Source organism: Paraburkholderia caledonica, assembly GCF_000383275.1.
Lineage (GTDB): Bacteria > Pseudomonadota > Gammaproteobacteria > Burkholderiales > Burkholderiaceae > Paraburkholderia > Paraburkholderia caledonica.
The window spans coordinates 115,343-228,820 of record NZ_KB911043.1; the positions used below are offsets into that span (position 1 = coordinate 115,343).

General features: G+C 62.6%; 107 protein-coding genes and 1 tRNA gene (2 of these 108 only partly in view). 53 read left to right on the forward strand and 55 right to left on the reverse strand.

Annotated elements, in window-relative coordinates:
- Both H281_RS0125375 and H281_RS0125380 read left to right on the forward strand, forming a co-directional pair.
- A protein-coding gene (locus H281_RS0125375) for a nitroreductase family protein (protein ID WP_020069945.1) crosses the window boundary here: on the forward strand, window positions 1–571 show its 3' portion. The gene continues 53 nt to the left of window position 1, outside the view; only the last 571 of its 624 coding nucleotides appear in the window; its start codon lies beyond the left edge, outside the window; it ends in the stop codon at window positions 569–571.
- A gap of 256 nt (window positions 572–827) precedes the next feature.
- On the forward strand, window positions 828–1,343 hold the full coding sequence (locus tag H281_RS0125380; RefSeq protein ID WP_020069946.1) for a BLUF domain-containing protein: 516 nt from the start codon (window positions 828–830) through the stop codon (window positions 1,341–1,343).
- Window positions 1,344–1,504: 161 nt separating this feature from the next.
- On the opposite strand, the gene H281_RS0125385 is transcribed toward H281_RS0125380, so the two are convergent.
- The 4 genes from H281_RS0125385 to H281_RS0125405 all read right to left on the reverse strand — a co-directional run bounded on the left by H281_RS0125385 (window position 1,505) and on the right by H281_RS0125405 (window position 7,696).
- A complete protein-coding gene (locus H281_RS0125385; RefSeq protein ID WP_020069947.1) occupies window positions 1,505–3,157 on the reverse strand; it encodes a D-alanyl-D-alanine carboxypeptidase/D-alanyl-D-alanine-endopeptidase in 1,653 nt (550 codons plus the stop codon).
- Between the two features lie 310 nt (window positions 3,158–3,467).
- Window positions 3,468–4,943, reverse strand: a complete 1,476-nt coding sequence (locus H281_RS0125395; protein WP_020069949.1) for an efflux transporter outer membrane subunit — start codon at window positions 4,941–4,943, stop codon at window positions 3,468–3,470.
- Window positions 4,944–4,959: 16 nt separating this feature from the next.
- Window positions 4,960–6,576 carry an MDR family MFS transporter gene (locus H281_RS0125400; protein WP_051121046.1) on the reverse strand — a complete coding sequence of 539 codons (1,617 nt, stop codon included), beginning with the start codon at window positions 6,574–6,576 and terminating at the stop codon, window positions 4,960–4,962.
- Window positions 6,554–7,696, reverse strand: coding sequence for an HlyD family secretion protein (locus H281_RS0125405; protein WP_027804941.1), 1,143 nt, complete (start codon window positions 7,694–7,696; stop codon window positions 6,554–6,556). Before H281_RS0125405 ends, H281_RS0125400 begins: the two co-directional genes overlap by 23 nt.
- Before the next feature lie 95 nt (window positions 7,697–7,791).
- On the opposite strand from H281_RS0125405, the gene H281_RS0125410 reads away from it, so the two are divergent.
- On the forward strand, window positions 7,792–8,586 hold the full coding sequence (locus tag H281_RS0125410; RefSeq protein WP_020069952.1) for a CerR family C-terminal domain-containing protein: 795 nt from the start codon (window positions 7,792–7,794) through the stop codon (window positions 8,584–8,586).
- A 160-nt stretch (window positions 8,587–8,746) separates the two neighbouring features.
- Here the strand turns inward: H281_RS0125410 and argE are convergent, their stop codons facing one another.
- The 4 genes from argE to H281_RS0125430 are packed head-to-tail and all read right to left on the reverse strand — an operon-like array spanning window position 8,747 to window position 12,437.
- Window positions 8,747–9,910, reverse strand: a complete 1,164-nt coding sequence (gene argE, locus H281_RS0125415) for an acetylornithine deacetylase (protein ID WP_020069953.1) — start codon at window positions 9,908–9,910, stop codon at window positions 8,747–8,749.
- Window positions 9,903–10,580: a DUF1028 domain-containing protein gene (locus H281_RS0125420; protein WP_020069954.1), complete on the reverse strand. Its 678-nt coding sequence runs from the start codon at window positions 10,578–10,580 to the stop codon at window positions 9,903–9,905. The genes argE and H281_RS0125420 overlap by 8 nt, the downstream gene beginning before the upstream one ends.
- Window positions 10,581–10,590: 10 nt before the next feature.
- Window positions 10,591–11,028, reverse strand: coding sequence for a RidA family protein (locus tag H281_RS0125425; protein WP_006048278.1), 438 nt, complete (start codon window positions 11,026–11,028; stop codon window positions 10,591–10,593).
- 44 nt (window positions 11,029–11,072) lie between these two features.
- A complete protein-coding gene (locus H281_RS0125430; RefSeq protein ID WP_020069956.1) occupies window positions 11,073–12,437 on the reverse strand; it encodes a flavin-containing monooxygenase in 1,365 nt (454 codons plus the stop codon).
- A 209-nt stretch (window positions 12,438–12,646) separates the two neighbouring features.
- Between H281_RS0125430 and H281_RS0125435 the strand changes: the two genes are divergently transcribed.
- The 6 genes from H281_RS0125435 (at window position 12,647) to H281_RS0125460 (ending at window position 19,357) form a co-directional block, all read left to right on the forward strand.
- Entirely contained in the window at window positions 12,647–13,573 is a 927-nt protein-coding gene (locus tag H281_RS0125435; RefSeq protein ID WP_027804942.1) for a LysR family transcriptional regulator, read from the forward strand.
- Window positions 13,574–13,754: 181 nt separating this feature from the next.
- Window positions 13,755–14,918 carry an SRPBCC family protein gene (locus tag H281_RS0125440; protein ID WP_020069958.1) on the forward strand — a complete coding sequence of 388 codons (1,164 nt, stop codon included), beginning with the start codon at window positions 13,755–13,757 and terminating at the stop codon, window positions 14,916–14,918.
- 32 nt (window positions 14,919–14,950) lie between these two features.
- Window positions 14,951–16,132 (forward strand): ABC transporter ATP-binding protein, encoded by a 1,182-nt coding sequence (locus H281_RS0125445; protein WP_020069959.1) that lies wholly within the window; start codon window positions 14,951–14,953, stop codon window positions 16,130–16,132.
- Between the two features lies 1 nt (window position 16,133).
- Complete coding sequence (locus H281_RS0125450; RefSeq protein WP_020069960.1) at window positions 16,134–17,180, forward strand: ABC transporter substrate-binding protein; 1,047 nt, start codon at window positions 16,134–16,136, stop codon at window positions 17,178–17,180.
- A 37-nt stretch (window positions 17,181–17,217) separates the two neighbouring features.
- Complete coding sequence (locus H281_RS0125455; protein WP_020069961.1) at window positions 17,218–18,471, forward strand: ABC transporter permease; 1,254 nt, start codon at window positions 17,218–17,220, stop codon at window positions 18,469–18,471.
- 58 nt (window positions 18,472–18,529) lie between these two features.
- On the forward strand, window positions 18,530–19,357 hold the full coding sequence (locus H281_RS0125460) for an ABC transporter permease (protein ID WP_020069962.1): 828 nt from the start codon (window positions 18,530–18,532) through the stop codon (window positions 19,355–19,357).
- A 285-nt stretch (window positions 19,358–19,642) separates the two neighbouring features.
- Here the strand turns inward: H281_RS0125460 and H281_RS0125465 are convergent.
- The 4 genes from H281_RS0125465 to acs form a co-directional block, all read right to left on the reverse strand.
- Window positions 19,643–19,733: transfer RNA gene (locus H281_RS0125465), tRNA-Ser, on the reverse strand.
- A gap of 60 nt (window positions 19,734–19,793) precedes the next feature.
- On the reverse strand, window positions 19,794–21,812 hold the full coding sequence (locus tag H281_RS0125470) for a sodium:solute symporter family protein (RefSeq protein WP_020069963.1): 2,019 nt from the start codon (window positions 21,810–21,812) through the stop codon (window positions 19,794–19,796).
- Window positions 21,809–22,243 (reverse strand): DUF4212 domain-containing protein, encoded by a 435-nt coding sequence (locus H281_RS0125475; protein WP_051121043.1) that lies wholly within the window; start codon window positions 22,241–22,243, stop codon window positions 21,809–21,811. Before H281_RS0125475 ends, H281_RS0125470 begins: the two co-directional genes overlap by 4 nt.
- 137 nt (window positions 22,244–22,380) lie before the next feature.
- Window positions 22,381–24,363 carry an acetate--CoA ligase gene (acs, locus tag H281_RS0125480; protein WP_027804943.1) on the reverse strand — a complete coding sequence of 661 codons (1,983 nt, stop codon included), beginning with the start codon at window positions 24,361–24,363 and terminating at the stop codon, window positions 22,381–22,383.
- A gap of 358 nt (window positions 24,364–24,721) precedes the next feature.
- Here acs and H281_RS0125485 point away from each other — a divergent pair, with 358 nt between their 5' ends.
- The 9 genes from H281_RS0125485 (at window position 24,722) to H281_RS0125525 (ending at window position 32,416) form a co-directional block, all read left to right on the forward strand.
- The gene (locus tag H281_RS0125485; protein ID WP_020069966.1) at window positions 24,722–25,615 is read left to right on the forward strand and encodes a DMT family transporter; all 894 of its coding nucleotides are present in this window, start codon (window positions 24,722–24,724) and stop codon (window positions 25,613–25,615) included.
- A 275-nt stretch (window positions 25,616–25,890) separates the two neighbouring features.
- The gene (locus tag H281_RS0125490; RefSeq protein WP_020069967.1) at window positions 25,891–26,457 is read left to right on the forward strand and encodes a TIGR00645 family protein; all 567 of its coding nucleotides are present in this window, start codon (window positions 25,891–25,893) and stop codon (window positions 26,455–26,457) included.
- Between the two features lie 52 nt (window positions 26,458–26,509).
- Entirely contained in the window at window positions 26,510–28,033 is a 1,524-nt protein-coding gene (locus tag H281_RS0125495) for a fumarate hydratase (protein ID WP_020069968.1), read from the forward strand.
- A 183-nt stretch (window positions 28,034–28,216) separates the two neighbouring features.
- Window positions 28,217–28,696, forward strand: a complete 480-nt coding sequence (gene bfr / locus H281_RS0125500) for a bacterioferritin (RefSeq protein WP_020069969.1) — start codon at window positions 28,217–28,219, stop codon at window positions 28,694–28,696.
- A gap of 148 nt (window positions 28,697–28,844) precedes the next feature.
- Window positions 28,845–29,729, forward strand: coding sequence for a glutamate racemase (gene murI / locus H281_RS0125505; protein WP_020069970.1), 885 nt, complete (start codon window positions 28,845–28,847; stop codon window positions 29,727–29,729).
- Between the two features lie 219 nt (window positions 29,730–29,948).
- Window positions 29,949–30,185, forward strand: coding sequence for a (2Fe-2S)-binding protein (locus H281_RS0125510; RefSeq protein WP_020069971.1), 237 nt, complete (start codon window positions 29,949–29,951; stop codon window positions 30,183–30,185).
- A 290-nt stretch (window positions 30,186–30,475) separates the two neighbouring features.
- Window positions 30,476–31,210 carry an energy transducer TonB gene (locus H281_RS0125515; protein ID WP_027804944.1) on the forward strand — a complete coding sequence of 245 codons (735 nt, stop codon included), beginning with the start codon at window positions 30,476–30,478 and terminating at the stop codon, window positions 31,208–31,210.
- 26 nt (window positions 31,211–31,236) lie between these two features.
- On the forward strand, window positions 31,237–31,968 hold the full coding sequence (locus tag H281_RS0125520; protein ID WP_020069973.1) for a MotA/TolQ/ExbB proton channel family protein: 732 nt from the start codon (window positions 31,237–31,239) through the stop codon (window positions 31,966–31,968).
- A gap of 28 nt (window positions 31,969–31,996) precedes the next feature.
- Window positions 31,997–32,416, forward strand: a complete 420-nt coding sequence (locus tag H281_RS0125525; RefSeq protein WP_020069974.1) for an ExbD/TolR family protein — start codon at window positions 31,997–31,999, stop codon at window positions 32,414–32,416.
- Between the two features lie 384 nt (window positions 32,417–32,800).
- On the opposite strand, the gene H281_RS0125530 is transcribed toward H281_RS0125525, so the two are convergent.
- Window positions 32,801–33,796, reverse strand: coding sequence for a LysR family transcriptional regulator (locus H281_RS0125530; protein WP_020069975.1), 996 nt, complete (start codon window positions 33,794–33,796; stop codon window positions 32,801–32,803).
- A 122-nt stretch (window positions 33,797–33,918) separates the two neighbouring features.
- Here H281_RS0125530 and H281_RS0125535 point away from each other — a divergent pair, with 122 nt between their 5' ends.
- The 4 genes from H281_RS0125535 (at window position 33,919) to hemP (ending at window position 36,457) form a co-directional block, all read left to right on the forward strand.
- Window positions 33,919–34,797 carry a pirin family protein gene (locus H281_RS0125535; protein ID WP_020069976.1) on the forward strand — a complete coding sequence of 293 codons (879 nt, stop codon included), beginning with the start codon at window positions 33,919–33,921 and terminating at the stop codon, window positions 34,795–34,797.
- A gap of 202 nt (window positions 34,798–34,999) precedes the next feature.
- Complete coding sequence (locus H281_RS0125545; RefSeq protein ID WP_020069978.1) at window positions 35,000–35,398, forward strand: OsmC family protein; 399 nt, start codon at window positions 35,000–35,002, stop codon at window positions 35,396–35,398.
- Window positions 35,399–35,483: 85 nt separating this feature from the next.
- Window positions 35,484–35,966, forward strand: coding sequence for an SRPBCC family protein (locus H281_RS0125550; protein ID WP_020069979.1), 483 nt, complete (start codon window positions 35,484–35,486; stop codon window positions 35,964–35,966).
- Between the two features lie 227 nt (window positions 35,967–36,193).
- On the forward strand, window positions 36,194–36,457 hold the full coding sequence (gene hemP / locus H281_RS0125555) for a hemin uptake protein HemP (RefSeq protein ID WP_020069980.1): 264 nt from the start codon (window positions 36,194–36,196) through the stop codon (window positions 36,455–36,457).
- 312 nt (window positions 36,458–36,769) lie between these two features.
- Here hemP and H281_RS0125560 read toward each other — a convergent pair whose 3' ends face one another.
- The 5 genes from H281_RS0125560 to uvrB form a co-directional block, all read right to left on the reverse strand.
- Window positions 36,770–38,176 carry a 4Fe-4S binding protein gene (locus tag H281_RS0125560; protein ID WP_027804945.1) on the reverse strand — a complete coding sequence of 469 codons (1,407 nt, stop codon included), beginning with the start codon at window positions 38,174–38,176 and terminating at the stop codon, window positions 36,770–36,772.
- Entirely contained in the window at window positions 38,173–39,018 is an 846-nt protein-coding gene (locus H281_RS0125565; RefSeq protein WP_020069982.1) for an FTR1 family iron permease, read from the reverse strand. The genes H281_RS0125560 and H281_RS0125565 overlap by 4 nt, the downstream gene beginning before the upstream one ends.
- A gap of 79 nt (window positions 39,019–39,097) precedes the next feature.
- Window positions 39,098–39,430 carry a cupredoxin domain-containing protein gene (locus H281_RS0125570; RefSeq protein WP_020069983.1) on the reverse strand — a complete coding sequence of 111 codons (333 nt, stop codon included), beginning with the start codon at window positions 39,428–39,430 and terminating at the stop codon, window positions 39,098–39,100.
- 118 nt (window positions 39,431–39,548) lie between these two features.
- Complete coding sequence (locus tag H281_RS0125575; protein WP_020069984.1) at window positions 39,549–40,097, reverse strand: iron transporter; 549 nt, start codon at window positions 40,095–40,097, stop codon at window positions 39,549–39,551.
- A 348-nt stretch (window positions 40,098–40,445) separates the two neighbouring features.
- Window positions 40,446–42,539 (reverse strand): excinuclease ABC subunit UvrB, encoded by a 2,094-nt coding sequence (gene uvrB, locus H281_RS0125580; protein WP_020069985.1) that lies wholly within the window; start codon window positions 42,537–42,539, stop codon window positions 40,446–40,448.
- A gap of 336 nt (window positions 42,540–42,875) precedes the next feature.
- Here uvrB and H281_RS0125585 point away from each other — a divergent pair, with 336 nt between their 5' ends.
- Entirely contained in the window at window positions 42,876–44,075 is a 1,200-nt protein-coding gene (locus H281_RS0125585) for an amino acid aminotransferase (protein ID WP_020069986.1), read from the forward strand.
- 119 nt (window positions 44,076–44,194) lie between these two features.
- On the opposite strand, the gene H281_RS0125590 is transcribed toward H281_RS0125585, so the two are convergent.
- Window positions 44,195–45,433, reverse strand: a complete 1,239-nt coding sequence (locus tag H281_RS0125590; RefSeq protein WP_020069987.1) for a DUF3734 domain-containing protein — start codon at window positions 45,431–45,433, stop codon at window positions 44,195–44,197.
- 10 nt (window positions 45,434–45,443) lie between these two features.
- Window positions 45,444–46,241, reverse strand: coding sequence for a 3-hydroxybutyrate dehydrogenase (locus H281_RS0125595; RefSeq protein ID WP_013587820.1), 798 nt, complete (start codon window positions 46,239–46,241; stop codon window positions 45,444–45,446).
- 243 nt (window positions 46,242–46,484) lie between these two features.
- Here H281_RS0125595 and H281_RS0125600 point away from each other — a divergent pair, with 243 nt between their 5' ends.
- Window positions 46,485–47,456: a potassium channel beta subunit family protein gene (locus tag H281_RS0125600; protein WP_020069988.1), complete on the forward strand. Its 972-nt coding sequence runs from the start codon at window positions 46,485–46,487 to the stop codon at window positions 47,454–47,456.
- Between the two features lie 260 nt (window positions 47,457–47,716).
- The gene (locus H281_RS0125605; protein ID WP_027804946.1) at window positions 47,717–48,562 is read left to right on the forward strand and encodes a 23S rRNA (adenine(2030)-N(6))-methyltransferase RlmJ; all 846 of its coding nucleotides are present in this window, start codon (window positions 47,717–47,719) and stop codon (window positions 48,560–48,562) included.
- Window positions 48,563–48,610: 48 nt separating this feature from the next.
- Here H281_RS0125605 and H281_RS0125610 read toward each other — a convergent pair whose 3' ends face one another.
- The 4 genes from H281_RS0125610 to cueR all read right to left on the reverse strand — a co-directional run bounded on the left by H281_RS0125610 (window position 48,611) and on the right by cueR (window position 51,348).
- Window positions 48,611–49,648: an ABC transporter substrate-binding protein gene (locus tag H281_RS0125610; RefSeq protein WP_020069990.1), complete on the reverse strand. Its 1,038-nt coding sequence runs from the start codon at window positions 49,646–49,648 to the stop codon at window positions 48,611–48,613.
- A 228-nt stretch (window positions 49,649–49,876) separates the two neighbouring features.
- Window positions 49,877–50,254 (reverse strand): hypothetical protein, encoded by a 378-nt coding sequence (locus H281_RS0125615; protein WP_020069991.1) that lies wholly within the window; start codon window positions 50,252–50,254, stop codon window positions 49,877–49,879.
- Window positions 50,255–50,475: 221 nt separating this feature from the next.
- A complete protein-coding gene (locus H281_RS36125) occupies window positions 50,476–50,622 on the reverse strand; it encodes a DUF3563 family protein (RefSeq protein ID WP_020069992.1) in 147 nt (48 codons plus the stop codon).
- A 273-nt stretch (window positions 50,623–50,895) separates the two neighbouring features.
- Window positions 50,896–51,348 carry a Cu(I)-responsive transcriptional regulator gene (gene cueR, locus H281_RS0125625; protein ID WP_020069993.1) on the reverse strand — a complete coding sequence of 151 codons (453 nt, stop codon included), beginning with the start codon at window positions 51,346–51,348 and terminating at the stop codon, window positions 50,896–50,898.
- Window positions 51,349–51,471: 123 nt separating this feature from the next.
- On the opposite strand from cueR, the gene H281_RS0125630 reads away from it, so the two are divergent.
- Both H281_RS0125630 and H281_RS0125635 read left to right on the forward strand, forming a co-directional pair.
- Window positions 51,472–51,690, forward strand: a complete 219-nt coding sequence (locus H281_RS0125630) for a heavy-metal-associated domain-containing protein (protein WP_020069994.1) — start codon at window positions 51,472–51,474, stop codon at window positions 51,688–51,690.
- Window positions 51,691–51,704: 14 nt separating this feature from the next.
- Window positions 51,705–52,625, forward strand: coding sequence for a dTDP-4-dehydrorhamnose reductase family protein (locus H281_RS0125635; RefSeq protein ID WP_020069995.1), 921 nt, complete (start codon window positions 51,705–51,707; stop codon window positions 52,623–52,625).
- Window positions 52,626–52,671: 46 nt separating this feature from the next.
- Here the strand turns inward: H281_RS0125635 and H281_RS0125640 are convergent, their stop codons facing one another.
- From H281_RS0125640 to H281_RS37000, 8 genes are all read right to left on the reverse strand, one after another.
- Entirely contained in the window at window positions 52,672–55,821 is a 3,150-nt protein-coding gene (locus tag H281_RS0125640) for an error-prone DNA polymerase (RefSeq protein ID WP_020069996.1), read from the reverse strand.
- A 6-nt stretch (window positions 55,822–55,827) separates the two neighbouring features.
- A complete protein-coding gene (locus H281_RS0125645) occupies window positions 55,828–57,309 on the reverse strand; it encodes a Y-family DNA polymerase (RefSeq protein WP_206362272.1) in 1,482 nt (493 codons plus the stop codon).
- Window positions 57,239–57,946: a translesion DNA synthesis-associated protein ImuA gene (imuA, locus tag H281_RS0125650; RefSeq protein WP_027779232.1), complete on the reverse strand. Its 708-nt coding sequence runs from the start codon at window positions 57,944–57,946 to the stop codon at window positions 57,239–57,241. Before imuA ends, H281_RS0125645 begins: the two co-directional genes overlap by 71 nt.
- 217 nt (window positions 57,947–58,163) lie before the next feature.
- Window positions 58,164–58,781 (reverse strand): superoxide dismutase, encoded by a 618-nt coding sequence (locus tag H281_RS0125655; protein WP_208459217.1) that lies wholly within the window; start codon window positions 58,779–58,781, stop codon window positions 58,164–58,166.
- A 241-nt stretch (window positions 58,782–59,022) separates the two neighbouring features.
- Window positions 59,023–60,366 (reverse strand): hypothetical protein, encoded by a 1,344-nt coding sequence (locus H281_RS0125660; protein WP_020070000.1) that lies wholly within the window; start codon window positions 60,364–60,366, stop codon window positions 59,023–59,025.
- A 43-nt stretch (window positions 60,367–60,409) separates the two neighbouring features.
- Window positions 60,410–62,560 (reverse strand): HrpF/NolX family T3SS translocon protein, encoded by a 2,151-nt coding sequence (locus tag H281_RS34850; protein ID WP_020070001.1) that lies wholly within the window; start codon window positions 62,558–62,560, stop codon window positions 60,410–60,412.
- Between the two features lie 26 nt (window positions 62,561–62,586).
- On the reverse strand, window positions 62,587–62,829 hold the full coding sequence (locus H281_RS0125670; RefSeq protein ID WP_020070002.1) for an anti-sigma factor family protein: 243 nt from the start codon (window positions 62,827–62,829) through the stop codon (window positions 62,587–62,589).
- 96 nt (window positions 62,830–62,925) lie between these two features.
- Window positions 62,926–63,888, reverse strand: coding sequence for a phage tail tip lysozyme (locus tag H281_RS37000; RefSeq protein WP_164701946.1), 963 nt, complete (start codon window positions 63,886–63,888; stop codon window positions 62,926–62,928).
- Between the two features lie 391 nt (window positions 63,889–64,279).
- On the opposite strand from H281_RS37000, the gene H281_RS0125685 reads away from it, so the two are divergent.
- From H281_RS0125685 to H281_RS0125695, 3 genes are all read left to right on the forward strand, one after another.
- Window positions 64,280–64,507, forward strand: coding sequence for a hypothetical protein (locus H281_RS0125685; protein WP_020070005.1), 228 nt, complete (start codon window positions 64,280–64,282; stop codon window positions 64,505–64,507).
- 8 nt (window positions 64,508–64,515) lie between these two features.
- Window positions 64,516–64,998, forward strand: coding sequence for a lytic transglycosylase domain-containing protein (locus H281_RS0125690; RefSeq protein WP_020070006.1), 483 nt, complete (start codon window positions 64,516–64,518; stop codon window positions 64,996–64,998).
- Window positions 64,999–65,164: 166 nt separating this feature from the next.
- The gene (locus tag H281_RS0125695) at window positions 65,165–65,596 is read left to right on the forward strand and encodes an HrpB1 family type III secretion system apparatus protein (protein WP_033379681.1); all 432 of its coding nucleotides are present in this window, start codon (window positions 65,165–65,167) and stop codon (window positions 65,594–65,596) included.
- A gap of 107 nt (window positions 65,597–65,703) precedes the next feature.
- Here H281_RS0125695 and sctC read toward each other — a convergent pair whose 3' ends face one another.
- The 10 genes from sctC to H281_RS34860 form a co-directional block, all read right to left on the reverse strand.
- Window positions 65,704–67,488 (reverse strand): type III secretion system outer membrane ring subunit SctC, encoded by a 1,785-nt coding sequence (gene sctC / locus H281_RS0125700; protein WP_027804950.1) that lies wholly within the window; start codon window positions 67,486–67,488, stop codon window positions 65,704–65,706.
- A 52-nt stretch (window positions 67,489–67,540) separates the two neighbouring features.
- The gene (locus H281_RS0125705) at window positions 67,541–68,986 is read right to left on the reverse strand and encodes a helix-turn-helix transcriptional regulator (protein ID WP_020070009.1); all 1,446 of its coding nucleotides are present in this window, start codon (window positions 68,984–68,986) and stop codon (window positions 67,541–67,543) included.
- A 214-nt stretch (window positions 68,987–69,200) separates the two neighbouring features.
- Window positions 69,201–70,052, reverse strand: coding sequence for a type III secretion system export apparatus subunit SctT (sctT, locus tag H281_RS0125710; protein WP_020070010.1), 852 nt, complete (start codon window positions 70,050–70,052; stop codon window positions 69,201–69,203).
- Window positions 70,049–70,543, reverse strand: a complete 495-nt coding sequence (locus H281_RS0125715; RefSeq protein ID WP_020070011.1) for a hypothetical protein — start codon at window positions 70,541–70,543, stop codon at window positions 70,049–70,051. Before H281_RS0125715 ends, sctT begins: the two co-directional genes overlap by 4 nt.
- Window positions 70,540–71,934 carry a type III secretion system ATPase SctN gene (gene sctN, locus H281_RS0125720; protein WP_020070012.1) on the reverse strand — a complete coding sequence of 465 codons (1,395 nt, stop codon included), beginning with the start codon at window positions 71,932–71,934 and terminating at the stop codon, window positions 70,540–70,542. The genes H281_RS0125715 and sctN overlap by 4 nt, the downstream gene beginning before the upstream one ends.
- A complete protein-coding gene (gene sctL / locus H281_RS0125725; protein WP_020070013.1) occupies window positions 71,931–72,710 on the reverse strand; it encodes a type III secretion system stator protein SctL in 780 nt (259 codons plus the stop codon). Before sctL ends, sctN begins: the two co-directional genes overlap by 4 nt.
- A complete protein-coding gene (locus H281_RS34855; protein WP_020070014.1) occupies window positions 72,695–73,510 on the reverse strand; it encodes a type III secretion protein HrpB4 in 816 nt (271 codons plus the stop codon). The genes sctL and H281_RS34855 overlap by 16 nt, the downstream gene beginning before the upstream one ends.
- Complete coding sequence (gene sctJ, locus H281_RS0125735; protein ID WP_123282708.1) at window positions 73,507–74,265, reverse strand: type III secretion system inner membrane ring lipoprotein SctJ; 759 nt, start codon at window positions 74,263–74,265, stop codon at window positions 73,507–73,509. Before sctJ ends, H281_RS34855 begins: the two co-directional genes overlap by 4 nt.
- 59 nt (window positions 74,266–74,324) lie before the next feature.
- Window positions 74,325–74,717: a hypothetical protein gene (locus H281_RS0125740; protein ID WP_020070016.1), complete on the reverse strand. Its 393-nt coding sequence runs from the start codon at window positions 74,715–74,717 to the stop codon at window positions 74,325–74,327.
- 54 nt (window positions 74,718–74,771) lie between these two features.
- Window positions 74,772–75,389, reverse strand: a complete 618-nt coding sequence (locus H281_RS34860) for an HrpB1 family type III secretion system apparatus protein (RefSeq protein WP_020070017.1) — start codon at window positions 75,387–75,389, stop codon at window positions 74,772–74,774.
- A 311-nt stretch (window positions 75,390–75,700) separates the two neighbouring features.
- Between H281_RS34860 and sctU the strand changes: the two genes are divergently transcribed.
- From sctU to H281_RS34875, 12 genes are all read left to right on the forward strand, one after another.
- Window positions 75,701–76,777, forward strand: coding sequence for a type III secretion system export apparatus subunit SctU (gene sctU / locus H281_RS0125750; protein ID WP_020070018.1), 1,077 nt, complete (start codon window positions 75,701–75,703; stop codon window positions 76,775–76,777).
- Between the two features lie 39 nt (window positions 76,778–76,816).
- Entirely contained in the window at window positions 76,817–78,925 is a 2,109-nt protein-coding gene (sctV, locus tag H281_RS0125755) for a type III secretion system export apparatus subunit SctV (RefSeq protein WP_027804952.1), read from the forward strand.
- A gap of 27 nt (window positions 78,926–78,952) precedes the next feature.
- Window positions 78,953–79,582 carry a type III secretion system protein SctP gene (gene sctP / locus H281_RS35645; protein ID WP_084690179.1) on the forward strand — a complete coding sequence of 210 codons (630 nt, stop codon included), beginning with the start codon at window positions 78,953–78,955 and terminating at the stop codon, window positions 79,580–79,582.
- A 41-nt stretch (window positions 79,583–79,623) separates the two neighbouring features.
- On the forward strand, window positions 79,624–80,889 hold the full coding sequence (sctQ, locus tag H281_RS0125765) for a type III secretion system cytoplasmic ring protein SctQ (protein WP_020070021.1): 1,266 nt from the start codon (window positions 79,624–79,626) through the stop codon (window positions 80,887–80,889).
- Window positions 80,867–81,535 carry a type III secretion system export apparatus subunit SctR gene (gene sctR / locus H281_RS0125770; protein ID WP_020070022.1) on the forward strand — a complete coding sequence of 223 codons (669 nt, stop codon included), beginning with the start codon at window positions 80,867–80,869 and terminating at the stop codon, window positions 81,533–81,535. Before sctQ ends, sctR begins: the two co-directional genes overlap by 23 nt.
- Window positions 81,536–81,543: 8 nt before the next feature.
- Window positions 81,544–81,807 (forward strand): type III secretion system export apparatus subunit SctS, encoded by a 264-nt coding sequence (sctS, locus tag H281_RS0125775; RefSeq protein ID WP_020070023.1) that lies wholly within the window; start codon window positions 81,544–81,546, stop codon window positions 81,805–81,807.
- Window positions 81,804–82,796 (forward strand): hypothetical protein, encoded by a 993-nt coding sequence (locus H281_RS0125780; protein WP_020070024.1) that lies wholly within the window; start codon window positions 81,804–81,806, stop codon window positions 82,794–82,796. The genes sctS and H281_RS0125780 overlap by 4 nt, the downstream gene beginning before the upstream one ends.
- A gap of 125 nt (window positions 82,797–82,921) precedes the next feature.
- Window positions 82,922–84,214, forward strand: a complete 1,293-nt coding sequence (locus H281_RS34870) for a hypothetical protein (protein ID WP_020070026.1) — start codon at window positions 82,922–82,924, stop codon at window positions 84,212–84,214.
- Window positions 84,198–84,440, forward strand: coding sequence for a hypothetical protein (locus H281_RS0125795; RefSeq protein ID WP_020070027.1), 243 nt, complete (start codon window positions 84,198–84,200; stop codon window positions 84,438–84,440). The genes H281_RS34870 and H281_RS0125795 overlap by 17 nt, the downstream gene beginning before the upstream one ends.
- Window positions 84,441–84,540: 100 nt before the next feature.
- Complete coding sequence (locus H281_RS0125800) at window positions 84,541–84,795, forward strand: hypothetical protein (protein ID WP_020070028.1); 255 nt, start codon at window positions 84,541–84,543, stop codon at window positions 84,793–84,795.
- A 132-nt stretch (window positions 84,796–84,927) separates the two neighbouring features.
- Window positions 84,928–85,377: a CesT family type III secretion system chaperone gene (locus H281_RS0125805; RefSeq protein ID WP_020070029.1), complete on the forward strand. Its 450-nt coding sequence runs from the start codon at window positions 84,928–84,930 to the stop codon at window positions 85,375–85,377.
- 187 nt (window positions 85,378–85,564) lie between these two features.
- Window positions 85,565–86,320: a response regulator transcription factor gene (locus H281_RS34875; protein WP_020070030.1), complete on the forward strand. Its 756-nt coding sequence runs from the start codon at window positions 85,565–85,567 to the stop codon at window positions 86,318–86,320.
- An 85-nt stretch (window positions 86,321–86,405) separates the two neighbouring features.
- Here H281_RS34875 and H281_RS0125815 read toward each other — a convergent pair whose 3' ends face one another.
- Window positions 86,406–87,515, reverse strand: coding sequence for a TIGR03118 family protein (locus H281_RS0125815; protein ID WP_027804954.1), 1,110 nt, complete (start codon window positions 87,513–87,515; stop codon window positions 86,406–86,408).
- Between the two features lie 264 nt (window positions 87,516–87,779).
- Here H281_RS0125815 and H281_RS35650 point away from each other — a divergent pair, with 264 nt between their 5' ends.
- Window positions 87,780–89,507, forward strand: a complete 1,728-nt coding sequence (locus tag H281_RS35650) for a hypothetical protein (RefSeq protein WP_020070032.1) — start codon at window positions 87,780–87,782, stop codon at window positions 89,505–89,507.
- Between the two features lie 168 nt (window positions 89,508–89,675).
- Here the strand turns inward: H281_RS35650 and H281_RS0125825 are convergent, their stop codons facing one another.
- From H281_RS0125825 to H281_RS0125840, 4 genes are all read right to left on the reverse strand, one after another.
- Entirely contained in the window at window positions 89,676–90,761 is a 1,086-nt protein-coding gene (locus tag H281_RS0125825) for a sensor histidine kinase (protein WP_020070033.1), read from the reverse strand.
- Between the two features lie 163 nt (window positions 90,762–90,924).
- A complete protein-coding gene (locus H281_RS0125830) occupies window positions 90,925–91,302 on the reverse strand; it encodes a response regulator (RefSeq protein WP_020070034.1) in 378 nt (125 codons plus the stop codon).
- Between the two features lie 180 nt (window positions 91,303–91,482).
- A complete protein-coding gene (locus tag H281_RS0125835) occupies window positions 91,483–92,169 on the reverse strand; it encodes a response regulator transcription factor (protein WP_020070035.1) in 687 nt (228 codons plus the stop codon).
- A gap of 116 nt (window positions 92,170–92,285) precedes the next feature.
- On the reverse strand, window positions 92,286–97,364 hold the full coding sequence (locus H281_RS0125840) for a trifunctional serine/threonine-protein kinase/ATP-binding protein/sensor histidine kinase (RefSeq protein WP_020070036.1): 5,079 nt from the start codon (window positions 97,362–97,364) through the stop codon (window positions 92,286–92,288).
- 413 nt (window positions 97,365–97,777) lie between these two features.
- On the opposite strand from H281_RS0125840, the gene H281_RS0125845 reads away from it, so the two are divergent.
- Window positions 97,778–98,110 carry a hypothetical protein gene (locus H281_RS0125845; RefSeq protein WP_020070037.1) on the forward strand — a complete coding sequence of 111 codons (333 nt, stop codon included), beginning with the start codon at window positions 97,778–97,780 and terminating at the stop codon, window positions 98,108–98,110.
- Between the two features lie 103 nt (window positions 98,111–98,213).
- Here H281_RS0125845 and H281_RS0125850 read toward each other — a convergent pair whose 3' ends face one another.
- From H281_RS0125850 to H281_RS0125865, 4 genes are all read right to left on the reverse strand, one after another.
- Entirely contained in the window at window positions 98,214–98,993 is a 780-nt protein-coding gene (locus H281_RS0125850; RefSeq protein ID WP_020070038.1) for an alpha/beta fold hydrolase, read from the reverse strand.
- Between the two features lie 83 nt (window positions 98,994–99,076).
- The gene (locus tag H281_RS0125855; RefSeq protein WP_020070039.1) at window positions 99,077–99,412 is read right to left on the reverse strand and encodes a DUF4148 domain-containing protein; all 336 of its coding nucleotides are present in this window, start codon (window positions 99,410–99,412) and stop codon (window positions 99,077–99,079) included.
- Between the two features lie 239 nt (window positions 99,413–99,651).
- A complete protein-coding gene (locus tag H281_RS0125860; RefSeq protein WP_027804955.1) occupies window positions 99,652–101,160 on the reverse strand; it encodes a M81 family metallopeptidase in 1,509 nt (502 codons plus the stop codon).
- Between the two features lie 117 nt (window positions 101,161–101,277).
- On the reverse strand, window positions 101,278–102,567 hold the full coding sequence (locus H281_RS0125865) for an MFS transporter (protein WP_020070041.1): 1,290 nt from the start codon (window positions 102,565–102,567) through the stop codon (window positions 101,278–101,280).
- Window positions 102,568–102,727: 160 nt separating this feature from the next.
- Between H281_RS0125865 and H281_RS0125870 the strand changes: the two genes are divergently transcribed.
- Together H281_RS0125870 and H281_RS0125875 are read left to right on the forward strand one after the other, a co-directional pair.
- Window positions 102,728–103,696 (forward strand): LysR family transcriptional regulator, encoded by a 969-nt coding sequence (locus tag H281_RS0125870; protein WP_020070042.1) that lies wholly within the window; start codon window positions 102,728–102,730, stop codon window positions 103,694–103,696.
- A gap of 63 nt (window positions 103,697–103,759) precedes the next feature.
- Complete coding sequence (locus H281_RS0125875) at window positions 103,760–104,347, forward strand: TetR/AcrR family transcriptional regulator (RefSeq protein ID WP_020070043.1); 588 nt, start codon at window positions 103,760–103,762, stop codon at window positions 104,345–104,347.
- Window positions 104,348–104,454: 107 nt separating this feature from the next.
- Here the strand turns inward: H281_RS0125875 and H281_RS0125880 are convergent, their stop codons facing one another.
- From H281_RS0125880 to H281_RS0125890, 3 genes are all read right to left on the reverse strand, one after another.
- Window positions 104,455–104,964: a cytochrome P460 family protein gene (locus H281_RS0125880; RefSeq protein WP_020070044.1), complete on the reverse strand. Its 510-nt coding sequence runs from the start codon at window positions 104,962–104,964 to the stop codon at window positions 104,455–104,457.
- Between the two features lie 22 nt (window positions 104,965–104,986).
- On the reverse strand, window positions 104,987–106,018 hold the full coding sequence (locus tag H281_RS0125885) for an alpha/beta fold hydrolase (protein WP_020070045.1): 1,032 nt from the start codon (window positions 106,016–106,018) through the stop codon (window positions 104,987–104,989).
- A 149-nt stretch (window positions 106,019–106,167) separates the two neighbouring features.
- Complete coding sequence (locus tag H281_RS0125890) at window positions 106,168–106,497, reverse strand: DUF4148 domain-containing protein (RefSeq protein WP_027804956.1); 330 nt, start codon at window positions 106,495–106,497, stop codon at window positions 106,168–106,170.
- 320 nt (window positions 106,498–106,817) lie between these two features.
- Here H281_RS0125890 and H281_RS0125895 point away from each other — a divergent pair, with 320 nt between their 5' ends.
- The 5 genes from H281_RS0125895 (at window position 106,818) to H281_RS0125915 (ending at window position 111,849) form a co-directional block, all read left to right on the forward strand.
- Window positions 106,818–108,017, forward strand: a complete 1,200-nt coding sequence (locus H281_RS0125895; protein ID WP_020070047.1) for a cytochrome P450 — start codon at window positions 106,818–106,820, stop codon at window positions 108,015–108,017.
- 408 nt (window positions 108,018–108,425) lie between these two features.
- Window positions 108,426–108,677 (forward strand): DUF4148 domain-containing protein, encoded by a 252-nt coding sequence (locus H281_RS0125900; protein WP_020070048.1) that lies wholly within the window; start codon window positions 108,426–108,428, stop codon window positions 108,675–108,677.
- A 64-nt stretch (window positions 108,678–108,741) separates the two neighbouring features.
- Window positions 108,742–109,029: a hypothetical protein gene (locus H281_RS0125905; RefSeq protein WP_020070049.1), complete on the forward strand. Its 288-nt coding sequence runs from the start codon at window positions 108,742–108,744 to the stop codon at window positions 109,027–109,029.
- A gap of 222 nt (window positions 109,030–109,251) precedes the next feature.
- Window positions 109,252–110,523, forward strand: coding sequence for an epoxide hydrolase family protein (locus tag H281_RS0125910; protein WP_027804957.1), 1,272 nt, complete (start codon window positions 109,252–109,254; stop codon window positions 110,521–110,523).
- Between the two features lie 93 nt (window positions 110,524–110,616).
- Complete coding sequence (locus H281_RS0125915; protein ID WP_020070051.1) at window positions 110,617–111,849, forward strand: MFS transporter; 1,233 nt, start codon at window positions 110,617–110,619, stop codon at window positions 111,847–111,849.
- A 21-nt stretch (window positions 111,850–111,870) separates the two neighbouring features.
- Here the strand turns inward: H281_RS0125915 and H281_RS37005 are convergent, their stop codons facing one another.
- Window positions 111,871–112,044, reverse strand: a complete 174-nt coding sequence (locus H281_RS37005; RefSeq protein ID WP_164701948.1) for a hypothetical protein — start codon at window positions 112,042–112,044, stop codon at window positions 111,871–111,873.
- On the opposite strand from H281_RS37005, the gene H281_RS34885 reads away from it, so the two are divergent.
- Together H281_RS34885 and H281_RS0125925 are read left to right on the forward strand one after the other, a co-directional pair.
- Window positions 112,043–112,837 (forward strand): GNAT family N-acetyltransferase, encoded by a 795-nt coding sequence (locus H281_RS34885; protein WP_020070052.1) that lies wholly within the window; start codon window positions 112,043–112,045, stop codon window positions 112,835–112,837. The two genes, H281_RS37005 and H281_RS34885, sit on opposite strands and share 2 nt — an antisense overlap.
- A 108-nt stretch (window positions 112,838–112,945) precedes the next feature.
- Window positions 112,946–113,478, forward strand: partial view of a CPBP family intramembrane glutamic endopeptidase gene (locus H281_RS0125925; RefSeq protein WP_020070053.1) — the 5' portion only. The gene runs 313 nt beyond the window's last position; the window shows 533 of its 846 coding nt (coding positions 1–533); it begins with the start codon at window positions 112,946–112,948; its stop codon lies beyond the right edge, outside the window.

Below are 113,478 nucleotides of genomic sequence, written 5' to 3' on the forward strand. Positions count from 1 at the left end.
AGCGTTCTTCGAAACGCTGCTCTCCCGCCAGTCGCACTGGCCGCTGGCCGAGCCGGGACCCGGTGACACCGAGCTAAGTCTGATCTTCGACGCTGCCATGCGAGCGCCGGACCATGGTGCGCTGCGCCCCTGGCGCTTCGCGCTGATTCGCGACGACGCGCGCGCCGATTTCGGCGAAGTGCTCGTCGATGTCGCGGCGCGACGCGAGCCGGCAACGCGTCGCGCAGATCACGAGCAACGGCGGCAACTCGCGTACACGGCGCCGCTCGTGATCGTCATAGCCGCGGCGCCGGTTCCCAATTCGCACATTCCGGAATCGGAGCAACTGCTCGCGGTCGGCGCGGCGGTCATGAACATGCTCAACGCAATTCACGCGCTCGGTTACGGCGGTTTCTGGGCGACGGGCGCCGATGCGTACGACCCCAATCTCCAGGCGGGACTCGACTTCGAGCCGGCCGAGCGCGTGCTGGGTTTCTTATTTGTTGGCACACCGAAATCTCGTGAACACTCAGCGGTGCGCCCACCGCATTCGTTGTACATACGTGAGTGGTTGGGACGTGCATCGGTTTGAAGATGTCGACAGCGATTGAAACGACCGTCCCGCTTCACTAGAAGCTGCGCGAGACGCGACCTCAAGCGCAATTTCTAAGCACGCGTTGAAACACGCGGCGCGGTCAGTCATGCGTCACCCGCACTAGTCGGACAAGCGCATAACTTGTGCCGACAATTTCCGCCTGCATGGGCGCAGCCGACTAACGTTGGTCGAATTTAGACAGCCGGCCCTGTATTAAAGTGGAAACGCGGAACGACTTTGCAGAGGTGTCCCTATGTTCTCAGACGAATCCAAACGTCTCGAAACGCGGGACCAGGACGAAACTTTGTTCGGCGCGGTGTACATCAGCAATGTCGCGTCGGGCGTAGGCATATTGGACGTGGAATCGATTGTGTCGGTGTCTCGCGTGCTCAATCGCGCGGATGCACTGACCGGTTTTCTCGTCCACGCGGGCCGCAATTTTGTCCAGTACCTCGAAGGCGATCCGGTAGCAGTGAGAGAATGTCTGCGCCGTATCGGCAATGACAGCCGTCACTACGACATGCGGATTGTCGCGATCGGTTCGCTGGAAAACAGGCACTTTGCCGAGTGGTCGATGGGGTATTTCACCGGCGACATTCACGGCTCCGAGCGCATCGAAAATGTGCTGACAAGCTGGTCGGGTACGGACCGCTCGCTTCTAGAGGAAGTCTGGCGCATCACGCAAGCTGCCAAAACGCTGCCGGAAGTGAGCGAATCGCATCTCGTAGCAGGCCGGTTCGACGTTCTGGTGCGACGCGGTGCGAAATGAACGGCGCCTTGTCGCGTCGGTGGTGATCCTGTCACTACCGTCCTTATGCCGGATCTTCTTCGCGCGAGCCGGCAGGAACATCCATGCGCGCGCAGTTCCTGCCCGTTCCGGGCCTTGACGTTGCCCCCTGGCATCGTCATGCAAAGTACCGACAAGCGCCGTCATTGCATTTTCCATAGCATGGCTGCGATCGTGCCCTCGTCCTGGAACACGGTCAGCACGTCGGGAATCCCGGTGATCGGCACGTTGTTGACCGTCAGGAAGAATACGATGCGGCGGCCGCTCTTCGCATCGATATAGCCGGCGAGCGCCTGCCCTTTCAGCAGCGGCATGCCCGGCACGGCCGGATTTTCGGCGACGTACGTGCCCGTCTTCGCGTGCACCTGGCCTCTCGCTCCCGCTAATGTAGAGTCAGCTTCGAAGTTTGTGACTGTGGCGAGCGATCCGTCCACGCCGAGCACCGGCATCGAATTGAAGTACGGCGTAAAAGCAGGTTTCGCGCTCATACCGCGCAGCATCGCAACGACGGCTTTGCCGTTGGCCGTGGTCTCGCCGCCGCCGCTGCCGTCGATGAAATGATATTGAGCCGGCGAAATGTTGAACACGGTGGACAGTTCGCTCTGTTCCGCGGCAAGCGAACCGGCCATGGTGGTCGATCCGTTGTGCGCGAGTCCGAACTGCATCAGCGTCACGTCAGCCCCAATGTTGTAGCTGATTTTGTTGACGTATCGAACGTGCTGCGCATACGGCGCCGATGTCAGTTGCGCCACCTGTTGCGCGCTCGAATACGAGCCCTTCGCGGGCAGCAACTGCGCAGGATTGGCCGCGACGGGCGCGGCCGTTACCGTTACGCCCGAGCGCGCGAGTGCTTCGATAAAGATCGTGCGCGCGTAGTTCGACGGCTCGCTCACGCGGAACGTGCGGATCAGCGGATATGCGTTGGTCAGAATGGGCACGTAACCCGCCGGCACGGTCCCGCTGACAGTGGCCACACAATTAGGCGCGCCGATGCACTGCGGTGGCTCGGGGTCGAGCCCGATGGCGAGCGTCGACGTCGCGCTGCCGGTCTTCAGCGTCGATTGCACGGAGAAAGCCGCCGACTTCGGCCGCCAGTCGAATGGAACAGCGGCGCCTTCGGCGCTCTGCGATAGTGTGACGTCGACGAGGTCGTCATTGACGAAGATCGGCCGCACGTCGAATTCACCGCGGAAGTTGAACGGTTCGAAAAGACGGTCGTCGATCACGACATTGCCGTTGATCGTGGTGATGCCGGCGGCCGCCACCTGCGCCGCCAGCGCGTTGTATCCCGCGAGTGGGTCCGGCGCCGACAGCACGGCATTGCCGAGCGAGTTCGCTTCGTTATGGTCGAAGTCGGTGAGCGCTATCGTTCCATCGGGATTGGCGCGCCCGCCCATCGTCAGATCTCCGCTTGCAACCAGGATCAGATTGCCGTTGAGCGTGCCGTTCGAAGCAACGCTGCCTTGCCGATAGACTGGCGTGACGAACTTGTGTTGCGCGCCGAGCGCGTTGAGCGCGTTTCCGGTCGAGAAGACTTTACGCACCGAGGCAATGAACATTTGCGAGTTGGAGTCGAGGTCGTAGATAACTTTCCCGGACTCGAGATCGACCACCAGCATGGACCAGCTCGCACTCTTATAGGCGGGCTTCTGCATTACCTGCATGATGGATGCAGGCACGGCTGTATTCGAATCGATAGACCCGCCGCACGAGGCCAGCAAAAATGCACCTGCAATCACGGTCCAGCGTTTGCACGCTCCACGGATTGTCGTCATTGTTGCGATCGTCGCGTTCATCGCAGGCCTCCAGATTCGATCTGCCTTTGCAAACTGAATGGCTCGGGTCGACGCATTGCGCGCCGATGACCGCGATTATTCGCGCCGACAGACCCAAAACCCTGCCCACTATATTCCGCCGATTGCGAGGGCGATCGTCTTTTTGCAGCCAAAATCCAGAAAACCGGCCATGCCCTGCGTGAGTCGCTGCCGCTCGTGCGCAAACTGCGAAGCCAGGCAGCGCACCGCGCAAAAGTGACGCACCGCAATAAAGACCCGCGCTTTGCGCCACTACGGAAGCTTCACACCGACGACTCAAACGTACGACCGACTACCCCTGCGGCGCTTCCCACCCAATGCCAAGGCTCTTCTGCAGAGACACGAAGTCCTTCAGCAACTCGGCCTGCCCTGCCACGACGTTCTGCTGCGCGCTGAATTCCTGGCGCTGCGTGTCGAGCAAATCGATCAACGTCGCGACACCCGCCGTGTAGCGCTGCCGCATCAGCGCGGCAGAGTGGGTCGCGGACGTCTCCACTTTCAGCAACGTCACGACATGCTCCCGCTGATGTCCATAGCGCGATAGCGAAGAGTTCGCGTCCTGAAGCGCGCCGAGAACAGCCTTCGTATAACGAGCCTCGGCTTCGTCTCGCGACGCCTCAGCCGCATGTACGCTGCCTAGCGTGCGTCCGAAATCGAATGCATTCCATTGCAGATAGGGTGCGGTAATCCAGCTGAAGTTGCTCTTGCGTATGAGATGGCCCGGATCGCTCGCGCTGAAGCCGATATCGCCGAACAGCGTCACTTTCGGGAAAAAGTCCGCCACGTGTTCGCCGATTTGCGCGTTGCTCGATGCAAGCCGCCGCTCCGCAGCTCGAATGTCCGGACGGCGCTGCAACATCGCGGAGGGATCGCCAATGGGCACCGTCGCTGGCATAGGCGGCAGCGGCCGGGCAGACGCCAGTTGCTGATCCAGCGCGCCGGGTGCGCGCCCGGTCAGCACCGCGAGGCGGTCGAGCGAATCGCTCATTTGCGCGTCGAGCGGAATCAGCGTCGAGCGCGTGTTTTCGACCTGCGTGGTCAGACGTTCGACATCGATATCCGCAGCCGTGCCGCGCTCACGCCGCTGCTGCGTTAGCGTCAACATTTTCTGTTCGATGTCCGCCTGGCGCCGCGCGAGTTCAAGCCGCGTTTGCTGGTCGCGCAGATCGATGTACGTTTGCGCCACTTCCGCGGCAAGCGAGACCTGAGTGTCCGCGAGATCAGCGTCGACTGCTTCCGCATTGGCCGATGCGGCTTCGATCGCGCGCCGGGTGCCACCGAACAGGTCGATTTCCCATGAGGCGTCGAAACCCGCCGTGTAAAGCTGCAGCGGCCCCCTTCCCGACGACCCCGAACTGCCACCGGACGAACCCGCCGAACTGAGCGCGCTCAGATCGGGCTCGCGGGTGCGCAGCGCAGCCGCGTTGACCGAAAGCTTCGGCAAAGCGTCTGCGCGCTGCGACTGCAGCTGCGCGCGCGACTCACGCAGGCGCGCCTGCGCAATATGCACGTCCGGGCTATGTGCGAGCGCGGCGGCAATCAGATCGTTCAGCTGCGGGTCGTTCAGTGCGAGCCACCATTCGCGAGGCGCCGGTGCCGCGGTCGTGCCGGCCGCCGGCGTGCGCACGAACGCTGCGCCGCGAGCATCCTGCGCAACGGGCGGTGCACCGTGATAGTCGGGACCGACTGTGCAGCCCGGCAAGACAGACAGCGAAGACAGAAGCGCCGCGGCGGCCAGGGCGAAACTCGAAGGACGGTTGAACATCATGTGAGATCAGAAAACATTAGTGTCCAGCGGACGGAGGCGCCGGCGCATTCCTGCGCGGCGTCTTCAGAAGCAACGCAAGAGGAATGCAGGCGACGAGCGCGATGGCGAGCAGATAGAAAGTTTCCGAATAGGTCATCACGATCGCCTGCTGCTGGATCTGCGCGCCGAGCTGGCCGAGCGCTCGCATTCGCGAGTACGCCATGTCGCCGGTATGGGTGAACCAGTTCGCCGCATTGGCGGCAATGCTGTCCTGACCGATCAGCGAATTCGCGCTCACCGATTCACGGATCATTGCCGTATGAAACGTCGTGCGCCGGTCGATCACGGTGCCGATGATCGCAAGGCCGATCGAGCCGCCGAGATTGCGCGCCATGTTGTAGAGTCCCGCGGCATCGCCGGAATCTTCGCGCGACACCGCAGCCATCGAGGCCTGATTGAGCGGCATCATTGCGAGCATCTGCGCGGTGCCGCGTATGAGTTGCGACCAGACGAAATCGTGCCCGACACTTTGCGCCGTCAGGCTGATGTCGAGCATGCAACTGAGCGCGTACAACACGAGCCCAGTGATGACGAGAAGACGGAAATCGAATTTGCCAAGCAGCCGCGGCAGCACCGGCATGATCAGAAATGCCGGCAGCCCCGAGAGCAGCATGATCGCGCCCGACTGCTCCGCGTTATAGCCCGCCACCACGCCGAGAAACTGCGGCAGCAGATACGACACGCCATAAAGCGCAGCGCCGACCGCCGACACGATCACGATCACGCTCGCATAGTTAGGATTACGCATCAGACCGAGGCGCACGATCGGCTTCTTTGCCGTCATTTGCGAAGCTGCGATCAGGAGCATGCCGAAAACCGATACACAGGTGAGCAGGACGATTGTCGACGACTCGAACCAGCGCTCGCGCTGCCCTTCTTCGAGCACCACCGTGAGCGAACTGAGCCCGATCGCGAGTCCGACGATGCCGAGCCAGTCCGCCTTGAAGAAAGCTTCCCAGTGAGGCTTGTCCGACGGCAGTCCGACAATCAGCAGCGTCATCAGCGCTAAGCAGATCGGCAGGTTCATGAAGAAGCACCAGCTCCAGCTGACGTTCTCCGCGAGCCAGCCGCCGACTACCGGCCCCAGCAGCGGCCCGAGCAGCACGATCAGGCCGAACATCGTCATGCCGACCGGCAACTGCGAAAGCGGCAGCCGTGTGCGGATGATGGTCTGCGCGGTAGGAATCAGCGCGCCGCCAGTAAAGCCCTGGCCGATCCGGCCGGCGATCATCATGGGCAGCGTGTGCGACCAGCCGCACATCATCGAAAATGCAATGAAGAGCGCCGAGTTGGTGAGCAGAAAGTTGCGCAGGCCGAAGACGCGTGTGAGCCATGCCGCGAGCGGAATCATCACGATCTCGGACATCAGGTAGCCGGTGGAAATCCACGTACCCTCCGTTCCCGTCGCGCCGATTTCGCCCTGAATCTGCGGCAGCGCGGAGTTCGTGATCGAGATGTCGAGCGTCGCCATCAATGCGCCGAGCGCGCCGGCGGCAACGGCGATCCAGTCGCCGACGCTCGCCCGCTCTTCCCCGTGTGGTGCGGCAGGCGCCGCAGTCGCCGGCGTCGCGTCAGCCACGACGATTCTCGGCATCGATACGCGCATCGCGCTCACGCGCAGACCGCGTGTCGACATCGACCGTGACGGACAGGCCTGGCAACAATACGCTGCGCGTCTCGGCCCCCGTATCGATACGAATCCGCACGGGCACACGCTGCACAATCTTCGTGAAGTTGCCGGTCGCATTCTCCGGCGGCAGCAATGCGAACTGCGAGCCGGTGCCCGGCGAGAAACTGTCGATCACACCGTGCAGCGTATGGCCAGGCAACGCGTCGACATGCATTTCGACGGGCTGGCCGACCCGCATGCGGCCCACCTGCGTTTCCTTGAAATTAGCCAGCAAATAGGTACTTCGTACGGGAACGACCGTCAGCATCCGCGTGCCGGGCTGCACGTATTGACCGACGCGCACGGTGCGGTCCCCTACCTTGCCGCCGAGCGCACTGCGCACCATGGTGTTCTCGAGATCGAGCCGCGACTGTTGTGCGCTTGCCTCGGCGGCTTCGAGTTGCGCGCGCGCCTGTGCAAGCTGCGCGGTGGCAGAGCCGATCTGCGAACGTGCGGCGTCGACCGCGGCTGCGTTTGCGGCAAGCGTGGCATTCGCCTGGTCGCGCGTGCTGGTCAGCTCGGCCATGCGTTCACTGCTTTCAGCGCCGGTCGCGATGAGCGGCGCGTAACGCCGCACTTCGTCGCTCGCATGCTGTGCACTCACGCGGGCCACCCGCTCTTGCGCCTGTGCCTGCGCAATATTGGACTGCTGCTGTTTGATGTCGGCCTGCGCGCGTTCTATGTCCGCCTTGCGTGCGTCGATGGTCGCGAGCGCCTGGTCGAGCGCAACCTGGTACTGGCGCGCGTCGAGATGCACGAGAGGATCGCCCGGCTTCACCATCTGATTGTCCGCGACATAAACTTCCGTCACATAGCCGGACACCTTGGGGGCGACCGTGACGCTGTCGGCCTGCAGATAGGCGTCGTCGGTACTCTCGATAAAGCGCCCTACGGTCCACCAACGCGCGAGCCAGATACCTCCGGCAATGAGCGCGACAACGCCGAGCGCGATCAACACCGTGCGCCGGCTCGGACGGCGCACGCCTGACGACGGCGACTCTTCGGCGGGTCGGGGACGGGACGGGGAATCTGCGGTCGTTGACATCTCAATGGTCCAATTATTTCCAGTTGGCAGAATTATTCCAGTCGATAGAATTGTGTCAAGTGATATATTTGTATGGAAGTAATGGAGAGAAATGCATGAACCCCGCACAGAAAGTGCGTCGGTCGCCCGAAGGCGGCTACGCACGCGGTGACGAGACGCGTCAGCGAATAATCGAAGCAGCGATCCAGCTGTTTGGCGAACACGGATTCGAAGGCGCGTCGACCCGCGAGATCGCGGCTTGTGCCGGCGTCAACGCGCCCGCGCTGCAGTACTACTTCGAGAACAAGGAAGGGGTGTATCGCGCGTGCGTCGAAGCACTGGCCGACGATGCATGGAGAACCTTCGGCCCGGCCATCGAACACGCACAGGCCGTGGTGCGCGAAAACGCCGCGACCGAAGTGTTGATCGACGCTTTCATCCGGATTCAGGAAGCCATGGCAGACGGCGCGTTCGCGAAAGCGAGCAAGCCGGGCCGGCGGATGTTCTTTGCACGCGAGCAGGCCGGCTACGAGCCCGAGAGCGCCACGCAGATTCTCGCGTGCCGGATCCGTCAGCCGTTGAACGAAGCGAGCGCCGCACTGGTCGCGCGTATCTGCGGGCTAGCCTCCGACGACCCCGTCACGCAGATTCGCACATTCAGTCTGCATGGACAGCTGGTGGTCTTTCACCTCGCGCATCGCTCGACGCTGTCGGTTCTCGGCTGGAAAAGCATGGATGCAGAGAAGGCGGAGCAGTTGAAGTCCACGGTACGCGATCAGACGCGAATACTGCTCGAACACTGGAGCCGGGAACGCGACGCGCGGCACGTGAAAGATGCGAAAGGTGCGAAAGCCGCGAGCAAACCGCCGCGTTCGCGCAAGCAGGCCCGAGGCGATGACGACGGTAACTGAAGCACGGCCCGCGTATCCGCCGGGGCCGGCCTGGGAGCCGGCCTAGGGACCGGCCGATCACGCGGCGAGCACCGCGAGTGCTCTGCGAACCGAAGCCGAAGCTTCAGCGCCAGAAACCAAGGTTGAATCGCGACCGCGCGCTGTCGCCAGCGCGTGCGTTTCAATCCATAGCCGAAAGGTAATCCGCCAGACGGGCGAGCATTGCATCGCAATCGCTCAGTTGCTCGCTGGTGAGATATTCATCTGGCTTATGCCCCTGGTCCATACTGCCCGGTCCGCAGACCACGGTGGGAATGCCCGCCTGCTCGAAGAGCCCACCTTCGGTGCCGAACGCCACGGTGCCAAACTCATTTGAACCGGTCAGCAAGCTTAGAAGACGCGCCGCTTCGCTATCGGGCGACGTAGCCAGTGCCGGATAAGCAGAGAGCGACTGGAAGCGGATATCGGCGTCGGACTTCACGGCACGCATTCTGGGAAGCAGCTCGGCTTCGGCGTACGTTTGCAACTCGTCGGCTACCTGACCGGCGTCGAAACCCGGCAGCGCCCGGACTTCGAAATCGAACTCACATTCTGCGGGCACGATGTTCAGCGCACGGCCGCCTTTGATCACTCCCGTCTGCACGGTCGAGAACGGCGGATCGAACCGTTCGTCGCGATACTCGGGCTGCGCGAGATGATCGCCGATCTCTTCCAGACGGCTGATCATGCGCGCCGCGTACTGAATGGCATTGACACCATATGGCGCGTAGGCCGAATGGCACGGCGCACCCTTGACCTGACAACGCATCGCCAGTTTGCCCTTGTGTCCGAGCACCGGCTTGAGTTCGGTCGGCTCGCCGATCAGACACAGCACCGGCTTGTGCGGACGCCGTTCGAGTTCAGCGAGCATAGGCCGCACGCCAAGGCACCCGACTTCCTCGTCGTATGAAAAGGCGAGATGCACCGGGAGCTTCAAATCGCGTTCGACGAAGCCCGGCACCGCCGCGAGCACCGATGCGATGAAGCCCTTCATGTCGGCCGTCCCGCGACCATACAGCCGCCCGTCACGTTCGGTGAGACGGAATGCGTCGACGCTCCACGCCTGTCCTTCGACCGGCACCACGTCGGTATGGCCTGACAGCACAATGCCGCCCCGCTCGTGCGGACCGATAGTCGCAAACAGATTCGCCTTCGTACGCTCGGCGTTGTAGAAGAGTTCGCTCTTCACACCCAGTTCGTCCAGGTAATCTCGAATGAACCCGATCATGTCCAGATTCGACTCGCGGCTGACCGTGGCAAAGCCGATCAACGTGGAGAGCAGCGCGCGACTGGACCTGTCACTCATTGCCTGGCACCCCGTAGCTCGGCGCGGCGGTCGGATTCAAAGCGCGCGTCAGATAGTCCTGCATTTGCGGCTGATATGCGCGCCACAAACCATCGAGTTGGCCGATGGGATCGTCGTCCGCCCAATCGACACGCAAGTCGACGATCGGCCAGCTCACATCGCCCACGATTCTGAGCGCCGCCGAATGCACGGGCCCCGCCTCGCCGCCAGCGGCCATCGCCGCATGCATAGCCGCGAGCAGCCGATCGGCAAGCGGGCCTGAGGTCTGCTCGAACGCAGGGACCATTGCCTCGATCACTTCGACGCCAGCGAGCATATTGCCCGCTGCCACGCATTGCTTGCCCGCAACCGCGTGATACGTGCCCAACGCTTCCTTGCCGCTGAAGAACGCCGTGCGGCCCTGGCTATCGACCACCGTCACCTGACGATATTCGCTCCAGTCGCTTGCGCCTAGCGCACGATCCAACGCGGCGGCGGGATCGAATTGCCCGCTTTCGAGAAGGTCGAGAATCTGCGGCCCCAGTGCCGGCAGCGTGACGTTTTGCGTCGCGACCACGCCGACGCCTGCACGCACCCAAGGGCACCGGGCGCCCACTGCAATGCTCGACGAACTGATCGCAACCCCAAGCTGCCCCGACTGCGCGCAGCGTCCGACAATGGAGAATGTCATGTCCCGCTCCTCAGGCTTGCGGCCGCGTCCATCCGTCTGGAATGACGGCGATTACGTCGATCTCCATCAGCCATTGCGGCTGACCGAGCGCAACCACGACGAGGCCGGTGGAAATCGGAAATACGCCCTTCAGCCACTTGCCGACTTCCTGATACACAGGCTCGCGATAGCGGACGTCGGTCAGATACGTCGTTGTCTTGACGACGTGAGACAAGTCGCTGCCCGCCTCTTCGAGCAATTGCTTGAGGTTTTTCATGGCCTGCTCGGCCTGGGCGCGCGGATCGCCCAAGCCGACCAGACGTCCTTCGAAATCGGTCCCCACCTGGCCGCGTACATAAACCGTATTGCCTGCGCGCACGGCCTGACAGAGGTCGTTGTCGAGCGTCTGGTTCGGATATGTGTCCTTCGTGTTGAACATGCGAATTCGGGTATGCGTAGGTTGGCTCATGAGTGCACCATTTATATGGGGAGAAAGATGGGGAGACGCGTGAATCAGTTCACGCCCATTTCGCTTACTTTATGAACCTTTGAACCGGCGGACGTGCCGTCGGCAGCGTCAGTACCTGTTGCGCTTTCGTCGCGGCTCGCCACGTCGCGTTGCGGTCCATCGTAATACGCCAGATATTTGCGCTGCGTGACGATGTGATCGGCGACGTGCTTCGCGTCGTGCCACACGCCCCAGATAAACGCAGAGCCGCGACGCGACAACCACGGCAGTCCGAGAAAATAAATGCCCGGCTCCTTCGATACGCCGCGCTGATGCGACGGCTTACCTTTTTCGTCGAACGCGTTCACGTCCAACCAGCCGAAATCGACTGCATAACCGGTTGCCCACACAATCGACGTCACGCCGGCTTCTGCCAGATCGAGTTCGCGAAGCGGATGCGTGACGCACTCGGGGTCGGCGGGAATGGCGCGCGCCTCCGGTTCTTGCGGAAGATCGAGACCGTTGCGCTCGGCATACGCGTCGGCCGCGTCCAGCAGCGACAGATAGTTCTCGTCGCCGCGCGCGATGTTCGCCGCCAGATCGTCTTCGAAGACAGCGACGCCATTGTCGAAAGACTTCGTGAGACCCACGAGCGTAATGCCCTGATGCGCGAGACGCCGGAAGTCCACCGTATGACCGCCGCGTGACCCGCTTACTGCGATCGTCACGTGTTCCCTGCCCGGCTTCATCACCTCCGCGTCCCATTCGCCCAGCACGCCGAGCCACCAGCAAAAATCGCGACCGCGATAAGCGCGCGGCGGACGGTCGTGCGCACCGACCGACAGATAAACGCACCTGCCTGCACGCTGCAACTCGTCCGCGATCTGCACGCCGGACGATCCCGCGCCCACCACGAGCACGCCTCCTTCAGGCAATTGCCCCGGGTTGCGATAGTCGGCGGAATGAATTTGCGTGAGACGCGTGTCTTGCGGCGCAATCGGCGGAATGACGGGGCGCTGGAAAGGTCCCGTTGCAACGACCACGCGATTAGCCTTGATCGTGCCCTCCGACGTTTCGACCGTAAAGCCCGGACGTCCCGCATTACGCACGACGTGCTTCACCTCCACACCGGTGCGGATCGGCGCATCGAACTTCTTTGCATATGCGACGAAATAATCCGCGACCTGTTCCTTCGGCGCAAAAGCGTCCGGATGAACGTCGGCGAACTCCAGGTTGGGGAAACGATCGTGCCATGCGGGACCGTTCGCAACCAGCGAATCCCAGCGCCCGGTACGCCAGCGCTCGGCAATACGGGCGCGCTCCAGTACGAGGTGCGGCACCCCGAGCCTCGTCAGGTGTTCGCTCATCGCGACGCCGGCCTGGCCGGCGCCGACCACCAGCGTATCGATCGACGTTGTTTCGAGTGTCATGACTGTGTCCTTCAGAAGAGGCTATAGCGAATCATGCTTGCAGACGGCGTGTGCCGCCCCGGCCGTTCGTCTCCCGTCAAAATCTACCCGCCCGTTCCGAATCCGAAAAACATATTAAAAAAATGCAGCGCATCGGTTTTTCCTATGCAGCGCTTTTTGACCGCCTCACAATGCCGCTCGTTGAAGACCTTGAAGATGGAGCGTCGTCGATGGAAAGTCACCCGTTGCGCTATTCATTGCGCCAGTTGCGCTATTTCGTCGTCACGGCGGAAGCGCTGTCTTTCACGGCGGCGGCAAAGCGCCTGCATATTTCGCAACCGTCGATCTCGACGGCGCTTGCGGATCTCGAAGTCTCGTTCGGCGTGCAACTCTTCATACGACATCACGCGAGCGGTCTTTCGCTCACGCAGGCCGGACGCGATCTGCTCGGCCAGGCGCGCAATCTGCTGAAAATCGCGGAGGAACTGCAAACGACCGCGAAGGAAATGGACGGCGGCATGACGGGTGCGATTGCGCTCGGCTGTCTCGTCTCCCTCGCGCCGCCGCTCATGCCGCGGTTGATCAGCCGCTTCACGGGCGAGCACGCGGGCATTTCGTTTCGCACCGTCGAGGCGCATCAGGACGGCCTTTTACGCGGCCTGCACGACGGCTCGCTCGACATCGCTCTCACCTACAGCCTCGACCTGACCGAGGACATTGCTTTCACGCCGCTGCTTTCGCTGCCGCCTTACGCGATCCTGCCGCGCACGCATCGGCTCGCCCGCGCGCGCAAGGTATCGCTCGCCGACCTTTTGCCCGAGCCTTATGTAATGCTCGACTTGCCGCACAGCCGCGAGTACTTCGCCGCGCTCTTCGACGCAGTGGGCAGCCGGCCGGTGCCGGCGTTTCGCTCGTCGCAGCCCGAGGTCGTGCGCGGCATGGTGGCCAACGGACTTGGTTATAGCCTGCTTAACTTTCCACTCAAGTCGACTCGCACGGTGGATGGCGAAGAGTTCGTCATTAAACGCTTCAAAGACAACGTCAACGCAACGATGCTAGGCATCGCACAATCGCGCACGATGAAGCCTCGCCAGGTCGTGCATCGTTTTGCGTCGTTCTGCGAGAACTACATCCGGCGACTGCATATAGACGAATGAGTCATCGCGGTTGGTCGACGGCTTTCAGATTGCGTTCGCTGCATAGACAAAACCTTTGCTTTGTATCTGAAAACAATATTTTGGCTTGCAAATTGGCTTGATAGATTGGTGGCCATGTTGAGCGCTACGCCGCGAGGCTTTACGCCGGCTCGCTCTGACCGTCACGAATCGAGGGGGACGCATGACCGACCTGCCAACGACGACTGCAGTGCATGCACTGGTTGAAAAGCTGCAGACGGGTTGCGAACGGCCATTCGGCGATGCGCGTTCAATGCCGCCCGGTGTCTACACGTCGCCCGAATTTCTGGCGCTGGAAGAGCGCGCGATCTTCTCGCGGGAATGGCAATGCGTCGGCCGTGCTAGCGCGCTGAAAGCCCCCGGTGATTACCTGAGCGCGCGCATCGGCGCGCAACCCGTCGTGGTTCTGCGCGACGAACAGATGCAACTCAGGGCCATGTCGAACGTGTGCCTGCATCGCATGTCGGTATTGCTCGAAGGACGCGGAAACGTGCGCCGCATCGTCTGCCCGTATCACGCGTGGAATTATTCACTGGACGGCGCATTGCACGGCGCGCCGCTCATGGACCGGCAACAGGGCTTCTGCAAGGAAAGCTACCGGCTGCCCGCAGTGCGTTGCGAAGAATGGCAAGGCTGGCTCTATGTGACGCTCGACGAAAACACGCCGCCCGTGCGCGAACAGCTTGCCGATCTGAGCGAACTGATCGGCGCATACGGTATGTCGGACTACATTGAAACGTTCTATGAAGAGCACGTGTGGGACACGAACTGGAAGATCCTCGCGGAAAACTTCATGGAAAGCTATCACCTGCCCATGTTGCATCGCGCGACGGTCGGACCGCATTCGCGGCTCGAAGAAATGGAATGCCCGCCGGGTTATCCCGCGTTCAACTATCACTGGATTTCGAAGGAAGCGTCTTTGCCGATCGGCAACGCGCATCCGGAGAACACGCGACTTACCGGGCATTGGCGCAAGACCACCGCGCTGCTCGCGATCTACCCGACGCATCTGGTCACGCTTACCCCAGGTTACTTCTGGTATCTCGTGCTGCAACCTCAGGGCGTAGGGCACGTGCATATCCGCTTCGGCGGAGGGCTTGCGCCGGAGTTCATCGCGGACCCCGAAGCGAACGCGCATATGGCGACGCTGAAGAAACTGCTGGACGACGTGAACGCCGAAGATAAACGCGGCGTGGAAGCGGTCTTTCGCGGCGTGCACGCGCCGCTCGCGAAACCGGGCCATTTGAGCCATCTCGAACGCCCCAACTATGACTTCGCGCGCTACCTAGCCAGCAAGATCGCCGCGACGCAGCCCGGTACACATTGATTACGACGCATCATCGACAGGACGCGATCACGATGTCAAACCCTTCCTTCATTTCGCTCTCGCGCGTGAGCAAATCGTATGACGGCGCCCAATATGTCGTCGATGACTTGAATCTCGAGGTGGGCAAGGGAGAATTTCTGTCGCTGCTCGGTCCCTCCGGCTCGGGCAAGACAACCACGCTGATGATGCTCGCGGGATTCGAAACGCCCACTCACGGCGAAATCCGCCTCGACGGCCGCCGCCTCGACGACAAGCCGCCGCATCAGCGCGACATCGGCATGGTGTTTCAGAACTACGCGCTTTTTCCGCATCTGACGATTGCGGAGAACGTCGCCTTTCCGCTTTCCGTGCGGCACGTGAGCCGCGCCGAGCAGAAGGTGCGTGTGAAGCGTGCGCTCGACATGATCGAACTTCCGCATCTGGCGAACCGGCGTCCTGCGCAACTCTCCGGCGGACAGCAGCAGCGCGTCGCGCTCGCACGTGCGCTCGTTTTCGAGCCGAGTGTCGTGCTGATGGACGAGCCGCTCGGTGCGCTCGACAAGCGCCTGCGCGAAACGATGCAATACGAAATCATGCGCCTGCATCGCGAACTGTCGCTCACGATCGTCTACGTGACGCACGATCAGGCGGAGGCACTCACCATGTCGAACCGCGTGGCCGTGTTTTCCGATGGCCGCATCCAGCAGGCCGCCACACCGAGCGAGCTTTACGAAAATGCGCAGAACGCGTTCGTCGCCAACTTCGTCGGCGAGAACAATGGACTGACCGGACGCGTGGCGAATACGGGTGACGGCTCCGCAACGCTCGCGCTTTCGGACGGCAGCATGATTCGCGGCCGTTGCGAAGAAGGCCTGCGCGCCGGCGACGAAGCGATGCTCGCGCTGCGCCCCGAACGCGCGCATATCCCGAGCGCGGAAGGCACGCTCGCCGCCGAACACGACAACGTAGTGCGTGCGCGCGTCGACGAACTGGTGTATTGCGGCGATCATCACCGTGTACATCTGACGCTCGGCTCGCGCGATTCGATCGTTGTGAAAGTGCCGAACACCCAGCGTCATGCGCTGCCCTCGCCCGGCAGCACCATCGACGTCGCGTGGCGCCACGACGACTGCAAGATTCTCGCCGCACCTGCGCCGCGAAGCGCGCCCGCAATCAACGTAACCACACCGCCCTCACCTTCCATAATCACGACCGCACCAGCAGGAGCCAACTGACATGCGCACCCTCATCAAAGCACAATGCGCTGCACTCGCCGTAGCCGCATTCGCCACCGTGACCACCCAGGCAGCGGAGACGCTCTCCGTCGTGACCTTCGGCGGCGCGTACGAAGCGGCGGCCAAGAAAGCCTACTTCGAACCGTTTACGCAGGCCACGGGGATCGGCTTCTCGACCGAATCGTACGACGGCGGGCTCGCCAAGCTTTCCGCGATGGAGCAGGCCAAAAACACCACGTGGGACCTGATTGACCTCGAAACCAACGATGAGATCACCGCCTGCGAGGAAGGCCTCCTGCAGAAGTTCGACAAGAAGACGATCGGCAAGACGAGCGACTTCATTCCCGGCTCGATCAGCGATTGCGCGGTCGCGAGCATGGTGTGGTCGACGGTCTATGCGTACGACGCGAGCAAGCTCAAGACGGCGCCGACCACCGTCAACGACTTCTTCGACTTGCAGAAATACCCGGGCAAGCGCGGCTTGCGCAAGTCGCCGAAGGTGTCGATGGAATGGGCGTTGATCGCGGACGGCGTCGATCCTAAAGATGTCTACAAGGTGCTCGGCACGCCCGCCGGCGTGGATCGCGCGTTCAAGAAGCTCGACACGATCAAGAAGAGCATTGTGTGGTGGGAGTCGGGCGCGCAGGCGCCGCAGTTGCTCGCCGACGGCGCGGTCGTCATGACGCAGGCCTACAACGGCCGCATCTCCGATGCCGCGAAGAAGGACAACAAGCCGTTCAAGGCGGTCTGGGACGCGCAGGTCTACGACTTCGACTGGTGGGCCGTGCCGACCGGCGCGAAGCACGCCGACGCCGCGGCGAAATTCATCGTCTCGGCTTCGCAACCCAAGGCTTACGCGGATCTGTCGAAGTACATCGCGTACGCGCCGCCGCGCAAGGACGCGATTGCGCTCATCGACAAGCAGCGTCTTGCCGATTTGCCGACCGCGCCCGAGAACTTCAAGCGCGCGCTGCAGATCAACGCGAACTTCTGGGCCGACAACGCGGACCAGATCAACAAGCGCTTCCAGGTGTGGCTGACGCAGTAACGCCACCGTTCGACGAGAGCCCAACTTGACTACCAGCATGCCCGCTTCCGCCCAAGGCACGGTCCCGGGCTCTCCGACGAGAGCCGAAGGCCGCGCGTCGTTTCAGAAGGCGCGCCGCCGCGCATCGTTGCAGGCGTTGCTGCTTGCGCTGCCGTTGCTCGTGTTTCTGCTGTCGACGTTCATTGCGCCGATCATGCTGCTGCTCGCGCGCAGCGTCGAGAACCGCGAAGTGCCGGACAGCATGCCGGCACTGACGCGTGCGCTCGATGCATGGGACGGCCGCGGCGTGCCGGACGAAGCCACGTTCGCCCTGCTGGCTGCGGGGCTCAAGGAGGCGCAGCAAAGCGGACAGCTCGGCACCGTGGCGCGACGGCTGAATTTCGCGCAGCCGGAGTTTCGCAGCCTGCTCATGCGCACCGCGCGCCAGCTGTCGGGCGATGCGCCGCCGGCATGGAAGCCGGCGCTCGTCGAACTGGATGAACGCTGGAACTCGCCCGAGACCTGGCGCTTGCTGAAGCGAGCCGCCGCGTCGCCGACGCCCGACTATCTGCTCGCCGCGGTCGATGCGCAGGTGACGCCGCAAGGCACGCTCGCGTTCGTCGCAGATAACGCTTCGGTCTACCGGCAAGCATTCGCGCGGACCATCTCGATCAGCGCGACGGTCACGCTGCTGTGCCTCGTGCTCGGCTACCCTGTCGCGTGGCTGCTTGCGAACCTGCCCGCGAAAAGCAGCAACCGGTTGATGCTTCTCGTGATCGTGCCGTTCTGGACTTCGCTGCTCGTGCGCACGACGGCGTGGTACGTGTTGCTGCAACCGGGCGGCGTCATCAATAGTCTCGTGACGGGTCTCGGCCTCGCCACTCACCCGCTGCCGCTCATCTTCAATCGGACAGGCGTTCTGATCGGCATGACACACGTGCTGCTGCCGTACATGATTCTCGCGATCTACTCGGTCATGAAGAGCGTGTCGCCGGTGTATATGCGCGCCGCGCAATCGCTCGGCGCGCATCCGTTCACCGCGTTCGTGCGCATCTATGTGCCGCAGACGCTGCCGGGCGTCGGCGCCGGCTGCTTCCTCGTCTTCGTGCTCGCGCTCGGCTACTACATCACGCCTGCGCTGCTCGGTGGCGCCGGCGACGAGATGATCAGCCAGCTCATTGCGATGCAGACGAACACGCAACTCAACTGGGGCCTCGCCGGTGCGCTCTCGGCCTATCTCGTGATCTTTACGGCGATCTTCTATTTTCTCTTTAACCGGATCGTAGGCATTGACCGCTTGCGCTTCGGGTAAGCACCGTTCGAACGCACACGCGACGAAGCACGACGAAGGGACACGACGAAGGAACGATATGCAAGATCAACGCAACAAGATGCTGACCGAACGCGTCGCCGCGCGCTGGGTGCGGCTGCATACCGCACTCGTGCTGTTCTTCCTGATTGCGCCGATTCTCGCGATCATCCCGCTCTCGTTTAATTCGGGATCCTACTTTTCGTACCCGATGCAAGGATTTTCGCTGCGCTGGTATGAGCAGGCGCTGACGAGCGCGGACTGGCAACGCTCGCTGCTCAACAGCCTCGGCATCGGCGCGGCCTCGACGGTGATTGCCACGTGTCTCGGCACGCTCGCCGCATTGGGGCTGTCGCGCTCGCAGTTTCCGCTGCGCTCGCTGATCATGCCGCTCATCATCTCGCCGATGATCGTACCCATCGTCGTGGTCGCGGCAGGCTTCTATCTGATCTTCGCGCCGCTCGGACTCGTGAACTCGTATCCCGGTGTGGTGCTTGCGCATGCGGCGCTCGGCACGCCATTCGTCGTGATTACCGTGACCGCTTCGTTGCTTTCGTTCGACCATAGCCTGTTGCGTGCCGCTTCAGGGCTCGGCGCGCCGCCGTGGGTGACATTCAGGCGCGTGACGTTGCCGCTCATCATGCCGGCGATCGCCACGGGCAGCGTCTTCGCGTTCGCGACGTCATTCGACGAGGTGATTGTCATTCTGTTCATCGGCGGCCCGGATCAGACAACCGTGCCGCGGCAGATGTGGAGTGGGATTCGCGACTCGATCGACCCGTCGATCCTCGCCGTAGCGACAATGCTGATCGTGTTCGCAGTGCTGCTCTTTGCGAGTATTACGTGGCTGCGCGGGCGGGCGGCGGCTGCTAGTAATGCGCTGGTTTGATGAAGTAGAAGCGAAGGGAGGTTGTAGGCAACCTCCCTTCGACGATTCAAATGACATTGGCCTGGCAAGCGCCTGATTCGCGGATGGGCGAACGGGCGCCTGTGACGCGCAGACGTCGGACCACGCGCAAGCGCTTCTGGCGGACGCAGACTGCCAGGTCACAAAGGGGATTTGTCGACGCAGACCGGAGCGATCAAGGCCGCTTCGCTGACTGATCTATGGCACAACCCCGATTTTATGGCACAGATCGGGGATTGAATCGGCCGCAAAGCCGTACTGAAATTCTGGCGGAGAGACGGGGATTCGAACCCCGGATAGGCTATTAACCTATACACGCTTTCCAGGCGTGCGACTTAAACCGCTCATCCATCTCTCCGGCGGGGAGCCGAATTATAGCAAACTTCGAGCCGTCCGCTACACCCTCGCGCAAACCGCTCTACGGATGACGGATATAGTCCACCAGCGCCGTCGTATAAGCATCCGGCTTGCGGTCGAAAAGGCTTACGCCGATCGCCACCAGAAAGCCCGCCGGCACGCCGAACACGCCCGAGCTGATCGGTTCGATGCCGAACCACCGCGGCCCCGCAAAGCCCGTCATCTGCGCGAAGAAGGGATAGGTCGAGACGATGTAGTAGATGCACACGAGTAGCCCCGCCAGCATGCCCGCCACCGCGCCGAGCCGCGTCGTGCGCTTCCAGAACACACCCAGCACCAGCACCGGAAACAGGCTCGACGCCGCCAGTGAAAATGCCGCGCCGACCAGAAACAGAATGTTGCCCGTGTTGAGCGAGGCCACATACGACGCAAACAGCGCCACTCCGAGCAGCAGAATCTTCGAAATGGTCACGCGCCGCTGACTCGACGCGCCCGGGTCGACCATGTGGTAATACACGTCGTGCGATAAGGCGTTCGCAATCGTCAGCAGCAAACCGTCAGCCGTCGAAAGCGCCGCGGCCAATGCGCCCGCCGCGATCAGGCCAGACATCACATACGGCAATCCCGCGATCTCCGGCGCGGCAAGCACCACCATGTCGGGCTGCATCTGAATCTCGCTCCATCGCACGATGCCGTCGCCATTGGTGTCCGCGAGCGTGATCAGGCTCGGCTCCACCTTGCGCCATTGCGTGAGCCATTGCGGCAGATCGGAAAAGTGATGACCGACGAGGTTCGTCAACATCTCGTACTTGATCAGTACCGCGAGCACCGGCACGGTCACATAAAACAGCGCGACGAAAAAGAGCGTCCAGCCGACCGAGCGTCGCGCGGACGCGACCGACGTCGTCGTGTTATAGCGCGTCAGAATATGCGGCAAGCTCGCCGTGCCAAGCGACAGGCACAGTAAAAGCGAAAGAAAGTTGCGCTCGTGCATCCGACGGTCGTCATCGCTCGCCGCGGGGAACGGCTCGTGCATCGGCAGCGGCGCGGCGGCACGCATCAGCATCTCATCTCGCTGCTGGCTCCAAACGATCTGCGCGGCGGCGGCATCGCGCGGAAACTGCTCGAGCGCTTTCTCGCGCTCCTTGATCTCGCGCAGCGGACCATTGCGGCGGCGCAGATCCGCCACCTCCTGTGTGAGCTTCAGCTTCTGCGCGACGAATGAATGCGGAAGCATGTCGAGCCGCTGCTGCATCAGCGCGGCCCGGCGGCGATAATCGTCGCGCACGGTCTGCTCGAGCGGCTCGTCGCGCACCTGCTTCTCGAGGCTCTCCATACGCTCCATCAAACGGCCGTAACTCAATTGCGGCACCCAGCCGAGCCCGTCCTTATGCGCGATCATCGAAACGGGAATCAGGATCGCCGAAATCAGAATGATGTATTGCGCAACCTGTGTCCACGTCACCGCGCGCATGCCGCCGAGAAACGAACACACGAGAATTCCCGCAAGTCCGCAGAAAATGCCCACGGCAAAGTCGACACCAATGAAGCGTGTCGCAATCAGGCCGACGCCCTGAATCTGCGCGACCAGATAAACGAACGAACAGAGAATCGCCGACAACGCCGCGAGGCCGCGCACCGCATTGCTCGAAAAACGTGTGCCGAGGAAATCGGGAATCGTGTAGCGCGCGAGCTTGCGCACGTATGGCGCGAGCAAAAACGCAACGAGGCAATAGCCGCCCGTCCAGCCCATCAGATAGGCCAGGCCGTCGTAGCCGGTTGCGTAGATGGACCCGGCGAGGCCGATGAACGAAGCCGCCGAAAGCCAGTCCGCCGCCGTCGCCATGCCATTGAACGCGGACGGCACGCGCCGTCCCGCTACGTAGTATTCGACGAGATCCGACGTGCGCGACAGCAAGCCGATCACCGCGTACACGGCAATCGGCACGAACAGGAACACGTAGCCGATCCACATGCCCGGCCCGGTCGTGCGCTCGATGCGCCACATCACATAGATGAACAGCAGGAAGCCAAGCGTGTAAAACGCATATGAGCGAACCAGCCTGTTCGTCAGCTTCATCGGATCAGGTTCCCGCGCACGCCTGCTTCAGTGGCATCGGCGGCAGTCGGGCTTGGGGTCACACCTGCGCCTGAAGCGGCACCGGTGTCGGCAGCAGTGTGAGCGTCGGCCTCGAACGCGCGTTGCAAGTGGCGGTCGGCACGCTGCATGGACACGATATACACCACGATCAGCGCGAGATACATCAGGATCGCGCCCTGTGCGCCGAAGTAAAACGGCAATCTGAAACCGGCAAAACGCAGATGCGCGAGAGCCGGTGCCGCGAGCGGCAACAGGAACGATACGGCGAAGCCCACCGACATCAACGCCGCGATGAGCGCGAGATTGAAGCGCCAGTACTTCTGATGTGCGCGAGCGAGCGCCGCCGACACCGCCGGCGGTTCGGGCGCGGGGTTCTGAGTAGCGTGAGAAGAGTGGTGAGGCGCGGCCATGCGCCTATGTATCAAAAAGGCACCGCGCAGGCAATCGGGATTGTCCGCCCGAGCGCTGATCAGGCATCCGGCGAGGAGCGCATCGTCCGATACGCTCCTGCCTTTTCACCTGTAACGTGCAGGCAGGCGCATGCTTTTTAAAGCGACTCGCCGAGCTGATCGAGGATCGCCGGGTTCTCTAGCGTCGATACGTCTTGCGTGATTTCCTCGCCCTTTGCAAGCGAACGCAACAGACGGCGCATGATCTTGCCTGAACGCGTCTTCGGCAGATTCTCGCCGAAGCGGATGTCCTTCGGCTTCGCGATCGGACCGATTTCCTTGCCGACCCAGTTGCGCAATTCGTTGGCAAGCTTGACCGCCTCCTCGCCTTCCGGACGCGCGCGCTTCAACACGACGAACGCGCATACCGCCTCGCCGGTTGTTGCATCCGGCCGGCCGACCACGGCGGCCTCCGCGACGATCGGGTTCGACACCAGCGCCGATTCGATCTCCATCGTGCCTAGACGGTGACCCGACACATTGAGCACATCGTCGATACGGCCCATGATCGTGAAGTAGCCGGTGTCCTTGTCGCGCACCGCGCCGTCGCCGGCGAGATACAGCTTGCCGCCGAGTTCCTCGGGGAAATAGCTCTTCTTGTAACGGTCCGGATCGCCCCACACGTTACGCAACATGGAAGGCCAAGGCCGCTTCACCACCAGAATGCCGCCCTGCCCGTTCGGCACGTCCTGGCCGGTTTCGTCGACGACCGCCGCCATGATGCCCGGCAACGGCAGCGTGCACGAGCCCGGCACGAGCGGCGTTGCGCCCGGTAGCGGCGTGATCATGTGGCCGCCGGTTTCCGTTTGCCACCACGTATCGACAATCGGGCAGCGCCCGCCGCCGACGTTCTCGTAATACCACACCCACGCTTCCGGATTGATCGGCTCGCCGACCGTACCGATGATGCGCAGCGTCGACAGGTCGTAGCTCTTGGGATGCACTTTCGCATCGGCTTCCGCGGCCTTGATCAGCGAGCGGATCGCAGTCGGCGCCGTATAGAACAGCGTGACCTTGTGCTTCGCGATCATGTCCCAGAAGCGGCCGGCGTTCGGATAGGTCGGCACACCTTCGAACACGACCTGGGTTCCGCCGAGCGTCAGCGGACCATAAGTGATGTAGCTGTGACCCGTGATCCAGCCGATGTCCGCGGTACACCAGAACACGTCGCTGGACTTCCAGTCGAAGGTCCATTTCATGGTCTGCGCGGCCCACAGCAGATAGCCGCCCGTGCTGTGCTGAACGCCCTTCGGCTTGCCCGTCGAACCCGATGTATAGAGAATGAAAAGCGGATGCTCGGCACCGACCCACTCGGGCGCGCATTGATCCGACTCGGCTTGCGAGATCTCATGCATCCACAGATCGCGGCTTTCGTTCCACGCAATCTTGCCGCCGGTGCGCTGGTAGACGATCACGCTCTTGACGGCTTCGCAGCCGCCCATTGCGAGCGCTTCGTCGGCGATGTTCTTCAACGGCAGCGCCTTGCCGCCGCGCATCTGTTCGTCGGACGTGACGAGTGCGACTGCGCCCACGTCGACGAGCCGTTCGTTGAGCGACTTCGACGAGAAGCCGCCGAACACCACCGAGTGCGTCGCACCGATCCGCGCGCATGCCTGCATCGCGACAATGCCTTCGATCGACATGGGCATATAGATCACCACGCGGTCGCCCTTCTTCACGCCGCGCGTTTTCAGCGCGTTCGCAAAGCGCGACACACGTTGCAGCAGATCCTGATACGTGACGTTGGTGACGGTGCCGTCGTCGGCTTCGAAAATGATCGCGACGCGCTCGCCGTTGCCCGCTTCCACGTGACGGTCGATGCTGTTGTACGACGCATTCAGCTGGCCGTCCTCGAACCACGTGTAGAACGGCGCTTTCGATTCGTCGAGCACCTTCGTGAAGGGCTTGTTCCAGCTTAGCGTCTCGCGAGCGAGGCGCCCCCAGAAGCCTTCGTAATCTCGTTCCGCCTCGGCGGTCAGCGCATGGTAAGCGTCCATGCCGGAGATCGTGGCACCGGCCGCTGCTTCGGCGGAGGGCGGGAAAACACGGCGTTCCTGAAGAACCGATTCAATCGCAGACATCGACAACCCCTTGGTGAAGATGAAACGTAAAACCTGTGCCGGCGCACCGTTCGCGCGCCGTGTCATGTGGACGCCGCAATCAGACACGATTGCAGGCGCGTGTCTCCCGCCTCACGCATTGACATTGTGATGTCGCGCTGCGCCGCGGACCGTTTCCGTCAGCCTGCTTCATGCCGCAACGCAACATAAACGCAGGCGGGACGACGTCCGCTCTCGTGTTCAACCATAAGCGGTGCAACTTACCGGCCACTTACGCGAGCGGCATCGGTTTGCCCGCACAAACCCTAACGCGATTCGTACGAGGCTGCGTTGCGAGCCCTAATACAATGCTAACTGAACTAGCTGCCCGGATTCCAGTTTGAATCGCTACGCCCTGCTCCTTATCGGTTCGATGCTGCTCGTCGGCAGCAATGTCGGCATCGGTAAATCGATTGTCCAATTCGTTCCCGTTGCGCTGTTCGCGCTGCTGCGCTTCGTGATCGCTATGGCCGTGCTGTGGCCGCTTTTGCGCATCGCGAAACTGCGTCACGTAAAGCGCGATGAATGGCTCAATCTGTTTCTGCAGGCGCTCTTCGGCACCTTCGGGTTTACGCTACTCATGCTCAATGGCGTGCAGCGCACGAGTGCGGTGGCGGCGGGCGTCATCACGAGCACCATTCCGGCTGTCGTCGCGCTGCTGTCGTGGCTTATTCTCAAGGAGCGTCCCAATGGACGCGCGCTTGCATCGATTGCATTGGCCATTGCGGGCGTGGTGGTCATCAATCTCGCGCATGTCGATGGGGGCGCGCACGGCGAGACTTCGTTCACGGGCAACCTGATGGTGCTCGGCGCAGTGTGCTGCGAGTCGCTCTACATCATCCTGTCGCGGCGCCTCACGCAAACGCTCGCACCTATCGACATCTGTGCATACACGCATCTGTTTGGCCTGCTGTTGATGCTGCCGTTCGGCGCGACAGCGCTCGTCGATTTCGACTATCGCGCGGTGCCGCCTGGCGTGTGGACGCTGGTGCTGTGGTATGGACTATCCGCAAGCATCTTTTCCTTTTGGCTCTGGATGAAAGGCATCCGGCATGTGCCCGGCAGTCTTGCGGGCGTATTCAGCGCCGTGCTGCCGGTTGCCGCGGCCATCTACGGCATTGCGTTTCTCGGCGAGCGTCCGACGCTTGCGCACGGCGTCGCGCTTGCGTGCGTGATTGCGGGCATTGGACTCGCGAGTCTGAAAGTGAAGCGCGTACCGCCGGTTGCATCCTAAGCGTTGGACCTCGACCGTGCCCGCCGCGCCGCAGCAAATTCGCCCAACGCTGTACAATAGCGCGCGCTGATGCCAGCGTTGCCGGGCCGCTGCCGGCCCAGAATGGGCTCGCCTCGCGCCCGTACCGCGCCTTGCGCACTTCGCTTTCCGTGCCGATCCGCGCGCGTGATTCGCACGCTGTCGGGCTCATTTGCTCCACGTTCCGTCACCTGCGTTCGATCCGATTTCTGTCTATGTCCGCTTCGCGAATCAATTCCCCGCGCCAACGCCGACCCATGCGCCCGCTGCCCGTCGTCATCTTCATGAGCCGCTGGCTGCAGGTGCCGCTGTATCTCGGGTTGATCGTCGCGCAGGCCGTGTACGTCGTGCTGTTCCTGAAGGAAGTCTGGCATCTCGTCACAGCGTCAATGACGCTCGACGAAACCAACATCATGCTGGTCGTGCTCGGTCTGATCGACGTGGTCATGATTTCGAACCTGCTGATCATGGTGATCATCGGCGGGTATGAAACGTTCGTGTCGCGCCTCGGTGTGGAAGGCCATCCCGACGAGCCGGAATGGCTCGACCACGTGAACGCCGGCGTGCTGAAAGTGAAGCTCGCCATGGCGCTCATCAGCATCTCGTCGATCCATCTGCTGAAAACGTTTATCAGCCCGGACCAGAACTCGACGCACACCATCATGTGGCAGGTCATCATCCACGTCGCGTTCCTCGTCTCGGCACTGATCATGGCCCTGGTCGACCGGCTGACCACGCACACGCATCCGACTCATTTTCAGGAACCCGCGGATCTGCAGCCGCTGGGTTCCAGCGGTTCCACTCCCCTGAAAGCGCACGACTGACCGCACAGCCTGCGAACAGAAAAAAGCGCTACCGTCCCCACCGAGCTTAGCCATGACCGTCATCAAACAGGAAGATCTGATTCAGAGCATTGCTGATTCGTTGCAATACATCAGCTACTACCATCCGCTCGACTACATCCAGGCCCTGGGCCGCGCGTACGAACTCGAACAGAGCCCGGCCGCGAAAGATGCGATTGCGCAGATTCTCACCAACAGCCGCATGTGCGCCGAAGGCAAGCGTCCGATCTGTCAGGACACGGGCATCGTCACAGTGTTCGTGAAGGTCGGCATGGACGTGCGTTGGGACGGTGCGACGATGGGCGTCACCGACATGATCAACGAAGGCGTGCGCCGCGGTTACCTGAACCCGGACAATGTGCTGCGCGCGTCGATCGTGAGCCCGCCCGAAGGTGCGCGCAAGAACACGAAAGACAACACGCCGGCCGTGATTCACTACGAGATCGTGCCGGGCGATAAGGTCGACGTGCAAGTCGCGGCCAAGGGCGGCGGCTCGGAAAACAAGTCGAAGTTCGCGATGCTGAATCCGTCGGACTCCATCGTCGACTGGATTCTTAAGACGGTGCCGACCATGGGCGCGGGTTGGTGCCCGCCGGGCATGCTCGGCATCGGCATCGGCGGCACGGCTGAGAAAGCCATGGTGATGGCGAAAGAATCGCTGATGGACCCGATCGACATTCAGGACGTAATCGCACGCGGCCCGAAAGACTGGATCGAGGAACTGCGCGTCGAACTGCACGAGAAGGTCAATGCGCTCGGCATCGGCGCGCAAGGCCTGGGCGGCCTCGCCACGGTGCTCGACGTGAAGATCATGGCCGCCCCGACGCACGCCGCGTCCAAGCCGGTTGCGATCATCCCGAACTGTGCGGCCACGCGTCACGCGCACTTCACGCTCGACGGCTCGGGCGTCGCCAAGCTCGAAGCGCCGTCGCTCGATGCATGGCCGAAGGTGCAATGGGAGCCGAACACGGAGACGAGCAAGCGCGTCGATCTGAACACGCTGACTCCGGAAGAAGTCGCTTCGTGGAAGCCGGGCCAGACGCTGCTGCTGTCGGGCAAGATGCTGACGGGCCGCGACGCCGCGCACAAGCGCATCGCGGACATGCTGGCCAAGGGAGAGAAGCTGCCGGTCGACTTCACGAACCGCGTGATCTACTACGTGGGTCCGGTCGATCCGGTGCGCGACGAAGCGGTCGGCCCTGCAGGCCCGACCACCGCAACCCGCATGGACAAGTTCACCGAGACCATGCTGTCGCAAACGGGTCTCATCTCGATGATCGGCAAGGCCGAGCGCGGACCGGTCGCGATCGAGGCAATCAGGAAGCACAAGGCCGCGTATCTGATGGCCGTGGGCGGCGCGGCTTACCTGGTGTCGAAGGCGATCCGCAGCGCAAAGGTGCTCGCATTCGAAGACCTCGGCATGGAAGCGATTTACGAGTTCGACGTGCAGGACATGCCGGTCACAGTGGCAGTCGATTCGAGCGGCACCTCGGTGCACCAGACCGGCCCGAAGGAATGGCAGGCAAAGATCGGCAAGATTCCCGTCGCAACCGTCTGATTCGCCGCCGACGCGCATAGCGTGTCTTGAGAAGCCGGGGCCACGGTCCCGGCTTTTTTCATGGATGCCCCGCATTACGCGCATGCCAGGACCGACGTCGAAAGATGTTCTGTTCTCTTGGCTTTTTAAGGCATGGCGTTTATTGTTGTTGGAAAATTGAAGTCCCCCGAAAAAGGAAAGATCATGCAAGGCGACAAGAAAGTTATCGAGTACCTCAACGCGCAGTTGAAAAACGAGCTGACCGCGATCAACCAGTATTTCCTGCACGCGCGGATGTATAAGCATTGGGGCCTCGAGAAACTCGGCAAGCATGAATACGATGAGTCGATCGGCGAAATGAAGCATGCCGACTGGCTGATCGAACGCGTTTTCATGCTCGACGGTCTGCCGAACCTGCAAGATCTGCACAAACTGCTGATCGGCGAGGAAACGAAAGAAATTCTCGAATGCGATTTGAAGCTGGAGCAGATCTCGCAGAGCACCTGCAAGGAAGCCATTGCGTATTGCGAATCGGTTCGCGATTTCATCTCGCGTGAAATCTTCGTGAAGATTCTCGACGACACAGAAGAGCACATCGACTGGCTCGAAACGCAACTCGACCTGATCGACAAGGTCGGCATTCAGAACTACCAGCAAACCGCCATGGGCTCGGTGGAGTCCTGATCGGATCGCGCGGGTCCGCTGGGCACGCTCAAGCGCTGGCGCAGGTCCCGGCTCATACGGGATAGCATGCGCCGCGTTGGCGATATACTTGCTCGCTTCGCTTTTTCCCTGCTTTTCCTGAACGCCGTGCCGGCCGCCCCGATCGCTTATGCCCGAACAATCGTCGTCTCTGAACGCATCAATTGGCTCCCTGAGCGCGGATTCGCGGGCGCCCGTCGGCATTTTCGACTCGGGCCTCGGCGGGCTGTCGGTGTTGCGAGCGGTTCGGGCGCAGTTGCCTGACGAGGCGTTGCTCTACGTCGCCGATTCGCTTTATGCGCCGTATGGCGAGCGCGACGACGACTTCATCGCCGACCGCACGCTGGCTATTGGCGAGTGGCTCGTCAAACAGGGCGCGAAAGCGCTCGTCGTGGCCTGCAATACGGCGACCGCGCAGTCCATCGCGCTGGTTCGCGAGAAACTGTCCATTCCGCTCGTCGGTGTCGAGCCGGGCATCAAGCCCGCCGCGCTGCAATCGAAAACGCGAGTCGCCGGCGTGCTCGCCACGCAAGTCACGTTGCGCAGCGCGCGCTTTCAGGCGCTGCTGGAACGCTACGCCGCGGATTGCCGCTTTCTGTGCCAGCCCGGTCACGGGCTCGTGCAGGCGGTCGAGCGCTGCGACGTCGGTTCAGCGGAATTGCGCGCGCTCCTGCGCGGCTATCTTCAGCCGATGCTGGACGCGGGCGCCGACACGCTGGTGCTTGGCTGCACGCACTATCCATTTTTCGATGCCGCGATTCGCGACATCGTCGGCGACCGGCTCGCGCTTATCGACACCAGCGTGGCTATTGCCCGCCAGCTGGAGCGCGTGCTCGAACAACACGGCGTGCGCGCAGCGCCTCACACGGCGGACGCCGCGCTGCCGCGCTTCTATTCCACCGGCGACGGCACGCATCTGCGGCAACTTGTCGCCACGCTGCTGGAAATCGACGCGCAGGTCGAGCGCGTACTCATTCCTTCGCGCCGTACCGCACCGTCCTCGCAACCTGCCTGAAAGCCTCTCCGGGCGCCCGTTCCAGAGACTTTCTGGCGGCTTTATGCCTGCCTTGAATGCGTGTTCGCCGAGCCCGGACGCACCTCCCTAGCCATCGTCCGCATAGACGAAACCCTTCTAAGAGTCTGGTTTTGTTACAAAAAACCGCGTAGGACGCTTGCCAAACGGCTCAAACATAATGATAATAATTCGCATTAACGTTAGCTATGACGCCCTGCCATGATTGTCTGTGTCTGCAAGTCTGTTTCTGACCGAAAGATCCGTGCCTCGATCGCGGAAGGCGTCGATTCGTTCGACGAGCTGCAATTCGAGCTCGGCGTTGCGTCCTGCTGCGGCAAGTGCGCGGATTCGGTGCGCGACGTGATGATGCAAAGCGGCGTGTGCGCAAGCCGCTGCGGCTTCGAGCACCAACCGCAAGCTGTGCCCATGATGTTTTACGAGCGCAAGGCGGCGTAACGTACCGTTCGAAACCTGGCGCGAGGACGTGAGGCACGTCTGAGTGCCTGCTCCGTATCGTTAGCCGTTGCTCCCTGTTTTCTGGTGCCGATTCAACGCTTTTCAGTTAATCGCACTGCCGTCAGCAAGCCAGTATCCCTGCCAGCCAGCTACCCGCTCACCCATTAATGGAGTTCGAGATGGAATTGCTGATTGGTTTCGTGACCACAATGTGTATTTCGCTGGTGATCTTCCGAACATGACGATGTTTTGTCAGCCGCGCTCCCTCGACAGCGCGCCGCCACGCTAACATGCAGGCTTCGCATACCGCTTTAGCCGGTGCCGCACCGGCTTCGTCCCCCCGAATGAATTCCCGCGTCCTGACGGCGACCGCCATGGTAGCGGCGGTTCACGTCGCGCTGCTGGCCGTCGTCCTGACGCTGCGTCACGATCCGGTCGAGGCAACCATCGAGTCGCGCGTGATGACTGCGCAGTTGCTGCCGCCGGCGCCGGTTGCCGCGCCGGTCGCGATGCAATCGGTCGCGCCGCCCCCGCCCACGCCGGCGCCGCCGGTTCGCAGCAAGCCGAAGGTGCAGCCCAAGCCGACGCCGACGAAGCCAACGCCAGCGCCGCTGCACGAGGCGCCCGCGCCGTCGCCAACGCCCGTAGCGGCCGCCGAACCGACGCCGGCCGCACCGCCCGCTCCGGCGGCGCCCCCGGCACCGGCTGCTCCGGCAATCGGCCGTCAGACAATGGAAATCACCGCGCCGAAAAACGTCTCGCACCTCGACTGCAACATTGCGAAGCCGGACTACCCGGCCCTCTCGCGCCGCCGCGGGGAAAGCGGCACCGCGTACGTCAAGTTCGTGGTGGGCCTGACCGGCAAGCTCGAGAACATCGAGTTGAAGAAAAGCAGCGGCTTCAGCCGGCTCGACGACGCCGCGCTAGCCGCCGCGCATTCGAGCGCATGCAAACCCTATCTCGAAGACGGCCAACCCGTTCGGGCCGCGTACACCCAGCCTTACAACTTCAATCTCGAAGATTGAAGCGGATTTCAAAAAAAGGAATTGCAATGCAAAACTACGGATTGGCGCACGTGTGGGCGCAAGGGGATCTCGTCACGCGCGGCATCGCGCTCGCGCTGCTGGTGATGTCGGTGATGTCGTGGAGCGTGATCGTCATCAAAGGCTGGAACGTGATGCGTTTGAACCGCCTCACGAAGAACGCCGAGCAGGCATTCTGGCATTCCGACGATCTCGCTGACGGTGTGAAAAAGCTTGGCGCCGGATCGTCGACGCCCCATGACAATCCGTTCCTCGCGCTCGCGCTGTCGGGCCAGGAGGCGGCCGATCATCATCACCAGACGCAGCCGCATCTGCACGACCGCATGGACGTGTCCGATTGGGTCACGCGCTGTTTGAAGGACACGATGGACGAAAGCGTTGCGCGCATGCAGAGCGGACTCGCAATTCTCGCGTCGATCGGCAGCACGGCGCCGTTCGTGGGTCTCTTCGGCACGGTGTGGGGCATTTATCACGCGCTGCTGGCAATCGGCGCGAGCGGCCAGTCATCGATCGACCAGGTGGCGGGCCCGGTCGGCGAAGCGCTGATCATGACCGCATTCGGTCTCTTCGTTGCAATTCCGGCCGTGCTGGGCTACAACGCACTGACGCGTGCCAACAAGGCGATCGTCGCCAAGCTGAGCCGTTTCGCGCATGGCTTGCACGCATTCTTCGTGACGGGCGCACGCCTGTCGTCGTCCAAGCGCGGCGACGGCCTGCGTCTCGCGACTCGCGCCAACTGAAGCGCCAACTGAACGACGAGGCATACAGATGGCAATGAGCCCCTTCGCCGGCGACGATGACGACGGCCTGATGAACGAAATCAACATGACGCCGCTCGTCGACGTGATGTTGGTTCTCCTGATCGTTTTCATGGTGACGATTCCGGTGATCCGTCATGCGGTGAAAATCGATCTGCCGCATGCAAGCAGTCAGAAGGAAGACACCAAGCCTGCTCAGGTCACGGTCGCAGTCGACGCTGACGGTAACGTGTTGTGGAACGACAAGAAAGTGGACGAGGCCGAACTGAGCGCGAAAATTGCAGAGGCCGCGCAGGCGAATCCGCAACCCGAATTGCATCTCGATGCAGATCGTAAAGTGCCTTACGAAAAGGTCGCGCAGGTAATGTCTGCAGCGCAGGCCGGTGGCCTGACGAAAATCGGTTTCGTCACGCAGCCTAAAGGCAAGTGACCTCGCCGGATTCGGTGGGGCGCAGCACCCGGAAGTGAAGAAAAGCCCATGAAACAGGGGCTGAAAAGTAAAAGGCCTTCATCAAACGATGAAGGCCTTTTTTTGTGCGCGCTTGGCGCCTTCGGGCGGCGGGATCATTTGCCATCAGCCGAAGACTGTTGGCTCGAATCACCGCATGCGACAGCCGTGCTCGACACGGACAGCGCGGTCAGCCCTATCAGGCCGGCTACGATAGCGGCCATGAGTTTTCGCATAAGAGACTCCTTAGCGAAGGGATTTCAATATAGCCCCATGAGCTCGCGCACACAAGCAAATGGCCATTGAAAGTACTCATGACAGCCCGCGCTTCAATGCTAAAAACGATGCCCCGAAGCTCGCGATCCGCTAGGACGCGATAGCGGCCGCCGCACGCACGGGTACGGGCTGCTGGCGCGTTTCGGACGCCGGGCATTCGCCCATGATGTGCTTGCCTTCATCGGGATCGAGCATCTCGACCAGATAGTCGACGAAAGCGCGCACGGCCGGCACCATTCCCTGACGCGACACGAAAACGGCGTACAACTGCGGCATAGGAAAAGTCCAGCCAGGCATCACCGGCGACAACTGGCCCGCGCGCAACGAGGCGCCGTACATCATCTCCGGCAACGCAGCGATACCTACCCCACGGAGTACGGCCTCGCGAATCGTCAACAGATCGGCGGTGACGAGACGCGGCTCGTGTTCATGTACGTGACGCGTGCCGTCCGGCGCGATCAGGTTGTAGACGTGCCGTCCGTCGCCCGTGGGTACATCGAGCGTTTCGAAGCGCGACAGATCTCCCGGTTGCAGCGGCGGCGCATTCTGCTGCAACAGACTCGGCGCGCCGACCAGCATCTGCTGCGTACGCCATAGAGGACGCACGACAATATTGGCGTTTTCCGGAGGATCGGAGCGCACGCGCAATGCGACGTCAATCGAATCTTCGAACAGATCGACCACGCGGTTGGTCACGCGCATGACGACGCGCACTTCCGGATAGCGATGCATGAATTCCGGCAGGATGGTCGACAGTATTGTCTGCGAAATCGTGACCGGCACGCTGACGCGCACCGTACCGCGCGGCGACGAACGCAGTTGCTGCACGACATTCACGGCGGCCTGCGCCTCGCTCAACATCGCCTGGCAATGCTGGTAGAAAAGTTGGCCCGCCTCTGTGAGCGCGAGCTTGCGTGTCGAGCGCTGCAACAGCCTCACGCCGAGCGACGCTTCGAGCTCCGTCAAGCGGCGCGACAGCCGCGACTTGGAGATACCCAGCACGCGTTCGGCGGCGGAGAAACCGCCATGTTCGACGACCTGCGAGAAATACATCAGGTCGTTCAGATTGTGTGAATCGATCTTCATCTCATCGTTCCAGTAATAGAACAATCCATTGCGTGACGGCGGCTGGCACCCGAAAAAACGGTCCCTATAATAGCTCCATGTTTCAAAAATAACGCTATTCCCCATTTTTCGAGGTGACATTGATGACCGCGACACGCACGATCGAACGCACTTATCCTGCCGTTCGCACGACCGAAGGTGGCGGTTTCGTCGTCCACCGCCCGTTTCCCACGCGCATGCTGATGGACTTCGATCCGTTCCTGCTGCTCGACGAAATGGGACCGGTCGACTACGCGCCCGGCGAGGCCAAAGGCGCGCCCGACCATCCGCATCGCGGATTCGAAACGGTCACCTATGTGCTCGAAGGCCAGTTCGGCCACAAGGATTCGGCGGGCCACTCCGGCACCCTGCATGCCGGCGACGTGCAATGGATGACCGCGGGCGCGGGCGTCGTGCATAGCGAGATGCCCGACCCGTCGTTTGTGCGGACAGGCGGACGCGTGCATGGCTTGCAACTGTGGGTGAATCTGCCGCGCCGCGACAAGATGATCGCGCCGCGTTATCAGGAGATGCCGTCGTCGGCAATTCCGGTGGCGACCTCGGCCGACGGCAAAGTTCGCGTGAAGGTGATCGCCGGCGAGGCGCTCGGTGTGAAAGCCGCTGTTGAAACACGCACGCCGATTCTGTACCAGCACTTTTCGTTGCAACCCGGCGCGACGATCCGGCAGCCGGTGCCCGCTGACTATCGCGTATTTGCATACGGCCTGTCGGGCAAGGGCTTTTACGGCGAAGGCGACGCACGCCAGGAAATCGATCCGCGCAAGATGGTGGTGTTCAACAACGACGGCGACTCGATTACGCTCACGGCCGGCGCCGAGCCGCTCGAGGTACTGCTGCTCGGCGGCGTGCCGTTGAAGGAACCCGTTGTGCGCTATGGTCCGTTCGTCATGAATACAGAAGACGAAATCCGCCAGGCGGTCGTCGATTATCAGGCCGGCCGTATGGGTTCGATCACCCACTGAGCAACTTGCCGTGCGCGCGCGCCGGGGCGCAGATATTTGCCAAACCGGCGCGCGATGCCAGGTTGCCGCCTCCCGCGAACCCGCGCGCACTCGCGGCGCAAATGCCGCCGACTTCGTTCACAATAGCAATTCCTGCCGCGCCCTCGTCTTGACGCCGTCGAGCCGCCGCGCGCGGCGTTTTCCGTCCTGCTCAGGAGCCCGCATGGCAGAAGCCACCGTCACCGCGCATATCGGTTCGACAAATTACCAGGTCCGTCTCGACGACGGCAAGCACACGTGGCTCGCCGACGAACCCGAATCGCTCGGCGGCGGCGATCGCGGCCCCACTCCGGTTTCGCTGCTGCTGTCGAGCCTCGGCGCATGCACGTCGGTCACGCTCAAGATGTACGCGCAGCGCAAGGACTGGCCGCTCGAAGAGGTGCATGTGACCCTCGGTATCGAACAGAGCGACGAGGGCTCGACCATCGACCGCAAAATCACGCTGCTCGGCGAGTTGTCCGATGAACAGCGGGAACGTCTCTTGCAAATTGCCAATGCATGCCCAGTTCACAAGATTCTCACGCGCTCCATCACGATCCGATCGGGTCTGACTGTCGCGTGACGCTGCGAACGGCCCGGCACGCGCGCGAAGCTGTCCGGGCCGCGTTACTGCAACGCTTGCAACGCTTTCATAGGATGCCGTCGTCTTGAATTTCGAACACCTTATCCAGATCAACGACCCGTTGAATCCGTTTGTCGACTCCATGACCCGCGAGCAGTTGTGGGAAGGCCTCGTGCTGCGCGCCGAACAGCCGCAACTGTTCGTGATCGGACTCGACAGCTGCACGATCCTCTCGCGCGAAGGCAATACGATCGAGCGGGAACTGCACTATGGCCAGGCCACCGTGCGCGATCGCGTGACGCTCCATGAGAGCCAGGCCGTGCGCTACGACATCCTGCCGACAGCGGACTATGTCGGCGGCTCGCTGACGATGACGATCGAACAGCCGGATGAACTGCAACTGTTCCTGCGCTTCGAATACGCGACCACGCTGCCCGTTTCCGACGACCAGGACGCCGTGCAGACGCAGGAGATCGTCAAGTCGGCTTACCGCGAGAACGACATCGATACGGTGCGGCTGATTCGTCAGTATGTGCAGGCGAAACAGGAGCCGGGCTCGCTGCATTGAGCGGCCTGCCTCTGGTCTACCATCCCCGCCGCCGCCCGGGTGAATCACCTGTCCGGGGCGGCGCCGGACCGCGCTGCGCAACACCCTGCGCATTCTCCCCTGCTCCGCCTTTCGTCTCGATCTCGCTGCGCCTATCGAAAGTCTCAACCGATGAATTTCTGCCTCTTGTAAATAGGAATGGTTATCATTTAGAATTCATCCATCGAATCAAACAACAGCGAAGACGAATGACCGATACCACTCGCACCAGCACGCTCAGCCTGCGCCGCCCGGCCGCTGCGTTGACCAGCCGTCCGAAGGCTTCCGCAGCGACGGCAACGGCCGCCGCCAAGCCTGCTGCCGAGCGTGCGAACGGTTCCGGCGAAACGGCCGAACGGGTGGTGCGTAGCGACGCTTTGCTGCAAGGACATAGTCACATCAGCATTTTGCATAACGGGGAAACGTATCAACTGCGCGCCACCCGTTTGGGCAAGCTGATCCTGACCAAGTAACGACGAACGAGATTTCAGTACCGGGTATTGTGGGGACCACCTCCCAGAGAGGTGTTAGGCATTAGCCAGCCACGACGGCTTGCACGTGAGAACTAGACCCCTTCGTGCAGACACCAAGCCAGCCGTCGCAGCCAGCCAGGCCGCTTTTTTGGTTCCCGCCCATGCGGACACGAGCTACCGTGTACCGTCATGCCAATGAAAAAGCCGTGTAGACGATGCCGCGATGTCGCGAGATCGTCTACACGGCTTCTGTTTTTTGTGTCGGGCGGCTTAGGCACGCGAGTGCCCAGCAGAGTAGTCGCCCGATCCCGCCTACTTCGAGGCCCAGCCCCAGAACATCAGCCACCAGGCGCTGTCGACCACGGCGAGCGCAGCGGCAAACCAGAGCATGGCGAGGCCGCGTTGAACGAAGCGCTCGCTGTAGCGCCGCGTGACGAGCCACGCGAGCCATGCGCTCCACAGATTGGCGATCGCCAGAATCGCGATGCGCAGGTCCGATGCCCACCACAGCGGCACATGCTCGGCGCGCAACAGCGACAACGTGGTGGCCGACAAACCAAGGAACACGCCCGCACCTGCAATCGGAATCAGCCCTTGCGTCAGGTGATGCAGACGCACGGCGCTAAAGCGCCCGAGCATGCGCGTCGCGCCCGTCATCAGAACGAGCAGCGCAGTGCCGTAGACGAGCGCCGTCGCGAGGATGTAGCCGATCACCATCGTGCCGTCGAGCCACGAGAACACGTCGTTCTGTTCCGGGTAATGCGTGAACAGGAACCACGGCGCGTTCGTATCGAGCGGCCATGTGATGTCGTGATCGACGAGCCACGTGGCGAAGAACATCTTCAGGTCGACGAACCAGCGCGAAGCCGTCCAGTGGAATGCGCCAATTGCAATACCGAGCAGGCCGTACAGGATCAGCGCGGTGTCCCACACATTCGCCTGCTTGTCGCCGAGCTGCACGACTTCCGACGACGGCGCGCGCCACGTGAGCGCAATCGCGTCGCGGTGGCCGCTGCAACGGCCGCACATATGGCAGTCGGACGCGCCCTTCATATTGCGCAACGGCACGAGCGGCGCGCAATTGATCGGAATCACGCGATGCCCGTGTTCGCCGTTCTTGTACGAGCGGCGCCATGCATCTTCATCGACTTTGTAGTGGAACGGCGCGAGGCGCGCCAGAAGCGAAAAAACCCCGTTGACGGGGCACAGGTATTTGCACCAGACGCGCTTCTCTCGCCCGTACAGCAGACCGATGACGATGGCCGCCAACGTCGAGCCGCCGAGCACCAGCAGCACCGCTTTCGGGTACTGATAGACGCTCACCATCTGACCGTAGATGGTCGTAATGCCGAACGCGACGAAAGGCCAGCCGCCCCAGCGCATCCAGTGCGGAATCGCTTTGCCGCGACCATGCTTGCTGGCGAATTCCGCGAGCGCGCCTTCGGGACACAGCACGCCGCACCAGACGCGGCCGAGCATGACCATCGACAGCAGAACGAACGGCCACCAGATGCCCCAGAACACGAATTGGGCCGCAAGCGTCAGGTTGTTCCACAAATGCGCGCTGTCGTCCGGCAACGGCATCACAGCCGGAACGAGGATCAGCAACGCGTACACCGTGACCACGACCCATTGGATGCCGCGGATTGCGGAACCGTGACGCTGCATCCACTGCCCGGCCGCGGCGAGACGCCCCGGGCGGGTCATGACGGTACTCATGCTGCACGCCCTGCCGCTTGTTGCGCCGGCTTGCGGTTGGCACGGCGCAGCAGCAGATAGACGACCGCCCAGTACACCGCGTACGCAATCAGATTCATCAGCGCGGGATGCGCGCGATAACCGGTGAGCGTCGCGACGAGCGAGCCGAAGGTGCTCGAATCATCGAGCACAGCCGACGTGTTCCACATCTGGTCGACGATGGTCGGCAGGAATTCCTTGTCGATCAGCTTATCGACGCCCGTTTGAAAGAGCCCCGCGCCGAGGAACAGCAGCATGATTTCCGTCACGCGGAAAAAGAGCCGCCACGAGAAGAACTTGCCGCCCAACTGCAGAACGTAGAACGTGAGCAATGCGAGACCGAGGCCGATCACGACCGCGAGCATCTGGTTGGTGTCCACGTGACCGGACTGACCGAAGCCGAGGCCGTACAGGAAAATCACGGTCTCGCTGCCTTCGCGCGCGATCGCGAGAGCCACGAGCAGCGCCACGCCCCACCAGTTGGAGTCGCGCTGGCTTTGTTGCAGCGAGCGTTCCATGTCGCGTTTCAGCGAGCGGCCGTGCTGCTTCATCCACAGAACCATTTGCACGATCAGCACGCAGGCAACCAGCACCATCGCGGTCTGGAAATAATCCTGCGCGTCGCCGGAGAGCACCTCGGTGAAGCCGACGAGTGCTGCGCCGAGCGCCACCGCTGCGATCAGGCCAACCACGACGCCGCCCCACAGGTACGGCAGACCGCGGCGCGCATCGTCGTCGCCATTTTTCAGCCACGCGTACAGGATGCCGACGACCAGCAATGCCTCGACACTTTCCCGCCACACGATGAATAGAATCTGACCCATCAAGGACTCCCTTCTGCTCTGCAACTGCTCTTGCGAGCGCAGCGGCCCTAAGCCTTCGCGCCCGCCTCAAAAACCACCGCTACTTCGCGACGATCACGCCCTGCGCCTGCTGGTGGAAATCGTCGAAAAACTTGTACTCGCCGGGTTCCAGCGGAGCGATCACGACGAAAGAATCCGCGCCCGGCGCGAGGACTTTTTCCTTACGCAACTGGACGCTTTCGAACTCGGCGGCGCCCTTGCCGGTATTACGCACCTCGATCTTGATACGCTGCCCCGCCGGCACTTCGATGCGGGCCGGATTCAGCTTGCCGTCGTTCATTTCGAGCTTGAACGTGGGCAGATCGGCTGCATGCGCCGCGCCCGCCAGCAAAATCGACGAGGCAAGCACAGCGATCTTTCGGTTGATTCTCATTGGCGTTTCCAGAAAACGCGGCGCGAGGCGTGGAGTCCGCGCGCCGCCTGCTGCATTCATTCACCTGTCACAGCGTGCTCGCATACTGCCAGGTGACGAGTTGCGACGATCGTGGAGATCAGTACCCGCCCTTCTTGCCGATGCCGGCGAACGTAAAGTCGTATTCAAGCGTGATCGGCTTGAACCACGGACCCACGCCGGTTTCCTTGTCGACGTGGCGACCAAACGCCATGTGGCCGGTTTGCATCGGCGCTTCGACGATCATCTTCAGGTGATACTTGCCAGGGCCTTGCAGCTTCACGTTGTCGCCGTAGTGCGGGCCGTCGTTGGCGACCATCGCCATCATGTCGCCCTTCTGCGTCTCTTTCGAACCGGCTTTAGTCAGTTCGTAGCGCACTTGCAGATACGGCATCCAGTCGCCTTCCGCGAAGCCTGTCGGATTGTTCTTGACTGCGTGGATGTCCGCTTCGAGGTGGATGTCCGAATCCGACGCCTTGCGCATCATGCCTTCCGGCTCCATCGTGATCGGCTGCAGATACACCGCGCCAATTTCCATGCCGCCCTGAATCTGCTGCTTGCCGATCGGATATTCGGCGGCCGTTGCCGAGAGAGCCGCCATCGCCGCAGCCGTGGCAATGCCGCCACGCACAAATGAAGAAATCCGCATTGAAACTCCTTGTTTTTATCAGACTCGATTTGATCCCATTGGAACAGTGCGTCGGGCGACGAACCGAAGCAGATCGCATAATTGAACGTTAATGCGAACCATTCTCAATATTGGTCGAGTTTATCATCTCTCGCCTGCTGGAACAAATACGGACGCACGCCGAGCCTTATGCCAGCAGGGGCTTAAGGATGTCTTAAGAAACAGGGTGTGGGCGTAAAGCGGCGGGCAGTTTCCTGCGGGCAATTCCCTTTACGGTCTTGCCCGCGTACCGGCAAAAAGAAGCGCGGCACATTGCCGCGCCCTTTGCGCCGGAACCACGCTGCATCTTCGCTGCATGGTCCTGCCGATTTAGTCGACGCCCGAGACGTGGTCGCCGACATTCGCCCCGAACACGCGCTGACGCAGCAACGCCAACTGGTCGCGCGTTTGCGCGGCCTTCTCGAACTCGAGGTTTTTCGCGTGCTCCATCATCTGTTTTTCGAGGCGCTTGAGCTCCTTGGCCAGCTGCTTTTCGGACATGTCCTCGAATTTCGCGCGCGTCTGCTGTTCCTTCAGCTCGGCGCGGGCGTCGTCGACGTTGTACACGCCGTCGATAATGTCGCGGATACGCTTTACCACGCCGCGCGGCGTAATACCGCGTTCGAGGTTGAACGCAATCTGCTTGGCGCGCCGCCGCTCGGTCTCGTCAATGGCGCGGCGCATTGAATCCGTCACCTTGTCCGCATACAGAATGGCCTTGCCGTTCACGTTGCGCGCCGCCCGGCCGATGGTCTGAATCAGCGAGCGCTCGGCGCGCAGAAAGCCTTCCTTGTCCGCGTCGAGAATCGCGACGAGCGACACTTCGGGAATATCCAGACCTTCGCGCAGCAGGTTGATACCGACGAGCACGTCGAAAGTGCCGAGCCGCAAGTCGCGGATGATCTCGACGCGCTCCACCGTGTCGATGTCGCTATGCAGATAGCGCACCTTGACGCCATGGTCGCTGAGAAACTCCGTCAATTGCTCGGCCATGCGCTTGGTCAGTACGGTCACCAGCACGCGATCGCCCGCCTTGACGCGCTCGTTGATTTCGGCGAGCACGTCGTCGACCTGGCTGCGCGCGGGCCGCACCTCGATTTCCGGATCGACGAGGCCGGTCGGACGCACGAGCTGCTCCGCAACCTGACCCGAGGTCTTCTTTTCGTAATCTGCCGGTGTAGCCGACACGAACACGACCTGGCGCATCTTGCGCTCGAACTCGTTGAATTTCAGCGGCCGGTTGTCGAGCGCGGAAGGCAGACGGAACCCATAGTCCACCAGGTTTTCCTTGCGCGCCCGGTCGCCGTTGTACATCCCGTTCAACTGGCCGATCAGCACGTGCGATTCGTCGAGCAGCATGATGGCGTCCGACGGCAGGTAATCGACCAGCGTGGGCGGCGGCTCGCCGGGCGCCGCGCCCGAAAAGTGCCGCGAATAATTCTCGATGCCCTTGCAGAAACCGAGCTCCTGCAGCATCTCCAGGTCGAAACGGGTGCGCTGTTCGAGCCGTTGTGCTTCGACCAGCTTGCCTTCGCTATAGAAGAATTCCAGCCGCTCGCGCAGTTCGGCCTTGATGGTTTCGACCGCGCGCACGACGGTGTCGCGCGGCGTCACGTAATGCGACGACGGATAGACGGTGAAACGCGGAATTTTCTGACGCACCCGTCCGGTGAGCGGGTCGAAGAGTTGCAACGTTTCGACTTCGTCGTCGAATAATTCCACGCGCACCGCCATTTCCGCGTGTTCGGCCGGGAAGATGTCGATGGTATCGCCTCGGACGCGGAACGAGCCGCGCTGGAAGTCCGCCTCGTTGCGGTTGTACTGCATCGCGATGAGCCGCGCGATGATGTCGCGCTGGCCGAGCTTGTCGCCCGTGCGCAGCGTGAGAATCATCTGGTGGTATTCGGACGGATTACCGATGCCGTAAATAGCCGATACGGTCGCGACAATCACCACGTCGCGCCGCTCCATCAGGCTTTTCGTGGCCGACAGGCGCATCTGCTCGATATGTTCGTTGATCGACGAGTCTTTCTCGATGAACAGGTCGCGCTGCGGCACGTAGGCTTCCGGCTGATAGTAGTCGTAGTACGAAACGAAGTACTCGACCGCATTGCGCGGAAAGAACTCGCGGAATTCCGAGTAAAGCTGCGCAGCGAGCGTCTTGTTCGGCGCGAACACGATGGCCGGACGGCCGAGCCGCGCGATCGTGTTGGCCATCGTGAAGGTCTTGCCCGACCCCGTCACGCCGAGCAGCGTCTGGAACGAGAGGCCGTCCTCGACGCCTTCGACGAGCGTCTCGATCGCCGTTGGCTGGTCGCCGGCGGGCGGATAGGGCTGATAAAGCTGGAACGGCGAGCCTTCGAAGCGGACGAATCGGGATTCGTCGAGCGCGTCGTCGACTTCGGTCAAATGTTGTTCGGACATGGGGGCGGCAGCGGCCTTGGGCAAAAAACTATTCTAACGGGTTGCATCGAGATGGACCGGCGACGGACAAAGCGGATCTGCGTAGGCTGGCAGCGCTGAGTGATGCGGCCGGTTTTAGACATTTAGCGACGGCTTGCCCGTTTTTCAAGCAAATAAGTCCGCCAAGGGGCGTTCTCGTCCGAAAAACGTTCGTAGATTCGTTACAATGCGAAGTTGCGCTCGCTTGCGGCTGTCCGCGTTCTGCATCATCCGGCGTTTGCGTTTTGCATGAAACGCAGTCGGCACGGTCGCGCATGCTCGTAGCTGCCCTCTTTTCACTACTGCTGCCCACCCACCATGTCTCTGTTCTCCGCCGTCGAACTTGCTCCCCGCGACCCGATTCTGGGCCTGAACGAAGCCTTCAACGCCGACACGCGCCCCACCAAAGTCAACCTCGGCGTTGGCGTGTATTTCAACGAAGAAGGCAAGATTCCGCTGCTGCGCGCCGTGCGCGACGCGGAAAAGGCACGTGTCGAAGCCGCGTTGCCGCGCGGCTATCTGCCTATCGAAGGCATTGCCGCCTACGACGCAGCCGTGCAAAAGCTGCTGCTCGGCAACGATTCGCCGCTGATCGCCGCGGGCCGCGTCGTGACGGCGCAAGCACTGGGCGGCACGGGCGCGCTGAAGATCGGCGCGGACTTCCTGAAGCGTCTGAACCCCAGCGCCAAGGTCGCGATCAGCGACCCGAGCTGGGAAAACCACCGCGCACTGTTCGAAGCCGCGGGCTTCGAAGTCGTGTCGTATCCGTATTACGACGCGCACACTCACGGCGTCAATTTCGACGGCATGCTGAGCGCGCTGAACAGCTACGCAGCGGGCACGGTTGTCGTGTTGCACGCCTGCTGCCATAACCCGACGGGCGTGGATCTGACCGTCGACCAATGGAAACAGATCGTCGAGGTCGTCAAGGCGCGCAATCTGGTGCCGTTCCTCGACATCGCCTATCAGGGCTTTGGCGACAACATCGAAGCCGACGCAGCGGCCGTGCGACTCTTCGCGGCCTCTGAACTGAACGTGTTCGTCTCGTCGTCGTTCTCCAAGTCGTTCTCGCTGTACGGGGAGCGTATCGGCGCGCTGTCCATCATCACGGGCAGCAAGGAAGAAGCTACTCGCGTATTGTCGCAACTCAAGCGCGTGATTCGAACGAACTACTCGAACCCGCCGACGCACGGCGGTTCGGTGGTCGCCGCGGTGCTCGCGTCGCCGGAACTGCGCGCCACGTGGGAAACGGAACTGGCGGGGATGCGTGACCGGATTCGCGCAATGCGCAATGGCCTCGTCGAACGCCTGAAGGCAAGCGGCGTGGATCGCGACTTCAGCTTCGTGAATGCGCAGCGCGGCATGTTCTCGTACTCAGGCCTGACCGCGCCGCAAGTGGACCGTCTGCGCGAAGAGTTCGGCATTTACGCCGTCAGCACGGGTCGCATCTGCGTTGCTGCATTGAATACGCGCAACCTCGACGTGGTGGCCAACGCAATTGCCCACGTGTTGAAGTAAAGCGTTTCAAGGCCGCGCGATCCCGCGCGCTCTGGTTGATTCGGCTGAAGCCGAATGTGAGAACGGCGCCCCTTTGAGGGCGCCGTTCTCGTTTGTGGACTCCGTGTTGGCGGATGATGTCAGCGCGAGTCGCGATGAATGTCGTGCGTGACGAAACCCGCGTCGTTATCCGGCATGGCGAGCCAATCCGGCTGGGAAAGCGAATGGCGGATGTCTGCCAGTCCGCTTTCCCAGTGCTCCCGCATGGTCGAGAGACCAAACTGGAAGTCCTTGTAGTGCCCTTCGTATTCTTTCTGCCTGTAGATGAGATGAATCACGTTGTAGCGCTTCGAGCACGACAGGTCTTCAGCCAGCTTGCACCATGGATCGTCGCGCTGGTCCGGCGAGACCCGGTCCAGCACCTCACGCAACACGTGCCGGAAACGCTGTGAGCGTTGCAGCATGTCGGTCACAAGACGCGTGCGGCTCGAATATTGAATGTCTTTCATGCGCCCCTGCACGTCGGTGATGTTGTCGGGCACCGGCCCGATCGCGCTCCACAGATCGACCTGGAACGCCAGCGTGTCGCGCCGCGGCGTGGTTTGAATCACCTCGTAGAGCGGCGTGTTCGACATCAAGCCGCCGTCCCAGTAATACTGGCCGTCGATTTCCACAGCAGCAAAGCCGGGCGGCAAAGCACCGGATGCCATGAAGTGCTCAGCCCTCAGCGTGGTCTGCGTGTTGTCGAAGTACGCAAAATTTCCCGTGCCGCAATTGACGGCGCCCACGGACACGCGCATTTCCCGTGAGTTGATGCGGTCGAAGTCGCACAGACTTTCCAACGTCGCTTTGAGCGGCGCGGTGTCGTAGTAGCTGGCCGCTTGCGGCGGTCCCGACACGGTCGGCAAAGGCGGCGGAAAGCGCGGCACGAAGAAGCCCTTCTGCCCTTCCACGAGCGCGCCAACGGCCTGTGTTGCCGTGAAAGCTTTACGCACTGCGTCGCTCGAATTGAAGAACGCGTGCTCGATAAAAGCGGGCAACGGCAGACCGAATGCGGGCTGGCAGATGGTTTCCCAGAATTGCAGCAGCCGTTCGACCCGCTTTTCCGGCGGATTGCCGGCAATGATCGCCGTATTCAACGCGCCGATAGAAATGCCTGCCAGCCAGTTCGGCTCGACGCCTGCTTCATGAAGCCCCTGAAAAACGCCGGCCTGATATGCGCCCAGCGCGCCGCCACCCTGCAGTGTGAGCGCGATGGTTTCATAGGCCGGCAATTGCACGCGCTTGCCGCGGGCCGACGCAGACGCCGCGCTGGCGCCTGCGCCTTCCTCATTACCGGCCGCGCCGACGCGAGCCCGTTTGAGATTGCGTTGCGCCATGCGCACCTCCTTATTGCATGTACCAGCCGTGACTTACGATAAACGATTGGCCCGTCAGTGCAGCGGTGGGGAAAGTCGACAGGAACAGGACGGTTTGCGCGACGTCTTCCACCGTGGTGAAAATGCCGTCGACCGTACCGCCCAGCATGACGCGCTTGACCACTTCCTCTTCGCTGATGTTCAGTTCCTTGGCCTGCTCCGGAATCTGCTTGTCGACGAGCGGCGTACGCACGAAACCCGGACACACGACATGCGAGCGCACATTGTGTTTTGCGCCTTCCTTGGCGAGCACGCGAGCGAGACCGAGCAGCGCATGCTTGGCCGTCACGTAGGCGGACTTGAGCGGCGACGCCTCATGCGAGTGAACCGAGCCCATGTAGATCACGATGCCGCCGCGATCGTCCTTGTACATGTGCTTGAGCGCCGCCTTCGTGGTCAGGAACGCCCCGTCCACGTGAATGGCTTGCATCTTCTTCCAGTCGGAAAACGAGTAGTTTTCAATCGGATTGACGATCTGAATGCCGGCATTGGAAATGAGGATGTCGACCGAACCGAGCTCTGCCGCCACTTTGTCGATGCCCTGGTTCACCGCGTCTTCGTTGGTGACGTCCATTGCGATGCCGATTGCCTTGCCCCCGCCCTTCGTAATTTCTTCAGCGACGGCATTCGCGCCGTCCTGGTTCAGGTCGGCAATTGCGACAGCGGCGCCCGCAGCCGAAAGGGTCAACGCAATCTGCTTGCCGATGCCGCTCGCCGCGCCGGTGACGACCGCGACCTTGCCATTCAGATTTGTGTTCAGTGACGACATCCAGAACCTCCATGCAGTTGATGAGCAATGAGACCACGAGCCGCGCGCAGCGGGAAGTAGACCGAATGGCATAGGCGCGCATAGGCGCTGTCCTATACCGTTCGGCCGATGTTGCACTGCGGCCAATGCTGCTATTGTGCATGAACCGTGTGGAATGGATCGGTAAAAAGCACGCCCGGGCTTATCTATTTAAACTAGGCGTTCTGGCAGGATTCCGGTCGCTTCACTATCGAGGAGAATTGCATGAATTATCGGCGTCTAGGCCGCTCGGGACTGCAGGTCAGCGAGTTGTCCATCGGCTCGTGGGTTACGTACGGCAATCAGGTCGACCATCGCGCGGCGCGTGAATCGCTCGCTGCTGCGCGCGATGCGGGGGTCAATTTCTTCGACAACGCGGAGGTGTACGCGGGCGGCAAGTCGGAAGAAATCATGGGCCAGGCGCTCAAGGAACTGGCATGGCCACGCGTGAGCTACGTCGTGTCGACGAAATTCTTCTGGGGGCTCGAAGAAGCGCCCAATCAGTACCACACGCTGAACCGCAAATATCTGCTGAACGCAATCGACTCGTCGCTCAAGCGTCTGCAACTCGACTATGTCGATCTGGTCTTCTGCCATCGGCCAGACCCGAACACGCCCGTCGAGGAAACCGTATGGGCAATGAGCGACATGATCACGCGCGGCAAAGCCTTGTACTGGGGCACGTCCGAGTGGAGCGCCGACGAAATCCGCGCCGCTTATGACATCGCGGAGCGGCACCATCTGCACAAGCCGGTCATGGAACAGCCGCAGTACAACCTGTTTCACCGCAAGCGCGTCGAACAGGAATACAAGCGTCTCTACGAAGATATCGGCCTCGGTCTGACTACCTGGAGCCCGCTCGCGTCCGGCCTGCTCACCGGCAAGTATCGCAACGGCGTGCCTGCCGACAGCCGCGCCCAGTTGCAGGGCTACGACTGGCTGCGCAAACAGGTTACCGACGCGGGCAAAAACAACGTGGTCGGCAAGCTCGGCGAAGTGGCCGACGAACTGGGCTGCACCGTCGGCCAGCTTGCGATTGCATGGATTCTCAAGAATCCGCATGTCAGCACGGTGATTACAGGCGCATCGCGCGTCGAGCAGATTAGCGAGAACATGAAATCCGCTGAGGTCGCCGAGCAGATCACGCCGGAAATCAAAGAGAGAATCGAAGGTATTTTCGGAGACGTGTACGACTGACGTCGCTCTGTCGGACGGCTGGGTACGGCCGCGGCAAGATTGTGGCCGTGGTCCCAGTCGTGGTGGTAGTCGCGCAGGGTACCGCGCAATCCGACAACGCGTACGGTAGCACCGCCGCAACTCACTGCGCCGCGCGCGGCGTCGCGTACAATACGCGACCGCGCGGCACATCGGCGTTCTGTGCCGGCGTGCCGCCGCAATGCATCCGCATCGCCGACTCCAGCCTGGAACGGCGCGCCCTCTTTCTGCATCTCCTCATCATGCTCAGCTATCGCCACGCCTTTCATGCAGGCAACCACGCCGACGTTCTCAAACACGCGGTCTTGTTGCAGCTATTGCGCTACCTCGGTCAGAAGGACAAGGCCTACTGGTATATCGACACGCATGCCGGCGCGGGCGTCTATTCGCTGCAGGAAGGCTATGCGGTCAAGACCGGTGAGTTTCAGACAGGCATCGCCAGGCTGTGGGAGCGCAACGATCTCCCGTCGCTCTTCTCCGACTATGTCGATGAAGTCGCCGCGCTCAATCCCGACGGCCAGTTGCGCTTCTACCCCGGCTCGCCGTATATCGCCTGGCGCCAGATGCGCGAGCAGGACCGTATGCGTTTATTCGAGTTGCACACCACTGAGATCGACGTGCTGCGTCACAACTTTCGCGATGCGGGCCGTCGCGCGATGCTGTACGCGGGCGACGGTTTCGACGGCATTCTCGCGCTGCTGCCCCCGGCCCCGCGCCGTGCGCTGATACTGCTCGATCCTTCGTATGAGGACAAGCGCGACTACACGCGCACGCTGCGGTGCGTCGAAGAGAGCCTGAAGCGCTTCCCCACCGGTACCTACGCGGTCTGGTATCCGCAAGTGAAGCGCCTCGAATCGCAACGCTTTCCCGACCAGTTGAAAAAGCTGCAGGAGCGCAACTGGCTGCACGTCAGCCTCACAGTGAGCAATCCGCCCACGGACGGATTTGGGCTTTTCGGCAGCGGCATGTTCATCCTGAATCCGCCGTACACGCTGCCGAAGCTGCTGAAGGACCAGATGCCCTGGCTGGTCAAAGCGCTCGGTGAGGACAAGGCCGCGCAGTTCAAGGTCGAATACCGCGGCGATTGACGCCGGGCGAGGCCGCGCATAGTCGAATGGCGCGCCCTCGCCACGCTGTTACTTGAGTTGTGCCGCGGCCTTGCGGGCGAAGTCGTTGGTATAGGTCGCGTTCAGGTCGATCTTTTTCGGATCGAGCCGGTTATCGAACGACGCCAGTGCGCGCAATGAAGTCTCCGGGCCGTCGGCGGGCATCAGGCCATCTGGCGAATAAGCGTCGCGCACATTATGGAACGCCTCGACATAGAGCGAGGAATCGTTGAGCAGATAGGCCGGCGGCACCATCTTCAGCAGATCGGCATCGCTCGCGGTCTGCAGCCAGTGATCCGCGCGCACGATGGCATTGGCGAGCGCCTGCGTCGTCTTCGGGTACTTCTGAATAAAACTCTCCGACGCATAGAGTGTGGCCGCCGGCATCGTTCCGCCGAACACTTCCTGCGTACCTTTCACGGTGCGCGTGTCCACCAGCACCTTGATTGCGCCGCCGCGTGTGAGCTTCGTCATCATCGGATCGACGTTGGATAACGCGTCGATCTGACCGTTGCTCACCGCCGCGAGCACCGTGGCGCCGCTGCCTACACCGATCGCCGCAATGTCGCTTCTCTGCACGCCGGCCTTGCGCAAGGCGACAGTCAGCACGAGATCGGTCGATGACCCCGGCGCGCTCACGCCGACCTTTGCGCCTTTGAAATCGGCAAGCGTCTTGATCTTGTCTGCCTTCGACGTCAATACGGCAACGACGATCTGCGGCGCGCGGCCCATCAACGCAAAAGCCCGGTAGCGTTGCCCCTTCGCCTGCATGAATAGTGTGTGCTCGAATGCCCCGGCGCCGATATCCGCGCTGCCGCCCACTACTGCTTCGAGTGCTTTGGAACCGCCCGCGAAGTCTTCGAGCGTGACCTCGAGACCCTCGTCCTTGAAATAGCCCAACTGCTGAGCCGTGAGCACCGGCAAGTAGTAAAGACCCGGCAGACCGCCAACGGCCATTGTCAAAGCCGGCTTTTCGGGGACGTCTTTCGCGGACGCCACGCCGTGAAGTGCGGCAACGGCGAACAACGTGGCGCAAACGGCGGCACGCCGCATCCAGTGATTGGGCATTTGACGTCTCCTTTTTGTATGTTTTCGTTCAATCTGGTTGCCGGCCGCCCGTGTGGGCGCTATCGGCGCGACTTTGCGGCAGAGACCGCTTGAGGATTGTCGTCGCCCGACTGGTGGCGCGCCATGCGCCCAAACCCGAATGGCCGGGCGCGGGCGCGCAAATCCGCTGCGCCGCGTCTCGCGCGGACGTCTGGGCAGCAAGCTACGAACAGGATCGGCGCGAATCGGCTATTGCGGACGCGGAGCGGGCCGAGGCACGGGATACGGTTGAGGATACGGCTGAGGGTACGGTTGAGGTTGCGGTGCGACACCACCGCCGCCGACGGGCAACTGGATATACGGCGCGACGACGATCGGCACGGACGAATTCGGCGCCAGTTCGGTAGGCGTAGCGATAGGTTGTGCTTCGACGATGGGCTGCCGCGACAGCGGCGCTGTCTGCAGGACGGTTCCGCTCTGCCCGTCGCTGATTCCATTCTGCGAGTCGAGGATCACAGGCTTGCGGCTATTGCTCGACGCAGCAGACGCGCTCGACACGGCGCAAGCCGTGGCAAACAAAACTGCAATGGCGGTCAGAGAGAATTTGAACGAATGGGTCGAAGACATGGGGCGGACCGGTTGAGCCGCGAAGGCCGGATTGCGCTGAAAAACGCTTTACCTTACCGCGACGCGGACTTCGCCGCTAGTCGATATTCGCCATCTCGAGCTTTGTGACGCCATGAGGACAACGCGGCGCCCAGATGTGACAAAGCCCCGCAAAAGACGGGGCTCACACTTGACAGCTACTTCTGAACTACCGTGGCGGCAAAAGACGCTCGCCTAAAAACTTACAGCGAATAGCCGTTGGCTTCGAGCGAGCGGATGCGCTGTTCGAGCTGGACGATATCCGACGACGAAGCCAGATACGCTTCACGGCGGTCGCGCTCTGCAGTTTCAAACCAGGTGCTCAGTTTTTCAAGGACGTATGCAAACATGATGTTCTCCAAGGATCAGATTGAATCCCCGGTGGATCGGGCATCAGGGATTTCCCGTAAAAGGGTTAACCCGGATTATAGGCTGATGGTGCAACCGCGCCAGTGAAATGCTCGCATGATGTGCATTCCCAAATGGAATGACGCACTCCCTAGGTGCATAAAGCACGTTGATTCGATTGAGAGACAGAAACGCCCGTAGACCAATAAGTATGAGATAGACTCACTTGATGCACACATTAGGTGCATCAAGCAACAAATCGCCTGCCCGCATCGCTACGCATTAACGTCCGCCTTCGAAAGCCCCTTGCAACCGTTCCCGCTCTCCGCCGAAACCATGCCGACGTCCGCAAGCCCCTCGATAATCGGACATTCCGGACGGTCGTCGCCGTGACAATGGTTGGCAAGATGCGCCAGCGTGTCGCGCATATCGGTCAGTTCGGCGATGCGTCGATCGAGTTCGGCCACGTGGTCCAGCGCGATTGCCTTCACTTCGGCACTCGCGCGCGTGCGGTCGTGCCACAGCGCGAGCAGCCGCCGGATGTCTTCCACAAGAAAGCCCAGTCGACGCGCCCGGCGAATGAAGCGCAGTGAATGCACCTCCTGCGGACCGTAGACACGATAGCCGGCGGTCGTTCGGGATTTCGCCGCGAGCAAGCCGACGCTTTCGTAGTAGCGAATCATTTTCGCCGTAACGCCCGACGCGCGGGCCGCTTCACCAATGTTCATCACTGTTCCCCCACTCAATGCGTCGATCGTACACCTTCCCATGATGGGAAGGTCAGCCACCTAAATCTGGTCGGGAAGGCATAATTCAATCATCGCAACCGACATTTCCCCGAGGCAATTCCGATGAAAACCGAATTCCAGGTAGAAGGCATGAGCTGCCAGCATTGTGTCGCGGCAGTCACCAACGCTATTCGCGAGCACGACGAAGCCGCCCAAGTGCAGGTAGATCTCGCGGCGGGCCGGGTCGCGGTCGAGTCGACGCAATCGGTCGACGCTTTGAAAGCCGCGATCGACGAGGCCGGCTACACGGTCAAAGGCGTGTCGCCCAGCGCAGCGAGTTAAGGGGAACGCGGATCATGTTCAAGGTCGCAGTCATAGGAGCGTCTGGCCTGCTCGGTCGCGCTGTCGTCGACGAACTGGCGGCTCAGCCGGCCTGGCAAGTCGTCGGTACCGCCTTCAGCCGGCCAATGCCGAACACCGTCACGCTCGATGTCCGGGATCCGCGGGCAGTCGAGCAGTTTGTCGAGCGCGAAGCGCCCGATGCGCTCGTGATTGTCGCCGCCGAGCGTCGACCGGATGTGTGCGAGCGTCAGCCGGAAGTGGCCCGCGCGCTCAATGTGGATGCCGTGCGCGCGATCGCCGCCGCCGCGCATCGCCGCGACGCGTGGACGCTGTCGATTTCCACCGATTACGTTTTCGACGGCACTCATCCACCCTATCGGCCGGATTCCACACCGGCGCCGCTCAATGCATATGGGCGCAGCAAGCTGGACGGCGAGCAGGCGTTGACCGAGACGACCGACCTGGGCTGCGTGCTGCGCTTGCCGCTGCTGTACGGGCCGATTGTCGATTGGTCGGAATCCGCCGTGACGAGTCTCGTGCCGGCCATTGCCGCGTCGGCATCGGCGCAGGGCCAGGCGGCCAACATGGACGCATGGGCGATCCGCTATCCGACCTTCACGCCGGACGTCGCGTTTGTGATCCGGCAGATGCTCGAGCGTCACGCCGCGGGTGACGCGATTCGCGGCATCGTGCAATGGTCGGGCGACGAACCGATGACCAAGTACGAGATCGCCATGCGCCTCGCGCAAGCGCTGCAACTCGACGCGCGGCTCGTGCCGCAACACACGCCGGCCGATGCGACGCCGCGTCCGCATAATTGCCACCTGGCGTCGGACCGGCTGGAGCAACTCGGGATCGGCCGCCGCACGCCGTTCGATACGGCAATACGCGAGGTGTTGGCCGCCTTTCCGTGGCGCGGCGATACATCCGCCTGAACCGGATGCGCTGAACGTTGACGACCGCTCGAAGCGCACCAGCGTCTCAGCAAAAATTCCTGCTAACGGAATGCAGCCCGCCCAGCAGATGCGACATATCGACGAGCCGTTGTGCCACCAGATGCCGGACCTCGCCCTGGCATTGCCATACTCCATACACAGCCAGCAGCGACGCACTGAGCGCTTCCTTGCGTTGCTTCTCGAGCAGGCTTGGCCACACGATGACGTTCACGTTGCCCGTTTCGTCTTCGATCGTCACGAACACCACGCCTTTCGCGGTGCCGGGACGCTGCCGCACGGTGACAAGACCGCAGCCTCGCGCAAGCCGGCCGTCGCGATAAGTGCGCAGCGTCGCAGCCGGCATCAACCGGTTTGCAAGCAACTGCGGGCGTAACAGTTCCAGCGGATGGCGGCCGAGCGTCAGACCCACTGAGCGGTAATCCGCCACGATGTCGTGTGCTTCGGAGGGCGCGCCGAGTTCGGGCGTTTCGTCCTCGACGGCCGCGATTGCAAGCATGTCCTTGTCCGGCACGGCAGCGACCGACTGCCAGAGCGCCTCGCGCCGGTTGCCGGCAAGCGAGACCAGTGCATTGGCGTCCGCCAGGATATGCAGGTCCCGGCGATCGAGCGCCGCGCGACGCGCGAGGTCTTTCGCGCTTGCGAACGGGCGCACCGCACGCGCATTCTCAATCCGCTCGGCTGTGCCTTCCTTCATGCCACGTAGCAGCGACAGGCCCAGACGCACCGCAGGCCGTGCGGCATCCGCAATACGCTCAAGAGACGAGTTCCACCCACTGATAGTCACATCGACTGGCAGTACGCTGACACCATGCCGTTGCGCGTCCTGCACGAGTTGCGATGGCGAGTAAAAGCCCATGGGCTGGCTGTTGAGCATGGCGGCCAGAAATGCCTCGGGCTCATGGCATTTGAGCCAGCTGCTCGCATACACGAGCAGCGCGAAACTCGCGGCATGACTCTCCGGAAAACCATATTCGCCAAAACCTTTTATCTGTTCGAAGATGGCTTCCGCAAACGCAAGGTCATAGCCCCGCTCCTGCATGCCGAGCACAATGCGGTCATAGTATTTGCCGAGACCACCCTTGCGTTTCCACGCCGCCATCGCGCGCCGCAACTGGTCGGCCTCGCCCGCCGTAAAGCCCGCGGCGAGAATCGCGACCTGCATCACCTGCTCCTGAAAAATCGGCACGCCGAGCGTGCGGCCCAGCGCGGTCTCCAAATCCTTGCTCGGGTAGGTGACCGGCTCAAAGCCCTGGCGACGTCGCAGATAAGGATGAACCGCACCACCCTGAATCGGACCCGGCCGCACGATGGCCACTTCGATCACCAGGTCGTAGAACGTTCGAGGCCGCATGCGCGGCAGCATCGACATCTGTGCGCGCGACTCGATCTGGAAGACGCCCACCGTGTCGGCGGCGGAAATCATGTCGTAGGTTGCATCGTCTTCTGAGGGAATGTCCTGCATCTCGAAGCGCTCGCCGCGCTGCTCCGACACGAGGTCGAGCGTGCGCCGAATGGCCGACAGCATGCCGAGCGCAAGCACGTCGATCTTGAGCAGCCCCAGCGATTCGAGGTCGTCCTTGTCCCATTGGATGACGCTGCGCTCTGCCATCGCGGCGTTCTCAACGGGAACGAGGCGCGTGAGCTTGCCCCGGCTGATGACAAACCCGCCCGAATGCTGCGACAGATGCCGCGGAAAACCATACAGTTGCGCGGCGAGCGTGGCCCACGCGCGGATGAGCGGCGTTTGCGGGTTCAGCCCGCATTCCTCGAAGCGCTTCAGCAGGTCCGCACTGTTATCGAACCAGTGATGCGACTTGGCGACCGCATCGACTATCTGCATATCGACGCCGAGCGCCTTACCCGTTTCGCGCAAGACGCCACGCGCCCGATACGTCGAGACCGCAGCGGCAATCGCCGCGCGGTCGCGACCGTACTTGCGATAGATGTACTGAATCACTTCTTCGCGCCGCTGATGCTCGAAGTCGACGTCGATGTCAGGCGGCTCCCCGCGCTCTTTCGAGATGAAGCGCTCGAAAAGCATGTTGCCGCGCGCGGGGTCGACTTCCGTCACGCCGAGGCAATAGCAGACAGCCGAATTGGCCGCCGATCCGCGTCCCTGACACAGAATGTGCTGACTGCGCGCAAAGCGGACCAGGTCGTAGACCGTCAGGAAGTACGGTTCATATTGCAGGTCGGCAATCAGTTCAAGTTCGTGCTCGATCTGCTCCTGCACGTGGTGCGGAATGCCCGACGGAAAGCGCCGTTGCGCGCCGATGTACGTCTCCTGCCGGAGATAAGCGGTCGGCGTAAAGCCGGGCGGTATCAGTTCATCGGGATATTCGTAGCGCAGTTCGTCGAGCGAGAAGGTGCAGCGCGCGGCGATGTCGACTGTCGCGGCAAGTGCCTCCGGCGAATACAGATTGGCCAGCCGCAGCCGCGAGCGCAGGTGCTGCTCCGCATTCGGCGCAAGCTCGTATCCGCATTCATGAACCGGCTTGCCGACGCGAATGGCGGTTATCGTGTCCTGCAGCGGTTTTCTTGAACGCACGTGCATGACCACTTCGCCGAGTGCGACCACCGGCACGTCCCGGTTGCGCGCGACGAATTCGACCGCGCCGCGGTGAATGTCGTCCATCGCCCGCTGATGAAGCACGAGGCCCACCCACGCGCGTGCGGGAAAGGTCTCGTCCAGCCATTCGACCTGGGCATCGAGCACATCTTCTTTTGCCGGGAAGGTCGGCACGAGAATGGCCAGGCAGTCCGGCAGGCCCAGCAGGTGCCGGTATTCCTTCTCCGGTCGCGACAGGTCCTGCGGCGTGAGCCGGTATTCGCCCTTCGGCGCGCGCGTACGCGCCAGCGTGATGAGTTCGGACAGATTGCCGTAGCCCTCGCGATTTTTCGCCAGCAGGATGAGTCCGAATGCCGGCGAGCCGTCGGCGTTCACCAGACGAAAGTAGGAGCCGATGATAAACGGCAGCTTCGCTTCTTTCGCCGCGACGTGCGCGCGCACCACACCGGCAAGCGAGCACTCGTCGGTAATGGCAAGCGCCGAGTAGCCCAGTTGCGCGGCGCGCTCAGCGAGTTCCTCGGCGTGCGACGCGCCACGCAGAAACGAAAAATTGGAGAGGCAGAAAAGCTCGGCATACGCCGGCAGCATGCTGAAGGTGGCATCCATGGCGCGTCATCCGAAAAGGCCATGAAGGAACCACCGCTGGTCTTCTTCGGCGTCGCGGCTGCTGACACGTTCGCGGTAAATCCAGTAGCAGCTCTGGTCGTCTGCCTGAGCGACGAAGTAGTCGCGCGTCACGAGTTCGCCGTCGAACCAGCCCGCCTCGATACGCTCCCCCGGCGACACCATGCGCAGCGGCGAGCCATAGAACGGACGATGCTGGCGCATTATCAAGCGCACCGGCGTATCGAGCATCCACGTGGGCCTCGGCAAGCCTTCCGGTATGACTGCGGGCTTCACCGGTTGCGTCACCGGCACCCAGCAGTTGGCGACTTCCGGCCGATGGTCGGGACTCGGCGCGGGCCGCAGCACGTTCTCGTCACCCAGCCGGGCGACCAGCAGTTCGAGTAGCCGTGCATGATCTTCCTTTGAGCCGCCGGGCTCGGGAAAAAGCGTATCGGAAGCCGGCGCAGCGGACTCCACTTTCGAGGCGTCCAGACGCAATGCGATAACCGGCGCGGTGAGCTCGATGCGATGCAAGCGCTCCTTCAGCAGCCTCACCAGGTGTTCTTCACGCCACGTTGGCTCGCCGAGGGCAATGTCGATGATGGTGGGTTCAATGGCGTCGCGCCCCCGCTCGTGCTCCAGCAACAAACGTATTGCGGTAACCGCCAACTGCTTTGCGCAGAGCCAGCCGCACAACTGCACGATCAGCCGATGCGCGCCGAACACGGCGCCGTCCGCATGTTCGAGCCGGTCGGGCATTTCGATGCGCGCGGAAAACGTGGGCGGCAGTTCGAGCCAGTCGAAGAGTTCCGGCGCGGTGCCGAATGCGCGGTCGAGCGAATCGAGCAGGTGTTCTCCGCAGCGCCGCTGCAACCCGGCGCGCGGCAGCCGGCGAATGTCGGCGATGGTTTCGCAGCCGAGCCCCGCGAACCAGTCGGCGAACTCGCGCACCTCGGGGACCGCGATCATGGGCAGCGCGGCGAGGCGCTGCTCGAGCGTGGACAGCTTCAGCACGCGCCGCGCGCCCCGCCCCTTCGCATATCGCGCCAGCAGCCACGCGCCCTGGCCGGTCGGCGCGGCGCTCACGCGCGCGGTGAGACCGAGCGTGGCAAGCAGCGCCTTCGCCTCGCGGCACAGCGCAAGCAGTCCGCCAAAGAGGCGCAGGCTCGCGCCTATTTCCACGACGACGGTCGCTTCATCGAGCAGCGCGACCTCGGGCGAAAAGCGCATTAGCGCCACGCCGACCTCGCGTTGTGCGGACTGCTCGCGCGCGAAGTCGCGTTCGTGCATGTCCGTCTCGGGCGACAGCGTGAGCACGCCCCCGCGTTTCATGCCGAGCCTCACTCCGGCCGCGCGCGCGACGCTGTCCGCAATCACGACCTTGTCCTTCTCGAGCACCACACTGCCGTGAGCGGGCTCAGGCGACCACTTCGGCCTGAAAACTTCGAGCGGCAACTTCGGCAGGTGAACGGCGAGGAAGACGCGCATGTCGTGACAGCAGAACAGGAGTGGGTTGAAGGGGAATCGACAGGGGCTCCGCGCGCGAGGGCCCTCGTCGTTTCACGATGTCGACGGTCAGGCCGTCGGCAGATGGTTTGAGCGCCAGCCGCAATAGCGCCGGCGACGCGTCCTGAGCGCTCGCGAGCGGCCGCACCATGACGAAAAGCGTCTCCGACGACTGCGCCGCCAGATGCAGGCGCCGAAGCGACGAAGCCTGCGCATACTGCGCCCAGAAAATCAGCGCACCGCAACTGCCGGCACGCAGAATCTGTTCTGCCGACCACAGCGCGTCCGCCGTTTTCTGCGCCTTGACGCGCAGCACCTGCTCAAGCGACAAGCCGATGTAGCTGAGCCCGAGGCCGTCCGGTGTATGCGGGGGCTGGACGAACGCAATGGGCCGGTTGCCCGCTGCACTGAGCGCCGGACGTAGCAGCCGCAGCTCGCCGACACCCGGCTGCTGCACGAGCAGGTCGACCAGTGCGCCCACTGGCCAGCCGCCACCGGGCAGTTCAGCCGATAGCGCCGGATAGCCGGTGTCGACCACCTGCCCCCGGCCGCGCGCAAGCTGGGACGCCCGCCACAGGGACGGGTGTATCGCTTCGGGCGGTGGAGAAGAGGCAGTCATGGACGAAAAAACCTGTATGGATGTACAGTATCCTACACGGATTTTCGCGACGGGGAACAGGCACTTTTTTTGGGAACGAATGAAAGGACAGGTATGTGCCCAAGCTCGTGGGGCATCCATTCCAGATAAAACGCCATACAGCAGGCACTTCCCGACGCACACCGCCATTGCGGCGATGTGCGGTCTGAATCTCAATGAACGGGCTGAAGCGCTGGAATCAAACCCGATCCAGATTCGCCGAAGCAAACGCCCAGTTCAAATGACGCGACACGGTCGCGACCAGGTAATCCGGCCGGCGATTCTGATAATCGAGGTAATAGGCGTGCTCCCACACATCCACCGTCAGCAGCGGCGCCTGACCGCGCGTGAACGGGGTTTCCGCATTGCTCGTCTTCACCACCGCGAGTTCGCCTCGATCGACCACCAGCCATCCCCAGCCGCTGCCGAATTGCGACGCCGAAGTGGCCACCAATGCTTTGGTCAACGCTTCCGTGGAGCCGAACTTGCGCTGGATCGCCGCCTGCAGCTTCTCGCTCGGCGCGCTCGCATCCGGACTGAGCGAGTTCCAGTAGAAATTGTGATTCCACGCCTGCGCTGCGTTGTTGAACACGTCGACGAGCGCCGGCTGATCGTGCGACTGCATGATCAGTTCTTCGAGCGACGCATTGGCGAGCGGCGTGCCGGCCAGCAGCTTGTGCAGATTGTCGAAGTACGCACGATGATGTTTGCCGTAGTGAATCCCGATCGTACGTGCCGAGATAACCGGTTCGAGCGCGTTGTCCGCCCACGGCAACGGCGGCAGAGTTTGCGGCGACGCGCCGAGATACGCCGGCACCCCACGCGAGCTTGCAGCCGTTGTAGCGGCCTGCGTGCTCGCGCCGAATGACATCTTCGAAAGCAGCACACCGACTGACGCCAGCGATCCGGTTGCCATCAGACGACGGCGCGACAAAGACGATTTGAGCATGTTTGAAATCCCCAGTAATGTGGCGCGGCGCTCATGATGTCCGCCGCACTCACACAACATTCCACGCTATCTGGCTATTCCATCGCGGCGGGGAATTATTTGCCCGCTTCTAACGGGACGATTGGGACGATTGGGAGCCTTGCGGCGCGTCGCTCTGCTGCTTCGCTTCGGTCTTCTGCTTCGCGTCGTTCCGCTGATTCAAAACGCGCTTCTGCTTCGCATGGAGCTTCTGCTTCACGGCGAGCTTCTGCTCGAAGAGCGGCTTGCCGAATTCGAACGCCTTCGTGTAATCCGCCGTGTCCGGTTCGTCGTCTGTCGGCGAGCGCGGGATGTTGTCGGTTCTGCCACTCGTTACCGGACGTATGTCGAGCTTCAGACCCGACACCTGGCGCTTGACGGTGTCCGCGACCTTGCCGATGACAGCAGGCGTCACAGCACCCATCGGCTCGACCCCGTGTGTCGCGAACTGCGTGCGCAGGCCACTATCGGGCGTGAGAAACAGCGGACCTGCCGGGACCTTTTGCTCTTCGTCCTGATATTCCGTCAGCTCGTCGCGGTCGTTGAACCACAAGACGCAACCAAGGCACGGCGGCTTGGAACCCGCGGCGCGACCTTCCTTCAACATCTCGGGATAGTGCTTTTCGATCGTCAGCCTCACACTGATCTCGGCGTGGTGCCGGGACGGGTTGTCGGTCACGGTCAGGACGACATCGGGATTTTCGCCGAGCCAGTTGAACAGCTTCTGCGCGCGGCGCAGCTTGTCGTCTGTATTGAGCGACGGCGAAGCGCCGCTTTGCGGCGCAGTACGAAGTTTTTCGGCAATGAATTCGCCGAGATGGTCCCTGAGCCTGGCTGCATCGCCGTAACGCCTCTGGAGCTTCTCGTTCGCTTCGCCATTGTTCATCGACATCACAATGCGATTGCTCGCACGGGACGCAACGGCCTGCAACTCGGTTCCGTGCAACTTCGGATTCCCGTCCAGAATGAAGCCCGCGAGTCGCGTCGAAGTCCGTTGACTATCGGAGTCATTCCTCGAGTATTTCCACTGCTCCGCAACGTCTTCTGGCGCGACCTTCGGGGCGCCGCCCTGGGTCTGCAAGCTCCACGCACGAAGTCCGCCGGACTTCACAGCGCCGGTTATCTGCTCGTGGAGCAACTGCGCGTTGTCGTCGGGCTCGATGCGCGGCCCGGACTTCGACGCCGAAGCGGCGCTCTTCGACGTCCGTACTTTAAGCGGCCCAGGTGACCCGTTGCTTTTATCCGGCAAATTTGCCAGCGCCGCCGACGGCTCGCGCGCACTGCGCGGCTTCGTTCCTGACGACTGCGCAAGCGCTCTGTCACCGGCCGCTTTATCCGTCACCTCACCGGTCGCATTAGCGTTCGCATTAGTGGTCTCGCTACTGTTCGCCCGCCCGTCGGGCACCCTGTGATCCAGGGGAATCCCTTTCAGCATCGTCTTTCTCCAATCCGCGTGATCTCGCGGTGCATCGCTGCTATCAGGCCGCGCCCGGAAGATTCAAATCGTCCTTGTGATCGTCGTACTCGGTTCCGGCAACTTCCTTCGCGCCGTCCTTCGCGATCTGCTTACCCGCTTCCTTCGCGGCCGTTTTGTTGATCACACCTTTGTTGGCCTGATACGCCGCGTTCAGTGCCGCCGACTCCGCACCCTTGAGCGCCGTGCCCGCACCCGGCACGGTCAGCGCGCCGAGGGCCGCGCCGCCCACATCGAAGCCGGCCTTGATGCCGGCCTGCTTCATGTCGCCGCCTTCGAGCGCGGTGTCGGCGAGTTCGTAGCCGCTCGAAAGCGCCTGCGCGCCAACCGAGCCCGCTGCCGCCAGCTGGCTGATAAGCGGAATCTTGAGATCGGCGATCACGCCGAGCACCTTCGACACAACACCCTCGATCTTCGAGGCGATCGTGAGGAGTCCGTGCAGGAAGTCCTGGAACTGGCCGCCCTTCTTTGCCTTCGTGTCCGGCTGGTCGGCTTCGCCGTCCTGCATCGCGGCGATCGCGCTCGCGTCCTCCGCGCTCGACGGCGCCTGAGTCGCGTAGGTCGGCGCGGGCGTTTTGTTCATCGTCGAGGTGAATTTGTCGAAGTCCTTTTTCGAAATCTTGCCGTCGTCGGCGGCGTGGAAAAACGAGCCGCTATTGCCGTGCAGCGCGTTGTCCATCATGCCGAACAGCATCGGATCGTTGAGCAGCTGCTTCGCGGCTTTCGCGACGTCGGGGTTCGGATCGTTCGACAAGGTCTTGAGCTTGTCCCGCGTCAGGTTCCCGTCCTTGAAGAACGCGTCGGAATTCGCCTGCATTGTTTTCACGGTGGCGGTTTCGTCTGCATTCAATTCGACGTTCGATGAAATCGCGTCTTCCAGCTTGCCGCGTTTGACCTTGCCGTCGGCGTTGCCTGCGAGCTTCTGCCAGTCGTCCGGATGATCGAGGTAATACTGGGCAGCCGCGATCACTTGAGGCGGGCGCTTTCCCTCGCTGCCCGTTCCGTCGACGATCTGCTGCAACGAGTCCTTCGTCACCGGGTCGGGCAGGTTGTCGGAATAGCGGTACAGCTCGCGCTCGGCGTCGTTAGCGGTCATGGGGCGGCCCTGCTTCGCGCCGCTGGTGTCGTCCGACGGAATGTAGTTCTTCTCGAACGAACTGGCCTGCTTCTGGTTCATCGCGATCAACGTGGGCGAGTTCGAAAGCGCTTTCACGTCGCCGCCACTGAACTTGCCGTCCGTCTTGCCGTTCTTGCCCGAGTCCAGCATCTGCTGCAAGCCGGGATCGTTCTTTACCGTTTGCAATGCCGCCTTCAGATCGGGCGGCGTTTTCGGATCGTTGATCTTCTTGTCGAGATCGGAGAACTTGAGCGTGCCGAGTTCGCCCTCGTGACGCTGCAACACGTTGAGCGCGTTTGCACGATCCGGCGACGCGGCCAGTTGCTGGTCCGCGAGTGTGCGCTTTATGTCGCCTGCGATGAACTTGCCGTCCGACTTGCCGTTCAACGCGCCGTCGAGTTGCTTCTGCAAGTCGGGATCGTTCTTCAGCGATTGCAGCGCCTGCTTCAGGTCGGGCGGCGTCTTCGGATCGTCGATCTTCTTGTCGAGATCGGAGAAGCTCATCGTGCCCAGTTCCTTCGAGTGCGCGTCGAGCACGCTCAACGTGTTCGAGCGCTGTTGGGCGAGTTGCTGAGCCTGCTGTTCTTCAGGCGTGGGTGCGGGCGATGCCGGGGACGCGCTCGCGTCGGCATCGGCCGCCGCTGTATTGGCGGGCTCGGGCTGCGCGGCGACCGGCGCGGCCGCGCCGCTGTCTTCGCCGGCAGCGTCGGCGCGCTGACCGTCCGCCGGTTGCATCGTGTTGCGCAACATGGGTCCGCTCGCATTCGGCTGAGCGCCGCTCGCTTGCGCGAGATTGCGCAGCACGAGTCCGCGCGGCACGGTCTGGCCGTCAGGGGCGCCCGGCGCCTTGCCTCCAGCCGACGACGCATGCTTCAAACCCGTCAGCATCGCGCTGAACAATGCCTGCATTTCCGCCGAACCAGCGTCCTGCGTGTCGGCCGGCGCGCCGTTTCTCAGCGCCGCCGCTTCGGGCGTGCCGACATCGCTCGCGGTGTTGGTCTGCAGCGGCGTGGTCTGCGTCAGTACGCGCATATTCATTGTTAGCTTTCCTTGATGATTTCGGGTTATTGGCCGGACTTGCCCGCACCGCGAACAAGCAGTTCGATTCGCCGCGCGACGTTCGCGGACATTGGCGGCAGATGCTGGCGTGCAAAAGCCGCCTGCAACGCTTCATACTGTCTTCGCAGCGCCGCCGCCCGCGTCTGAAGCGCGGGGCGCAGTTGCAGCGTGATTTCGAACGCGTATGAAGCGTCCGCGGACAATTGGCCGTCCAGATAAGACATCAGCAGCAACTCACTTGCATACATAGCGCCGTTCCAGGTCGGACCGAAATAGCGGGATTGACAGGCGCCGGCCGTTCAGCCCCGCTGCCGTCCCGACTGCGTTGCCGCGCGGCGAGAACGTTACGCCAGAATCGTCGACAGATTCGCAAGCCGCGACGCCATCTGCGGATCGCTTGGATGTTCGAACGCGTCGGAGAACGCCTCGGTCGCGGCTTGCGGCGTCTTCGCGTTCTTCACCGCGTCGATCGCGCCGCGTTGTGTCGTTTCCAGTTCCTGCTTGAGGAAGCCGTAGTTGGCGGCCTGGCTCGACGGATCGAGCGGCGGCTTCTGGCTTGCCGCGAAGTCGAGCAGACCTTGCTTGCGCGAGCCGCCCCACTGCGCGATTCCGTAGCCGTTGGCGTTGTCGTCGGCCATGTTGCCGCTCGGCTTGCCGATCGCGCCGCCCTGGTTGATGCCGGAGTTCATACCCCCGCTCTCATGCCACAGATTCGCGACGACGCCGGCCGCCTGGTCCTTCGTCAGGCCGAAGTCTTTCTGCAAATTGGCCATGTAGGCGTCAGCAACCTGCTTGCTTTGTGCAGGCGTGTTCGCGGTGGTTTGCGGCGCAGTGCTGAGACCGGTGCTGCCGCCATTCGACGATGCACCCGCTGCACCTGCTGCGCTCGCGGCGGAATCAGCGGCAGGCGCAGCAGACGACGCACCGCCGGAAGCCGCGGGCGCTGAAGCCCCGGCCTGGCCTGCGGCGCCTCCATGCGCAGCGCCAAGCCCTGCCAATACGTGATGCCCGCCGTGATGCCCGCCGGTCCCCGCCATGCCCGAACCCTGATCCTGAGCGTCGTCGCTTTGCTTGAGCAATGCGAGCAGATCCTGCATGAACTTCGCGACGTCGTTGACCCGGCCATCCTGGCCCGCGCCGTTGCTGCCCGCACTGCTCGCGGAATTGCCGCCGTCGAGCAGGTTGGCGATATCGCGCAGCAGATTGCTGACGTCCGAGCCGTGCGAACGATCGTTGTCGGCATTGGGCAATCTGTTTGTCGACGTGCCGACGAAGTAATTACCGCTCGCTGTAGATATGGGATTCATGGCGTTCTCTTCTCTCGATGAGTGACAGACGCGTGACGCTCGACAGCGCCGCGTTTGCATCAAGATAGATTTCCCTCGCGCGCTGTTGCGTAGCGCGTGCGAAGCCGCATGCAGTGCGCCGAACCTGCGCGCCCGCAATCTGAAAATCGCCTGCTTCGAGACGGCCCGAGGCGCTCCTAAGCGACTTGCGACGCGCGCTTCGCGCTGCCGTGGTGCCGCTTCGCGTTACGTCATGCGCGAACGCTGGCAATGAGTATGGTGGAGTTCTCCATGTGAATCGCTCATCTTGAGCAACGCTGTCATGTTCATTCGCCGATTTTGTGTTTCTTGTGCCTCTTGTGCCTCTTGTGCCGTCCATTGCGCTTTGTTGTTCACCGGCGCAGCCCTCTTGATGACGTTTTCTGTTTCGACGCAAGCAGCCGCCGGGTTCGTGCGTGTCGATGCACAGTACGACGCCGTGGCGGAGCGGCATCGCGAGGAACGGTTGCGCGAGGAGCGGTTGTGGGAAGAACGTCAGCAGGACGCGCGCCGTCAGCAGGCAATTCACGACGACTATCGCCAACGCAGTGAACGCGCGCAGCGCGCTCACGCCGCAAGCGAACGCGGGCAACTGGATTAACGCCGCCCATGTGCCTTCTAAAACCGCGCATTGCCGGCGCCGCCGTTTGTTCGCTCGTCATGTTTGCAGCGGCGCCCGCATATGCCGATTGTTTCGACGAAGCCGCCGCGTATCAGCACGTCAATCCGACTATCCTGCGTGCAATCGCCTGGCAGGAATCACACTATCGTGCGGACGCGGTTCACAAGAACGCAAACGGCTCGATCGACTATGGCCTCATGCAAATCAATTCGATCCACCTGAGCGCGTTAGCGCGCTACGGAATCGGTCAGGAAGCGTTGATGACGCCGTGCAAGAACGTCTACATCGCCGCATGGCAATTGCGCCGGCAGGTCGTCAAATACGGCAATACGTGGGCCGCTGTTGGCGCGTATCACTCGGCGACGCCCGCATTACGCGACGACTACGCGCGTCGTATCGCCGCTATCGTCGAACGCTGGAGCATGGGATCGGCATCGGTATCGGCGGCATCGGGAATGCCGGCGCCTTGACGTGCCGTCATGCGTCGAGCATGCGCTAAAGCCGCGGTTGCACGCGACCCACTTCGTGGCAAAGCACGACGCTTCGCGCGGTCCGCTTGTCGCGGCGGGCCGCATCGCACAATGCAAATGGACGCACCACGCGAATCGTTTGTTCCTTCTTCTCTGTGAAACCAGCATGCCGACCATTCAATGCAGCGCCACCGCACTCGACGCTTTCCTATCCGTATTTTCGGGCGGCATGCGCATCGGAGCGCAGGCCGATCTCGACGACATGTTGCTCGCGTTGCGAACATGGCAGCCCGATTCGCCGCTCGCCGATGTACTCGAAGCGCGTCTGCATATCAGCCGCACGGACTGGCGAGAAGCGGCGCAACTGCTGCGTCAGGTGAGCGACCGGCACGCGGGTTTGCCGATCGTATCGGCGTTGCACGGCTTGTGTCTCTTCATGCTGCGCGACGACGAATGGCGGCGTCTCGGCGCGCAGGTTCTGGAGAGCGGCAATCAGACAGCAATCGCTATCGTCGGGCGGTTTCTCGGCGTGACGATCGAGCCGGGCGCGCACCCGTCGCTTCTCGCCGAGCGTGTGACCGAAGCCGTGCACGCCTGAAGCACCGGGAAAAATGCCGGTGTGGCGCATAGCGCGCACAACCGGCATTCAGCGTTTCGTTCCTGCATCGGTTACCAGGACTCGGTCAGAACTCGGTCAGGACTCGATCAGAATTCGATCACGCGCGGCGAAAGCAATACCAACCGTTCCATATGGCTATTCTGTTTCTGCCGATAGCGAAACAGTCCGCCCAGAAACGGTATCTTCGACAGGACCGGCACGCCCGACTCGCCGTTGGTCTGGTTATCGATCCGATATCCGGCAATCAGCAGACTCTGCCCTTCCGTCACAACGGCTTCCGTGTTGATTTCGCTGGTGGCGATCTGAGGAATCTGGTCGGTGGTTTGTCCGGGCACGATCTGTCCGTCCTCGACATGCACCTGCAACTTGATTTGCGTCTTGCCTTCGTCGTCGGTGACCATTGGCAGCACCCGCAGCGTATTGCCGACCGACACGCTGAACAGATCGCTCGACGTGAACCCCGCTACCTTCACGAAGAAGCGCGTTTTGTTGTCCATGACCGCCTCGACGTTATCCAGCGTCGCGACCTTCGGGCTTGCGTCGACGCGCGCGAGATCGTCCTGTTCGAGCGCATTGACGCGCGCGAGCAGATAACGCCCCGCATCGCCCACCACCGCTGTCAGCGACAAGCCCGCCGGCGTCACGTTGGCAATCGTGTTGCCGTTCGCGTCGGTTCCCGTGAACGTCGGATTCAACTGGCCGTTAAAGCTGTTCGCACTCGTCACGCCGTTGCCCGTCTGAAAGTCGACGTGGCTGTTGTGAGCGCGCCAGTCCACGCCGATCTGCTTGAGCGCGTTGTCGTTGATCTGAATGATGTTCGCCTCGATCTCGATCATGCGGCGCTTCACGTCGAGCCGGTCGATGAGCGGCTTGTACTGATCGACACGTTGCGGCAGATCCCGCACCAGCACCGAGTTCGTGCGCGGGTCCGCAATGATGACCGGCAACGAGCCCGCGCCGTCGGGTAGCGCGGCCGTGGACGGCGCGCCTCGTCCGCTCGCGTCGTTGCCGTTGTGCGCGCCTTGCGAAGGCGCGCCGACGGGCCCCGCCGCGCTCGGCAACGGCGCGCCGAACAGACCCGGCAACGGCGGATTGACGCCCGCATTGTCGGGATACGGCGAGCCGCCGGAGGTCCCGCCCCGCACGTCCGCCATCGCGTCGACGGGTCGCACCGAAGGCGTCACATCCGGCGTCGCGCCACGTGAGTTGCCCTTCTTGTCGCTATCGTTTTGCGGGTGATACAGGCTCGACAGCACGCTCGCCACGCCAGGCACGATCACGGTCTTGCCGTCGATCACCACTTTATGATCGTCGGCCCAACCGTTTTTCAGCGGATACACGCGGACCTCGCTGCCGGTGCGTCGATTCGCGTTCTGATCGATGCGCGCCGCCACGTCGCTCACGAGTGACAAGAGCCGGCTCGGCCCGGTCACCAGGGCAACGCCCTGAACCGGGTCGTACACGATCGGAAAGCGGTCGGTTTCGAGGCCGATCTGCTTGAGCGTCTGACGCAGATTTTCGGTTCCGGCGAAGTCCAGGTTGATGACTCGCGTGGAGACGTCGTTGGCCGCGCTGATCGACAGCACGCTGCCGTCGTAGAACCACACAAAACCGAAGGTCGCGGCCATCGTGTCGATGAACTTGCGCGGCGGCAGGTTGAAGCGGCCCGACACCGTGCCCTGGATATTTGGCGCAATGGAAATGATGATGCCCTGGCTCGCCGCGAAATCGCTCAGTACGTCCTTCACGTCCTTGCTTTCCACCGAGATCTGCACGAGCCCCGGCCGCCATTTGATTGGCGCAGCGTGAGCGGTAGTGAGACAGAGAAGCAAAGCCGCGCCGATTGCACAGCGACCTAGTTTTGATTTCATGATGTTGTGGAAAGTCGGTGATTGAGATGACGTGCAGGCGTGACGCACAATTTCAGCGATTGAGCGTGTCGGAAGGTGCTTCGTTGAATTGACGCCGATATCCGTTGACGAGGGTCGAGCGGTTACTCACACCCCACTTGCTGGCGGCTTCCAGAATGCCGCGCTCGCTGCCGCTCGCGGCTTGCAGTTCCGCGCGAATGCGCTGCATGCGTAACTGCCGGATGATTTCGCTCGGCGTCGAGCCGAGGCTGTTCTTGAAGGTGCTTTGCAACGCCCGATCGGTGACACCGATCTCCAGCGCGATTTCGCGTATCGACAGATCCTTGCGTTCGAGATTCGCGACGAGAAAGCGATACGCGCGCCGGTATTTCGCCGGCAGGCGAGCGGCGATGTCGTCCAGTTGTTCCGGCGGACGCGCGGTGCGCTGCGTGTATTGCGCAAGCGCGCCGGCCTCGTCGCGCACGCAACGCAGCGCGTTCACCGCATAACGCGCGTAGAGCGTGAGCGACTCGCCGTTGCGGCCCTGCAAATGCCGCAGCTTTGCCAGACCGTACAGATATTCCAGTTGACGATGCCCTTGCCAGCCGCGGCTCTCCGCACTGAGCAGATTGATGATCGACTCCGCGAGTTGCGGCACACCGCCTGCGAGACTCGCAAGCATCATCTCGAGACGCGCTGCGCGCTGATACGACGTCAATCCTTGCGCCGCGGCCCAGTTCAGATGCTCGTTGAGCGTGCGCTCCGCGTCGCGGCCGCCCTCGGCCAACGCATGCAATTGCTCGAGAAACTCAATGCGTCCACGCAGCAGCGGCGCTTTAACGCCCGCTGCGGCACGCCGCATCAGCGCGGCGGGCACCGACACCACCGAGCATTGCGCGTCGCCCGCGAACCCCGGTTGCCAGTAGCCGTGGTCGGCAAGCTCGGCGTGCGAGCGCAGTTCGCTTTGCGTCGTCAGATCGAAGCGCACGGTGTCGATCAGATCGTGCCAGCCGGCCACGTTGTGAAACTGCGCGGCGTCGCTAGTAAGAAGGTTTTCGAGTTCGTCGAGCGCGAGACCCGCTTCGCGCAAACGGCCCAGATCGAACAACACGCAGAAGGTGCCGAACAAACCTTCGAGACGCAGCGCAGCGTCGCCGCCCGTATCTTCGACCACGCGTGTGAAGCACGCCATCGCCGTACCGAGCCGATGACGGAACAACGCCTGCCAGCCCGCATTACGGCACGACGCTGCTCGCATCTGCGAGCGCGATGCACGCATTTTCTTCTGTGCCTGGCGAAACGATTCGTCGGCGTCGAGTTCCATGCCGAAGGTCATGTTCAGGTCGCCCTGCAATTGCAGCCATGCGGGCAGAATGTCTTCGTCGCACGATTCGACGTGGCGCGAGATCTGTGTCGACGCCGCCAGAATCCGGCCCCCGGCGATCATGTCGTAAAGACCCGCCGGCGCCGCCGACGACGCGAGAACGGATACGAGAGGAAAGTAAAAGGTTGAAAACATGGCTTGCTCCGTAACAGGTTTTCAAGCGGACGTCGCGGCATGGAAATGCTTAGGCATCTTGAATGTCTGCGCGCCGGACTTCGGCGGAATCGTCAGCGCCTTGCGACAACGGAGGTCAATTTAACAAAGCTGGATTCGCCAATTCTCAATAATCAGAGGAAAACGGTGATTATTAAAAATAGTTGAGAATTGGCGTGTCGCCGCGAGCGCGGCTTTACCGCAGCGGCCGTGAAGGTACGGTGGCGGGCGCATCCACAGATGCTTTCGTCTCGCCCCGAGCGAGCGCTTCGAGGCTGGTTTTCAACAGACGCAGGTCGAGCTGATCTCGCACTTGCGTCACGAAGATGCCGGCGAACACGGCCATCATCAGCACGGCCACTGCGCCTTTGATCGGCTGGCTGAGCGCGCTGAGTTCGAGTTCCTGCGCCGATTTCGACGCGAGGTTCACGCCCATGTCGATCAGCAGCAGCACGAGCAGCATCGGCGCCGCAAGTTTGGCAACTGTTTGCATCAGCGTGTCGGTCTGGTGCATCACGAATGCATCGAGCACATTGACGGACGCCGGAATGGACGCCGAAACCGGCCACCACTTATACGACGCATACAACGCTTCCAGCAGAAACTGCATGCCGCCGAGCGACCAGAACGCAACCGTCGCGACCTGACCGAGCAGCGTGGCTGAAGGCGTGGATTGCTGCGATAGCATCGGGTTCTGCAACTGCGCGCTGTTAAAGCCGGTGAGATTGTCGAGATAGCTGCCCGCGCCTTCCGCGACCCAGAACACCGTCGACGCCGCAAAGCCCATCGCGATGCCGATAAAGGTTTCGCGCAGACCGATTGTCAGCAGAGTCAGGCCGGTGAGCGACGCGCCAAACGAGTCCGGCTGACCCGCCGCGACGAACATGCTGAAACTGAGCGCGACGCCGTTGCGCACGACGCCTTGCAGCACGCCGTCGGAGGTGGGCGGAAACAGCGTCATCAGCGCGAACAGACGCAGCGAGCACACGCCCCACACCGCCAGATACTGCGAGAATTGCAAACCGTGTTCGAGCAGATACGCGTTCATTTGCGGCCCAGTCGCGCAAGCGCCATTTCTTCGGTCTCTTCGTCCTCGGCGTCGGCGGCAATGCCATCCAGCACCGCTTCGAGCTTTTTCACGCGCTGCTCGCACATGTCGATGCGACCGCGATTCTGCGCGATGTCGCGCCGCGCGGCGGCGATCTCTTCATCTTTCGCGGCGATCGCGGCGCGCGCTTCGTTCAGTTCCGACTGCGCGTGCGCGAGCCGTTCCTCGACCGTCTCCGTATAACGGCGGATCGACGTGAAGTTGTCTATCGAGAACGGCTCGGCGCCGGTCATCATCGCCGCGATGCGCTGACGATACATGCGCACCACGGCGTCGAGCTCCGCGTGCCGTTGTGCGGCCGCGTCGGCTTGCGCGCAACACGCGGCGCGCTCGTTCTGGCGCTGGGCGAGCGCGCTACGCAAGGCTTCGTCCAACCGTTTTCGCCGCGCGCCCGACCGCTTGAGTGCCGTGATCTGCCGCTGCGCGCTCATACCGCCTGCCCTTGCGCGAGTTCGTGCAACGCTGCTTCCGTTGCGGCGGGATCGGCGTAGGAGTCCGTCGCTTGCGAGAGAAACGCTTTCAGTGCGTCGATCTTTTCGATCGCTTCGTCCGCAAGCGCATTCGTGCCGGGCTGGTATTCGCCGATCTGCAACAGCATCTCGACCTCGCGGTGTTTCGCCAGCAGCTTGCGCAACCGTGACGACGACGCCATGAATTCGCGCGACACGACCTGCGGCATCACACGCGACAAACTGCCGAGCACGTCGATGGCGGGATAGCGATTCTGCGCGGCGATCTCGCGCGACAGAATCAGATGGCCGTCGAGCACGCCGCGCACTTCCTCTGCAATCGGGTCGCTGCCGGAATCGTCCTCGGCGAGCACGGTGTAGAGCGCCGTGATCGAGCCCGTCTCGCCCATACCCGCGCGCTCCAGCAAGCGCGGCAGCTCGGCGAAAATCGACGGCGGAAAGCCGCGTCGCGCGGGCGGCTCGCCGGCCGCGAGCCCGATTTCCCGGCCGGCTCGCGCGAAACGCGTGAGCGAGTCCATCATGAGCAACACACGCTTGCCTTCGTCGCGAAAGTGTTCGGCGATCGCGGTCGCCACATAAGCCGCCTTCGATCGTTCGATCGACGAACGGTCCGACGTCGCGCACACCACGACCGAGCGCGCCATGCCTTCGGGGCCGAGAATCAACTCGACGAATTCGCGCACCTCGCGGCCACGTTCGCCGATCAGCGCGATCACGTTGATGTCGCATTGCGCGCCGCGCGCGAGCATGCCGAGCAAAGTGCTTTTGCCGACGCCGGCCGGCGCGAAAATGCCCATGCGCTGACCTTCGGCGAGCGTCGTCATGGCGTCGATCACGCGCACGCCGGTTGCCATCGACGCCTCGATCATGCGGCGATTCATCGGGCTCGGCGGGTCCGCGAAAATCGGCCGGTAACGGTCGATGTCGATCGGCCCGAGTCCGTCGATCGGCTCGCCAAGCGCGTCGATCACGCGGCCGAGCAGTTTGTCGCCTACCTTGATCGACAGCGGCCGGCCGAGGCCGACCACCTGTGTCGAGCGCGACACATCGGACAGGCGCGAGAACGGCGAGACGAGCGCGTAGTCGCGCGTGAAGCCGATCACTTCACCGTGTTGCATCAGCTGGCCGCCCGGCGCGCGCAGTTCGCACAGTTCACCGAGCTTCAGATCGACGCCCGCGACCTTGATCAGCGTGCCGATCACTTCCACGACCTTGCCGACCTGGCGGATCGACACGCTCGCGAGAATCTCCCGTTCGATCGCGTCGCTCAGTTGCCGCAAACCGGCGCCGCCCAGCAGGCCGTCGTGCGTGGCCGCGGCTTTGTCGCGCGCAGGTGTTTCGAGTTCGATCATGCGCTCCAACCCTCTTCAACCGGTAACGCTTGCGCGGGCGCCGCAACGGATTCATCCACCGACGCCCGCAACGCACGTTCGACCGCCGCTCGCAGCGTGTCCAGTTGCGTCGACAAGCCGGCATCGACAATGCCGACATCGGACTCGCATGTGCAGCTGCCGGGCGCGAGCCGCTTGTCGCCGAGTACGCTCAACGCAACGGGACGGCCCAGCTCGCGCCAACGGCGCTCCAGATCGCCGAACGCCGCGCGCGCGGCGTCGAGATCGCCAGGATGCACGCTCACGCGCAGATAGGTCGAGCCTTCGACAATCCGGTCCACTGCACCCAGCGCCTGCGCGAACAACGCCTGCGCACCCTGCCCGCCGACGATCTGCTCGACCGCCAGCATCACGATTTCGGCCATGCGCTTGCTGAGTTGACGCTGTAGACGGTGAGCGTCGTTGCTGACATTCGCGACCTGCTGGAGCCAGTCGGCGAGCCCTTGCGCCATGCCGTCGCGATAACCCGCCTCGGCCGCGTCGGCGCGTTCCCGCGCCGCTTCGGCCACGAGCGCGGCGGCTTCCGCGCGTGCTGCCTGCAATAGCTGCTCGCGTTCAACCTGCGCGGCGGCAAGAATCGCCTGGCGCTCGGCTTCGGCGCGCCCATAGACATCGTCGACGCTCGCCAGCATGCCGAACGTCTCACGCGCGACAATGTCCTCGTTCACGCCATAACGTGTCTCGCCGAGCGCGTCGGTTGCATCCGCGATACGTGGATGACTCAGCCAGATAACCATGGATACTCCGGCAAAAACTCCGCAAGCCGCGCGTGCAGAACACCTGTTCCGCTTTCGTCGAGCGCGGCGGGCACGGCACCGAGCCACGCCGCGTGCTGCGCGTCGTACGGCAATGCGAAGCGCAGCAGCGCGCAGGGCACGTCGCCCGCTTGCGGCTCGCGCGCGAGCAATGCGTAGCCCTCCAGCGCGAGTTGCGTATGTTCGAGCGACTCCAGCGACGGCACCGCCGCCGCGCCCAGCACGCGCGTCAGATCGGGCGCTGCAAGCGTGTCCGCAGCGGTCGAGCCGGTAATGCGATCGAGCGGACATCCGGCCCATTGCGCGAGCCGCACACGCGTGTTTCTATCGATCAGACGACGCACCTGCGCGCGCCGCAGCAGCAGCGCGCGGATGCACAGCGCGGCAAGACCTTGCTCGATCGGCAGTGCATCGAGCCGCGCCGCCGGCACGCCGATCAGCCGTTCGAGCGAGGGCGGCGCAAACGGCAACGCGCGCATCAGCGCAAGCGATACGTCTTCGCACGGACCGTGTCGCAGACGTTCACGCAACGCAAGCGCGTCAGCTTCGCCAAGACCCAATGCGCGCGTCAGCCAGGAACCGTGGACCCAGCGAATCGCCATGCGCAAGTTCTGCTCATAGCTAGCAAGCATGCCCGCCAGATGTTCGGCGTTCGGCCCGAGGCGAACGTGGCCGCGATGGCCGCCGTGCAATAAGCCGGCGCGAGGCGCGAGATGGGAGGCGACGCGGGAAGCGACGCGGGAAGCGACGTGGGGGGCGACATACGAAGCCGGCATGTTCATGCGGAGCGCCGGTCCTTGCGGCCGAGTCGCTGCGACAAAGCACCGGTCAAATTCGACAGCGGCCCGAAGCGCCGCTGCAACGCGTCGCGGAACGCGAAGCCGAGCGCGAGGCCCACCAGCACGACTACGAGCAGTCCCGCGGCAACCCACGGCCAGACTGAACCATGCGTGTCACTGCGGCGGCTCAGATCGACCTGATCGGCTGCCACGCCGGTCACGCTGACCTGTTCGTACGACAAGCCTTCCACACTATGCACGACCAGATTCTTGATCTGCGGCACGAGCGAGTTGAGCGCGAGACCCGGCCGGTACTTGATGAACACCGACGCCGACGACGGCTTCACTTGCTGCGCGAGCGGATCGTTGTTCGGAATCACGATCTGCACACGCGCCACCAGTACGCCGTCGATCCGGGACAAAGTGCCCGACAGTTCCTGCGACAAGCCGTAAATGAACCGCACGCGTTCTTCGGTCGGCGTGGAAACCAGACCGTCTTTCTTGAACAGGTTGCCCAGATCGTCGAACTTGTTGTGCGGCAGGCCGTTGTCGCGCAGTACTTCCATTGCACGAACCATGTCGTCGTCGCTCACTTGCAGTGAGTAGGTCTTGCCGCCATCCGCCGTGGTCTTCTCCGCGCTCACGCCGCGCTCCAGAAGCGCGACCGTCATTTCGTTCACGTCCTGCTCGCTCAGATTGCCGTACAGCTCCTTCTTGCAACCCGCGAGCAACGCACATGCAACACACAAAACGACCATCGCCGCGCGGCGCCAGCGCGCGTAGTGCCATGGTCCGAATGCTTCAGCCGTAAACATGGTCATTGGTTCTTCATCAAGGTTTCCGCCGACGACTTGGACGACGTCACCACGGCCATCTTCGCCTGAAAGTCGAACTGCACCATCGACAGATTCAGCGCGACTTCCGAGGCCTTAGCGATTGCCTCCGTGGGCGCCATCGAACTCGATTGCTGGCCGAACTGCGCGACTTCCTTCAGCGCGGCTTCCATCTGGCCGTCCTCATGCGAGATCGCTTCGACGAGCTTGTCGTTTGCGGCATGCGCGCCGCCTTGATCCGGCGCGACGCGCTCCTGCTGCATCAACGCCTGGAACTTCGCGGCCGAGTCAGCGCCGGGCGTCTCGGCGCCATTGCCGGTCTTGAACGCTTCCGAAATCGCCTTGGCAACCGAGTCGTTGCTGATGGACAGGCTCATGTGAATACTCCCGCGTGAACTGTGAGCGAAGTGAAACGACGCGCGCGCCGCAAATCAGGCACGCAGAAAACCCATCTGCTGGAATTGCGCAGCGTTCTCACGCGCAGGCTGCACGGCCGACCTGGCGTGTTCGGCGGCGGCTTTGGCTTCCTGCTCCTCCGCCAGCTCGCGATACGACTGCGGCAACACAAACTCGCCGCCGCGATAGCTTGCGCGCGCCGCCAGCAGATCTGCGCGCACTTCCAGCGCGCGAATCAGCGAACGCGTTTCGGGCGCCGTGTCGCCCGCGAGCGCTTCATCGGCCCATTGACGCCAGTTCGGATCGCCCTTCGACGCGAGGCAGTAAGCGAACATCGCCTTCGCGTACGAAAAGGACGGCGCCGCGTGAATCACGTCGCGCAGCACCTGCACCGCGTCGTCCCAACGGCCATGCACGATGTACAGCACGCCTTGCAACGACTCGATCTCGCTCACTTTCGGACGCAGCGCGCGCAACGCATCCAGCACGAGTTCGATGTCGGTCGTATCGCCGCGCACGGTCGGGAAATGGCTGAAGAGCCCGACCGACACCGTTTCGATGAGCGCGGAAATCACGTCCTGACTGCACTTCAGATAGTCGGCCTGGCTGACCGACTGAGAGAGCTGGGCCGACTTGGGCTGGTTTGCGAGCATGGTGTTTGACTCCGTGTGTTCGGTGATGCTTCCAGTGAGCGAAAGGTAGCAGCGCAAAACGCGGCGGCTCACGCCGCGAGCGAAGCGATCAGCAACATTGCGAAACGGCGCTCGACACCGGGCACAACGCGAGGCGCTACATCGGGTACGACACGGCACGCTCACATGGCGGTCGCTTCGCGCGCCGATGTCCTGCTTCGTATCCCGCCAATAGCGCGAGACATGTGCTGCATAGAATCGAGCCACGCTATGGCTGCATGAACACGCCGTACGTTCGGGCTCGCCCGCCTCCCCTTCACTGGACCTCTGCGATGAGCGACGACAAAACCGAAGAGCCAACCGACAAGAAGCTACGCAAGGCGCGAGAGGAAGGCGACGTCGCGAAAAGCGCCGACGTCGCGGACGGCATGATTCTCGCGGCCGGCGTACTGATGCTCGCGGCAGCAGGTGATTCGATGGTCGACGCGATGCGCGCAGGCGTGCAAGACGCGCTCCGCTTCGTGAGCGGGCCGCGCGACATGGATACGCTTTACGTGACGTTGCACGTGATCGGCTCACACGTGATCGGCGCGATTTTGCCGAGCATCGGCGCGGCCGTGCTCGCCGCGATCGTCGCCGTAGGCGCGCAGGTGGGCGTGGTGATTTCGATGAAGGCCGTGTCGTTCAAGTTCGACGCCATCAGTCCCGCCGCCGGCGTGAAAAAGATCTTCTCGCTGAAATCGCTGCTCGAATTGCTGAAGATGATCGTCAAGGGCGCGGTACTCATGATCGTCATGTGGAAAACGATCGAAGGTTTGCTGCCGCTCGTGATCGGCTCGCTGTTTCAGTCGGTGCCGCAACTGTCGCGGCTCGCGAGCGGGTTGATGCTCAAGATTCTCGGCACCGCCGCCGCGCTGTTCGTGATGTTCGGCGGCGTCGACTTCAAGCTGCAAAAGTTTCTCTACATTCGCGGCAAGAAAATGAGCAAGGACGAGATCAAGCGCGAATTCAAACAGGACGAAGGCGATCCTGTGATCAAGGGCGAACGCAAGCGGCTCGCGCGCGAACTCGCCACCTCCGCGCCGCCGCGCAAAGTGTCGGCCGCCAGCATCATGGTGGTGAATCCAACGCACTACGCCGTCGCAGTGCGCTACGCACCCGACGAATTTCCGCTGCCGGTCGTGATCGCGAAGGGTATGGACGAAGCCGCGGCGCAATTGCGCCGCGAGGCGCAGATATACAACGTGCCGATTGTCGGCAATCCGCCGGTTGCGCGTGCGCTTTACAAGGTGGAGATCGACGAGCCGATTCCCGACGAACTGTTCGAAGCCGTCGCGGCCATCCTGCGCTGGGTCGACTCGATCGGTCTCGCGAAGCAAAGCCAAAGTATGCAGACACCCGCCGCGTAAGCACTGTTCGCGGCTCTTGCTGGACTCACCACATTCACCATGCTCAAGACGCTAAAACTCCCTGTGGGCGGCGAGATCGGGATGCTGTTCCTGATCATCGCGATCCTCTCGCTGATGATTCTGCCGCTGCCGACCTTCATGATCGACATTCTGGTCGGACTCAATATCGCGGCGAGCGTAACGCTGCTCATGATCACGCTCTACGTGCCGAGCGTGGTGTCGTTGTCCGCGTTCCCGTCGCTGCTTCTTTTCACGACGTTGTACCGCCTTTCGTTGAGCATTGCATCGACCAAATCCATTCTGCTGCACGCGGAGGCGGGCGAAATCATCGACAGCTTCGGCAAGCTCGTGGTGGGCGGCAACCTGGTGGTGGGCATGGTCGTGTTCATCATCATCACGCTGGTGCAGTTCATCGTGATCGCCAAGGGCTCCGAACGCGTCGCCGAAGTGGGCGCGCGGTTCACTCTCGACGCGATGCCCGGCAAGCAGATGAGCATCGACGCCGATCTGCGCGCCAATCTGCTGACCTCCGACGAAGCGCGCCACAAGCGCGCGACGCTCGCGCTGGAGAGTGCGCTGCACGGCGGCATGGACGGCGCGATGAAGTTCGTCAAGGGCGACGCCGTGGCAGGACTCATCATCACGGTCATCAACATCGTGGCGGGACTCGCGGTGGGCGTCGCGTATCACGGCATGACGGCGGCGGAAGCGGCGAACCGCTTCTCGATTCTGTCGGTCGGCGACGCGATGGTCGCGCAGGTGCCGGCGCTGCTGCTCTCCGTCGCGGCCGGCGTGATGATCACGCGTGTCGCCGACGATCGCGATGAAACGCAACGCTCGCTCGGCGCGGATATTGGCCGGCAGTTGATCACGAGCCCGCCCGCCCTGTTTTTCGCGGCGGTGCTGCTGCTCGCATTTGCCGCGGTGCCGGGCTTTCCGTGGCTGTTGTTCATCCTGCTGTCCGGCGTGCTCGCGTTCGCCGCATACCGGTTGCAAAAGAGCAAGCCGTCGCGCCAGTTGCACGACGGTGAATCCGTGCGTTCCATGCAGCGTGTCGGCGCGAAAATCGAAACGCCCGCCATCGCGACGCATCCGCCCGCGTTCACCTGCGCGCTCGGCGTGCGGATCGCGCCGGATCTGGTCGCGCGTCTGAGTCTCGCGGGACTCAACACGTCGTTCGAAGCGGAGCGCGAGGTATTGCAGGAAGAGTTGGGATTGCCGTTTCCCGGCATCACGATGTGGACGTCCGATCGCCTCGCCGCGTCCACGTGCGAGTTCCTGATGCACGATGTGCCTTATCTGACCGTAGAAATTCCGCCTGGAAAAGTGGTGTTGCCGACGCTGCCGCTCGCGCTCGCTCGTGAGGCGAGCGGCATTGGCGAAGACCGGCCTGGCGACGCCGAGTTGCGCGCGCTCGCACCCAATTGCGAGCAACGCGCGCCGCTCGACGGCAGCAGTCAGCCGAGTTACTGGCACGACGAAAAAGGCTTGCCCGCAAAGACCGAAGCGTGGCGCGCGGAACAGGTGATCGCGCATGTGTCGGTGCGGCTCTTGCGGCGGCACGCGTCGCTCTTTCTCGGCGTGCAGGAAGTGCAGTGGATTCAGGAGCAACTCGGCATTGACTATCCGGGTCTGCTCGCGGAAGTGCAAAAGGTGCTGCCGCCGCAGCGTATCGCCGACGTGCTGCGCCGTCTGCTCGAAGAACAGATTCCGATCCGCAACGTTCGCAACATCATGGAAAGCCTGATCGCGTGGGGACCGAAAGAGAAGGACATGCTGATGCTGACCGAGTATGTGCGCGGCGACCTCGCACGCTTTCTCGCTCATCGCGCGACTCAGGGCGCGAAGGTGCTGCCCGCCGTGCTGCTCGACGGACCGGTCGAGCAGCATATCCGCCAGGCGATCAAGCAGACGCCCACCGGCAACTACCTCGCGCTGCCGCCCGACGAAGTGACCTTCCTGCTCGACAGCATCGAAGCGTACGCGGGAACGATTGCGCGCGACGACATCGCGCTCGTCACGTCGATGGATATTCGCCGCTATGTGAGGCGCATGCTCGAAGGCAAGCTCGACTGGCTCAACGTGTATTCGTACCAGGAGCTTGGCGGGCTCGTGGAATTGCAGCCGATCGGCCGCGTGACGGCATGACGGCATGACGGCATGAGGGCAGCCTGAATGTCGACGTTATCACGCTCCATGCGACGCCCCGCGCGCATCATCGCACCCGATTCGACGGAATCGGGCGGCGTGTCCGGTTCGGGTTTCGCGCCGGGGTCCACTACTTCGAGCGAACGCACGCGGCGCGCGCGCGGCTTCGACTATGCGGCGCTGGTTCGACGCGACAGCGATCCCGACCACGGCGCGCTTGCCGACAGCAACGCGAATCCCTTCGCGCTCGAAGACGAAGAACGCGACGCCGATCAGCACCGCACACCGGATCGGACGACCGTCGCGGGCCGCGTCGGCGCCGGCAGCGCCCCGGTGATCGAAGCGGTCTACATGCAGCAGCAAGGCTTTATCGAACTGGCGGCTTCGATCGCGCGCGAGGTCGCGCGACTATCGGCGAATCGCTTCGTCGCCGAATCGGGCAGTTGGGACCTGACGATGCGGCTCGATCCAAACCTGCTCGCCGACACCGTGCTCAATCTCACGCTTTCGCCCACCGGCCTGTCGCTTCGCTTCGACGTGCAGGACGCCCAGGCAAAGCAATTACTCTTACTGCATAGCGGCATGCTCGAACGGCAACTGAAGGCGCTGCTCGACAGCTGGAGCGAACCGCGTTCGCTGACGCTGACCATCTGGTAAGTCCCGCCCTCCCTACTCATGGCTTCACGCTGACCTCCGCAATGCTCGAAACCCGGCCTCGCTCTCTCGCCGGCCTACTGCCGGCCATCCCGCCCGCCGACGCCTGCGCCGCGCGCCTGCTTTGCGACGCGCGCAACGTCGACGCATTGCGCCGGCTCGGCCGGCTCGATGCCGTGCATGTCTCGCACGGGGATGCGCGCGACGCCGCGAGCGCCGAACCGTTAGAGGATGCCGGCCGGATCGTCCTTGCACATCTGTCGGGGCAACTCGCGCTTCATGTCGATCTCGCGCGTTACCCGTCGCTGCAGATACTCGCCACGTCCGCCGAGGCGGACCACAGCGGCACACAGCAGAGCCTGCGCAATGCGATTGCGAACGCGGTGCTTGCGCCGCTCGTCGACAGCTTCAATGCGAGCGGCGCAGGCACGTGGCGCGTGGCATCCGTGCAGCGCGCGACGAAGGAATCGGCCACGTTCGAGTCTGACAACACGTCGCGTCTGCGCATCGCACTGATGCGCGAGGGCGTCGCATACGAAACGCTGTTCGATATCGCACTGCCCACGCTCCGGCTGATCGAAACGCGGCTCGCGTCGTTCGGCAATCAGCAGCAGCGCCGCGATCTAGACGCCTTCGCGACGCTCGGCGTACCGGGGCGCATCGCGCTCGGCGCGCGGCGCGTGTCGATCCGCGCGCTTCAAAAACTACGTCCCGGCGATGTGCTGTTACGCGCGTTCAGCCGCGCCACCGTGCTCGGCTTGCGCGGCCACGGCCCCTTGCACCTGCGCGCCGCGTGGGGCACGCCGGGCCTACGCTGCATGCTGGCCACGGTCGCGCTCGACGGCGCCCTTCTCACCCTCAACGACGACCCCATCATGAGTGAAGAAACCCTGCAGGTCGAAGGCGACGAGTTGCCGCGAATCGACTACGGCGACCCTCCGCTAGACGATGTTCCGCACGAAGCCGCTATCGCGACAGGCACCGAAGCGCCGACGATGTCCGAAACGGAAGCGGAAGCAGAAGCGCAAGCCGAAGCGGAAGCCGCACCGTTCACCCCAACTTCGCCTCTGGACATCGGCGAACTCGATCTGCCTGTGCAGTTCGAGATCGACACGCTGGCGTTGCCGCTGTCGCAAGTCGCAGCGCTGCGGCGTGGTTACGTGATCGAGCTCGACACGCCTGTGACGGACGCCCGCATCAAACTCGTCGCGCACGGTCAGACGATCGGCCACGGCGAACTGGTGAGCGTGGGCGAACACCTTGGAATCCGCATCACGGGGATGGCCTATGCCAGCGACACAGACCGGTGACATCACCGGATTGCTGATCGTCGTTCTGGCGATCAGCATCATTCCGTTCGTGGCGATGGTCGTCACCTCGTACATGAAGATCGTCGTCGTGCTCGGGCTCCTGCGCAATGCGCTCGGCGTCCAGCAGGTGCCGCCGAACATGGTGCTGAACGGCATCGCGATCATCGTCTCGGTGTACATCATGGCGCCGATCGCGTTCACCGCCGCCGGCGCGATGCAAGGCAGCACCGCAGCGAACACGAGCGGCAGCACGGTCACGCAGACGGTGACGCAGGGCATCGCCGCCGCGCGCGAACCGTTTCGCAACTTCTTGAAGGCTCATGCGCAACCGCGCGAGCGGCAGTTCTTCCTGCGCTCGGCGAGCGCGATCTGGCCAAAGGAACAGGCTAAGGCGCTCAAAGACACCGACATCATCGTGCTCGCGCCCGCCTTCACGCTGACCGAGCTCACGGATGCCTTCAAGATCGGTTTCCTGCTGTACATCGCGTTCATCGTGGTGGACCTGATCATCGCCAACGTGCTGATGGCAATGGGCCTGAGCCAGGTGCAACCGACCAGTGTCGCGATTCCGTTCAAGCTGCTGCTGTTCGTCGCGATGGACGGCTGGTCGACCCTGATTCACGGCCTCATTCTCGGCTATCGCTAGGAGTTCTCATGAACATCGACGCGCTGATCGGCCTCGCGACGCAGGGGCTTCTGCTGTGTCTTTACGTGTCGCTGCCGATCGTGGTGATCGCGGCCGGCGTGGGCCTCGTCGTTTCATTCCTGCAGGCCGTCACTTCGCTGCAGGATCAGACGCTGTCGTTCGGCGTCAAGCTGGTGGCAGTCGTCGTCGCGCTCGTCGTGGCCGCGCCCATTTCGGCCGCCGCCGTGCTGCGCTTCGCCAACCAGGTGTTGCAGGCCGCGACCTCGCAATGACGACGGTCTCCGCCCAGACGCGCGCGGCGCAGGCCGGCGCGTCCACCGAAACGTCACCGGCGAACCGCGCGAGCCACGACGCGTCGCATACACAGGCCGTGCGCTTTTCTGCCGTCTACAAGAACAACGTGACGTTTGCGCACGCGCATCACTCGCATCATCTTGCGCAAGCGAACAGCGCGAAGGCACGTCAACTTGCGGCCGCGTTGCGCAAGCGTCAGGCGGCTGCGCGAGCCGCAGGCAAACGCTTCGCGCCCTCCCAACGCGCTGCGTCGACTGTGCACGGTGCGCTCAAAGGCGCTCACGCGACCGGCGCAAAAACGGCGCGGGGCAAGGTGCAAGCCGATCGCGTCACGCGCGACGGCGGCCGGCAAGGCGGCGGCGGTGCCGGCGGCCAGCCGCAGCAGGAAGGCGGTCAACAGAACGGCAAGCAACGCGACGATCCGCACGATCATGATCATGACAGCGCGTCCGGCGGGGTCTTTGCAGCCACTGCCGTTGAAGGCGTCAGCGCGATTACACCGCCGCGCTCCGGTGCCGCGCGCGGCGCCGAAATACGCGCTGCCATCGGCGAAGCGCTGCTCAAGTTGCGCGACGATATCGCGGCGGGAAGCGTGCCGTCAGCCGATCGCGCATTGCAATCGCTGATGCAGCGCATCCACATGTTGCGCGCCGCCGAAGGCGCGCTTGCGCCCAGCACGTCGGCGGCGAGGCGCGAACTGCTCACCACAGTTTCAGAGCGTCTCGCGCAAACGGCACTGGACGCAACGCGTGTGGCCGGCTCAACGCAACAGCTCGATGCGCGAGGCGCACCAGGCGCCCACGGTTCGACCGCAGGTCTTGCTCAGCGCGTGAATCTGCTGGCGAACCTCGTCCTGCTCGCGCTCGAACGCCCGAACACGCCGGATCAGGCCGAGCGCGGGCGTCATCTGAACGCGGCCCTGCTTGGCGCGATCGAAGCGCGGCTGCGCACCACGTCGCGTGCCTGAGTGGCGTTTCGTGCGGCCGTGGACGGCTTCGCAAACGCGGGCACGTTGCACGCGGATATCGCTAATCTGGATTGCGTGGCGTGTCGATCCGATGCGCCGAACGATCTTCGCGTAAGTCTGAAACCATGAAACTGCTGCGCATCCTGACAGGTAACCATGCCGGCGCGGAAGCCCGCCTCAGCACGGGCGCTCACCGGGTCCACTCCGACGACGATGCCGACATCCGCATCACCGACTGGAGCGGCGCGGCAGTCGTGCTGAACGTCGACGAAACCGATGTAGTGACGGTTACGCGCATCGAGCCCGCGCCCGTCAACGCAGTAGCAATGGACTCGACGGACTCCGCCGCCGCTCACACCGACGAAACCGCGCACCCGGACGCGCTCGACCCCGGCGTCGTGCTGATGACCGACTTCGTGCCGATGCAGTTCGACCAGACGGTTCTATGCATCGGCCCCGACGACGCCGTGTGGCCGAGCGATCTCGCCCTCCTCTCGACGCTGCTGGTCAAGCCCGAAAGCGCCGACGATCCCGCGCACGAGACCGCCGCCGGAAGCGGTCAATGGATCATCAAGCGCAAGCTGGTGACAGCCGTGGGCGCCGCGTGCGTGATGCTGGCGATTGGGTCGGGCGTGGTGTCGATGGCGTTGAGCACGCGTGCCAAGGCATCGTTGCCGCCGCCCGACGTCGCCGCCGCCGAACAGGCCAATCGCGATCTCGCGGGCGCGCGTCTGACCGATCTGCATGCGACGCTCGACGGCCACGGCGGCGTGCTCGTGACCGGGCTTGTCTCCAGTGCCGGCGACGACCTGGTCGCGCAGCGTCTGCTCGAACACATCCAGGGCGCGCGCGTGACCCGCCAATACGGCAACGCCGAAGACACGGCGCGCGGCATCAAGGAAGCGATCGGCGTGGCGAACGTCGACGTGCATTACGCGGGCAAAGGCGTGTTCGCAATCACGGGTACGGGTGTCGACATCGACGGCGTGCAGCAGGCCGTGCAGCGCGTACGCGCGGATCTCGACGCGAACGTGAAGGAACTGCGCATCGACGCAACGGGCAGCGACGCGACGCCCACCGCCGAGGCCGACGGTCAGTACACGACCGTGGTGTCGTCCGATCGCGTGCGCTATGCGCAGACACCGGATGGCGTGAAGCACATCTTCATCCTCGCCGACGACCCCGCCGATGCGCCTATGTCCGGGAGCGACGCCGCAGCGAACGGCGACAGCGATGGCGAACGAAGTCACGGACTGAGCGGCGCGGCGCCCGAAGCGGCCACGCAAGCGGGCACACAAGCCACCGGACAGGCCGCTATGCAAGCCGCCGCACAAGCCGCCATGCAACCCCCTCAATTGGCAGCCGTCCCGGCAGCCGGACCTTCTGTCACGGAGAAATCTCATGTATCAGGCAATTGAACGTCATGCGGCGAAGTTCAACGATCTGCAAGGGCTCGTGCGCGCGCCCGATGCCGATGCGCAAGTCGCCGTGTTGCGCCGCGCGCTCGAAGAAAGCGCGGAGGAACTCAATAGCCGCACCGACGGCTCGCCGGAAGACCGCAATGCACGCGCAAAGATCTATCGCGGGTTGCTTGCGGCGAGCCGGATCATCGCTCAACTGCGCGAAGACGCGCTCAATGGCTGAGTTTCGACGCAACTGCGTCGAAACGTTTGTCCCCGCACTACGCGGGATTCCGATGCCGCGGCCACTCCGGCCCGGCCGTTCATTTCAAGGAGTGTCAATCATGGGTTCAATCACGAGTGCAGCGAGTTCCCTCGGAGCAGGCGCAGGCACTGCGGCGCAGGCCACCGCGGCCGGCAAGGCTGAAGATCTGTCGTCGTCCGCCGGCACTGATTCCGCGGTCAACCAGATCAACGCCAACGCACAGGATCAACTGAAGATCGCGCAGGCTCAGTCGAACGCGAGCGTGCTGCAAGCCGTGGGCGAAGCGCTGAAGTCGGGCGCATCGAGCCTGACGAAGGCCGCGCAGGCAAGCTGACGCCTGGCTGCGGACGCGCTTCACGGGCGTTGCAGCAAACTGTTTCTGGCGCGTTCGCCCCGGCGATACGCGCCTTTTCAATTCCGGCGTCGAGCACGCCGGGTTTCAACATCAACCAGAGTCGGACACGCCGTGGACATCGATTACTACACGCCGCTGATCGAAGATCTATGCACGACGGTCGGCCTGCCCGACGCCGGTCATGTGCTCGACACGCGCTCGATCGAAGTAGAAGGTTTCGACGTCCGGCTCGATCATTTCGATAACGACACCGGTCTTTATATTGTGTTCGAGTTCGGAACAGTCGCGCCGGAACGGGTGCTCGGTGTTTATCGGCTGATGCTGGAAGCCAACCTGCTCGTCTATGCGCAGGACCAGGCGCAACTGGGCGTGGACAGCGACACCGGCAGCTCCGTGCTGGTCGTGCGCGCGGAACTGTCCCAACTGAACGGCGAAACGCTCGCCGACCTGCTTGCCCACTATGCGGAACACGGCCGCTACTGGCAGCAGAACATACTTCAAGCCACCGACGAGCAGTATCAGGCCGTCGCGTCAGGCGCCTTCATGTGGATTCGCGCGTAATGCGCATATCTTCTTCGCGTGCGGAAGCCGCCGTCCCACCGGCGTTTCGGCGATCGAAAAACTAAATGGAATAGGACTCGACTATCGCGTGTTGTGTGATCAGGAGCGTGAGACGAAAGCCGCGCCGCCAGAACGAAAAACATGTCTGGCGCGCGCCTCGATCAGACATTCTCATCTTGGAACGATCATGCAAATCGCCTTGCTAACGCGCAACGACTCGACCTTTCGACGGATCAAGAATGCTTTCGAAGCGGACGGCATGCCCGACTGTGTTCGCTATACCGATGAACTCGGCCTGATTCGCTCACTCGAGCGCAGTCCGCCGGATCTCGTCATCATCGAATCGGAGACGGAGTTCTCCACCAGCAATCTCGTGCTCGCGTGGCGGGCGTGCCATTTCAGACAGGACTTGCCGGTCATGATGATCGGCCAATGGTGGGACTCGGTAAGCATGACGAACGCACTGCACGCGGGCGTCGACGAAATCGTCGTGGGCGAGTTTCGCCTCGAGGAAATAGTGGCGCGCGGCCGTCACGCGGTGGAGCGCCGGCGCGGCGAGCGCACGGCGCAGAGCATTATCACGCTCGGCTCTTCGACGCTGTACCGGGCGACACGCGAGTTCGTCACACTCGACAAACGCGTGCGGCTCACGGCGCGTGAATTCAGCATAGCGTGGCTGTTCTTTTCGCATCCCGGTGCGCTCATCACGCGCAAGGAACTGGCGCACGCGGTGTGGGGAAAGGAGCTCGATATTGCTGGGCGTTCGCTCGAACAGCATATCTACAAACTGCGCGCCAAACTGGAACTGGACGAACACAGCGGCCTCACACTGCGCACCGTGTATTCGCTCGGCTACATGCTCGAACAGATCGAAGCGCCGCATCGCCGCGATATCAGCACGACGCGTGCGCCACGCGCGCGAATGGCCGAAGCGGTGTCGTGACACTTGCCGGCCATTGCGCGTAACGCAGCAGAGAACACGGCCTTTTGGCGACCCGCAGCGCGGGTCGCCATCTCGACGTTCCGCGTCAGTTGGCCAGATCGATACGGCCATACACGCCTGCAACTTTCTTGTTCGGACCTGCAGCATAGAACAGTGTCGTTTTGGGCTGATTCAATACGCCGTTGCCGAACGAGAGCCCCCACAAGCCGGTCTGCTGGAACGCCGTGCCGTCTTGCAGCGTGAGCTTGCCGAGCGGCTTGAGCGAGACTGGATCGAACGCGTTGATGTTACCGTCGCCGAAATTGCCGATCAGAATGTCGTTGCTCAGCGTGCCGAAACCGGCGGGCGCCTGGGCGACTGCCCACGGCGCGTTGAGCACGCCACCCGCTGGAATCTGTTGCAGCAGATTGCCGTTCAGATCGAATACGTCGACCACGCCGAGGCCCGCGCCCGTCACCTGAACCTTGCGGCTCGCGTCCTGCTGCGCATATGTCACGAAGATTTTCGAACCGACTGTCTGAATGCCGAACGGAGCGAAACCCGCCGGTACAGATGGGTCCTTGAACGTGCCAGGCAGCGCGATTTTGTTGAACGCCGCATCGAACACGTCGACCTTTGCGTTGTGAAAGTCGGTTGCGTACAGCAGATTGCGGCCGCCGTTGCTGGCGAGCGTCAGGCCTTTGTAGATGGCGCCACCGGCCGCGTCGTCGAACGCGGTGACGGCTGCGGTCGGCAACACTTTCGGCGACCACGCGGCGATCGTGCCCGCTTCCGTCGCAAACATGAACACGGCGTTGCTCTTCGCAGAGCCGTCCGGCGTCGCGATCATGAAGTCCGTAGCCGTGCCGTTGAAGACGATGCCGGTCGGCCCCGCCACGCCGTTGGTGCCCGGCGGAATCGTCACGATCAGCGATTGCGGCACGCCGTTGCCGTCGAACAGCACGGACTTTTGCGAGCCGTTGCCCGAGACCCACGCGGCGCCGGCCGGATTGAACGCGATGCCCCAGCCGTTCTTCAGATCGGGCGCGGTGTTGGGCGCGGCGACGCTGCCGTCGGACACCAGCACCATGGACTTGAATACGCTTGCGTTGGCCGTCTTGCCGTTGTCGACATGATCGCCGCCGCCACAGGCGGTGAGCGTCAATGCGGTAAGTAGAGCGGCTGCTGTCTCGAGTAACGCGGGTTTATATTTCATTCGAATCTACCGTCTGCAAAGTTGAAGGGATGTATTGCGACGAGGGCGGCCGGCCAGGAATCGTCGTATTGCAGAATAGAGTTCGAGTGAGCCGCGTTTGGCGGCGATGCCGAAGGTCTGCGCGGTTTGGCGAAGGAGTGCATTGCATCCGGGCAGTCCGCGCGCAGCTAGTTCGCTGGCGCGCTTATGACTTCGCGCGATCGAGGGGCGCTCATACGTTAGCGGCTACCGTTGTCTGCATGAATGCGACCGGAGAGCCTCCAGATGATGCGTGTCAATGGAATGCCCGCAGCGCCTGATTCAGCGACGCCAGCCGCGCAGGACGACAAGTCCGCGAGCGGCCCGACGCCGAATGCTCCGGCGCGTGCGCCGGTTCCGGCGCAACTTGCTCCATACAAGCCAAAGCGCGAACCCGTGCAGCCCGGTGCCTACCGCGATCAACTTCTGAAGGGGCCAATGGGCGCGATCGGCAAGGTCGCGTCGCCGCCCAAACCGCAGCCCGCAGTCGACGACATTCACAATTTCGTGCCGCCGAAGGGCAGCGCCGGCAAGGGCGTGTTCAACGCGATCAGGCAAGCTTTGGGCAGCGGACAGAAAGGCTTCACGCCGCTCAACCTTGCTTCCAAAAAACCGCTCACCGGCGTGCTCGGCGCGAATTCGCGCGCGGCCGGCGGCAGCTTCGTGTACGACGCCCACACCGCACACGAGATCCCCGGCATGATCGCGAGCGGCGCATCGGCCGTGGTCGCGCATCAAACCACCAAACGCTATGAGCAGAAACTTGCGGCGATGCTGCGCGAAGATGTGCTTGCCTTCGACGCGTTGCCCCAACCCGCGCCGAAGGGCATTCCGATGAAGGGTATTTCATCGTCCGAGCAAGGCGGGGTCGCGACGAGCCATGACGAAACGCAAGCCCAAACGCAAGCGCCGACGGACGACTTGATGGCTACGACTGAGCCTGTCCGCACGAACGCACCCGAATCAGCCGTACACAAAACCAACAGATATCTGCCGACCACACCGGAGAACATGATCGTCACGCGCCAGCGCGGCGAATGGCAATACGACAAGGCGAAACTGCTGCGTGCTGCGAACGATCCGGCTCATCCGCAGCATCAACGTGCGCGCGATGTGCTCACGACCATGTCCATCGCGGAAAATCAGGGCAAGCGGCGCAGAGGCGCGCTCTACGAGAGCGCGACATCGGCGACGGCGGCGGCGGCCGGCGCGGTGCTCGCCGCAGGCACGCATGGCGCGGCCACGCCGCTGATCGTCGCTGGGCAATCGCTCAATGCGGTGAAAGACGCGTTGGACATAAGGAAATTCGCGCTGGAAACGCGGCAAAATCTGCGCGACGAGAAAGCCGACGACGTACAGCGTCATGTCACGCAATCAGCCAGCAAGAGCGAGGCCTTCGACCACGCGCCGCTCGAAGCACAAGCGGGCGTCTACGCGAATATGTACGACAACGCCCGCCGCAAAACGGCGCAGCAGCATAATTTCGGTTACCGGCTGCCCGGCGCGTTGATCGACGATCGCAAGGCTGGCGTCTACAAAACCGCGGCAACCGATGTGGTGAGCGCGCACATCGCGGAGATCGCGCAGAAGGCAATGCGCCGTGCGCGACCCGAGATGCTCGGTCAGTTGCGCGGGACCAGCAGCGAGCCGAACCTCACGCGTTCAGCGCGCGAAAAAGCTGCACTGGAACAGATCGAAAACGATCCGCAATTGCGCGCCACGCTCACGCTGCTCACCGACGCCGGCATGCCGCGAACCGACGCGGTCAAAGCGATGATGCGCCTCGCCGCCGACGCGTTGAAACCCGCCGAAGAGAAATCGGCGAAAGCAGAAGCGCAAGACCTGAGTGCAATGTCCAATGATGAAAAGCTCGAGAAGATCGCGGGCATGATCGGCGAGCCGGGTCTTAAGCCGGCTGACGCCGCGAAGGAGTCGAAGGATGCGATCAAGGGCGCGTTGCGGCTGCGCTCATAAGGCGTCGGCGCGAACGGATGTGAGGGTGTTCGGGCATCTTTGATAACGCTGAGCGTCCTCACACGCGATAATGGGCCGCTGCACATGCAGCTCCAGCTACGACACGCGAGACCGCTCGCTTACTCCGCGAGTTTGCGTGGAGCTTTTCTATCGAGCGCTGTTTGATGCTCACGCTACCGCGAGAGGCAGCGTCAATCTTGCTTCGAGTCCGCCGTTACGGCGGTTTTCCAGTTGCAGTTCGCCACGCATCGCGAGCGTAAGACGTCGCGCGAGCGTGAGGCCCAAGCCGGATTCCGGCGCGCGCGCTGTCGTGCGTGGCGCGCGATACCAGGGCGCGAATACGGTCTCCATTTCGGCCGGCACGATACCCGGTCCGGAATCGACCACGGCCAGCACCACGCGCCGTGCATCGACGCGCACGCACAACCGCACGGCGCTGTCATAGCGCAACGCGTTGTCGATCAGATTGACGAGCACACAGCGCAGCGCATGCGGGCACGTTACGACCGGACACCCTACCTCGCCTTCGAGCTCGACCGAGCGGCCGGCGTCCCTGTAGTTATCGACGAGCGCACCGATCAGTCCGTCCGCATCGAAGCATCGCAACGGTTGTCCGGCCCAGCATTGCATTCGCGCGCAAGCGAGGCTTGCCTCGACCAGTTCGCCCATCTCGGCGAGATCGTGCTCGATCGCGTCGCGCACATCGCCATCGTCGAGCCGCTCACAGCGCAACGCCATACGTGTCAGCGGCGTGCGCAGGTCGTGCGCATAAGCTGCGAGCACATCGAGCACCTGGGCGACGCGCTCGGCGTCGTAGCGCTGCGCGCTGTTGATCGCGCGTACCAGGCGCGCGACCGTGGGCGGCCCGAACTCGGCCAACGCTTGCGGCAACGTGTCCGTGCTGCTGCGCTGCTCGATTGCGGCGGCGAGGCGCGCGATGCACGAACGCTGCTCGTACGCATATACCCACAGCGCCGCCGCGAGCAGCCCGAAACCGATCGCGACGAGGCAGACGATCGGCAGCAGGTTGCTGTCGGCGCGGCACGGCCGCGTGTAGAGCATCGCCGCGTTGGCAGCAGGTGCGCTTATCGTGACGAGTAGCGCAACGAGCAGCACGAACATCGCGATTGCGCTGATCCGCTGCGATTGCACGCCCGTGCGAATGGCGCGAACGGTGCGAACCGCGCGAGTGCGGATTCGCAGCACGGATTCCTGCAAGGCCTCGCGCGACACGGTCGAATGGATGAAGGTCATCGTCGTTCTCCTGGCGCCGCCACGTCGGACGGCATAGGAGACATGAGAGCATGCGGCATGGCGTTCGCACCATCAAACGAGAGGTCGCCCACCCCCTACGAAGGTTTGCCCTCGCCATGCACTGGTGTCGCTGGTGTCGCTGGTGTCGCTGGTGTCGCTCTTGCTAGCCGTGTCCAAGCGCGCGACGAATCCACGACTCGAGTTCGCTCGCGTCGATGGGCTTCTCGATCACACACAACGCGGAGCTGGCCCCTACCCTCGCGCGCGTGCGCGCGGAGGCCAGGGCCGTGATGAATAAGGTGGGAATGCGCATGCCGTCGGCTTCGAGCTTGTCGAGGAGTTCTATCCCGCCCATGCCGGTCATCTGGATATCGCAGATCAGGCAATCGGTTCGCGAGAGTACATCCGACGCAAGAAACGCTGCCGCGCTCGCGAACTCGCGCGCCTCCCAGCCGAACGAACGCACGAGGCTGCTGGCGGCGGCGAGCACGAAGGGGTCATCGTCGACAATGACGACGAGTTCGGTGGATGAAAGCGACAAAGCGATACCTGCCTGAGGCCAGGCAAACGGATGGGCCCATCCCACCGCTCACCGGTAACCCAGCATAACGCCACGCATGGGTACCGCCATCATATGTAGGTATGGGTACACCCGCGCCGCTTGCCGGAACACGGCGGGTACAGCTTCGCGCGCGCGAACGGTACGGTATAAAGCGTACGCTTACTGCTGCGCGGCGCCTATTCCGCCAAGTTTGGCGATACCGAGCGCTTGCATCTTGCGCACCAGTTCCGCCACCGAGCGCGTGTTCATCTTGCGCATCGCCTGCCCGCGATGAATCTTGGCCGTGATCTCCGCGATTCCCATGTTGGCCGCGATCTGCTTGTTCATCAGCCCCGCGGCCACGTGTTCGAGCACCTCGCGTTCGCGTGGCGTCAGCGATTCCCAGCAGGCGCGCACCTCATGCAGCGAGCGGTCGGCCTCCAGCCGCTTCGCGTCGCTGTCGAGCGCGGCGACTACCGCATCGATCATGTCCTGGTCGCGAAACGGCTTCGAGAGGAAATCCATCGCACCGGCCTTCATCGCCTTCACGGTCATCGCTATGTCGCCGTGGCCCGTCATGAAGACGATGGGCATGTGCGGCTGGCCGGTCTCCGACAGCGATTTCTGGAACGCAATACCGCTCTGCCCGCGCAGCCGCACGTCGAGCACGAGGCACGACGGATTCGCGCTTTTGGGCGCGGCGAGGAACTCCTCGGTCGAGGCGAACGCATGCACTTCGAGGTCGATCGAGCGCAACAGGCCGACCAGCGCGCCACGCACGAGGTCGTCGTCATCGACGATGTAGACGACGCGGGACTCGCGGCCCGTGGATGAAGCGGCTGTACGGAAGGTTCGGGAATCGGACATTGCGGCGTTCGCAGAGCTCTCGTTAAAGGCCGCGAGGCGGCCCGGTGGTTAGACGAATTCGAAGCGCCGGCGCCGGTTCACCCATGCTTCGTGCGAACCGCACGGCGGCGCGCTGCTTATGTTCCTTCCGCGTCGAGCCGCGGCAACACGAACCGGGCGCGCGTGCCGGTCACTTCGCGCGGCGCGAGAGTCAGCGTGCCGCCATGGGCATCGACGATCGAATGCGAAATGGCGAGGCCCATGCCCATGCCGTTGTCTTTCGTGGTGAAGAGCGGTTCGAGCAGCCGGTCCGCGACTTCGGGCGCGATGCCGCTGCCGAGATCGTCCACCGTCACCTGCACCGTGCCGTCTGCGCCCTTGGTGCACGCGAGCACGAGCAGCCGCCCGGTGTCGAGCGCAGCCATCGACTCGGCGCCGTTAGTCAGCAGATTGATCGCCACCTGCTGCAACTGAACGCGGTCGCCATGCACGTAGACGGGTTCGTTCAGGCCGCGCAATTCCAGCGTGACGTTCAGCGTGTCCAGGTGCGCGGCCACGAGAGCCGCGGCCTCGCGCAGCGCTTCGGACAGGTCGATCCTCGTGAACTGCGGCTCGGCCTTGCGGGCCTTTGCGCGGAGCGCCTCGATGATGCTTTTCGCGCGCGTCGCGCTGCGGCTGATGTGCGTGAGCATCTGCTGCGCTTCGCCGATCTCCGGAGGACTGCGGCTCAACCAGCGCAACGCGGCGCTCGCGGAGGTATCCACGGCGGCGAGCGGCTGCCCGACTTCGTGCACGATCGAAGCGACCAGCTCGCCCATCGCCTTCAGACGCGTTGCGCGCGCGAGGTCGGTGAGCGCGGCGCGCAGTTGTTCCTCAGCCCGCGCGCGCTGCTCGTTCTGCTCGACGAGATCGTCGTAGAGCCGCGCGTTTTCCAGCGCGAAGGCCGCCTGCGACGCGATCACTTCGAGCACCGCCGCCTTGGCCGCCGTGAACACCTTCGCGGCCAGATCGTTCTCGAGATACAGCACGCCTACCAGCGTCGAATAACGCATCAACGGCACGCATAACACCGAACGCGGACGCTTGCGGCGGATGTAGACGTCCTGCGCATAGACCGGCGAGTCGTGCGGGTCGTCGGCTACCACGCCTTCCTGAGTACGCGCGACGGCCTGCACGAGCGAGACCGGCAGCACGTCGGACGTGAACGGCACCGCCTCCTGCGTGACGGCGATCCCGCCGTTGACCACCTGCGCGCGTGCCGGCACCTGCCATACGCCGCGGCGCAGCAAAACGAGTGCGCCCTGCCCGGCGCCGGCGCTTTCGAGCGCCGTGCGCAACAGCGTTTCGACGAGCCGCGCCGGGACGATGTCGCTTGCGAGCGCATTCGAAATGCGCAGCACCGCTTGCACGTCGAGTTCCTGAAGACGGCTTGCGGCGGGTGCATCCATGTCGGCGTCGAACAGTTCAGGATGGCCGGTTTGCAACTGCCGCGCCTTCGCCATCGCGCCCCAGCGCTGCCACGCCCCGCGCGCGTGACGCAGGTACGCCTGCGCGCTCACCTCTTCGCCGCGCGCAGCGTGGAACGACGCCGCAAGCTCGGCCGCAAGCGCTTCGACCTGCGTGAAGCCGTGACGACGTGCGTGCGCGACAGCCTTCGCATACGATTCCAGCGCGTCGAGCGCGCGGCCTTCGACACGCGCCATCTCAGCATGCACCAGCTCGCATCGTCCGACGAAATTCTCCGGGCAGGCTCGCGCCCAGATCGCGAGTTGTCCGGCGTGGCGCTGCAACGCAGCCTCTTGCGCCGCATCGCGCTCTGGCAATGCGAGCAGCGCGAGCGCCCCGTAGAAAGGCAACTCGCCGCTCTCGGCGAATGAACGCGATGCGTTCGCGCAGGCTTCGGCACGTTGACGCGATTCCAGCGCATCCGCGAGGTCGCCGAACAGCAGCGCGCGCTGCAAGCGGTACACCCAGTAAGAGAAGTCCACGAGCGTGGTCGGCCTGCCGTCCACGGGCACCGGCGGCATCTCGACGCGGCCGTCGGGCTCGCCTTCCTGCAAGTGCGTGAGGAGCGCCCATTGCGACAGCAGCGCGTCGATCACCAGCTGGAAGTTGGCGTCGCGCGCGCTCGCCAGAGCGCGCGCCACCGTCTCGCGCACGTCGGCCAGCAACTCGCCTGCGAACAGCATGCCGGTGGCTTCGTTGCGGCCGCAATACAGCGCGAAGGTGTGATCGCTGCTTTCTATGGCGACGTTGTAGGCGCGGCGCACATAATCGCGCGCGCTTCGTGCCGGCAAGGTCCAGGGCACGACGAAGGTGCCGAACACCATGTAGACGCGCGCCCGATACCGTACGAGCCCGCGTTCGTCGACCAGGTGCAGTGCGAGCTGGCCGAACGGAAGCGAAAAGCTGTAGTCGCCGTAACGCACGCCGAAGATCTGGTTCATGCACGTGAACACGTTCGCGGCCGCGTCCGAATGGCCGTGCTCGATCGCGAGATTGACCGAGCGCAGCAGCATGAAGTCGACCAGATTCTGGTCGGTGTAGAGCGCGGGCGGGATGAGGTCCGAGATGATGTCGGTGATAGCGCGGCGCAGCGGGTCCGCGATGATCGGCAACTCGCGCAGCCCGGCAATGCCGTGCTGGTCCAGCCAACTGCGCAGACGCGCGTATTCGCGGTCCACGTCGGCATCGACGGGATGCATGGGCACCTCGATACCCGCGCGATGCAAAAACGCGAGACCCACGCCGAGCGCGAGATCATAGCGGCCGAGCGTCGTGTAGAGCGCGGCGCGCAGCCGCGCAAGATCGGCGCCGAAAATGCCGTCGCCCGCCTCGGCTTCCAGCGCCGACAGGCGCGCCTCGGCGACCTCCAGCGCGCCGGTCATGAACTCGGCCTCGCCGCACAGCTTGCGGGCGAGCAGGCCGTCTTCGCTCGCCGCCTGGTCGCCCAGCAAGTCGAGCGCCGCGCGGAAGAAGCCGAGCGACGAATCGTGCGCTGTTGCGGCTTTCGCCTCGCGCCCGGCGTCCAGGTTGAGGCGCGCGAAGACGCGCCGTTCGTCGGAATCGTCGAGCGCCGGGCGCGCGAGGTTGGCTTGCGCCGCGAGCGCGAACACATCCGTCTCGCCGCCCCGGTTCGCCAACTGGCGACGGGCAATCTGCAAATGAAGCTCGGCGCGCTCGGCTGCCGGCATCGACGCGTAAGTCGCCTCGCGAATCCGGTCGTGCCAGAACACCCAGTCGCCGTTCTCGCGATACACCGTGCCGGCTTCGAGCGCGGGTTGCAGATGCCGGGTTGCATCGAGTTCGGACAACCCGGCCGCCACCGCGAGCGTTGAAGTGGACGCGCGCTGCCCGAGGCAGGCCAGCACCCGCAGCATCAATTGCGTGGCGGCGGGCAATTGTCCGAGCTTTCGCGCGAGCAGTTCGACGACGTTATCGACGCCGCGCTGTGCCGTCATCTGTTCGAGACTCCAGCGCCACGCGGACGACTCCACGTCGTATTCGAGGAGGCCGTCGTCCGCGAGCAGGCGCAGCAGATGGTGCGCGAAAAATGGATTGCGCCCGGTCTTGCGGCCGATCATCTCCACGAGCGGCCCGAGCGAGTCCGCGTCCTGATGTAGCGCACGCGCAATCAATTCACGCAGCGCGCCTTCGTTCAGCGGCCCGAGTTGCACATGCCGCGCGGCGGCCACATCGGCCAGTTTGCCCGCGCGCAGCGGGTGATCCGCGGGCACTTCATTGTCGCGGAACGCGCCGATCAGCAGCAGCGCTGCATCGCTATGCTGATGCAGCAGCCGCTCCAGCACCTGCAAGGTGCCGGTATCCGCCCACTGGAGATCATCGAGCACGAGCACGAGCGGACGCGCGCCGTTCGCAAAGCACGCGATCAACCGCGCGATCCCCTGAAGCACGCGCTCGCGTTCGAGCGCCGGCGCGGCGTCCGGCGGGTCGAGCGCTTCGGGCTGCGGGCCGAGTACCGCGCCGAGCGCGGGCAAAAATGTGCTCAGCGTGCGGCCGACGGGCGCCGTGGCCGTGGCGATGCGCTCACGCCAGATCGCAAACTCGCCGTCGGGGCAGCCGAGCACGAAGCGCAGCAACTGCTCGAGCGCCTGGCCGAGAATCGCGTACGGCTTGCCGCGATGACCTTCCTCGCTCTTGCTGACGGCGAGAAGCGGCGGGCTCACACGCTGCATCCGTGCAACGGCTTCTTGCAACAGCGTCGACTTGCCGATCCCGGAACTGCCCGACACCCACGCGACGCGCGCTTGCCGTCCATCAACGACCGCACGGAACTGCGCGAGCAGCGCCTCGATTTCGTCGTCGCGGCCGAGCACCCGGTCGCCCTGCTGCAGGCGCTGCAGCGCCGCATGGGTGTCGAGCGTAAAAGGCGCGATCTCGCCGTGACGCCGTTGCAGGTCCTCACATCGATGCAGGTCCGCAAGCAGCCCCGCGGCGTCGGCGTAACGTTGCTCGGGCGCTTTCTCGAGCAGCTTCATCACGATCCGCGAGATTTGCGGCTGCACGTCGGCGGCGAGCTCGTATGGCGGACGCGGCCGGTGGGTCGCGTGCGCATGCACACGCGCGGCGGTGTCGGCGGCCTCGAAGGGCGGCATGCCTGTCAGCAACTGATAGAAGATGCAGCCAAGCGAATAGAGATCGGCGCGTTCGTCAACCGGCACGTTCATACGCGCGCCGAGTTCGGGCGCCATGTAGATGAAGCTGCCGTCGTTCCATTCGAGGTCGGCGTCTGGCGAAGCAGTGTTGTCGCCGGGACGGGTGGCGGAGCCAAAGCCGGTGAGAAACGTCTGGCCCTCGTCGTTGACGAGAAAGCGGGCCGGCGACAGCGCACGATGCACGATGCCCGCCGCGTGCATCGCGCCGACGGCCCTCGCAAGGCCGATGGCGATCTTCAGGAAGGCTGCGGTGCCGGCCTGGCGTGAGCCGCTGCAGCAGCGCAACGGCTCGCCGCCCGGATCGGCGAGCAGGAGAAGCGCGCCTTCGCCGTGCGGCACGAGCGCCTGCGGAACCGCCGACCACGTTTCATGCAGCGCGGCGCGCAACGCGTATTCGCGCTGCAGCGCCGCCAGCACGGCCGGCGCACCGCTCCCTCGACCGGCGACGAGCACCGACGACGCGCCGTCGGCAACGGCTCGTTGCAGACGCGGTGAACCATTGCCCAGTTCGATAAAGCTTCGGTTCGACAGTTCGATCATGCGAAGACGGTGTGGACGCAGCGACGCGCGCGAGCAGTTCAGGGAAGGTGCTCACAGCACCCATGCAGACGATTGCACACTCCTTCATCCTCCAGTTCTACGGGCAGTCCAATGGCCTCTACCTAAGGTGTGCGCCGAAAATCATACCCACTCCCAGTTCATTTCGGGTCAGGCAGTGAAAACAAAATAGACATTGCAGAATCTGTACGATCGTACGTATCAAAGCACGAGAACTGTACCCTCTCAATGATTAGAACTGTCCTGATTCTGAAGCAGTACTGTTCACGTTATAACGGCCTGAAACAGGCCGTTGCTTGCCTTCGGAAAAAGCACGCCCTATTATGGACCAACTGATCCATAATTAACAATCGTCCGCTGCCGCCGATCAGCCGCAGCCAACTTCGGGGAAAACAATGACCATCGATTTTTCGAAAGTGAATAGCGTCGCCGGTACATCCGCGACTTCGGGCTCGACGTCGGTTGGCGCGAGTAGCAGCAATAAGCCGTCGTTCCAGTCGCTATTGGCTGAACTCACCGATTATGTGAAAGGCACGCCAGGCGAGCGCATGGAAAAGATGATTCTCGCGAAGCTGGGAGTCACCGAAGAAGAACTGAAGAAGATGTCGCCGGAAGAGCGCGAGAAGATTTTGGCGAAAGTCCGGGAAATGCTGAAGAAAGAGATGGAGGCACAGCGAGAGATGCAACAACAGGAAGCTTCCGGACAACAGATTAACGTGTCGGTTTGAACAACGGATCATTCGCCCGCTCACATGCGTGAGCGGGCGAATAATCGATGAAGCTAGCGGCGAGGCTGCTGCTGTTTTGCCGCTTACTACCGCCTATTGCAGCTTATTGCGCAGCCTTCGCCGCGGCGATGATCGTGTCGGCAACGAGCTTCGGCTGGCTGACCATCGCGACGTGGCTTGCATTCGCCAACGTCACGTGCGCGCCGATGTTCTTCGCCATTGTCTGTTGCAGACCAGGATCGATCATGCGGTCCCGTTCGGTCACCACGAAGTACGACGGCTTGTCATGCCACGCTGCTTTCGTGACCTTCTCGCCGATACATGCCGAAGCCCACGGACCTTGCGTTGCAGCGATCACACGGCGCTGCGGCAAAGGCACGTCTTGCGCGAAATCTTCGAGCACCGCTTTGGTCGACAGCGTCAGATTGCCGGCCGAGTCTTTCTGCAATTCACTCGCCCATACAGGCGCCGGCTTGCCCTTCGTGATGTCTTCGATCGATTGACCGCTATCCGGCGCGAACGCCGCCACGTAGACCAAGTTTTTCACCTTGTCTTCGTTGCCCGCCTCGCTGATCACCACGCCCGCCCACGAATGGCCGACCAGAACCACAGGTCCGTTTTGCTGCTCGATCACGCGTTTCGTCGCGGCAACGTCGTCGGCCAGCGAGCTCAATGGGTTTTGCACTGCGACCACGTGTGCCCCGCGCGCTTCGAGCAGCGGGATCACTTTCTCCCAACTTGAACCGTCGGCAAATGCGCCGTGCACCAGCACGATGTTCTTGCCCTTCAGGTCCTGCGGCGGCGCCGCGTGCGATGCTTGCAGCGCGAACAGTCCGCCGAGCAGCAACGCGGAACCGACGAATTTCTTGAGAAGCCTGGTCATTGATTTTCTTCCGGCAGAATGGAGTTGACGTTGATTGAACTATTGCGCAGACGACGCGCGGCGAACGCGCGCCGCCGCGTGTATCACGAGTGCGCGTAGATCGGGCCGAGACCGACCACGCCCTGCTGCGGCGCCGATGCGCCGGTCGTCCGTGCGCGCGAGCCTGCTGCCGAACGGCTTTGCACGACGCCGCCATATGCCGCGGCGGCCGAGGCGTTCTGCGCGGCAACGCGCGCTTCAGCGGCTTCGATGTTCTTCGGATATTGGGTGCTGTCGCTGGCGGGGTTGTAGCCGGCCTTCTGCAACTGAACGAGTTCCGCGCGCACCTCGGCACGCGTCACCGCGTGACTCGACTGGGCGAATGAAACAGCGGGGACGGCAACGAGTGCGGCAACGAGAAGGGATTGAACGAGTTTCATGAGCTTTCTCCAGAAAACGACGGCATTCAAAGGTCAGAAGTTCGGTTGAAACACTCTGCAGCCCATATCTACGAGCTAGCGTGTCACCCGAATCGGGCGCAGTGTTGCGAATCAACCTTGCGTGACGACATTTGAACCCGCCGACGTATCTGGAATGTTTTCGCGAACCCGTTTAATGCAAGCGTGTTTATCGGGGCACGGCCTGGATACACTGCGATACAAAACCGCAGTGAAGCCAATCAGCCCGCTACCGTATTGAAATCACTGAATGACGGACCGAGTGGCCGCACTCGCATTTCCGGATCGAGATGCGTCCACGGCAGATCAGCAGGATCGGCGGCCATGGGGCCCGGCGCTTTGGCGACGAGAATCGCCTCTGCGATCGCTTCGAAATCTGCGCGAAAATGGACAGAACTCTTGTTGACCAGAATCTTCATTCGCTCGGGTTCAATGCCCGCCACGCGGAACAGATTGCGGTCGAAGACCTGCATTTTCACGGAGCTCACCGCGATCCGCACGCCTTCGATTCGCAGGCATGCGACCGGACCCAACTCGCCTTCCATGCCGTTGAGCATCGGCCCGTCGAAACGGAAGCGTCCGTCCGACAGGTGCTCGACCTCGAACTCGGCTTCGAGCGGCGCATCGCCCTCCACGCCCGCACCGCCGCCGAGCCGCAACGCAATGCGCGCCCCGACGCCCGCGCGATGTGCCGCGGCCGCCGCCTGCGCGTCCCAGATCACGCCGACTGCCGCATCTTTCGCGCCGTTGCGCAACAGCGCGCGCACCATGCCCATGGTGTTCGAGTCGCCGCCCACGCCCGGGTTGTCCTGCGTGTCCGCGATGATGACCGGGCGCGATGCGGATGCGCTCACGCGGATCGCTTCGAGCGCGGCTTCGTCGGGCGAGAGAAACGGCACGTCCCAGCGCGCTTCCTCGCCGACGATCCTGGCAAACAACGCGTCGGCGGCCTGCGTCGCCGCGTCTTCGTCGAACGAATAGGCCCAGATTGTCGGACCGCATTCAGGAAAATCTGCCGCAGGGAAGCCGGGCGCGAACGATACCGATACGACCGGGCGCTTCTCGAGATCGGCGAGCATGCGGTACATGTCGTTCGCCGGCTCGACCAGCGTGCACATGCCGTTTACCGGAATCAGGAAAGGAACCCGGCGTACCGCGCGATGCAATGGGCGTTTCTCCCACATCAGATCTTCGAGAATACGCGCGGCGCGCTCGCCGGTTTCCGCCATGTCGACGTGCGGATACGTGCGGTACGCAACGAGCGCACTCGCATGAGCGAACATGCGGGCCGTGACGTTCGCATGCAGATCGAGCGATACGACCACGGGCATGCGATCGCCGACGATCCGCCGCACGCGTTCGAGCAGCTCGCCCTCGCCGTCGTCGTGCTGCTCGGTCACCATTGCGCCGTGCAAATCCAGATAGATCGCGTCGAAGCCGCCTTGCTCGACGGCCGCGATGATCTCGCCGCCGATCCGCTCGAACGCATCCGTGGTGACATGTGCCGACGCGCTCGCGCCAGCCCAGATCACCGGCTTCAGTTCGCGGCCGTTCGCTTCCATGACCTTGATGAAGCCGCCGATCGGCACGTTGACGTCGCGCAGGCTGAACACGTCTGCGCCGCGAACCATCGGCGGGAAGCCTTCGCCCTGGACGAAGCTCTCATAAGACGCCTTGGTCGGCGCGAACGTATTGGTTTCATGCTGGAAACCGGCAATCAGGATTTTCATGTGGTCCACCTTGATGTGTTTCACCGCTGCGCGAAATCACGACGCAGCAGCGACAAATTAATTCGGATACCTATCTTTCAAGTCGCGATACGGATCTGCGGAGCCGCTTTGAAGCGGCTATTGCTGTTTCATCGTCAACTTGCCCTTCAGAATCAGAATAGCGGCCAGCGCGGCGGCGCACGCCATGACGAGAAGCCCCGCATGCATGCTGCCGGTCCCCGCCTTGGTCCAGCCGACCACCGCCGGCCCCCAGAATCCGCCGGACAGACCAACGGTATTGATGAGCGCGATGCCGCCCGCCGCCGCCGTCCCTTCAACGAGTTGCGACGGGATCGCCCAGAACACCGTGTAGGCCATCCACAAGCACGCCGTGCCCAGTGTCAGTGCGAGAAGCGTGAGCGGGAGATTGCCGTCCGCAAAGACCGTGGCGATCAGACAGGCCGCGGCGCCTAGCGCGGGAATCGCGCAGTGATAGCGGCGCTCGCCGAAACGGTCGGAACTGCGGCCCGCGAGATACATGCAGACGGCAGCCGCCACGTACGGAATCGCCGTGTACCAGCCAAGGCGCACCGTATCGGTCACGCCTTGCTCCTTGAGCAACGTGGGCAGCCAGAAACTGATCGCGTAGATCGGAAAGATGACGCTGAAGTAAGCGAGCGCGAGCACATACACTCGCGGGCTTTTCAGCACCGCCTTGAACGAATCCGCGCGATGCTGGGTCGGCGCGGTTTCGCCTTCGAGCAGTGCTTTTTCGCCGTCATCGAGCCAGCGCGCGTCGGCGGGTCGATCGGATATCACGCGCAGCGTCAGCAAGCCCAGCACGATGCACGGCAAGCCCTCGACGAGAAACATCCATTGCCAGCCGGCGAGGCCGCCGACGCCGGCGAGGCTCGTCATCAGCCACGCCGACACCGGTCCGCCGACAATGCCGCCCAGCGGTCCCGCAACGAACACCAATGCGATGGCGCGGGCCATGCGCGCCGGGCCGTACCAGCACGACAGGTAATAGATCATGCCCGGCGCAAAGCCCGCTTCGAAGACGCCCAGCAAAAAGCGCATCGCGTAAAACGCCGGCACGCTTCGCACGAACAGCATGCACGCCGACGTGATACCCCACAGCACCAGAATGCGGCTGAACGTCTTGCGAGCGCCGACTTTCGGCAGCATCAGATTGCTCGGCAATTCGAACAAAACATAGCCGATGAAGAAAATGCCCGCGCCAACGCCGTATGCGGCGTCGGAGAAACCGAGGTCGGACTGCATCTGCAATTTCGCGAAACCGACGTTGACGCGGTCGAGATAGGCGAACATGTAGCAGGCCACAAGGAACGGCAGCAGCCGCCAGTTAAGCTTGCTGTAGAGCGCGGCGGCGGGATCGCCGGCGGCCGAGGGATGGATTGCTGACATGGTTGCCTCCGTATGCCTTGCTGGCCCGTTGCAGGGGTTGAGTCGATGGTGGCAGCGCAAAAACGGACTAGCAAGAGCAACTAAGTTCACATATCGTTGTCTTATGGGCAACAGACGCCAATCCTGCGGTGAGCGGGGGTCCGGCGGTCGGAGCGATCAAATGCGAGAAATCAACCAGCAGCGGCTACGCTATTTCCACGAGGTGCTCAGTCACGGCACGATTCGCGGAGCGGCCGAACACATCAACACGTCGCCGTCGGTCATCACGCGGCAGATCAAACTGCTCGAAGACGAGCTGGGTGCCGTACTGTTCGAGCGTCAGGCGCGCGGCGTCAAACCGACCGAAGCCGCCATGCATCTGCTCGAGTTCTGGCGCGGCTACCGCTCGCAACAGGAGAAGCTCGAAGACCAGCTGCACGCGCTGAGGGGGCTGCGCACCGGGCAAATTCAACTGGCTGTCAGCGAAGGTTTCGTCGATACCTTCGTCGACGACGTGCTCGCGCCGTTCTGCACGTGCTATCCCGGTCTGGAAGTCAGCATGACGATGCTGGCGGTAGACGCGATCCTCGACGAGGTCGCGGAGAATCGCGCCCACATCGGTCTCGCCTATAATCCACCGCCGCACGCGCGCATCGCGTATCGGGCGAGTTCCGCGCAGCCGGTTGTGCTGCTGCTGAGAAAGGACCATCCTCTGGTCAAACGCGGCGGCCCGGCGCGTCTCGAGGATCTGCAGGCTTATCCGCTCGCGCTCATGCCGTCTACGTTCGGCATCGGTCATGTCGTGTCGATGGCACAGGTGGCCGCGAACGTGTCGATCCGTGCAACATTGACCACCAACTCGTTGAGCGCCCTCAAGCGCTTCGTCACGGCGGAGAACTTCATGACGCTGATCGGGGAATTCGCCGCATACCGCGAACTCGCCAGCGACGAGTTCACCACCGTTCCGGTCGCCCATCCGCTCTTTGAAAGCGCACAGGCGAGAGTGCTGGTCAAAGCCGACCGGCCGCTCGCCGCCGGGCCGCTCGAACTGTTGAAATGGATCGAGGAACGCATGCCGATGTTCGCACGCGGAAACGCACAGAGACACAAACCGCAAAAACGCGCATCCAGCCGCGCAAGCGGCGGCTAGCCGCGGCATATACGGCGAAACTTTTTTATTGATTGTTCAGTCCACAACTACCAGGCTGAAGATATGGTGAGACCACGTGAATTCGATCGGGACGAAGCGCTGGATCGCGCCATGCGCGTGTTCTGGTCCAAGGGTTACTCGGCGACGTCCACGGACGACCTGCTCGCGGCCATGGAAATTGGCCGGCAGAGTCTGTACAACGCATTCGGCGACAAGCGCAAGCTCTACCTGGAAGCGCTCGACCGTTATCAGCAGCACAGCATCTCGGCGCACGTCGAGCGGCTCACACGCGGCGCGTCGGCGCTAGCCGGCATCAAGGCGATGTTGCTGGGCGCGATTGCGGCGGACGCCGCCGAGCGCGCAAACGGTTGCATGGGCGTGAACAGCGCCGCCGAGTTCGGCGCGAGCGATCCCGATATCGTCGCGATCCGCGCAGCAGGCGCAAAGCGCCTGAAGCACCACTTGCTGGCTCGCATCGAACAGGCGCAGCGCGACGGCGAGATCGATCCGCAAATGAACGCGGAAGAAGTGGCGCTGTTCATCGGCAGCACCATGCAAAGCATTCAGTTGAATGCACGCGCAGGCATGACGCCGGCTGCGCTGCGACGCCTTGCGAAATTCGCCGTCGAGCGGCTGGTCGTGCGTTCATAGCGGAGCGAAGAACGCCGTAACGTTCGAACGGGCTGCAGCGATATTCACATCGCTGCAGCCCGCCCTTCTGAAACACTCACATGCACCCGGTGCGCGCGCCGCCTCGGCTACGGCGCAAATCGCGTGAACACATAATCGCGATCCTTCACCTTCGCCGCGTGACACGCGAAGCACGTCTGGTGCTGCGCGGCGTCAACGGGCTGCCCGTTGATGAAACGCCCGAAACCCCAGCCTCCCGTCGACGCATAACGGCGCGAGTCCTTGACCATCACCTGAACGGTAGTGGGCTCTCCGGGGATGGTCGCCGTCGCGAACTCGGGCGACTGCTTGCGCTTGTACGCAAGCTTGACCAGGATGGTGCCGTCGGGATACGGCAACGTCGACTTCTCGATTGCCTTGATCGCGGCGGGATTGCCCAGCACCACGCGCAGTTCGTCGAGCGGCGCGGCCTCCTCCGCAGGCGCGATCATCTGCCACTTGCGGTAGCCATCGGGAATCGTCACCCCGTAGATTGGCGAGGGCGCCGACTTCGCGGGCTCCGCCAGCGCATGATGTCCCACCGTGCCAAGCAGGAGCGCCGCATTCAGCGCAACCTGTGCAAGCCGGATTTTTCGCATTGCGTGTCTCCCGTTCGTCCGCTCAGAAACGGGCGACGTCGATGACGGCGTCGGCGAAAGCTTTCGGTGCTTCTTGCGGCAGGTTATGCCCCACGCCGCCGCCGATGTTGCGATGCGCGTACTTGCCTGTGAACTTCTTCGCGTAGGCTGACGGCTCCGGATGCGGTGCGCCATTGGCGTCGCCTTCCATCGTGATGGTCGGCACGGAGATGGTCGGGCCCATTGCGAGGCGCTTCTCCAGGTCGTCGTATTTCGGCTCGCCGGACGCGAGGCCGAGACGCCAGCGGTAGTTGTGAATCACAATCGCGACGTGGTCGGGATTGACGAACGATGCCGCCGTGCGTTCGTACGTCGCGTCGTCGAAATTCCATTTCGGCGAGGCCGTATGCCAGATCAGCTTGTTGAACTCGTGACGGTTCGCGTCGTAGCCGGCTACGCCGCGCTCGGTCGCGAAGTAGAACTGATACCACCAGGCAAGTTCCGCTTTCGGCGGCAACGGCGCTTTGTTGGCTTCCTGGCTGCCAATCAGATAACCGCTGACCGACACCATCGCCTTGCAGCGCTCCGGCCACAGTGCCGCGATGATGTTCACGGTGCGCGCGCCCCAGTCGAAGCCGCCGAAAATGGCCTTGTCGATCTTCAGCGCGTCCATCAGGTTGATGATGTCGACCGCGATAACCGCCTGCTGGCCGTTGCGCGGCGTATCCGCCGAAAGAATGCGCGTCGAGCCGTAGCCGCGCAGGTACGGCACGATCACGCGGTAGCCGGCGGCGGCCAGCAGCGGCGCGACTTCCACGTAGCTATAGATGTCGTACGGCCAACCGTGCACCAGAATGACGACGGGGCCATTTTGCGGACCTGTTTCCGCGTAACCGATGTTCAGCGTGCCGGCGTTGATCTGCCGTAAGTTCTCGAACGACGTGGCGCCGGATCCGGATTTCGTGCCGCTCGACTGCGCGTGCGCGAGTCCGCTTAAACCGAGTTCCATCAGGCTGATGCCTGCGACCGTCGTGCCCAGCAGACGGCGCCGCCGCGTATTGACCTGTTCAGACATGGCTATTTCCTCTTCTTGTACGAAAACCTGGTAGGACCTGCATGCACTCGCGAAAAACTTTTAACGAGTCCGCACGCGATCAGCGGCGCACGAACAGGTCGATCGTCGAAATGAATACAGGCAGTGGGATAAATGAACGGTGTGTTTCGTTAAGGCTTGGCGTAGATCGGGCCGAGGCCGATGACATCCGACTCGGACGAATGCGGCGAACCGGAAGCCGAGCTGCCGTAAGTAGACGATCCATACGATGATGCGAGCACATTCTTCTGTGCGTCGATACGTGCCTCTGCGGCCTGGATGTTCTTCGGGTACTGCGTTTGATCGCTTGCGGGGTTATAGCCGGCGTTCTGCAATTCGACCAGTTGCGCACGGACTTCCGCGCGGGTCAGCGGCTGGTTCGACTGCGCGAACGATACAGACGGCAGTGCAACGGCAGCGGCGACGGAAGCGACGGCAATCAGCGATTGAATGACTTTCATGATATCCACCTCAAGAGAATGTCTTTCGACGCAAACGCCCGTTTGCGTTTTCGGGTTCTGCAAGCGCCAGTGCGGCTGGCATGGAATCATTAGACGCTCTCCAGGTATCTGGCGTATGTCGGCGATCCGCGCCGGTGCAACGTTATGTAACGCCCCGGCACGCAGACACATTGGGATACAAAACGAAGGCGGCTCGCATTGACCCTCCTCCGCATGGACAGCATTCGCTGTGGCAGGTGGAATAAGACAAGCCTGCCGGGTGTTATCGGTTGCAACCGGCGTAGCCGTCCGTCCACCGACTTACTGGAACACCCCGCACGATGAATTTCGCGACCTTCTCGTCTCCCGCCTTCTTTACCGATCCCTATCCGATGTACGAAAAGCTGCGGGAGGCAGGTCCGCTGCTGCCTGTCGGGCCCAACGCGCTCGTCACGGGCCGCTTCGAGATCATCGACGCGCTGTTGCGCGACCGGCGCATGGGCAAGACCTATCTGCAAAGTGTACGCGCACGTTACGGCGACGCGGCCACCGAACAACCGGTATTTCAGGCACTCAGCCGCACCTTTCTGATGATGAACCCGCCGGCGCACACCAAGCTCCGGACGCTGCTGATGAAAGCGTTCAACGCGCGGCAAGTCGAAAAGCAGAAAGAGATAGTCGAAGCGACCAGTCGCGAACTTCTGGATCGCATCGGCTCCGCGGCCCAATTCGACCTGGTGAGCGAGTACGCGTTGCCATTGCCGGTCGAGATCATCTGCCGGCTGCTTGATATCCCCTCTTCTGATGGCACTGAACTCGGTGTGGCCGCGAGCCGCCTTGTCGCCGCATTCGATCTCGCGCCGCTCGATGAGGCTGCGCTCGCCGATGCGAATGAAGCCGCGCTCACGCTAGAACGCTATTTCCGCACGGTCATCGAGCAGCGCCGCGCACGCCCCGGCGACGACATCGTCTCGTCGCTGGTTCATGTCGAGGACGAAGGCACGACCTTAAGCGACGACGAAATCGTCTCGAACGTCATACTGTTGTTCATTGCCGGCCACGAAACCACGTCGAACATGATCGGCAATGCAATGGTCGCGCTGTTTCGTCATCCAGTGCGGCTCGAAGCGCTCAGGCGCGAGCCGGCAATAATTGCAAAGGCGGTTGCCGAGTGCATGCGCTTCGACAGTTCTGTGCAAATGGTGGTACGCACCGCGCTGGAGGAAGTAGTGATTCATGACATAACGCTCAAGCCCGGCACGATCGTCTTCATGCTGACCGGCGCAGCGAACCGAGATCCCGCGGTGTTCTCGCATCCCGACGAACTCGACTTCGACCGTGGTCCAAATGTCCCTTCCCTCGCATTCGGCGGCGGCATTCACTATTGCCTTGGCGCAAGGCTCGCATTGCTCGAAATGGAAGTGGCGCTGCGAGATCTTCTCGCGCGCTTTCCGCAGATGCAGTCCGAAGATCTCGACCAGCTGACCTGGCACCGCCGTAATAATCTGCGCGGCGTGCAATCGTTGCGAATACATATCTGAGCGATTGCATACGACGCGCCGCGTCGGCTTCTTCTAATTGCGTTTGTCGCGCTATTTATTCGCGCCGATGACGTTGCAGTTCATAGAACGCGGTATAGCCAACCGCTACTTTCCTGCAACGTCTTTCCCGCCTTTCGTTACACGTCTTTCCCCGCTGATATTCGCGATTCAATCAAAGCGCTATTGCATATGAATAGGCAGTTTTGTTTCTCAATGTGTATGAGATTCGAACTGATACACGGCATTGCAATAGCCAGCTTTCGTGACACACACCAGATACCTCGTGTGGCTTTAATGCATTCCAACGACGGAATCTGAACAACGCGACGCGGCGGACCTCACTGTTCCCGGCCGACTTTCAGATGCCCGTACGGATGCTTTCCACCCGATCTGTTTCAGGAGCACGACATGAAAGTTTCGATGATGAGTTTCGCCCTTGCTGCTTTGGCCGCTTCCGAAATGAGTGCTTCCGCTTTTGCGGCGAGTTCCGCCGGCGTTAACGCCAACGCCAACACCTTTGACGCTCAGCAAGCGGCTAGCTGGGCACCGGCCCAGACAGCACTGAAATCGAAGACCCGTGCCGAAGTTCGCCAGGAACTGGTGCGCGCCGAGAAAGACGGTCAGCTTGCAGCACTCAGCAAGCTCTATCAAGGCAGCTAGGTTAACCGCCCCATTTCAGCCACACAGAACATTTGCTGCCAATTCATTCATTGGAGGTTCCATCATGATCAAGCGCCTTGTTATCGCCGCGGTTCTCTGCGCAAGTGCCGCAGTTGCCGCGCCGGTTTTCGCCAGCAGCGGTTACGGTCCGGCGCCTCACTACAACCCGCTCGTCGGCGCGCCGTCGTCGCAACGCGGCCAGAGCGAGCAGACCGTGCGCGCTGAACAGGCGGAGTCGATGGCCAGCGCGGACGACGCCGCGCAGTCTTACGGCGGCATGCCCGACACGACTTCGCAAGCAGGCTCGCGCGCAATGTCCGGCGTCTCCATCGCGCCGTATACACATCACTGATTACACAGCACTGATGTCTGCATCGTTCACACATACGACGTGTCGCTATTCGCCCCGATGCCCGGCAACGTCGTTATCACTGTGATCTGAGTCCGCTGCTGTCTGACTCGCGCTCCATACCGCTCGCTCATCGACAGGCTCGGCGGTGGAGCGCTCTCTTCGTGAACATTCCGGTCCGCCGCGAACGGCTCGCCGGCTTCTTATAGCGTCAGGAAATCAAACATGTCTTCAACACCGTTTTCTCCCGCTCGACGTCACGTTCTCGCCGCCTCTGTTGCCGTCGGCGCCATGGGGCTAATTCCCGGCTCCGTGTTCGCCGCGACAGGCGACAGCAAGGTTCGTCCGTTCAAGGTCAACGTACCGGAAGCCGATATCGCCGATATGCGCCGACGCATCGCTGCCACGCGCTGGCCAGGCAAGGAAACCGTCGCCGATGAATCGCAAGGCGTGCGGCTCGTCAGAATGCAGGCGCTAGCGCAGTATTGGGGCACTGATTACGACTGGCGTAAAGGCGAAGCGAAACTGAATGCGCTGCCCATGTTCATGACCGAAATAGACGGGCTCGACATCCAGTTCATTCATGTACGTTCCCGCCACAAGAATGCTTTGCCGCTCATCATGACGCACGGCTGGCCAGGCTCGATTTTCGAACTCATCAAGGTCATCGGCCCGCTCACCGACCCCACCGCTTACGGCGGAAGTGCCGACGACGCGTTTCACATCGTCGTGCCGTCACTGCCGGGTTTCGGTTTCTCCGGACAACCGAAGACAACCGGCTGGGACTCAGACCATATCGCTCGCGCGTGGGGCGAGTTGATGGCGCGTCTCGGCTATACGCGGTTCGTTTCGCAAGGCGGCGATTGCGGATCGGTCATCTCGCACCGCATGGCGATGCAAAAAGTAAAAGGCTTGATCGGCATTCACGTCAACATGCCCGCAACCGTACCGCCGGATCTCGCTACCTTGCTCCTGCTTGGAGAACCGGCGCCGGCCGATCTGTCGCCGAAAGAGAAAGCCGCCTATAACTCGCTGAATGTTTTCTATCGCGACAATTGCGGCTATGCATCGATGATGGTGACCCGCCCGCAAACCGTAGGTTATGCACTCGCCGATTCGCCTGTGGGCCAGGCCGCCTGGATGTACGACAAGATTTCGCAATGGACGTATAGCGGCGGCGTGCCCGAACGCTCGCTCACCCGCGACGAAATTCTCGACGACATCTCGCTCTACTGGCTGACGGACAGCGCGACTTCTGCCGCGCAGATCTATTGGGAAGATCATTCCAACAACTTCAATGCCGTCGATATTTCGTTACCCGCCGCGGTGACGGTCTTTCCCGGTGAGATCTATCAGGCACCGCGTAGCTGGACCGAGCGCGCCTATCACAATCTGATCTATTTCAATGAAGTCGACAAAGGCGGTCACTTCGCCGCGTGGGAACAGCCGCAACTGTTCGCAACCGAAGTTCGCGCGGCGTTCCGCACGCTGCGTTAAGAAGAGCGGTAAGTCACGGCGAGCGCCTCGCGCTGTCGCCGTGACGTTTCGCATGCCAACGTCGGCAGCGAGTGCCACAACGCCAGGAATTCCATGCCTGAATCCACGAATACAAAGAAAGCGGCCGCGGCCATTGCCCTTCTGATACTTTCGGTCGCGCTGCGTCCGCCAATCGTTTCGATCGGCCCGGTACTCGATTCGATACAGAGAAGCTTCAGCCTGAGCTACACGCAGGCTTCATTGCTCACTGCGATTCCCGACATCTGCATGGGTGTGTTCGCGCTGGTCGCGCCGGGCGTCGCGCGCCGGTTCGGCACGGACAACGCGGTGGTCGCCGCGCTCGCTCTGCTTTGCATTGCGATGATTGCCCGCGCACTGGCAGGCTCGGCGGCCGTGCTGCTCGTTTGCACCGTGTTCGCGGGAATCGGCATCGCAATCTCCGGCTCCCTGATTGGTGGGTGGGTCAAGAAGCACTTTGCGCGCGACGCGTCGTACTTCATGGGCATCTACAGCGCGGGACTCAGCGTGGGCGCAACGGTTGCCGCAAGCTCGTCGGGTTATATCGCGCACAGCCTAGGCGGCTGGCGCGTGGCCGTGGCGTTATGGAGCGCGCTTTGCATCACAGCCATTGTGAGCTGGCGCAAACTCGCTCAGCGCTTCCAGCAACCGGAGACCGATGAACGTGAACAACGCCAAGCTGCGAAAGCTGCGGCGGCGGCCGGACTTCCGTGGACGAGAATCGACGCATGGCGCGTTGCCATCTACTTCGGCGCGAGTCAGTTCATTGTCTATGCGTGCTTCGCGTGGCTTGCTTCGTCGAGTGCGGAGATGAATATCGGTGCGCTTTCACCCGGCCTCGTTCTCGGCCTCTTCACTTGCGTGTTCGCGTTGAGCAGCTTCGGTATGGGCATGAAAGCGGGCCATTCGAGCGACCGGCGCGGCTGGTTGGGACTCGCGTCGGCTATCACGGCGCTTGGACTCGGCGGCCTTGCTTTCGCTCCTACGGCTTTTCCCGTGCCGTGCGTCGTATTGATCGCCATCGGCCAAGGCATGTGTTTTACGCTTGCGATGACCTTGCCGCTCGACAACACCCATACGCCGGCCGAGACCAATGCATGGAGCGTATTCATGCTCTTCGTCGGCTATCTGGTGGCGGCGCTCGGGCCGTTGAGCTTCGGCTTTCTGCGAGATCGCACGGACGGCTATTTCGCCTCGTATCTCATGCTTTTCCTGGTAGCTGTCGCGATTACGTCGATGGTGCCGCTATTAAGACCCTTGTCGCAATCGGGAAGCAAAGCGATGCCCGCGATGTCCGAGTCGCGTTAATTGACACCTGCCCGCGCACTTTCAACGACGCATCTGGCGATAACAACCCATCTTGCCAAAAACACCGCGGTACTGGAATAAAGCCGGACGCTCAGGTGTTCTTGACTGATACAACGCTCGAATACGCGTCAGCAGGCATCTTGGCGCCATTGCTTTGCCGTGCATCGCGTCTTCATCCACCAGCCCCATAGTCATGAAAAGATCAGAAATTCTCGAATCCAATGACCAGTACGTGTCAATGTGGAAAGTACTGGCCGGCGACCGCAAGGGAGCCGATCTGCGCGATAAAGCGGGGCTCTCGGTGTGCTGGGCGGACAGCCCGTTTCCGTTCTGGAACGCGCTATTCATCAACGAGAACATTTCGGATCGCGATCTGCTGCGCGTTCGCCTGAGAATGTCGCGCACTTATATGCTGGCAAAACAGCACAGCGGCCTCGTGTACGTCTGCGAAGATCTGCTGAGCGGTGCGGCGCGAGAAGAACTCGACGCAATCGCCGCGAGCGAGAATCTGGCTTTCGCACTCGATATCACGGGTATGGCCGGCGATATCCTGCCGGTCGAAGCGGGCTTGCCGCATCCGGTGCTGGACTTTGCGCGCGTCGACAGCGAAACGGCATTGCAGGCCTATGCCGACATCAATAGCGAAGGATACGGTTTTCCGCTCGAAGCAGGACGCGCGGGCCTTGCGGGCTCGACATTCTGGAAGAAAACTGCTTTCGCTTACATCGGTTATCTGAACGGTCAGCCGGTCTCGACAGCAGCAGCGATTGTCAACGACGGAGCCATCTATCTCGCGCTCGTGGCGACGCGGCCAGACGCGCAACGCAACGGATTCGGCGAGGCCACCGTCCGTTATGCGCTCAATGCGGCCTACCATGCAACGGCGATCAGGCGGACCATCCTGCACGCTACGGACGCGGGCCTGCCCGTTTACATGAGAGTCGGCTACCATCGCACAACGGTATTCAAGACTTATCGGCCGGCCTGAAGCCGTAAGCTGACGCGCATATCCGTGTTGCTAGCCGTGCTGCTAAGCCGCGTTGTAGAGCCGCGGCGCAGAGCAAACAATAGCCTTTACATATTTCCGGAAGTTCTAATGGCCGCATTGCCATGGATTGCCATTTTTATCGCCGCTTCCACGGCAATTTTTCGAGCGCCCCGCCGACTGACATTAGTCCTTCTCGCTATCGGCTACGGGCTCGCGTTCGCACTTGGACAATTGCATGTACTCGCAATACTTCCGATTGCCTTACTGCTGTGCACCGGCATTCTGTTGCAGTGGAACCCTTCGCCGCTCGGCAAACTGCTCTGCAATGTCGTTTTCGTAATCGTGGCGCTCGGCCTCTTTCAGCACTGGTTACCGGGCTTTCAGAACCTGAAGGTGATCGATGCCGCGCGTTTCACGCCCGACGCCGCGCCTTATACGATGTACCTGAACTTCGATAAGCCGTTAATTGGCTTCTGGCTGGTACTCACTTATCCGTGGGTTCAGCCGAAGAAATCATTCCCGGTCGTGGCCGTTTCCGCGCTCGGCGCTTGTGCGCTCACGTCGGCGGTCTGCCTTTTTATTGCGTTTGAAGCCGGCTCGATTGCATGGGCGCCGAAGTGGCCGCATCTCGCGTGGCTCTG

What these genes read in the sequence shown, in the direction of transcription:
- H281_RS0125380 (WP_020069946.1), top strand. Translation starts at nt 828, where the DNA reads ATGTTCTCAGACGAATCCAAACGTCTCGAAACGCGGGACCAGGACGAA.
- H281_RS0125385 (WP_020069947.1), bottom strand. Translation starts at nt 3,157, where the DNA reads ATGAACGCGACGATCGCAACAATGACGACAATCCGTGGAGCGTGCAAA.
- H281_RS0125395 (WP_020069949.1), bottom strand. Translation starts at nt 4,943, where the DNA reads ATGATGTTCAACCGTCCTTCGAGTTTCGCCCTGGCCGCCGCGGCGCTT.
- H281_RS0125400 (WP_051121046.1), bottom strand. Translation starts at nt 6,576, where the DNA reads ATGCCGAGAATCGTCGTGGCTGACGCGACGCCGGCGACTGCGGCGCCT.
- H281_RS0125405 (WP_027804941.1), bottom strand. Translation starts at nt 7,696, where the DNA reads ATGTCAACGACCGCAGATTCCCCGTCCCGTCCCCGACCCGCCGAAGAG.
- H281_RS0125410 (WP_020069952.1), top strand. Translation starts at nt 7,792, where the DNA reads ATGAACCCCGCACAGAAAGTGCGTCGGTCGCCCGAAGGCGGCTACGCA.
- argE (WP_020069953.1), bottom strand. Translation starts at nt 9,910, where the DNA reads ATGAGTGACAGGTCCAGTCGCGCGCTGCTCTCCACGTTGATCGGCTTT.
- H281_RS0125420 (WP_020069954.1), bottom strand. Translation starts at nt 10,580, where the DNA reads ATGACATTCTCCATTGTCGGACGCTGCGCGCAGTCGGGGCAGCTTGGG.
- H281_RS0125425 (WP_006048278.1), bottom strand. Translation starts at nt 11,028, where the DNA reads ATGAGCCAACCTACGCATACCCGAATTCGCATGTTCAACACGAAGGAC.
- H281_RS0125430 (WP_020069956.1), bottom strand. Translation starts at nt 12,437, where the DNA reads ATGACACTCGAAACAACGTCGATCGATACGCTGGTGGTCGGCGCCGGC.
- H281_RS0125435 (WP_027804942.1), top strand. Translation starts at nt 12,647, where the DNA reads ATGGAAAGTCACCCGTTGCGCTATTCATTGCGCCAGTTGCGCTATTTC.
- H281_RS0125440 (WP_020069958.1), top strand. Translation starts at nt 13,755, where the DNA reads ATGACCGACCTGCCAACGACGACTGCAGTGCATGCACTGGTTGAAAAG.
- H281_RS0125445 (WP_020069959.1), top strand. Translation starts at nt 14,951, where the DNA reads ATGTCAAACCCTTCCTTCATTTCGCTCTCGCGCGTGAGCAAATCGTAT.
- H281_RS0125450 (WP_020069960.1), top strand. Translation starts at nt 16,134, where the DNA reads ATGCGCACCCTCATCAAAGCACAATGCGCTGCACTCGCCGTAGCCGCA.
- H281_RS0125455 (WP_020069961.1), top strand. Translation starts at nt 17,218, where the DNA reads ATGCCCGCTTCCGCCCAAGGCACGGTCCCGGGCTCTCCGACGAGAGCC.
- H281_RS0125460 (WP_020069962.1), top strand. Translation starts at nt 18,530, where the DNA reads ATGCAAGATCAACGCAACAAGATGCTGACCGAACGCGTCGCCGCGCGC.
- H281_RS0125470 (WP_020069963.1), bottom strand. Translation starts at nt 21,812, where the DNA reads ATGAAGCTGACGAACAGGCTGGTTCGCTCATATGCGTTTTACACGCTT.
- H281_RS0125475 (WP_051121043.1), bottom strand. Translation starts at nt 22,243, where the DNA reads ATGGCCGCGCCTCACCACTCTTCTCACGCTACTCAGAACCCCGCGCCC.
- acs (WP_027804943.1), bottom strand. Translation starts at nt 24,363, where the DNA reads ATGTCTGCGATTGAATCGGTTCTTCAGGAACGCCGTGTTTTCCCGCCC.
- H281_RS0125490 (WP_020069967.1), top strand. Translation starts at nt 25,891, where the DNA reads ATGCGCCCGCTGCCCGTCGTCATCTTCATGAGCCGCTGGCTGCAGGTG.
- H281_RS0125495 (WP_020069968.1), top strand. Translation starts at nt 26,510, where the DNA reads ATGACCGTCATCAAACAGGAAGATCTGATTCAGAGCATTGCTGATTCG.
- bfr (WP_020069969.1), top strand. Translation starts at nt 28,217, where the DNA reads ATGCAAGGCGACAAGAAAGTTATCGAGTACCTCAACGCGCAGTTGAAA.
- murI (WP_020069970.1), top strand. Translation starts at nt 28,845, where the DNA reads ATGCCCGAACAATCGTCGTCTCTGAACGCATCAATTGGCTCCCTGAGC.
- H281_RS0125510 (WP_020069971.1), top strand. Translation starts at nt 29,949, where the DNA reads ATGATTGTCTGTGTCTGCAAGTCTGTTTCTGACCGAAAGATCCGTGCC.
- H281_RS0125515 (WP_027804944.1), top strand. Translation starts at nt 30,476, where the DNA reads ATGCAGGCTTCGCATACCGCTTTAGCCGGTGCCGCACCGGCTTCGTCC.
- H281_RS0125520 (WP_020069973.1), top strand. Translation starts at nt 31,237, where the DNA reads ATGCAAAACTACGGATTGGCGCACGTGTGGGCGCAAGGGGATCTCGTC.
- H281_RS0125525 (WP_020069974.1), top strand. Translation starts at nt 31,997, where the DNA reads ATGGCAATGAGCCCCTTCGCCGGCGACGATGACGACGGCCTGATGAAC.
- H281_RS0125530 (WP_020069975.1), bottom strand. Translation starts at nt 33,796, where the DNA reads ATGAAGATCGATTCACACAATCTGAACGACCTGATGTATTTCTCGCAG.
- H281_RS0125535 (WP_020069976.1), top strand. Translation starts at nt 33,919, where the DNA reads ATGACCGCGACACGCACGATCGAACGCACTTATCCTGCCGTTCGCACG.
- H281_RS0125545 (WP_020069978.1), top strand. Translation starts at nt 35,000, where the DNA reads ATGGCAGAAGCCACCGTCACCGCGCATATCGGTTCGACAAATTACCAG.
- hemP (WP_020069980.1), top strand. Translation starts at nt 36,194, where the DNA reads ATGACCGATACCACTCGCACCAGCACGCTCAGCCTGCGCCGCCCGGCC.
- H281_RS0125560 (WP_027804945.1), bottom strand. Translation starts at nt 38,176, where the DNA reads ATGAGTACCGTCATGACCCGCCCGGGGCGTCTCGCCGCGGCCGGGCAG.
- H281_RS0125565 (WP_020069982.1), bottom strand. Translation starts at nt 39,018, where the DNA reads ATGGGTCAGATTCTATTCATCGTGTGGCGGGAAAGTGTCGAGGCATTG.
- H281_RS0125570 (WP_020069983.1), bottom strand. Translation starts at nt 39,430, where the DNA reads ATGAGAATCAACCGAAAGATCGCTGTGCTTGCCTCGTCGATTTTGCTG.
- H281_RS0125575 (WP_020069984.1), bottom strand. Translation starts at nt 40,097, where the DNA reads ATGCGGATTTCTTCATTTGTGCGTGGCGGCATTGCCACGGCTGCGGCG.
- uvrB (WP_020069985.1), bottom strand. Translation starts at nt 42,539, where the DNA reads ATGTCCGAACAACATTTGACCGAAGTCGACGACGCGCTCGACGAATCC.
- H281_RS0125585 (WP_020069986.1), top strand. Translation starts at nt 42,876, where the DNA reads ATGTCTCTGTTCTCCGCCGTCGAACTTGCTCCCCGCGACCCGATTCTG.
- H281_RS0125590 (WP_020069987.1), bottom strand. Translation starts at nt 45,433, where the DNA reads ATGGCGCAACGCAATCTCAAACGGGCTCGCGTCGGCGCGGCCGGTAAT.
- H281_RS0125595 (WP_013587820.1), bottom strand. Translation starts at nt 46,241, where the DNA reads ATGTCGTCACTGAACACAAATCTGAATGGCAAGGTCGCGGTCGTCACC.
- H281_RS0125600 (WP_020069988.1), top strand. Translation starts at nt 46,485, where the DNA reads ATGAATTATCGGCGTCTAGGCCGCTCGGGACTGCAGGTCAGCGAGTTG.
- H281_RS0125605 (WP_027804946.1), top strand. Translation starts at nt 47,717, where the DNA reads ATGCTCAGCTATCGCCACGCCTTTCATGCAGGCAACCACGCCGACGTT.
- H281_RS0125610 (WP_020069990.1), bottom strand. Translation starts at nt 49,648, where the DNA reads ATGCCCAATCACTGGATGCGGCGTGCCGCCGTTTGCGCCACGTTGTTC.
- H281_RS0125615 (WP_020069991.1), bottom strand. Translation starts at nt 50,254, where the DNA reads ATGTCTTCGACCCATTCGTTCAAATTCTCTCTGACCGCCATTGCAGTT.
- H281_RS36125 (WP_020069992.1), bottom strand. Translation starts at nt 50,622, where the DNA reads ATGTTTGCATACGTCCTTGAAAAACTGAGCACCTGGTTTGAAACTGCA.
- cueR (WP_020069993.1), bottom strand. Translation starts at nt 51,348, where the DNA reads ATGAACATTGGTGAAGCGGCCCGCGCGTCGGGCGTTACGGCGAAAATG.
- H281_RS0125630 (WP_020069994.1), top strand. Translation starts at nt 51,472, where the DNA reads ATGAAAACCGAATTCCAGGTAGAAGGCATGAGCTGCCAGCATTGTGTC.
- H281_RS0125635 (WP_020069995.1), top strand. Translation starts at nt 51,705, where the DNA reads ATGTTCAAGGTCGCAGTCATAGGAGCGTCTGGCCTGCTCGGTCGCGCT.
- H281_RS0125640 (WP_020069996.1), bottom strand. Translation starts at nt 55,821, where the DNA reads ATGGATGCCACCTTCAGCATGCTGCCGGCGTATGCCGAGCTTTTCTGC.
- H281_RS0125645 (WP_206362272.1), bottom strand. Translation starts at nt 57,309, where the DNA reads ATGCGCGTCTTCCTCGCCGTTCACCTGCCGAAGTTGCCGCTCGAAGTT.
- imuA (WP_027779232.1), bottom strand. Translation starts at nt 57,946, where the DNA reads ATGACTGCCTCTTCTCCACCGCCCGAAGCGATACACCCGTCCCTGTGG.
- H281_RS0125660 (WP_020070000.1), bottom strand. Translation starts at nt 60,366, where the DNA reads ATGCTGAAAGGGATTCCCCTGGATCACAGGGTGCCCGACGGGCGGGCG.
- H281_RS34850 (WP_020070001.1), bottom strand. Translation starts at nt 62,560, where the DNA reads ATGAATATGCGCGTACTGACGCAGACCACGCCGCTGCAGACCAACACC.
- H281_RS0125670 (WP_020070002.1), bottom strand. Translation starts at nt 62,829, where the DNA reads ATGTATGCAAGTGAGTTGCTGCTGATGTCTTATCTGGACGGCCAATTG.
- H281_RS37000 (WP_164701946.1), bottom strand. Translation starts at nt 63,888, where the DNA reads ATGAATCCCATATCTACAGCGAGCGGTAATTACTTCGTCGGCACGTCG.
- H281_RS0125685 (WP_020070005.1), top strand. Translation starts at nt 64,280, where the DNA reads ATGACGTTTTCTGTTTCGACGCAAGCAGCCGCCGGGTTCGTGCGTGTC.
- H281_RS0125690 (WP_020070006.1), top strand. Translation starts at nt 64,516, where the DNA reads ATGTGCCTTCTAAAACCGCGCATTGCCGGCGCCGCCGTTTGTTCGCTC.
- H281_RS0125695 (WP_033379681.1), top strand. Translation starts at nt 65,165, where the DNA reads ATGCCGACCATTCAATGCAGCGCCACCGCACTCGACGCTTTCCTATCC.
- sctC (WP_027804950.1), bottom strand. Translation starts at nt 67,488, where the DNA reads ATGAAATCAAAACTAGGTCGCTGTGCAATCGGCGCGGCTTTGCTTCTC.
- H281_RS0125705 (WP_020070009.1), bottom strand. Translation starts at nt 68,986, where the DNA reads ATGTTTTCAACCTTTTACTTTCCTCTCGTATCCGTTCTCGCGTCGTCG.
- sctT (WP_020070010.1), bottom strand. Translation starts at nt 70,052, where the DNA reads ATGAACGCGTATCTGCTCGAACACGGTTTGCAATTCTCGCAGTATCTG.
- H281_RS0125715 (WP_020070011.1), bottom strand. Translation starts at nt 70,543, where the DNA reads ATGAGCGCGCAGCGGCAGATCACGGCACTCAAGCGGTCGGGCGCGCGG.
- sctN (WP_020070012.1), bottom strand. Translation starts at nt 71,934, where the DNA reads ATGATCGAACTCGAAACACCTGCGCGCGACAAAGCCGCGGCCACGCAC.
- sctL (WP_020070013.1), bottom strand. Translation starts at nt 72,710, where the DNA reads ATGGTTATCTGGCTGAGTCATCCACGTATCGCGGATGCAACCGACGCG.
- H281_RS34855 (WP_020070014.1), bottom strand. Translation starts at nt 73,510, where the DNA reads ATGAACATGCCGGCTTCGTATGTCGCCCCCCACGTCGCTTCCCGCGTC.
- sctJ (WP_123282708.1), bottom strand. Translation starts at nt 74,265, where the DNA reads ATGGTCGTTTTGTGTGTTGCATGTGCGTTGCTCGCGGGTTGCAAGAAG.
- H281_RS0125740 (WP_020070016.1), bottom strand. Translation starts at nt 74,717, where the DNA reads ATGAGCCTGTCCATCAGCAACGACTCGGTTGCCAAGGCGATTTCGGAA.
- H281_RS34860 (WP_020070017.1), bottom strand. Translation starts at nt 75,389, where the DNA reads ATGCTCGCAAACCAGCCCAAGTCGGCCCAGCTCTCTCAGTCGGTCAGC.
- sctU (WP_020070018.1), top strand. Translation starts at nt 75,701, where the DNA reads ATGAGCGACGACAAAACCGAAGAGCCAACCGACAAGAAGCTACGCAAG.
- sctV (WP_027804952.1), top strand. Translation starts at nt 76,817, where the DNA reads ATGCTCAAGACGCTAAAACTCCCTGTGGGCGGCGAGATCGGGATGCTG.
- sctP (WP_084690179.1), top strand. Translation starts at nt 78,953, where the DNA reads ATGTCGACGTTATCACGCTCCATGCGACGCCCCGCGCGCATCATCGCA.
- sctQ (WP_020070021.1), top strand. Translation starts at nt 79,624, where the DNA reads ATGCTCGAAACCCGGCCTCGCTCTCTCGCCGGCCTACTGCCGGCCATC.
- sctR (WP_020070022.1), top strand. Translation starts at nt 80,867, where the DNA reads ATGCCAGCGACACAGACCGGTGACATCACCGGATTGCTGATCGTCGTT.
- sctS (WP_020070023.1), top strand. Translation starts at nt 81,544, where the DNA reads ATGAACATCGACGCGCTGATCGGCCTCGCGACGCAGGGGCTTCTGCTG.
- H281_RS0125780 (WP_020070024.1), top strand. Translation starts at nt 81,804, where the DNA reads ATGACGACGGTCTCCGCCCAGACGCGCGCGGCGCAGGCCGGCGCGTCC.
- H281_RS34870 (WP_020070026.1), top strand. Translation starts at nt 82,922, where the DNA reads ATGAAACTGCTGCGCATCCTGACAGGTAACCATGCCGGCGCGGAAGCC.
- H281_RS0125795 (WP_020070027.1), top strand. Translation starts at nt 84,198, where the DNA reads ATGTATCAGGCAATTGAACGTCATGCGGCGAAGTTCAACGATCTGCAA.
- H281_RS0125800 (WP_020070028.1), top strand. Translation starts at nt 84,541, where the DNA reads ATGGGTTCAATCACGAGTGCAGCGAGTTCCCTCGGAGCAGGCGCAGGC.
- H281_RS34875 (WP_020070030.1), top strand. Translation starts at nt 85,565, where the DNA reads ATGCAAATCGCCTTGCTAACGCGCAACGACTCGACCTTTCGACGGATC.
- H281_RS0125815 (WP_027804954.1), bottom strand. Translation starts at nt 87,515, where the DNA reads ATGAAATATAAACCCGCGTTACTCGAGACAGCAGCCGCTCTACTTACC.
- H281_RS35650 (WP_020070032.1), top strand. Translation starts at nt 87,780, where the DNA reads ATGATGCGTGTCAATGGAATGCCCGCAGCGCCTGATTCAGCGACGCCA.
- H281_RS0125825 (WP_020070033.1), bottom strand. Translation starts at nt 90,761, where the DNA reads ATGACCTTCATCCATTCGACCGTGTCGCGCGAGGCCTTGCAGGAATCC.
- H281_RS0125835 (WP_020070035.1), bottom strand. Translation starts at nt 92,169, where the DNA reads ATGTCCGATTCCCGAACCTTCCGTACAGCCGCTTCATCCACGGGCCGC.
- H281_RS0125840 (WP_020070036.1), bottom strand. Translation starts at nt 97,364, where the DNA reads ATGATCGAACTGTCGAACCGAAGCTTTATCGAACTGGGCAATGGTTCA.
- H281_RS0125845 (WP_020070037.1), top strand. Translation starts at nt 97,778, where the DNA reads ATGACCATCGATTTTTCGAAAGTGAATAGCGTCGCCGGTACATCCGCG.
- H281_RS0125850 (WP_020070038.1), bottom strand. Translation starts at nt 98,993, where the DNA reads ATGACCAGGCTTCTCAAGAAATTCGTCGGTTCCGCGTTGCTGCTCGGC.
- H281_RS0125855 (WP_020070039.1), bottom strand. Translation starts at nt 99,412, where the DNA reads ATGAAACTCGTTCAATCCCTTCTCGTTGCCGCACTCGTTGCCGTCCCC.
- H281_RS0125860 (WP_027804955.1), bottom strand. Translation starts at nt 101,160, where the DNA reads ATGAAAATCCTGATTGCCGGTTTCCAGCATGAAACCAATACGTTCGCG.
- H281_RS0125865 (WP_020070041.1), bottom strand. Translation starts at nt 102,567, where the DNA reads ATGTCAGCAATCCATCCCTCGGCCGCCGGCGATCCCGCCGCCGCGCTC.
- H281_RS0125870 (WP_020070042.1), top strand. Translation starts at nt 102,728, where the DNA reads ATGCGAGAAATCAACCAGCAGCGGCTACGCTATTTCCACGAGGTGCTC.
- H281_RS0125875 (WP_020070043.1), top strand. Translation starts at nt 103,760, where the DNA reads ATGGTGAGACCACGTGAATTCGATCGGGACGAAGCGCTGGATCGCGCC.
- H281_RS0125880 (WP_020070044.1), bottom strand. Translation starts at nt 104,964, where the DNA reads ATGCGAAAAATCCGGCTTGCACAGGTTGCGCTGAATGCGGCGCTCCTG.
- H281_RS0125885 (WP_020070045.1), bottom strand. Translation starts at nt 106,018, where the DNA reads ATGTCTGAACAGGTCAATACGCGGCGGCGCCGTCTGCTGGGCACGACG.
- H281_RS0125890 (WP_027804956.1), bottom strand. Translation starts at nt 106,497, where the DNA reads ATGAAAGTCATTCAATCGCTGATTGCCGTCGCTTCCGTCGCCGCTGCC.
- H281_RS0125895 (WP_020070047.1), top strand. Translation starts at nt 106,818, where the DNA reads ATGAATTTCGCGACCTTCTCGTCTCCCGCCTTCTTTACCGATCCCTAT.
- H281_RS0125900 (WP_020070048.1), top strand. Translation starts at nt 108,426, where the DNA reads ATGAAAGTTTCGATGATGAGTTTCGCCCTTGCTGCTTTGGCCGCTTCC.
- H281_RS0125905 (WP_020070049.1), top strand. Translation starts at nt 108,742, where the DNA reads ATGATCAAGCGCCTTGTTATCGCCGCGGTTCTCTGCGCAAGTGCCGCA.
- H281_RS0125910 (WP_027804957.1), top strand. Translation starts at nt 109,252, where the DNA reads ATGTCTTCAACACCGTTTTCTCCCGCTCGACGTCACGTTCTCGCCGCC.
- H281_RS0125915 (WP_020070051.1), top strand. Translation starts at nt 110,617, where the DNA reads ATGCCTGAATCCACGAATACAAAGAAAGCGGCCGCGGCCATTGCCCTT.
- H281_RS34885 (WP_020070052.1), top strand. Translation starts at nt 112,043, where the DNA reads ATGAAAAGATCAGAAATTCTCGAATCCAATGACCAGTACGTGTCAATG.
- H281_RS37005 (WP_164701948.1), bottom strand. Translation starts at nt 112,044, where the DNA reads ATGACTATGGGGCTGGTGGATGAAGACGCGATGCACGGCAAAGCAATG.